Source organism: Pedobacter deserti (assembly GCF_024436415.1).
Taxonomy (GTDB): Bacteria; Bacteroidota; Bacteroidia; order Sphingobacteriales; family Sphingobacteriaceae; genus Pedobacter; species Pedobacter faecalis.
In genome coordinates, this window is the sequence record NZ_JAFMZQ010000002.1 from 1 (window position 1) to 115,343 (window position 115,343).

Sequence of the window (115,343 nt, forward strand, 5' to 3'; positions counted from 1 at the left end):
CTTCCCATTCCGAACAGAGAAGTTAAGCCCACCAGAGCCAATGGTACTGCGGTAACACGTGGGAGAGTAGGTCGGTGCCAGATCTTAAAACAAACCCTGTAGCTAACAAAGCTGCAGGGTTTTGTTGTTTATAATAGCCTGTATAACAAGCGCCCGATAACCCCATTGCTATCTTTAACTCCCTGCTTCTTGGTACAGTATCAGATATCCGCTACAGCTAGGCATAACAGGCCAAATGTTAAAATGTGCTAAATTGAATTCAGGCACTTCTAAAAACCGTATTTTAGTAAATACGTTATAGTACATAAATTGCACGCACATGAAATTGAAATTAGTTGGGGTTGTATTCTGCCTGTCGTTGTTTAATCTAACCGTACATGCTCAGGATAAAAAAATTGTCCTGCCTCCGAACTGGTATAATCTCGATCTGGCTGCTGATGGTTTTTTCGGTATAAGTACAGAGAAGGCTTATGCTCAGTTGCTTAATGGCAAGGGAGCTAAAGAGCGTATTGTTGTAGCGGTTATTGACGGTGGTGTGCAGGTTAACCATGAGGATCTGAAGGGGGTGATGTGGTTGAACACGAAGGAAATTCCCGGGAATGGTATCGATGATGACAAGAATGGCTACATAGATGACATTAATGGCTGGAATTTTATTGGCTCTAAGAATGGCAATCTTGCTTATGATAATCTTGAACTGATCCGTATTTATCGAAAATACCATGATAAGTATAAGTCTACAATCCGTTCCACCGTATTGGACAGCACTGAGAAGCAGGAGTATGCGGAGTACAACCGTGCAGTGAGGGAGTTTGGAAAGCGTTATAACAATGCTGATGAGAACTTTCGTGTATTAAGTGCCATCAAAAAGGTGCTGGATTCGGTAGCCGTTGTCAACAAGGTTGCGGTACCAACCTTAGAGCAGATTGAGCGGTATGTTGCAGATGATGAACAGGAGGAACAAATTAAGAAGATTATCCGGTCGGGTACGCGTCAGGAAGGATCTTTTGAGAAATTCTACAAGGAGATCATGGATGGTTATAAACAGGTCGACGTGATGATCAGATATAATCTTAATCCTAAGTATGACGAACGCGAGAAGCTTGTGGGCGACAACTATGAGGACTCCTCGGAACGTCTATATGGTAACAATGATGTTCAGGGTCCTAATGCAGACCACGGTTCGCATGTGTCGGGTATTATTGCGGCCGATCGTACAAACGCTATCGGTATTAAGGGGGTTGCCGACCACGTCAGCATTATGGCCATCCGAGTGGTTCCTGAGGGCGATGAGCGCGACAAGGACGTAGCCAATGGCATTAGGTATGCGGTTGATAATGGGGCCAGGATTATCAACATGAGTTTCGGAAAAGGTTTTAAGTGGGATAAGGCGGTGGTTGACCAGGCGGTTAAATATGCGGAGCAGAAAGGGGTATTGCTTGTTCATGCGGCGGGCAACGACAATTCTGACAACGATATCGTGGAGAATTATCCTAACAAGTTTTACGACACTCCCGAGGCAAGGGCTTATAAGAAACGGGCCGACTCTATAGCTGCACTGCCTGTCAAGTTTGATATCAATAGTATGCCTGAGAGGGGCGCTCCTCAGCAAAGTAGGGTGGGCATGAGCCCGTTAAAACCTAGGCCTATTGATACGGTAAAATTTAGTTTTCCGCACGCGTCGAACTGGATTGAAGTAGGGGCCAGCGCCTATCATGATAATGCTGATCTGAAGGCTTCTTTCTCTAATTATGGCAAGTATACGGTGGATGTATTTGCACCTGGCTTTATGATTAAGTCGACAGTGCCGGATAATAAGTATGAGGAATTTGATGGGACCAGTATGGCGGCGCCGGTTGTCTCTGGTCTGGCTGCGCTTATATGGTCGCGCTATCCCGATCTTAAAGCGCCACAAATCAGGGAGATTATTATGAAGTCAGTAAGAAAGGTTGACCGCAAAGTAAAGCATGTAAATAGTCGCGGTGAAAGTATACGTGTGCCTTTGTCTGAACTCTGTGTAAGTGGTGGAATTGTAAACGCTTACGATGCGCTTAAGCTGGCTGAAAGCTATTAGATAAATTCTTTCATATTACAAAGCCCTACAATTCACCCCTTCCGGGATGAGCTGTGTCTGCTTTTCATACAACTTAACATTATACCTCCGGGTTTCCTCAAGCGCTGGAAAAGCCTTTACGACTCTAAAGCAACTTTTGGGCTGGCTATCAGAATTCAAAGAACTGGCCGTGGGATGAGTATGGAAACAACCTAATACGCAGTCTCCGAGAACTGATTTTGCAATTATAAGAACCTGTTGCAAACCCAAGTGATTTTTACTTCGTAAGTATAAATAGCCTGGGCAGTCGAACGTAAAGCTTTTTCTTATCCGATGTTCCAAGGCATTAATCAATAAAACTTAAAGATTATGAACAATTTAAACGAACGAGACGGGCAGCAAATTATGCCGGAAGAACCGAACGTATTTACTGCGCCCTTACAGCGTCGGTCATTTCTGCAATTAGCCGGAGTTAGTGCCGCGGGTTTGGCATTACTGGCTGCAGGATGTAAAAAGGATCGAAATGACAACCCCATCAACGGCGGTGTGTTACTAGACTTTAGGGATGATGTAGGCATACTAAATTATGCTTATGCACTGGAGCAGCTTGAGGCAGCATTTTACGTTCAGGTAGTAACATCGCCGTATGCGAATATCTCTGCCAACGAACTTGCATTGCTTACCGATATCAGGGATCATGAAGTGGCGCACAGGGAATTCTTCAAAAATGCGCTTAAAAAATCGGCGATTCCCGGGTTAGAGGTTAACTTTTCAGCCATTGATTTTGGATCTAGAGACAGTGTCTTAGCAACTGCAAAGGCATTTGAAGATTTGGGCGTTTCTGCTTATAACGGGGCCGGTAAAATGATTAAATCAGCGGATAATCTATTGTTGGCCGGTAAGATCGTTTCAGTTGAGGCGCGACATGCCGCCTTGATAAGGGACCTCATCGCTAATGGCAGCTTTGCTGACAGCACTGTGGTGAAGGATAAAGGTTTGGATACCTCGAGAAATCCAGCTGAGGTGTTGTCAATCGCCAGTGCCTTTATTAAAACTGAAATCAACGTGATTAACTTATCATAAATCTATAGCTATGAATATCGTAAACATATTAGAAGAAATTGAAAAAGTAGATGGAGAAATCTATGAGCGTTTAAGTCCGAGAAGGAAGGCAATGAAGGAATTTTACAACTTCGGATCAAAAGTAGCTTTGGCCTCCATCCCTCTTGCGCTGGGCTCTATGTTTAAAAAAGCTTATGGCCAATCTGCTGCTCCAGTTGTATTAAGCGTACTTAATTTTGCCTTAACCCTTGAATATCTGGAGTACCATTTCTATAACCATTCGCTTCTTGCAGCTCCGGGATTAATTCCCTCGGGCCCGGCGACCGGTGCTATTACTACAATAAGGGATCACGAAAAAGCGCATGTAGATTTGCTAGCAGGCGCCATTACCGCAGCTGGGGGAACACCTGTCTCTTTTACATATGATCAGTTTGATTTCACAGCAAAGGGAACATTTAATACCGTTTATTCAAACTATTCTACATTCTTAGCAGTTGCCCAGGCATTTGAAGATACAGGGGTAAGAGCTTATAAAGGCCAAGCTTCCGCTTTAATGGGAAGTCCATATCTTGAGGTGGCGTTAAATATTCACTCGGTGGAAGCACGTCACGCTTCACATATCCGCCAGATGCGAAAAGCGCCGGCTGGAGGGGGCGTTAATATAAAACCCTGGATTACCGGTGCAAACGATAGTGGTGTGGCCGCTGTAGATGCGGTATTTGCTGGTGAAGATAATGTGGTACAGGCTGGTATTACCATCACCAATATTAATGGTCAGACTGTTCCTTTAAGTGCCGCTACTGAGTCATTTGATGAACCTTTGACAAGGCCGCAGGTTGAAGCAATAGCGTCATTGTTTATTAAGTAATTATATTAAGTTTAGATAGAGCGGGGAGAGGACGAAAGTTCTCTCCCTTTTTTGTTTTCGTGATAGAAGCCATGAAACATAACCTGCTCACGTCTTTAACAGCACTTTAGGATAACTGGCTATATAGAAACGTTTCCGGCAACTATCATTTGATCCATCGTCGGGCTTGGGCTTCCACCACGTTTTTCTAAGGTAACCGCAAAGGTTTGTGCGGAAGTAATCTGCTTCATGTTCACCAGGATCTTGGCAGTATTGAGCTGAACATCGAAGACACCCAAACTAACGGGTTTTCCATTAACCAATGCCCATAGCTGGTACTGATGTTCGCTATCGTTGGCAGGTAATTCCATTTTACTGTTGTCCATCATTACATGGTTACCGGTTATGTGCCAGTAAATAACCATACTAGCCTTAGGATCCATTTTAGTACCAGCAAGTTTTACAGTTTTCCAGTCAGGATCTTTAGACATATCTGAAATTTTTAACAGATCGGCATTGGTTTGCTTCATATAGTTTACTGTACTGGCAAATTTCTCCTTTTCTATGCTTAGAGTTTCAATTTGCGCTTCAGCGTTATTCAGTCTGTTGCGGGTCGAAAAAAGTGCCGCAGTGCTAATAAAGAGCAATGCAAGGCAGGCAACCAACGCAAACCGAAGTGTTCTGATTTTGGATTCATAATTGGTATTGTTTAGTGGAATTAACGGTGTGGCTTTTTCTGCCATTGAGGTGCTCATTGCACCTATTTGTTTCAGAATGCGATCCTTAACGTTTCCCAAAGGTAGTAAAGCATTATTTAAGGTATATTGCTCCATAGCGGCCTCAATGGCATCGATCTCCTGCCTTATTTCAGGGTACGTATCCATCATTACTTCAACTTCAGCTTGTTCATGGACATTCAATTGCCCCAGAACGTAAAGTTCAAGTACCCCGGACTCTATATATTCTTTTACCTCTGCCACTTTAATTGAAATGCTTTCTGAGTTCTATAATCGCCATTCTGATCCGTGTTTTCACGGTACCCAGTGGTAAATTTAATTCTTCTGCTGCTTCTATATGCGTGTATCCTTTAAAATAGACTAGATTCAATGGCTGGATATATTCGGGCTTAAGCGAGGTGACTATATCTTTCAACCCTAGAACATCTGCATTAAAGGTAACCGTTTTCAGGGTATCGATGAAATCTACATTATTTTCTATGTCCTGGTTTTTGCCCGAATTTTTGTAGTCTTTGGAACGTAATTTATCGATAGACAAGTTACGCGCAATATTCACCATCCAGGTAAAAAGCCTTCCCTTACTACTGTCGTACGATTCTGCAGCATTCCAGATCTTGATGAAAGTTTCCTGTAACAAATCTTCCGCAACTTCTGAAGGTTGAACTATTCTTGAGATTACACCAAAAAGCGCGGCTGAATACATGTCGTATAGGGCTTGAAGCGCTAAGGTGTCGCGGCATTTCAGTTTACTGATCAGTTCTTCTTCAGAAAGCGATATTTTTTTGATAGTTGTCAATGGTTTGCCAATATACAGAAAAATGAATGAGATAAAAAAGTCTTACCTGTATATAATTTCTGAGTTCGAAACTTTACTGCGTTGCCCTTAGTGTGGGTTTTTGCCTATTACAATAACAAGCAAAATCCAATACCGTGTTCTATAAAAAAAATGATAGGTTTTTAGAAAAATAGGCATATCAGATTTGTCTTAAATATGCCTATTCGTGGATTTGGTAGCGGGGAGCAGGATCGAACTGCCGACCTCAGGGTTATGAATCCTGCGCTCTAACCATCTGAGCTACCCCGCCGTAATTCTTAATTTTTTAAGAGTTGCAAATATAGAATAATTTACTTTTCTTTAGAAACAAATTAAAAAAAATTAGTCTAATCAGTCAGGATTTAACAAGTCTATAATGTCGGAAAAGAAAAAATTTACGCTGGAGTATGAGATCAGGTCATCCCCACGTATTTTGTTCAGTTTTATTAGCGAGCCCAACGGTTTGTCTCAATGGTTTGCTGATGACGTTGTTTTCCGGGATCAGGTTTATACCTTCAAATGGGATGATGAAGAGCAACGTGCCAAGCTCTTGAGCATTAAGGAAAACAAATCCATTAAGTTTAAATGGATTGATGATGACCCCCATTGTTATTTCGAGATGGAGATCTTGCAGGACGAACTGACCAATGATGTGGCGCTTGCCATAACCGACTTTGCGACAGATGAAACGTTGTCTGAAAGGACGTTAATCTGGGACAATCAGATTGATTACCTCCACAGCGTAATAGGGGCGTAATAGCAAGTTTTTCCGTATATTTGTACGTTGAAAAAGATTCATTTACTTTTATTAAAAGCATTCATAAGACCTTTTTTCGTCACATTTTTTATTGTGATGTTTATCTTATTGATGCTCTTCCTTTTTAAGTATGTAGATGATTTAATAGGGAAGGGGTTTGAGTGGTATGTGATATTGGAACTGATGTATTATGCATCGGCGGCCAATGTTTCCATGGCCTTGCCGCTGTCTATCCTGCTTTCGTCAATCATGACCTTTGGTACCCTGGGTGAGAATTACGAGCTGGTTGCGATTAAGTCGGCCGGTGTATCGTTGCAAAAGGCCATGACGCCGCTTTTTGTGCTGATCATCTTTTTAGCAATTGGTTCATTTTTGTTCTCAGATTATATGTTGCCCAAAGCAAATTTAAAGTATGGGTCGCTTTTATGGGACATCACAAATAAGAAGCTTTCCTTTCTGATTAAACCCGGTGTATTTAATAACAGTATACCAGGGTATTCTATCCGGGTAGACAAGAAGGGAGATGATGGGGTATCCCTTTACGATGTGATGATTTATGATCATACCTCCACCAGCGGTGTTCCTAAAATTATTCTTGCACGTGAAGGTACGATGTCAAGTAACGATCAGTATCTTTTCCTGAAGCTGAAAGATGGTGTGCGTTATGAGGAATCGGGAGGGCGAAATAGCTATGGAAACCCGAGGCAGGAACTGACGCGTATGCGTTTCAAGGAAACGGATCAGAAATTTGATATTTCGAGCTTCAATATGAACCGCACGGATGAGCAGTTTTTCCGCAACAACACGGCGATGCTGAACCTGAAGGGGCTGACAAAGAAAGGCGATTCTTTGAACAGGGATCTGGATAGTCTGAATAAGTTTGCCGCGCTGAATGTAAGTTCTTACTATAAGCAGAACAATTACACCAAAGGCTACTCGAAAGTTAAGACAGCTCCAAAGCCTATTAAGAGCACTTTGCTGGCTACCATACCGGAAGCTGATCGGCTTGCTTCTGTACAGGCTGCGATGGATATGGCGACCTCGGTTAAGCAGGTTACTTCGAGCAGAATCTCCGAGTATGAGGATAAGATCAAAAACATTACGAAGGTCGAACTGGAATACCAGCGAAAATTCACGCTTGCAGCTTCCTGTCTGCTGCTGTTCTTTATCGGAGCTCCGCTTGGTGCAATTATCAGAAAGGGCGGGCTTGGCCTCCCTGTGGTTATGGCAATTATATTCTTCTTGATCTATCATATCATTGCTACGGTTTCTGAGAAGTCGGCCACGACGGGCTCGCTCCGGCCATTCTTCGGGATGTGGCTAGCTATATTTGTCTTGTCGCCCTTAGGGGCATTTCTAACCTATAAAGCTACGGTGGATTCGGTGTTGTTTGACTTGGATTACTTTAAGCAACTGACGGCTAAGATTTTGCGGAAAAAGGAGTCCTGATGTATTCCTTACGTATTCATGATAGTTTATTCCGGTTTTTTGATGCCTAACTTCGTAACTTTGCAGGGTGCCTGCAAGACCTCATTGTTTCTGCGGGATTATTTATTGCTATGGAAATAAAATTAAACGCTATAGAAGAAGCTATTGCGGAGATAAAAGCGGGTAAGGTGGTTATTGTTGTAGATGATGAGGACCGCGAAAATGAAGGCGATTTTTTAACTGCTGCAGCCAACGCCACACCCGAGGTAATCAATTTTATGGCTACGTATGGCAGGGGTTTAATTTGTGCTTCCCTTACGGAGGAGCGTTGCGATGAGCTTGGTCTGGAACTGATGGTTGGCAAGAATACCGCTGCCCATGAGACGAACTTTACCGTGTCTGTCGATTTGCTGGGACACGGGTGCACAACAGGTATTTCCGCTTCCGACCGCTCCAAGACTATTTTAGCGCTTATAAATCCGAAAACAAATCCTGCTGAGCTTGGAAAGCCCGGACATATTTTCCCCTTGAGGGCAAAAGACGGAGGTGTGCTGAGAAGATCGGGACACACCGAGGCGGCGGTAGACCTTGCCAGGTTGGCGGGTATGGAACCAGCCGGTGTGCTTGTTGAGATTATGAAAGACGACGGGGAGATGGCGAGGTTACCGGATCTGGTCAAAATTGCGGCTCAGCATCAGTTAAAGATCATATCGATCAAAGATCTGATCGCGTATCGACTAACTAAGGAAAGCCTGATTCATCAGGAGGTTACCGTTAATCTTCCTACACAATGGGGAGATTTTAAGATGACCGCTTACACCCAACTGGATAATAACGCTACCCATCTCGCAATCAGTAAGGGTGAGTGGCAGGAAGACGAACCTGTATTGGCCCGCGTACATTCCTCTTGCGTAACCGGGGATATTTTCGGTTCCTGCAGATGCGATTGTGGACCTCAGCTCCATAGAGCAATGGAAATGATCGAAAAGGAGGGTAAGGGAGTGATCGTTTATATGAACCAGGAAGGCCGGGGCATTGGTCTTATCAATAAATTAAGATCTTACAACCTGCAGGATGCTGGTTTTGACACCGTTGAGGCGAATATAAAACTAGGCTTCAAAAGCGATGAACGCGATTACGGCGTAGGTGCACAGATTCTTCGTGCGCAGGGCGTGATGAAGATGAAGCTGATGTCTAACAATCCGATGAAACGGGCAGGGCTGATCGGGTATGGATTAGAGATCGTTGAGAATATTCCTATCGAGATCAAAAGCAATGTTCATAATGAGCTTTACCTTAAGACTAAGCGCGACAAGATGGGGCATCAGATTATGAAGGGTTAAGTTCTTTATCTTTTTTCTTTTTTCCCCTTTAGCATAACGGGAGAACGCTGGTAGCTGGTGGTATCTGAGCGATTGGATTTCAGCGTATCAGTTGGCTTTATAGGCTTATAGGTGCCTGTAAGGCGCTTAACAAACTCTCTAAAACTGTCGAACTGCTGCGTGTATATTAATCCGAGCGAAGTAACATTATTGTTTTGACTGCCTCCCAAAGGTGTGTTCAGGAAAAGACCTTGCTGAGTAGGAGGCTTGTTGGCAAGTTTTCCGATCAGGGATCCGTCTTTCTTAATTAGTGTTAAAACCTCCACTTCTCCGCCGACATTGTCGCGCGTAAAGCCTATCGGTGATAGATCGTTCGTGCTTCTTCTGTCGACAATTCCGGCATTTAGAACTACACGGTTGTTGAAGAAACGGAAAGATGCGTTAGCTTCACTCAACGACCTGATATTGATGTCCACAAAATCAAGATTCAGTGAGGAAAGCACGTTATTGAACTGGTTAAAAAGGAGTTCTGTTGCTGTACTGGCCACGCCGGATGTAAGCTGTTTTCCGAGACCCTCCGCGCCTGTGCCTGGAGCAAAGCTCCTCCGTATGATCAGACTTAGCGCCTGGAGGTTGCGGTTGTTATCGTCGTTGAAGTATGACTGAAGCTCTTCTTTGATCGCAGGGTTAGAAGGAAAGAATATGTCTAGTCTGATGTCCGGTTTGAGAAGAAGTCCCGATAGCCCCATTTCAACCTCCGTAAGAACGCGTTCATTTACGGCACTTCCGGCATCACGGTTGGCCGCAGTATACAAGTCGTTCAGGCTCGCCCTTAGTGCGTATATTGCCTTTAGGTTGATCTGCGCATTATTCGGATTTCCTGTCCAGCGAATGGTTCCGCCCTGGCGTATCGTAAATTTCTTGTTGATGATTTCCTGGGCTGTAAAATCAAAACTGCCCGATTCGATAATATAGTCGCCCGACATCTCAAAGTCGCCCAGACTATTGATGTTGAGTTCAAGGTTTTTCGAGTAGCCGCGACCACTCAGGTTACCCAGCGTAGTATAAATATTTGCCGTACTGTTGGCGTCTACAACCAGTTTCAGGTTCATCGTGAGGCCATCGAAAGTTGTGGGCTTTTTAACGGTCCTCAACGTGTCTTTACTTACGAAGGTAATGAAGTCTTTGCTTGCCACGGTCTCTGAATTGTTTAGCGGCAGGTTAAAAACAGTACCTTTTTCAGTCTTCGCATCTATATCAATAAACATGTTGTTGGTAGGGCCTTTAAACTTGAAAGTCCCTGATCCGTAGGCTCTGCCAAAGTAGATGGCGTTATCTTTTTCAGTAGTGTTGAGCGCCATGATGTTTTCGGCATTTATGGTCACATCGAGCGTCGGATTGTTTATGTTATTGAGATCTACCGTTCCGGTCGCAACCGCCTCGTGACCTTCCACATCAAGAAGTTTGAGGCTGTTGAGATCAATAACACTGCTGTTTACCGCTACTTCGTCTGATAGAATATATGTTGTCTTTAAATAATTCACGGTCATCTTGCCTTCATCAAACGAGATTTCGCCGTTGATGTCGGGCTTAGTAAGGCTGCCTTTAACACTAAGGTCGGCCGAAATGTGCCCTCCCAGGTCTGAAACAAGCCTGCTCACGAAAGGCTCAACTACAGCCAGCTCACTATCATCGAGTTCAACGGCCAGATCGATCTCATTTTTTTCGAGATCAATGCTGCCTACTGCGCTTAAACTTTCCCGCCCTTCTGCACGGATGGTTGTATAAATGCTTGCTGCTTTGTTAAGCTGGTCGTACGATGAGGTGTCTGTAAGCCGACCGATATAAGTATCATTAAAGCGGAGCGAGTCGACAGTGATGTTGTCGGAAATTCTCGGTGCTTTAAGAAGATTGCGAAGTTTTGTATCCCCGTTTAGCCGCCCAGCGAGCGTGATCCCGAGGGTCTTCACAAAGGGGTTCAAGCTTTGGAGGTCAATATCTTTAAACCCTACAACAAGCAAGTCTGCCGGGTCGTCAGATAAGATGCCGTCTACCGTCAGCAGCTGCCCACCGTTACTCAAATCGAAATTACGTATCTCGGTCTTACCTTCATTAAGACTTATACGCACCTTTTCCTGGATCTTCCAGTCCTCGTTATTAATCTTGAGGTCGGACGGAAGAATGCTGATCTTTGCCGTTGTGTCATTCGCAAACTCCACCAGGCCGTTTAAATCAAGCTGGTTAGCATCGTCGGCGTTGGCCAGCTTCACGTTAAGCGATAAGCTGTCGTTTCTCAGGACATTTGAGATGTTGACGTTTTTAATATAAAGACTGTCATTTAAATCTACACGGTCAGAAGTTATGATGGCCTGCAGCTGGTTTTCAGAAGTATTCTCGTCGACAATGATATTGTGCGCAATGATTCCCTTGTAGGTCAGCTTAGTAACAAATCCATTTACTGTGGCGATGTTCTTTGACGAATCAAAATTGCCGATAAATATGGCATGATCAGTGATTTCAAGCCCTGGAATAAACAGCTGTGCAATTGGCTCAAAGCGCTTCAGTTTCAGGTTGAAATTAAAGATCTGATCGCCATAAGGCTTAATGTCGGTTTGCAGCGATGGGATATACCTTTTGGCGAGCGCCTTATAGTAAGACGGTATGGCATTTAAATCGTACTGGCCTTTCACGCTGGCTTCCAACACATCAGAGGTAATGGTCAGGTTTCTGTCGCGACCCGTACCGCTTGCCGACAGCTTCACGGAGTCGATGTGATAGATTCCTTTAACATTGTCTAACCTCACTTCCTGAATAAGCAGATCACCCTGAATGTTGTTCAGATTGTTACCGGAAAAGTTCGTCTTGAACTTGGCGTCGATCATGAGCGAATCCTTATGGAGATGCAATGCTTTCAGTTTAGCCTTACTGATCGTTGCCTCAAAGTTGAAAACCGGCAGTACGGGATTGAGGTTTACCCCTCCGCTAAACATAAGTTTAACGTTCTTGTCGTTTACACTTAGATTGCCATTAAAATATCGTTTATCGAACGTTCCGTCGATCTTAGCATTCCGATAGCGGTATCGGTTAAAATCGATATAGTCGATGTCGCCCCTGATCGTTTCCGAAAGGTCCTTAACCTCAAAGCCCCGGCCTTTAACATACAAGGAGGCGGTGAGCCTGCCAAGTTGCGGCTCGTCGACCAGTTCGCCCAGATTGAAGTCGTAGCTTTTGACATACCCGGTATACGATGGTGTGCCTCTTGGGTCTATCTTCATGTTGACATCTGAGACGACCCGTCCGAGTTTTGTTTTAAATTCTCCGAAGGCAATAAAGTCGTTTTGAAAACCCGTAAACGAGCCATTGAAATTAACATTGCCAAATTTAGATACAATGGAAGGGATGACTCTCTTATCTTTAAAGCCAAAGCTTCGAACAATCTGGTCCAGATCAGACTTGTTGGTGCCGGCCATGTCAATTTTAAGGTCCATGAAAGTCTCCTTAATATAGGGTAGCCCTCTCAAAGAAAAGTCGCCTTTCACATAGGTAGCCTTTCCTGTTTTTACCAGCAGCTTTTTAGCCCTGAGATTAGTTACCGTGCCGGTGATCTGGCCGTCCACTTCAAGCCGGAGATTCATCTTGCCGACTTGGGGAGCAAAGAAGGCAACATCACTGGATGCGATATGGCTGTTGACAAATTTTGCCCGCATCCGCACCTTGTTTACGTAGTCACTGAAATCCTTATATTTCGAGAAACTCATCTCGAAATAGTTGCTCAGTTTACTTTTCTCCGTAGTGAGCATTAGTCGCTCCAACTTTATGGAATTGGTATCTACAGTAGCAAATGCTGTTAGTTCTTTTAGTTTAAAGCCGCTTTTTTCTGCAAAAGACAGGTTCTTTATTTCAGCCTGGAAGATATAATCGGCCGTGTTGATGTTTTCCAATATACCATTTAGCCTGCTTAAATGTACGTCGTCGAAATTGACTCCGTTGATCAGCGTATCTACCCGGAGGTTTTTATACTTAAAGCTAATGTCGTTCAGTATGGCCTTTTGCAGATTTACCCTAAACGGTTTGCCGGGTTTAGCCTTCTTTTTAGGTGAGCCCGAATCAAAATAGTTGATGATGAAATCAAGGTTGGTCGACCTGTCTTTATATGATTTTAAAAAAAAGGAACCTCGATTGATTTGAACCGCATTGATGTCAATAACCCGTCGCTTCAGTGAAAATTCACTAATGTCCACCATTAAAGTCGGCGTACTCAAAAGCGTGTCCTTTTGTAAATCCAGCACAATGAAGTTTTCCAGAACGAGCGATTTGAAGGGCTTAACGTAAAAGCTCGTTAATGATATGGTTGTGTTGAGCTCTTTAGATAAATAAGCGGCAGCTTTTTTCGCGAAAAAAGTTTGAACAGGCTTAAACTGGAACGATACAAGAATTACCGCAACCAATATGCCTACCGATGCAACAATCCAAAGAAGTATTTTTAATAGTTTTTTAATAGTTTTGTATCTTATTAATAAAAGTTGTGCCTGTAATACTAGCTATAGAATCTTCTTGTGATGAAACCTCGGTTGCTATTTGCAATAACGGCAAAATTACGGCCAATGTTATTGCAAACCAAACAATTCATCAAAATTATGGCGGTGTAATTCCGGAGCTGGCGTCCCGTGTTCACCAGCAAAATATCATTCCGGTTGTACATCAGGCCCTGGGTGATTCAGGACTTTCAAAGAGCGAGGTTAGCGCAGTTGCGTTTACCCAGGGACCCGGACTTTTGGGATCGCTTTTGGTGGGTGTTTCGTTCGCGAAATCTTTCGCCCTTGCATTGGGTTTGCCGTTGATCTCTGTGAATCATATGCATGCGCATATTCTCGCTCATTTTATCGAAGAACCCAGACCGGACTTTCCATTTCTCTGCCTCACGGTTTCGGGCGGCCATACCCAGATTGTGCTGGTTAAGAGCTATTTCGATATGCAAATAGTAGGGGAGACGTTAGATGACGCAGCCGGTGAGGCTTTTGATAAAACGGCAAAATTGCTGAATCTGCCTTACCCGGGCGGACCGCTTATCGACAAGTATGCGCAGCAGGGAGATGGCAGGAAATATCAGTTCGGCGTCCCGCAGATTAAAGATTTTGATTATAGCTTCAGCGGTTTTAAAACATCGATCCTTTACTTTATCAGGTCGAAGGAACAAGAAGATCCGGATTTTGTGGCCAAACACTTAAATGATATATGTGCATCTGTGCAGCATAGTATCGTGCAGATACTTTTAAATAAGCTGAAGCTTGCGGCGAAGCACTTTGGCATTAAGGAGATCGCAATTGCAGGTGGCGTGTCTGCGAATTCCGGCCTCCGTCGTGAGCTCCAGAACGTCGCTGATCAACTCGGCTGGAACGTATACATACCTGCATTTCAATATTGCACCGATAATGCTGCAATGATAGCCATTGCAGGTCACTTCAAATATATGGAAGGTAAATTCACAGATCAGCGTGTAGCGCCTTTATCCAGAATGGAATTTTAACTGTCGACTATGAATATAATGAGTTTTGTTTTTTTTGGCCTTATGCTCCTGCCACTGGTGATTTTTCTGATATGGCTTATTAAAAAGGACCGCAGAAAGAATTATATTGGGCTTGTTGTGCTACTAATCATGGTCATAGTGGCGACTTATGCTATCATACGGTATGACACGATCTTTTTAGAGAATCAGTCAAGAACTTCGCCTGGTCATCAGGTGCCAAGTTATAAATAAAACTTAGGCCGGATGAAGACTGTCCGGCCATAAGTTTTATTTAACTATAGTTTTTCTGTTACTTCAGCACGTATTTTTGCTTCAATTTCTTCTGATAATTCAGGATTGTCCAGCAATAATTGTTTTACAGCATCTCTGCCTTGACCTAGTTTCGTTTCTCCATAAGAGAACCAGGATCCAGATTTCTTAATAATGGCAAACTCTACACCAAGGTCAATGATTTCTCCCACTTTCGAGATGCCTTCACCGAACATAATGTCGAATTCAGCCAGGCGGAATGGAGGTGCTACTTTATTTTTGACAATCTTTACCTTGATCCGGTTTCCTGATACCTCGTCGGCATCTTTAATTTGAGACGTTCTGCGAATATCTAAGCGGACTGATGCATAAAATTTTAAGGCATTACCGCCCGTGGTGGTCTCTGGGTTACCGAACATCACACCAATCTTTTCACGCAACTGGTTAATAAATATACAACAGCATCCCGTTTTCGATATAGTTCCGGTTAACTTTCTAAGTGCCTGGGACATTAATCTCGCATGAAGCCCCATTTTGGAATCACCCATTTCGCCTTCTATTTCCGCTTTGGGTACAAGCGCAGCTACGGAGTCAATAACAAGAACATCAATAGCTCCTGATCTGATCAGGTTGTCCGCAATCTCCAGCGCCTGCTCGCCATTGTCAGGTTGTGAAATGAATAAGTCTTCTACATTAACGCCTAGCTTCTTCGCATAACTGGTATCAAAAGCGTGCTCAGCATCGATAATTGCAGCCAGACCACCTTTTTTTTGGGCTTCAGCGATAATATGTGTTGCCAGTGTGGTTTTACCAGAAGATTCAGGACCGTAAATCTCTATGATCCTGCCTTTTGGCACGCCTCCGATTCCAAGGGCAATATCTAAACCGATAGATCCTGTGGAAATTGATTCTATAGGTTCAACAGCGTTGTCTCCCAATTTCATTATGGTTCCCTTACCGTAAGATTTTTCCAGTTTATCAAGGGTAAGCTGTAAAGCCTTCAATTTATCTGCGTTTGTGCTCATGTCAGTGTTAACTTTTTAAATGTTATACTAATTATATTAGCAAATATAGGTAAATAATTAAATTAGATATAAAGTTTGCGCAAATATTTTTTTAGACACCGTTTTCGTGACTAAAAATATTAGCGGATTTGTTAACTTTCTGATAATACTTGCAAAAATATGTAATCTCGCAGATATCACATTTCGGTGATCTCGCCACACAAACATATCTCCCGTGCAGGATAAGCCAATGGTGTGCCACATGGATGGTCTCTTCCGGCAGTGATTTGACTAGGTCTTTTTCTACTGCCAGGGGAGTCTTACCGTTGGTCAGGCCAATCCGGTTAGCTACTCTGAATACGTGCGTATCTACGGCCATTGCAGGCGCATTATATATTACGGAGGCAATAACGTTTGCTGTTTTTCTGCCTACCCCGGGCATCTTCTGCAGATCTGTAACACTCTCCGGTACCCGGCCCCCAAAATCCTGTACCAGCATCTTTGCCATTCCAACAAGGTGTTTAGCCTTGTTGTTCGGATAACTTATGCTTTTTATATAGTCGAAAACTACATCAGGTGTTGTGTCGGCAAGACTTTCAGGCGTAGGAAACCGTAAAAATAAGTCGGGCGTAACCTGATTCACTCTTTTGTCTGTACATTGTGCTGATAAGATCACTGCAATAAGCAGTTGGAAAGGGTTATTGTAATGGAGCTCGGTTTCAGCATTGGGCTGCCTGGCTGAAAAATGGGATACAAATAATTTATACCGGTCAATCCTGCGCATGGACAAACTTAGCCAAATCGTGGTAATAAAAAAAGCTGCCGGAAAGTGGCAGCTTTAAAGTTAAGATTACATCCCTCGGGAGTAAGCAAGAATTTTTGCGACAGTTTCATCGGACGGTTCTTTTTTAGGTTGTCCAACTGGCCCCTGATCGTATTGTAGAACGTCAAATCGTTTGATTGTAATTCCTGAGTTTCCAAAGCATGCTGATTTGATTGTTCGCAATTCAATTGATTAAATAAAGTAGAGGTTTCTATCATAAGCATTTTAGTTGTATTGTTTTAGTTTATAAACGCCACCAATCTGGTTTTATTTTAAACGAAATATAAATAAAAACAATTTATTGTATAAGTTATGATACTTCCTTCACTTTCATCATTTTCCGCAGGTTATTCAAGGCATATCTCATGCGGCCCAGCGCAGTGTTAATACTTACGTCGGTCAGTTCAGCGATTTCTTTAAAGCTCAAGTCGGCATAGTGCCTCATAATGAGCACCTCTTTCTGGTCGTCAGGAAGAAGCTGTATCATCGCCCTAAGGTCGACGTGCGTCTGTTCGCGAAGCATCCGGTCCTCAGCACTTTCCTCATGAAACTGAAGCATATTTAGTACGTCAGTGCCATCGGCGCTCGTAATGGCAGGGGCTCGTTTCTCTTTTCTGAAATAATCGATAACGAGGTTATGTGCAATTCGCATTACCCATGGAAGAAATTTCCCCTCTTCATTGTATCTGCCGGAACGCAGCGTGTTGATTACCTTGATAAAGGCGTCCTGAAAAATGTCCTCGGCGAGGTATTGATCCTTCACCAGAAGATATATGGATGTATATATTTTTGATTTGTGCCGTCTAAGCAATTCCTCCAGAACAGATTCGTTGCCCCCCAGATATAATTTTATTAAATCCTGATCCGTTTGCTGTTGTAATTTCATAGGTGTATCCTTACTAAATCCCTTCTCCTGTTTGCTAAAAAATTATTTAGTAGAGTTTGTTTCGATACGTGTTCTCCTATGTCTTTAAGTGGTAAACTTTATTTTGGTTCTTTATTCAAAAGAAGCATTTTTTTTATAACAATGCAACTTTAGAAATGTTAAAAAATCTTAAATACCCGGCGTTATGCCTTTTTGCCACCGGCACAAAAGCATGTTAAGTTTTTTCGCGGTATATTTGTATATTCTATCATCATGCTAATGAATCACGAAAATTTGAGCGATCCACATAAAAACATCATCATAAAAGGTGCCAGGGTTCATAACTTAAAAAACATTGACGTCTCCATTCCTAAAAATAAGCTTGTCGTTATCACCGGGATGTCGGGCTCTGGCAAATCCTCGCTCGCTTTTGATACATTATATGCCGAAGGCCAGAGAAGATATGTGGAAAGTTTGTCTTCCTACGCGCGCCAATTTATGGGCAGGATGAACAAGCCGGAGGTTGACTACATCAAGGGTATTGCGCCGGCTATTGCAATAGAACAAAAGGTGATCACCTCTAATCCCAGATCTACAGTAGGTACTTCAACGGAAATTTACGATTACCTTAAACTCCTGTTCTCCAGAATTGGCAAAACCTATTCCCCCGTATCCGGACAACTGGTAAAAAAAGACTCCGTTAGCACAGTTGTGGATTACATACTGACATTAAATGAGTCGGCGGTGGTGACCGTATACTGCCCGCTTCACCCGCACAATGATCGGTCTATAAAGGAAGAACTTGCCGTTTTGCTGCAGAAGGGCTTCCTGAGGATTTTATATCAGAATGAAATCAAAAAGATTGAACAAATCCTGGAAGACCCATCATTTGAGGACTTCCGGTTCAGCGATGAAACGGACGTGAGGATATTGGTGGACCGCATCGTGGTGAACCGGGATGATGAAACAGTAAGCCGTATAGCTGACTCTGTTCAAACAGCCTTTTTTGAGGGTAAGGGTGATTGCTACCTGGAACACGATAGCCAGTTTCATCACTTTTGCGACCGGTTTGAGCTGGACGGTATCCGCTTTGAAGAGCCTACTCCGAATTTTTTCAGCTTTAACAATCCGTACGGGGCTTGTAAGCGCTGTGAAGGATATGGCAATGTGATTGGTATAGATGCCGATCTCGTAATACCGGATAAAAGCAAAAGCATATACGATAACGCCATAGCACCGTGGAGAGGAGAGAAGATGCGCGAGTGGTTGAATCGCCTGATAGCCAACGCCGATAAGTTTAAATTTCCCATTCACAGGTCTTATAGCGAACTGACGGAGAGCGAGCAGGCCTTGCTGTGGACAGGTAATAAATATTTTGCGGGGCTTGATGCCTTTTTTAAGGACCTCGAAGAGCAAACCTATAAAATACAATACCGGGTGATGTTGTCACGATACCGCGGGAAAACCACATGTCCGGATTGTAAAGGATCACGACTCAGAAAGGATGCTTCCTATGTAAAAATTAAAGACAGGTCCATCATTGACCTGGTGTTAATGTCATTGTCAGACCTCCTGATATTTTTCGATGAGTTGTCCCTTAACGAGACAGACGAAAAAATTGCACGGCGACTGCTCACCGAGATAAAAAACCGGGTGCGGTATTTGAACGATGTCGGATTGAGCTATCTTACACTAAATCGTCTTTCCAATACACTGTCTGGAGGTGAGTCGCAGCGGATCAACCTTGCAACCTCACTCGGGAGTAGTTTGGTCGGTTCTATTTACGTCCTCGACGAGCCGAGTATAGGACTCCATCCGCGAGATACGAACAAGCTGATCGGTGTGCTGCTTTCGTTGAGAGATGTTGGCAACACTGTGCTCGTCGTAGAGCATGAGGAAGAGATGATGCTTGCTGCAGATTACATCATAGACATCGGTCCGGAGGCAGGTACCCACGGGGGGGAGCTGGTTTTCAGTGGCACCTATGATCAGATCATTTCAGATCAGAGAAGTTTGACCGGTAAATATCTGTCGGGCAAGGAAACCATTCCAGTCCCGAAATACCGCAGGAAGTGGAACGACCACATCCTGATTCAGGGAGCGAGGGAGAATAACCTTAAAAACATCGATGTGAAATTCCCGCTGGGCGTGTTCACCGCAGTTACAGGCGTATCCGGATCGGGAAAAACTAGTCTGGTTAAAAAAATCCTTTATCCGGCATTGCAAAAAGCGATAGGCAACTATGCCGGCGAGCAGACCGGTGCGCACAATGGCGTGTCGGGCAATTTTGATCTGATTGCGCAGGTTGAGATGGTCGACCAAAACCCAATCGGGCGGTCCTCAAGATCGAACCCGGTGACTTACGTGAAGGCCTGGGACGATATCCGCGCCTTATTTTCGGCACTTCCTTCGGCTAAAGCTGCCGGACTAAAGCCCGCTGCGTTTTCTTTCAATGTAGAAGGAGGCCGCTGCGAGGTTTGTCAGGGTGAAGGGGAAGTGAAGATTGAGATGCAGTTTATGGCCGACATCTTTCTGCCCTGCGAAGCCTGCGGCGGCCGGCGGTTTAAGCAGCAGGTGCTCGACATAACCTATCAGGACAAGAATGTGGCCGATATCCTGGATCTTACTATCGAGGAAGCCGTAACGTTTTTTGAGGGGCAGCCGAAGATATTAGCGAAGCTGCAGCCGCTCGTGGATGTGGGACTGGGTTATGTTCATCTTGGGCAGTCGTCAAATACGCTGTCGGGCGGTGAGGCCCAGCGCATCAAGCTCGCTTCGTTTCTGATCAAGGGCAACAACACCCACAAGACACTCTTTATTTTCGATGAACCCACTACAGGACTGCATTTCCATGACATCAAGAAACTGCTTATTGCACTTAACACGCTGATAGAGCAGGGTAATAGTGTGCTGGTTATAGAACACAATATGGATATGATCAAATGCGCCGACTGGGTGATTGATATTGGTCCGGAGGGTGGAGATCAGGGTGGTAAGGTTGTATTCGAAGGTGTGCCGGAAGACCTGGTCAATGTAGCGCATTCCTATACAGGGCAGTATCTGAAAGCACGTTTGCAGGCATAGCAGGTTTAAGATAAATTCAGCTATCTTCGGCAATGCTTTTTTTAACGTTTTTTCTAGGGATCGTTTTAAACATGATCGGCTATATTCCGCCTGGCAACATCAATCTGACCGTGGTTCAGATCACCATCACCAGAGGAATCAGACAGGCGATATATTTCATCTCCGCATTCTCTGCCGTAGAAGTGCTGTTCACATTCGCTATCATGCGTTTCGTGCAGTGGCTGTCGAGTGAGATCGACCTTGGATACACGATTGACGTTGCAATGATCCTGTTGTTTTCCATATTGGGGGTGCTTACGTGGCGCTCGCGCAAACAGATGCCTAAAGCAGACTACTCCAAGAAAGACAGCATAAAGTATGGAATGCTATTGGGTGTAATTAACCCTATGCAGGTGCCGTTTTGGCTTTTCGTGGGCACTTATCTGATATCACATGAATGGATAGATATCGGTTACCTTTCATTAACGATATTCAGTATTGGATCCGGTCTGGGCGCTGCCCTGGCCTTGTATGGCTTTGCCCGTTTTGCACAATACGTCCAGGAAAAGTTTGAGCTAAGCAGTTATCTGATCAGTAAAAGTATCGCCATACTTTTCTTCGTACTTTCGGCGTACCATATCTTCAAACTGGTATATATCTACCTGATCAGATAAGTAACTATTTTTTTAAGAATTCCAGATTCCAGATCTTCTCTGCCCGCCGGCCAATAAGCCAGAACGAACCAGCCAGTACGGCAAAGAACAATGCTTTGTGCCAGCTGTCCCAGAAATACTCGAAGTACCTTGTGTACAGGTTTATAAATAAAAAGGTGATGCCAAATTCGCGGGCAATTTCATCTCTGTATTTAAGTCCGATAAAGATACTGATCACGCAGGCGGCGGCAGATATGAGTCCCCAATAAAACAGACTCAGTTGAGAAACGCTATACCATTGTTCTAGCGAACCAAAATTACCAAATACGGATAGCAGCCACATCGACACGAACAGATACACCATTCCGCTGACATAGTTCACCTGAAAAAACATAGCCAGGCGGGCATTCCTTTTCAATAAAAATGAACAGGCAGTTACGAACAAGCCAAACACTGTAAAGCGTAAAGGGTAGTTCATTCCTAAGAAATACATGTTATCCCTGGAGAGATACCCCGTCTCCGTACCGAACCAGGCGCCGATGGAAATCAGCGTAAATATCCATATTAGCCTTGATTTAAATGTTACGGCCAGCACACCGTAAACGAGTGCGGAGACCAGAATTAGGGTGCTAAAATGATCGCTGTCCTTTCCCAATGACTTGCCTAAATATGCCACTGCGTTCGCTGTAAGCATAACCGCTGTAAAAATCAAAGCTTCGTTGCTAAACACACGGAGCGGTTGGGTCCGCTTCCGTTTAAACCCGAAATAGTACAGAAGTGTTGCAGCTGCGGCAGACAATATACTGATCAGCAGGTCGGACGCATCGAGCAGCCGTTCCAGGTAGGCCAGTACTTTATTGTCCACGAGCAGGGAGCCTAAGGCAATGACACCACAAGCCATCGCGATCCAAAAGGAATACTGCGCAAGTCTGCGCCAGTCAAATGTTTTGGCCTCGTAACTCGTTTTTAGCCTCGCTGCATCTTCTTCCGTCAGGAGGTTCTGTTCCTGCCAATGACGGATCATGTCGTCAAGGAAATCGCTTTTCTCCTGGTCGATCTTCATATGCTATGCCAATAAAGCAGGCACTTTTTTATTGTTGCCTACAATCCAAACGATATCACCGTTATCAAACACAAAATCAGAATCCGGATTCAGAATACGCGTTCCGGAGCGCTCAATGCCAACCACGAGTCCCTGAGTTGATTCGCGGATGCCTGATGTCCGGATGCTTTGGCCATAGACAGGAGAGCTGCTGTTTATCACAACTTTTTGCAGGGCCATATCTTCTTTCGGGAATGAGGATTCCAAGTTCTCGTCAATCATCCCTTCAAAAAGTACCTTCACCGCAGCCAGTTGCTCGTCAGTACCAATCACCATCACCTTGTCGTTCGGATATAGTCGCTCGTCCCGACCTGGTGTAGGGATCATGATTTTTCCCCGTTCAATCAGCGCAATGTTGACACCGTAATTCTCGCGCACCGATAACTCGGCGAGTGTTTTTCCGATTAGAGACGACTCAGGTGCCACCGTAAGATCGGCAAGGTGAGCGTCCCAGGGCAATATCTCAGGCTGTGCGTTTTGCGCTTCCCTTGCATTCAGGTTTCGGAGGAAACGGCTCTCCAGTCGGTTATAAAAGCTTTGCAGTTTCCGGGAGAAGATAAACATTCCGCATACAATAAGGGCTACCGCAAAGACCACCGAGATCCAGGTGCTGTAAAATTGATAAATGAGGAAGCCAACGAAAAAGATGGCAATGGCCACACGCAGAATTTCGAGCGCGACAAGCGGGCCTCTTGTATACTTTTTATTGAGCCAAAGATGAGAATATGCCTTTCGCTCAATGCGTCTGATGGCAAGTGCCCATAAAAAAGGTGTCATTGCAGCAAGAGTAAGCACCAGGCTGATGATGATCCCGTAGTTTCCGTTGATGATAGAGGTGGTAATAAAGGGCTGAAGGAATCGTGAGCCTAAGAAAACCAGGGCGATTAAAATTACACTGTGTATGATGGTGTTGAAGGTGTACGACCTGAGCAGGATTTTCCAGTCGCTCATCGTTGTAATTCCGGCAGTACTCGAACTGTACCGCTTAATACCTTCCGTCCACCGGTTTGGCAGTTTGCGTTCCAGAAAAACGTAAAGGGGCTCCGAAGCCTTAATCAGGTAAGGCGTGGTAAACGTTGTGATGGCGGAAACCGCCACAGCGATCGGATATAAAAATTCGCTGGTTACCTTCAGTGTAAGTCCCAGCGTGGCAATAATAAAAGAGAATTCACCGATCTGTGCCAGACTCATGCCTGTCTGCACCGACGTCTTAAGTGGCTGCCCTGATACCAGCGCACCCAGGCCTGAACTCAAAAACTTTCCTAATACAGTCGATAAGGTAATGATCAATATAGGTACGATATATTCCACAAGAATGCGGGGCTCAATGAGCATACCCACAGACACAAAGAAGATAGCCGCGAAAAGATCCTTTACAGATTTGGTCAGATGTTCTATCCGCTCGGCCTGGGTAGTCTCAGCAAGTATTGAACCCATGATAAAAGCGCCCAACGCCGGGGAGAAACCGACTTTGACAGCCAGCAGGACCATAATGAGGCAGAGCGCTATCGATACAACCAGCATAGTCTCGTCGTTCATAAGCTTTCTTGTCGCCTTTAAGAAAGTGGGGATAAGGAAAATGCCCCCTATAAACCAGAGGATCAGGAAGAAACAAAGTTTCAAAATGGAGGTCAGCATTTCTGCACCGGCAAACTGCTGGCTGACTGCCAGGGTAGACAGCAATACAAGAAGCAGGATTGCTACTAAATCTTCCACAATCAACACCCCGAAAACCAGTCCCGCAAACTTCTTATGCTTTACCCCGAGTTCCTCAAACGCGCGGATAATGATTGTTGTAGAAGATACCGAAAGGATTCCGCCCAGAAAGATGCTGTCCATTGTAGACCAGCCCATTAATTTTCCAGCCGTAAACCCTATGGCCAGCATAAATACCACTTCTACAATGGCTGTAATGGAAGCCGAGCCGCCAACCTTTACAAGCTTCTTAAAACTGAATTCCAGGCCCAGACTAAAAAGAAGGAAAATAACACCTATTTCTGCCCAGATATGAATACTGGCATTGTCGGTAACCGTAGGCAGAAAGTCAACGTGTGGCCCAACGAGCAAACCAGCAAGAATATAGCCCAGTACAATAGGCTGTTTGATTTTTTTGAATAGTAATGTTGTTATAGCAGCAGCGGCAAGTATGAGCCCCAGGTCGGTAATAAGAACGGGCAGATGTATCATATCGTACGAAAAATCAATTTGCCCTAATATACGAAAAAAAGAGGTGTTTTTAGCAGAAAGGCGCGAGTTTTTTAGGTTAAAACGCCTTTCGGAAATAGGCCAGAGTAGCCGTTTTATCCTTCTCCAATTGCAATTTCAAGGCTTCCAGTCCTGTGAACTTTTCATCCTGCCGCAGGAACTCCATGAAGTTCATGGTGATTTCCTGGCCATATATTTCCTTCTCAAAATCAAAGATGTTCACTTCGATATTTCTGGTCATGCCGTTTATTGTGGGCCGCTGCCCTATATATGCCATGCCCTTAAACAGGCTTTCGTTTAAATAAACGGTAACGGCATATATGCCGTCAGACGGAATCAGCTTATAAGTTTCCTCGATAAAAATATTGGCCGTCGGAAAACCGATCGTACGTCCGATCTTATCACCCTTGATCACCCGGCCACGCAGGGAAAAATGATAGCCTAAGTACTTCGCCGCCAAAGCTACATCCCCATCCAGCAAAGCTTTTCTGATTTTGGTGGAACTTACGGCGACATCATTAATATCCTGCTCTGGAATCTGTTCAATACTATACCCGAACAGATCTGCATAAAACTCAAGTTCCTTCATGCCACCCAGCCGGTCTTTTCCAAAACGATGATCGTAGCCAACAATTAAATGCTTAACTCCAATGGTGTCAACCAAAATGTTTCTAATGTAGTCTTCGGGCGATAAATTCGAAAAGTCGCGGGTAAAAGGAATGATGATCAGATGGTCCACTCCGAGGGTTTCCAGGATATTGGCCTTCTCCTGGATGGTATTGATCATCTTAAGGTCCTGATTTTCCGGATCAATGATTAACCTCGGATGGGGGAAAAAGGTTAGGATCACACTTTCCGCACGCAGTGTCTTGGCTTTGTCGCACAACTGCTTTACAATCTTTTGATGCCCGTAGTGGACACCATCGAAAGTGCCGATGGTCACAACCGCATTGCTCAGTTTGTTGAACTCCGAAAGCTGATGGTATATCTTCAAGACTGTAAATTTACTAAACTTTTTTACTGCGCAGGTGCGTCACCAAGTCGCTCACCTCAAAAGCATTCTCCAGCAGAAAATTACCGCTTCTTGTCCTTGTGAGCCTGGACAGGTAAGCCCCGTTGTTGAGCTTTTTTCCAAAATCAGCAACCAGCGAACGGATATAGGTTCCCTTGCTGCATATCACCCTAAAATCGACTTCGGGGAGTCTGATTGAAGTAATCTCAAAAAGGGAAATGCTCACGTTTCTCAATCTTAGCTCCGTTTCCTCACCCCGTCTTGCTTTGAGATATAAACGTTCCCCGTTTACTTTGATTGCAGAATGCGCAGGAGGATACTGCTGTATATCGCCCATGAATGCACTTGTGGCATGATGTATAGCCTCGTGGCTAAGGCCCTCTAGATCAAAATGCTGATCAGGCTCGGTTTCCATGTCGTAAGAGGGGGTAGTAGCTCCAAGGACCATCGTGCCGGTATATTCCTTTTCTTCAGCCTGAAACGAATCGATTTGCTTGGTCAGCTTGCCGGTGCAAACAATAAGCAACCCGGTAGCCAAAGGATCAAGTGTCCCGGCATGGCCTACCTTCAGTTTAAGCGGTTTAAGGGAGTTTCTGATTTTGCTTACAACGTCAAAGCTTGTCCATTTGTAAGGCTTGTTGATCAGCAGAAGTTCGCCCTCAGCAAAATTAAAATCTGGAAATTCCTTTATAGATTGCTCCTTAAGCTCTTCAGTCATTACAAAACATTCATTTCCACACCGGAGTAATATAAGGCGATAAGCACAACGCCTATAATGATTCTGTACCACCCAAAAATACGGAACCCATGTTTGGATAAAAAGCCGATAAATGATTTGATGGCGATGATAGCCACGATAAAAGCCACCACGTTACCAAAAAGAAGAAGTTTTACGTTTTCTGCATTGAGCAATTCATAGCCCTTCAGCAGCTTATATCCGGTGGCAGCGCACATGGTTGGAACCGCCAGGAAAAACGAAAACTCCGCAGCGGCCTGTCTGGTAAGCTTTTGTTGCATGCCTCCGATAATTGTAGCGGCACTTCTGCTCAATCCTGGAAAAACCACCGCCAGCACCTGAAAACATCCAATCTTAAAAGCAGTCAGATTACTGATATCGGTTTCTTTATCTATTGCCGGACTCTTAAACAGTTTATCGATAAACAACAATACAATACCACCCAATAAAAGCACAACGGCTATAAACAGAGGATTGCCCAGGGTGTTGTCGATAAAGTCGTTCAGGATAAAGCCAAAAAACAAAGCAGGAATAACGGCAATAACAAGTTTAAGATAAAACTGCCATTTGCTGAAATCCATAAATTTTTTCCAGTATAAGACTACGACTGCCAATATGGCCCCAAGTTGGATGGCTACCTCAAATAATTTTACGAAATCATCATGACCAATACCCATAAAAGAACTGGCGATCACCATATGGCCGGTTGAAGACACCGGTAAAAACTCCGTCAGGCCCTCTATAACGGCGAGAATTAAAGCTTGTACATAATCCATTTACCGGCTATTTCTTTAGGATAGCATAGACGCCCAGTCCAAAACCAGCAAGCACTACCATCGGAGCCAGTAGGGTTTTCCTGAAATCATAAATGTCTGTAGTACCCATCATAAGGATAAAACCAACAACTACGATGGCTATGCTCAGTAAAAGCACTTGATAGTTCTTCTTCGTAAAAACCAGTTCCGATTTTGCTTCCGGGTTCGGGGAAGCGGATTTTTTTTCTGCCATTATCTGTAAAGATCGTATATTTTTAAACGTAAATATTTATTAACCGCCATTGATGTACTAATAGCGGTGATGAAAATTCCAATACCAACAAGGCCAATAAGTACGATGCCGAATTCGGTGTAGTTTCTGAGGATAACAATTTCAGGAATCTCCCGCTGGGTGTAATATAAAATGCCAAGCAGGATAAGGATCGCAATAAAGGCTGCTATCAGCCCATGCAGGGCTGCAATCAATACAAACGGCCTGCGAATGAAGCTGCGGGTAGCACCCACCAGTTGCATACTTTTGATCAGAAAACGCTGGGAATAGATTGCAAGGCGTATGGTGTTGTTAATCAGTGCCACAGAAATCACCAGCAGTATGGCAGCAAAGCCTAAAATAATCAGTCCGATTGTGTTGATATTTTTATTGACCATGTCGATGAGTGAGCTCTGATAGATCACTTCCTTAACGACCGGATTCTGACCGATACTTGCTTTCAGAGACTCTATACTCTTATTATTGGCATAGTCCGCTTTCAAATAAACGTCTACCGTAGAGAGTAGTGGGTTATACCCAAGGAAATTCACAAAGTCTTCACCCAGATCATTGGTCAGGTTTCTCGCTGCCATCTCCTTATTCACGTACTGCGTAGATTTGATAGCCGGGTTGGCGTTCAGGTCCTTCTGGAACTGTAAAATATCCGTCTCTTTAGCGCCCTCATCAACAATAATATTTAAAACGATGTTTTCCTTAACATAATTAGACAGATTCTTGGCATGAACCAAAATCAGTCCGAGCATTCCAAGCATCAACAGAACAAGAGCAATACTGAATATCGTAGAAATGTAGATCGTTTTTGTCTTCTTAGAAGCGTCGCTTACTTCAAATTCTTCCATACGCTTTAGTCTGAGTTTTCTGCGAAAATAAGTAAATGTTCACAAAAGGCACCGTATTTGCGAAGCTTTTTGGAAAAAAACAAAACCTGTTATGAAAAAACAATCAATCCTTACTATTGCGCTTTTGCTCATCGTTAATCTTGTTTTGACCTCCTGCGGTAAAGAAGATACTACTTCAATAAAGCCCAGAATGACGGGTCGCTGGGATGTCTCGCGGATCGAAGGTGTGCCTTTAAATATATCAACCGGTGATTATTATGACTTTAAGGAGGGAGAAGACGATATCGTTGAAATTCGTGAAGGCGGCAATCTTCAATCGGGCACCTACGCTGTTCAGGTGGGTAATGACTTTACTATGCAGATCGGCGGCAAGCTGTACACCTGCACGGTCATCGTACTGGAGACAGGCAGATTGGAATTCTCGGCTTCCGACGGCAGCGTCACAAAAAAAGTTTTCCTGAAAAGATAGGGGCTTCGCAGAGTTGTGTTTATTTCTTTATTTTCGCATCCTGCAATCGCAGGAGCGCCGGTAAGCGCAAACAGCTATACAAAGTTTATCGATGGATTATCAATTTAAAGAAATAGAACAAAGGTGGCAGGAGCATTGGGCCGATAAGCAGACCTTCAAGGTCGCGGAAAATACGGAAAAGCCTAAATACTACGTGTTAGATATGTTTCCCTACCCTTCCGGGGCGGGCTTACATGTGGGTCACCCACTGGGCTATATTGCTTCCGATATTTTTGCAAGATATAAACGCCTTAAAGGTTATAATGTTTTGCATCCGATGGGCTACGATTCATTTGGCTTACCGGCCGAGCAGTATGCCATACAAACCGGTCAGCACCCTGCCATAACTACTGAAACAAATATCAATACCTACCGCAGGCAGCTTGATAAGATCGGTTTTTCTTTCGACTGGAGCCGGGAGGTCCGCACCAGCGATCCGCAATACTATAAATGGACGCAGTGGATCTTTATGCAACTGTTCAACTCATGGTACAATTTGGAGACTGACCGGGCGGAAGATATTTCTACCTTGATTGAGAAATTTAATTCCAGCGGTACCGAGGGTGTAAGAGCCGTATGCGATGAAGATGTTCAACAATTGTTGCCGTCCGACTGGGCCGCAATGACCGCAGAGCAAAAGCAGGCCGAACTGTTGAAATACCGACTTACCTACCTTAAAGAAAGTACCGTAAACTGGTGTGCTGCCCTGGGCACCGTTTTAGCCAACGACGAAGTAAAAGACGGGTTTTCTGAACGTGGCGGGCATCCGGTTGAACAGAAAAAAATGATGCAGTGGAGTATGCGGATCTCCGCTTACGCCGAGCGTTTGCTGAGCGGACTTGACACAGTCGACTGGCCAGAGCCTGTGAAAGAAATGCAAAGAAACTGGATCGGTAAAAGTTCAGGCGCTTCCGTCCGGTTCAAGATAGAAGGAGCCGGTCTGGTTTCAGAATTCTCCGAACTCAAGACCGACTATATTGAAGTTTTCACTACCCGGGTAGATACTATCTTTGGGGTATCTTATTTAGTTTTAGCGCCCGAGCATGAACTGGTTGCCAAGCTTACCACTCTTGAACAACGCGCAGCGGTGGAGCAATACATAGAGCAGACCAGGAAGAAGTCGGAGCTCGACCGCATGGCCGATACCAAAACGGTTTCAGGTGTGTTTACCGGCAGCTATGTCATCAATCCAGTGAGCGGGGAGCGTATCCAGTTGTGGATAGCCGATTACGTGCTTGCAGGATATGGCACAGGCGCAGTAATGGGCGTGCCTAGTGGCGACCAGCGCGACTGGCTTTTCGCGCGTCACTTTAATTTGCCTGTGGTGCAGATCCTTGATGCACAAAAAGATTTGGATGTTCAGGCAGATCCTACCAAAGAAGGTAAATACATCAATTCCGGATTTATAAACGGTATGACTTATAGCGAGGCTGTTTCCGCGCTGAACGAATGGTTGGAAAGCAAAGGTTCTGGTAAGGCCAAAATAAATTACCGGATGCGCGACGCTATATTCGGACGTCAGCGCTACTGGGGAGAACCTATACCGATATATTTTAAAGACGGATTACCTTATTTGATCAAGGAAGAGGAGCTACCTCTGATGTTGCCGGAAATTGACAGGTACTTACCTACAGAAACCGGCGAACCGCCGTTGGGAAGGGCAGAGGACTGGAAATATGAAGGCAAGTATGAATACGAGCTAAGTACAATGCCAGGGTGGGCCGGCTCTAGCTGGTACTGGTACAGGTATATGAATCCCAACAACACGAGTGATTTCGCTTCCAAAGAGGCTATGGATTACTGGAAGGATGTCGACCTCTATATAGGCGGTGCTGAACATGCCACTGGGCATCTCTTGTACAGTCGCTTCTGGAACAAGTTTATAAAGGATCTTGGATATACTCAAGAAGAGGAGCCGTTTAAAAAACTGATCAATCAGGGTATGATACAGGGCCGGAGTAATTTCGTTTACCGGGTAGTCGACGAGCAGGGCAGGGGAACCAATAAACTTGTTTCGTACGGACTTAAAAATCAATATAAGACCTCAGCGCTCCATGTCGACGTGAATATTGTTGAAAATGACATTCTGAACATTGCTGCGTTTAAAGCGTTTCGTCCAGAGTTCGAAGAGGCTGAGTTCGTCATGGAAAACGGAAAGTACGTTTGCGGCGTTGAAGTCGAGAAGATGTCTAAATCCAAGTTCAATGTCGTAAACCCTGATTTGCTGATAGAGAATTATGGGGCCGACACTTTAAGAATGTACGAGATGTTCCTCGGGCCGCTAGAGCAAAGCAAACCCTGGAATACCAACGGTATCGAAGGGGTGTTCAAATTCCTCAGGAAGTTCTGGCGACTGTTCCATAACGAAGCGTGGGAATTCCAGGTAAGTTCAGACGAACCCACCAAAGCAGAGCTTAAATCGCTGCATAAGATCATCAAAAAGGTGCAGGACGATATTGAGCGTTTTTCGTTCAATACTTCGGTGTCCAGCTTTATGATCGCCGTCAACGAACTGACAGAGCTGAAATGTAACAAGAGCGCCATCCTTAAAGATCTCGTTGTGGTTTTGTCGCCCTATGCGCCGCATATCTGCGAAGAACTCTGGACCTTGCTTGGTTATGAGGCAGGCAGCCTTTCCTACGCACCTTATCCTGAGTTTAAGCCCGAGCATCTTGTGGAAGATGAGTTCAGTTATCCTATCTCCATTAATGGAAAGACAAGAATGAACCTGAATTTAAGTCTTACACTGGAACAGAGCGAAGTGGAGGCGGCGGTGCTTGGTCAAAGCCAGATTCAGAGTTACCTCGAAGGCAAGGCGCCCAAAAAGATCGTCTTCGTTAAAGGCAGGATCATTAATATAGTAGTCTAACGCGACGATCAGCGTTTTGTCACCGTTTTTAGGATCAGCAGGTTCTGGGCATTATTGCTCAATCCGCTTATATTGTTTTGGGTTAAAGTGACCGACTGATCGTAGAACAATGGGATGATGTTTGCGTAGCTGGTAACCATACTGTCCATTTGCTGATGAAGCTTAAAACGACGGTTTTCGTCCGTCTCGTAGTAGCTCTGCTCAAACAGGCGGTCAAACTCCTTATTGTAATAGGCCGTATAGTTTGGTCCGAAAGGCACCTTATTCCGCGAATAAAACATGGCGAGGTAGTTTTCCCCGTCGGGGTAATCTGCGATCCAGGAACCCCGGAAAAAATTTACCCCGTTTTTTGCGATCAGATCGCGGAGGCTCGCACTCGGACTCACATCTATTTTAACCTGTATGCCAATGGCATTTAATTCGCCCTGGACAAATTCAATGACATCTTTGTAGTTGGAAGATGTACTTAAGGTGATCTGTGGCATCCCTTGCCCGTTCGGGAAGCCAGCTTCGCGCAGAAGCTGCGCCGCCTTTTCCGGGTTGTAATGATAGCCCTTTACAGCAGCAGTGTCGAACCCAGGCATGCCTTTGGGAATAAATCCAGCGGTGGCAGGGATACCCACACCGTTTCGGAGATACCTGACCAGTTTGGAGCGGTCGATGGCATAGTTGATCGCCTGCCTCACCTTCAGGTAGCGGAGCGGCGAATTCCTTGTGACTGCGATATTGGTGTCTACCAATATCCCGATATACTCTGTGCACAAATAAGGGGCCTTACGAAGACGGAATGCATATCTGTATTTGTTGGTCACCCGCCCATCTCTGGTCAATATTTCGTTCCGGTAACTGCCGTCTACTTTATCAAAGAAATCCAGTTCCTTTTTAAGAAAGTTCATGAACGCGCTCTGTTTGTCCGTTACAAACGTTACCCTGACTGCATCCAGGTACGGCAGCTTTGTCCCGCTAACCTTTTCCCAATAATTTTCGTTTTTTAAAAGCACCAGCACTTCATCCTCCTTCCAATATTTGAACTTAAACGGACCAGTCCCGACCGGATGGCTGCGGAATTCATGCGCATAATGCTCCACGATTTCTTTAGGAACCACCGAACAATACTGTGTGGTAAGCAATTTGAGGAAGGCCGGGAAAGGCTTGGATAAGGTAATTTGAAAGGTAGAATCGTTGACCGCCACCAAACTATTCTTTCCGGCTATCTTGTCCGAAAATATCCACCCGCCAGAGGAGCCGACCGCCGGGTCGATTAGCCTGTAAAAGCTGTATGCGAAATCGGCCGCCACCACTTTTCTGCCCTTTCCTCCGGCAAACAAAGGGTGCTCATGAAAAAAGACATCGTCACGAAGATTAAACCTGTAAGTCAGCCCATCCTCAGAAACCTGCCATGTCTTCGCAATGCAGGGCACGGTATTCAGATTGCTGTCAATCTGCACCAGTCCGTTAAATATCTGGTTGATCATCCACAGCGCGTTCTGGTTGCGTGCAAAGGCCGGATCAAGCGAGGTGAGGTTTTGGTCCAGATTCATCTGAAAAACTTTCCTGTCGTCATGCCGGTCGTGCCTACTGCAGGCTGCCGCGGCTGTAATCACTATGAAATAAAAAAACCTTAAAAGAATACGAGGCATGAGTACCGTAATGCTATTTTTGTACAAAATACTAAATAAATTAATATGTCTTTTTTAGAAGCCGCGATCATGGAGATAGCTGACCTCGACTTACGTGAACAGTTCCAGGACAGGCTCGATATTGTTCGGCACAAGATAAAATTTATGGACACCGTCCCTGTGGCATGCCTTACTACGCTGAACACTCCGGCTGATGCCGTATTCCCTTTGCTGGAAGCGGTAGGCGGAGAGCCGGTGCTTCCGGAACAGGCCCAGGTTCTACTGTACTGGCAGCATCAGACGGATATCCCCGAACTCATGGGTGCTGTTCCGCAACTGCTGGACGCCCAATGGCCAGCAGTGAAGTATAGCCGGGTTTATTTATGGAAAGACGAGTTCAGCCAACAAACCGAACCTGAGGTACTCGTTTCCGCATTGGAGCACCTGGCAGAAATGCTATATCCGGGCTTTTTTGTCTTTGGTGGAGAAGGGGAGGTCTGGACCAGCTTTAAAACGCAATAAACTTGCTGATCTGCTGCTCGGTAAACTTCAGCGTATCTTCCTTGAAAAACTGACCATTACTGTCTAGTTCCGATTTGATGTTTGCGATATGCAATCGAAGCGGCAGCAAATGGAGATGAAGATAACTGCATACGCCGGCAAAATGATCTATGCCACGCACATTGCCATACTTACCCGAAGATACTCCGACTAATGCCGCTTTTTTGTCATAAAAGCTGTCTGGGAAGTTACAGGCATCAACAAAGGTTTTCAGTACCCCAGGAAAGCTTCCGTTATATTCAGGGATAATGAACAAAAACTTTTGGGTACGGTCTACCATTTCCTGGATTGGCTTAAACGCTGCGCTCCGATGTCCGTACAAATCGGTCGCAATTAAATTGTTGGGCAAATCCTGCAGATCGAAGACCCGGCTTTCCTCTCCCTTTATTCTCAGCTGAGCCTGGTAATAATTGGCCACTTTAAGCGTATTACTAGAAGGTCTGTTGGTGCCGGATATAATCGTAATCATAGCTTTTTGTTGATAAGATGTGCAAAACCCATAGCGCTTTCATACAAGTTTTGTTAATTAGTTTGTATCTTAGCTAATCGTTAAAATGTGCCTGAATGCAGGCAAAAATAGCATTTTTTTAAGGATATACCTCCGGGTACTGAGACCAAAACAAATAATAGTTATTAGTAAGAAGATAAATGAGTAAAATAATTGCCCTGGCAAACCAGAAGGGTGGTGTCGGAAAGACCACATCTTCAATCAACCTTGCAGCAAGTCTGGCCGTGTTGGAATACCGAACTTTACTGGTTGATGCCGATCCTCAGGCAAATTCTACTTCAGGTATAGGGTTTGATCCGAGAAGCATTAAGAACAGCATTTACGAATGCATCATTAATGATGTTGATCCCCGGGAAGCCATTCAAAAAACGGAAACCCCCAATCTTGATCTGCTTCCGGCGCATATAGATCTTGTAGGAGCGGAGATCGAGATGATCAATCTTAATAACAGGGAATATAAAATGAAAGCCGTTCTGGAAAGTGTAAAGGACCAGTATGACTTTATCATTATTGACTGCTCTCCCTCTCTAGGTCTGATCACCATAAACGCTCTTACTGCGGCCGATTCGGTGATCATCCCGGTGCAGTGTGAGTATTTTGCGCTTGAAGGACTGGGCAAATTGTTGAATACCATCAAAATTGTTCAAACCCGGCTTAATACCGATCTGGAAATAGAAGGTATTCTGTTAACCATGTATGATGTGCGCCTCCGCCTTTCCAACCAGGTAGTAGAGGAAGTGAAGAGTCATTTTCAGGACCTGGTATTCGAAACGATCATACAGCGGAACACGCGTCTCAGCGAAGCACCAAGTTATGGGGTGTCCGTGATTATGCACGATGCCAATTGTAAAGGTGCCATAAACTATCTTAATCTTGCACGCGAGATTGTTCGGAACAACGGCATGATAAAGGAAATTGAGGACAGGAGTACAGCGACTATTTAATAAGAATTTTAATGACGTCTTTTCAGCGAAAAACAGGTTTAGGGAAAGGATTAAGTGCTTTACTGGATGATACAGATGCTGTTAATCCGCCAAAGAACGGAGGTCTCCCTGTAGCCGAGCCAAAGCAAACGAACGGCAGCAACCCGATTGGTCATATTCGCATTGCCGACGTTGAAACCAATCCATATCAGCCAAGGACAGAGTTCGATCAGGTAGCGCTTAATGAACTATCAGAGTCGATTAAAGTTCAAGGACTGATCCAGCCAATCACGGTCAGAAAGCAGGCTCAGGGCAAGTATCAGCTTATCTCAGGAGAGCGGCGGCTTCGGGCATCGAAGCTTGCGGGACTTACGGAAATACCTGCATACATACGCACCGCCGACGATCAGCAGATGCTGGAAATGGCACTCATTGAAAACATACAGCGTGAAAACCTGAATGCGATCGAGGTGGCCCTCAGCTTCCAGCGGATGCTCGAGGAGTGTAATTTAAAGCAGGAGCAATTGGGCGACCGGGTAGGCAAAAACCGGAGCACGGTAACCAACTATCTGAGGTTATTAAAGCTTCCCCCTGCTATACAGGTGTCCATCCGCGATCAGAAAATCTCTATGGGACATGCACGTGCCCTGATAAACGTGAACGAGGAGGATAAGCAACTGTTTATTCATAACGAGATTATCGAAAAAGGGCTGTCGGTACGCAAGGTTGAGGAACTGGTACGCAGCATCAACAGCCTGGAGGTGAAACCGAAAACCCGGACCTCTTCTGAAACCTTGCCTGAGTATCAGAAACTGCAGCGCGATCTCGCGTCTAAATTTTCTACCAGAGTAAAGCTAAAAGTTAGTGAAAACGGAAAGGGAGCTATCGAAATCCCTTTCGTATCTAAAGACGACCTTAGCCGTATATTAGAGTTATTAGACTGGTAATGCGCACGGTAGTCCTGCTATGTATTCTGATGTTTGGCGCCCTCATGGCCGGGGCGCAGGATCCTGTGTCGCCGGTTGTGAAAGACTCCACGGTAAAGAGCACAGACACAGTCAGGAAAAAAGCAGCCTATGTAAACCCGGGAAAGATTGCGGGGAGAAAAGCCGCTTTCCGCTCTATGATGGTGCCTGGCCTGGGACAGATCGGAAACGGCATTACGGTTTATCGTCTTGTTAAAGTAGCCGGTATATATACCGGTGCCACCATGCTTACGCTTTCCTATATAGATAATAATAAAAGCTACAAGGAAGTACTTGCGGAACTGCAATACCGAGCTGAAAATGGCGGTAAGGCTACGACGACCGGGCGTTACAGAAATTATCCTTCAGAAGGACTGATACCTGCGAAGGACACCTTTCGTAGAAACCGTGAAGTCGTCATATTTTCACTGGCTGGGCTATACCTGCTCAATATAGTGGAGGCCTATATCGATGCAAGGCTCAAATATTTCAATGTAGATGATATTGCCATAAAAGTTGCGCCGGATATGATCAACGCGAGTCCGGTATACGGCCTTACAAAGCCCGCCCCGGGAATTAAACTTACATTCAATTTTTAACAAGAAACGAACAATATGAAAATAGCACTACTTGGTTATGGTAAGATGGGTCAGATTATTGAGCGCTTTGCTGTAGACAGGGGGCACGAGATAGTTTTGAAGATCACCGTCGATAACAAAGACGATCTTACAGAGACCAACCTGCGTAAAGCTGACGTCGCCATTGATTTTAGTGCGCCAGACGCTGCCATTGCGAATATTTACGCATGCTTCGATGCCAATCTGCCCGTAGTGGTGGGTACCACGGGCTGGTATGGTCAGCTCCAGGAAGTGAAGAATGAGTGCCTGCTGCATAACAATACCCTTCTCTACGGGTCAAACTTCAGCATAGGGGTCAACCTCTTTTTTCATATGAACAAGATACTTGCAAAGCTGATGAACGACTATCCTGCTTATGATGTCCAGGTGGAAGAGATCCACCATACGCAAAAGCTAGACGCTCCGAGCGGCACGGCCATGACAATTGCCGAAGATATCATAGCTAACCTCGACAGAAAGAGTGAGTGGGTGAACGTCGTTGGCGATGTGCTGCCAGAGGAAGGTATTAAAAAAGAGCAGATGCTGATTGAGTCTTTGCGTATTGAGAATGTGCCCGGAACGCATACTGTACTTTACAGTTCTGAAGTGGACGATATTGAGTTTAAACACACGGCGCACAACCGTTCGGGCTTTGCCCTGGGCGCCGTTGTTGCGGCAGAATGGCTGGAGAAACGTCAGGGTTTTTACAACATCACAGATATATTTAATTTTAAAGGATAGGGAATGAACTGGAAATTCTGGAAGAAAGATACAGCGACCGACAAGCCAAAGAAAAAGAAATCTAAAGGGCGAGAGTGGCTCGACGCGATTGTGTTTGCCGTTATAGCCGCTACGATTATCAGGGTGTTTTTCATTGAAGCCTATACAATTCCTACCGGCTCTATGGAGCGGTCGCTGCTCATCGGCGACTTCCTCTTTGTAAGTAAAGTAAATTATGGTGCACGCATACCGATGACCCCGGTTGCATTCCCGTTTGCGCATCACACGATGCCGATAACCGGTACCAAAGCCTACTGGGAAGGTGTGCAGTGGAAATACCACAGATTGCCAGGATTATCCGACATTAAACACAATGACGTAGTGGTGTTCAACTATCCGCAGGGTGATACCGTAGCCTTAGAAATGCAGGACGCTGACTACTATCAACTGGTGCGCCACGCCGGCTGGCATGCGGTAAACAGCCAATATACGGTGATAAGCAGGCCGGTTGACAAGCGCGAAAACTATATCAAGCGTTGTATTGGTTTGCCGGGTGATGAAATCAGTATGAAAAACGGACTGGCCTACGTTAATGGGAAGCCCGAAAAATTAAAATCAACAGGTCAGTTTAGCTACGATGTAGAATTTAAAACGACCGATGTCAATTTTAGTGTTTTTGAAGATCTTGGTTTTAAGATACAGGAAGACATTAGTCAGCAGTCGGCCACGGTTTTCCAGTTTAACGGCACAGAACCGATGATAAAAAAAGTGAAGCAACTCGACTTTGTGCAGTCTGTACGCGAGTCGGCCGCCCCTGCCGGACAGCCCGATACGGATGTGTTTCCTTTCGATTCGCGCAGGAATTGGAATGTTGACAACTTTGGCCCAATCAAGATACCTGCCCGTGGCTTGACGGTTCAGCTCGACAGCCTGACAATGCCGCTTTACGAACGCTGCATCCGGATATACGAGGGCAACAAGCTAGAAAAATCAGGAAATGGCTGGCTGATTAATGGCAAGCCGGCGACCAGCTATACTTTTCAGATGGACTATTACTGGATGATGGGCGACAACAGACATAAATCGCTCGACTCCAGGTACTGGGGATTTGTTCCCGAAGATCACATCGTCGGTAAAGCGTTATTTATCTGGATGAGCTTCAATTCAGACGGCTCTTTCTTTAGCAAGATCAGGTGGAACCGCCTGCTTAAAGGTATTCACTAATTTAAAGAGTTTAACCATCATGCGCATAAAGCGCAAAAACGCCTGAAGCATTTAGCGCTTCAGGCGTTTTTACTTTCTAATAATTTCTACTAGCCCGCACTCCCTGGCGGCTGGAAACAGACTTGGTGTCATCAGGAATCCAGAAAACAGGATGCAGTTCGGGCTGAGTCTTGGTAGATAACATTTGTAAAGATCTTATTACTTTTAAAAAAAATTAATAAGTCTCATTGTTTATTAAAATAAATGCATAAGTTTGGGTATAGGAACAAACCAAATGGCTTTATTGAACAGGAAAAATTACGACCTCAGCAAGGAAATTATCCGGTGTTTGTATTATCACGGTGCGCTCACGCTTACTGAATTAAGCGCTTTAAGCAAGAAAAGCCTCCCCTTGGTTACGAGCATTGTCAACGATTTGGTTGCTGAAGGGTTTCTTATAGAGCACGGCTTGGCACCTTCTACAGGCGGTCGCCGACCAGCGGCGTTTTTGATCAATCCGGCGAAGCAGCTTTACATTGTAGCTGTGGCGGTGGACCAACTGGTGGCTCAATTCAATATTTACAACTTAAGAAATGAGCCGCAGGTTTCCCCATGTATGATGGACCTCAGCATTGCTGGCGACAAAGATGCGCTCGAGAAGCTGATCACATTTATTGTCGAGAATATTGAGGCCTCCGGTATCCCAGCAGAGTCACTGTTGGGTGTCGGTATCGGAATGCCTGGTTTTGTTGACACCGCCAGGGGCATCAACCATAGCTTCTTTAAGAACTACAAGGGGAAAAGCCTGAGATCTTACCTGAATGAGCGAATCGCCCTGCCGGTTTTTATTGATAACGATTCCAGTCTTATTGCCCTGGCCGAACTAAAGTTCGGTACAGGCAGAGGCCTTAAAGAGGTGTTGGTGGTAAATATCGGGTGGGGTATCGGCCTAGGTATGATCATTAACGGCAAATTGTTCAGGGGGCATAGCGGTCTAGCAGGCGAATTCAGCCATATTCCACTTTCGCAAAGCAACAAACTATGTTCCTGCGGTAAGCGCGGTTGCCTTGAAGTAGACACTTCCCTGCTGGTACTCGTGGAGCGCGCGCAAGCACAGATGAATGCCGGAGTAAGTTCCAGTTTGGAAAAGCTTTTCACAGACACCTCGAAGTTGCCCGGCGATCATCTGCTGGATGCGGCAAAGTCAGGCGATCCGCTTGCGGTATCTGTGCTTTCTGAAGCTGCATTTCTCATCGGAAAAGGTATTGCCACACTCATACACATCATGAACCCTGAGCTTATCGTATTGAGCGGAAGGGGTGCGAAAGCAGGTAAGATGCTGCTGGCACCAGTCCACCAGGCCATACATGAGTTCTGCATACCCCGGCTTTCGGAGTATACAGATATCAAGGTTTCGGCCCTCGGCTCAGAGTCGGAGTTACTCGGTGCCGCACTGCTTGTTATTGAGAATTGTGAATTCGCGGAAATACAAGGTCAGTTAGAAACAAACAGTAAAAACCAGAATACCAAAAATCAGAATACCAATAAAGCAACTAGTCATCAATTATCAACTTAACTTAAACAGGGATGAAACAGATCTATTTTAAATGCCTGGGCATGATCTTACTTTCGATGATTACCTTCGCGGCTTATGCGCAGAAGGTGGTATCCGGAACGGTGAGTGAAACATCAGGTGAAGGAATTCCGGGAGTGACCGTCACCGAGAAGGGTACATCAAACGGCGTGTCTACCGATGCAAACGGTAAGTTTGCGCTGACCGTTAAACCCGGTGCTACTTTGGTAGTGCGGTCAATTGGTTACACCACACAGGAGATTGCCGTTGGCGAATCGTCAACAATTAATGTTACACTGCAGGAAGACAATACACAGCTCAGTGAAGTTGTGGTAACGGCGCTCGGCATCCGCAGAGAAAGAAAGTCTCTGGGTTACGCTGTACAGGAAGTTAAAGGCGAAACGCTTGTAGAAGCACGTGAGCCTAACCTTGTTAATGCGCTTTCTGGTAAAGTTGCAGGTCTGCAGGTAACACGCTCGAGTAATGGGCCAATGGGATCGTCGAGAATTACTTTGAGGGGAAATAACTCGCTCAGTAAGCTGCCCGGTAGCAATCAGCCACTTATCGTCGTTGATGGGGTTCCTGTGTCAAACTTCACAGGCTCAGACAATAATGATTTTTACAATCCGGCGCCCGACTATGGCAACGGCTTGGCTGACATTAACGCGGAGGATATCGAGAATATATCGGTGCTGAAAGGTCCGAGTGCAGCTGCACTGTACGGATCCCGTGCCGGTAACGGTGCTATTCTTATCACTACTAAGTCAGGTAGGGCGCAATCCGGTTTAGGTATTAATGTTTCCTCGTCAGTTGGTATTGAACGCATATTTACGGGACCCGATTTGCAAGATGCATTTGGTCAGGGGGCGAACGGCGTGTTTGACGCATTGAGTAACATTAGCTGGGGGCCCAAAATTGAAGGACAGAACTTAGCAAAATGGAACGGAGTAAGTGCTCCTTTGTCGGCATACGACAATATAGGGAATTATTTTGGCAACGGAACCTCTTCAAATCAGAGTATTTCATTTCAGCAACAGTTCAAGTCGACATCTGTTTACACATCTTACAATCGAGCAGACGACAAAAGTATTATTCCTGGAGCTAAATTAACCAGAAATAACCTTATGGCACGTGCGGTATCTAAATTTGGGGCAGATGATCGATGGACTACAGATACAAAAATACAGTACGGTAATACCAGGGCAAATAACCGCCCGATCGTAGGAAATCGTTCAGAGAATTCGTTCAGCACCTTGTATAACCTTCCACGATCGTTAGATATCAGAGATTTCAGTGCTGCGAAAAACGATCTCGGACGAATGTTGTGGTATGGCGGAGGCAATCAAATTAACCCGTACTGGAATAGGCAGTATAATCTTAATGAAGATACGCGTGACCGTTTCTTAATGACGGGATCACTGAATTACAAATTCAATGAATGGTTGACCGCGGAGGTCAGAGGTGGGGCAGATATTTATTCTACGAATTATGAAAACTGGACCTACGCGGGAAGCCCTGTTGTGAACAATGGCCGTTACAGTGAGGGTAAGCGTACGTTCACAGAGACAAATTTTAGTACGCTTTTTACGGCCAGAAAGGATAATTTGTTCGGCAAGCTTGGAGGTGCTGCTACCTTGGGAGGAAACCTTATGTCGCAAGAAATGGATTACCTGACCGCAAGCTCGGGTGAGTTCGTGGTGCCTAACTACTTCGCTATAAATAATGGTGTTAATAATCCCGTTGTAGAGCAAAAAGGCGAGCGGAAGAAAATAAACTCGGTTTATGGGTCGCTACAGGTAAACTACGACCAGTATTTATTCCTTGAAGGTACCATGCGTAACGACTGGTCATCGGCCTTGAGCGAGGAAAACAGGTCGTATTTTTACCCGTCCGTTAGCACTTCATTCGTGTTTTCTGAGATGATCTCAAGAAACGGTGGAACCATGCCTTCATGGATGAGCTTTGGTAAACTGCGGGCATCATATGCAGAGGTAGGAAACGATCTTCCACCGTATCAGTTGTATAACACTTATGACATTGCAAAAGATCCTAACGGCAACACAGTGGCTTATCCTAAAGAGGTTTATTATGATCCGATGGTAAGAAGCGAGCTGATCAAATCGTTTGAGGTTGGTGCTGAAATGCGTTTCTTCAACAGCCGGTTCGGCTTTGATGTTGCATACTACAAATCAAATGCCACACGTCAACTCATTGAAATCCCGATGGATCCGCTGAGCGGATATAAGTTCAGAAAAATTAACGCTGGCGATATCGAAAATAAGGGATTTGAAGCAATGGTAGATGGCCGACTTTTGCAGGCAGAGAACGGCCTAAACTGGAATATGTCTGTAAACTACTCAACCAATAAGAATTCGGTTAACAAACTTATTGCGGGAGTACCTTTATACCCTCTTGGAGGGTATGACAACGTTCAAATAAATGCCAATGAAGGAGAATTGTTCGGTAATATTTATGGAAATACGTATTTGCGTGTACAAGACGAACAGAGCCCGTACTTCGGACAGTTGATACTGACACCAGAGGGACTACCCAGAGAAGGACCTCGTGCATTGCTTGGTAATCAGCAGGCGACGGGCTTATTGGGGGTTACCAACTCTTTTGCCTACAAAGGAATTGGGTTGTCATTTTTGGTAGATGCGCGGTTTGGTGGTAAGATATTCTCGGCTACAAATGCTCTGATGCAGGAGAATGGTACAGCTGCGATCACTGCACCAAACGGACAGCGTGAAAACTTTGTTGTGCCCGGTGTGATAGAGACCGGCTCGGGATTCACTCCTAATACGACCGCAGTTAGCCAGCAACTATATTGGCAGCAGGTACACAGCTTCGGAAATTTAGGTATAGCAGAAGAAAATATCTATGACGCAACGAACGTTAGATTGAGAAACGTCCAGTTAAGTTATACCTTGCCAAAAAGCTTGTTGGCAAAAACACCCGTTCAGCGGGCTAAAGTCGGTTTTTCTGTGAACAATGTGTGGCTGATATCAGGCGATATGAACGGTATCGACCCCGAATCCATTTACAATACAGGAACAACTGCAACAGGCTTCGAAAGTTTCAGTGCGCCGACTACCCGGACCTTTTTGTTCAATTTAACTGTCGGTTTTTAATTTAGTTTAAGGATATCCTTATTAAAAATAAAGTGATGAAAACATTTATAAAAAGCTCGCTAATGCTGCTGACTATTGGCATCTCAATATCGTCCTGCAAAAAGTTTGAGGAAGTCAACGTAGACCCTTTAGCGGCAAATGAAGATCAGATTCAGATCGAATACCTTCTTAACAGATCAATTGTGGAAGCGCAGATGAACCCGGACGTGGCAGAGCGGTCATTTGTCTTATACTGGAAAACTGCTGGTCACCAACACAGCAACGGAGGCTTGTCTTCTGGTACCTATAATGACGACTGGACCACAGCATATTACAATCAAGTATCTTCCTGGTTAACTGCCGTTAACCTAGGTATCCGGGTAGCAAACGAGCAGGTTGCCGCCGGTACGGGGCAGCCCTACACCAACAACATGATCCAGCTATCACGCATCTGGCGCGCATATCTTATGAGCGAGATGTCAGATAATTTTGGGCCGGTGCCTCTTGTAGCAGGTCAATCTACCAATCCTCAGTTTGATCCGGTCAAAGATGTATACTATTTTATTCTGGCTGAACTGAAAGATGCTGGCTCTAAAATTGACGTTAACGTCGCGAACAATTCGTCGCTTGTGCGGTTAGACCCTGCCTACGGATACAACTACACTAAATGGAAGAAATATGCAAACTCACTGCGCATGCGTCTCGCGATGCGCTTGTCGGAAGTAGATGCTGAGAAGGCGAGAACCGAATTCCAGGATGCCGCAACCGGTGCGAACTATATTACTACAATGGAGGATGCGTTCCAGGTAAAGGAAGCAGGAGGCTGGAATGCACTTACAGGAGTAATGAGTCGCGAATGGAACGCGCAGTTTATTTCTTCTACGCTAAACAATCTTTACCTAGGCTTGGGCGGTATCACGTCTGAAAATCAATTGGCACAATCCTATCATGCTTATATTAAGCCTGCAAACTATATGGGATTAAAGCTTGATCAGCATTTTACATCAATGACCAATAACCCTTCTGCTGGCTATTGGCTCGACGGATTGCCTAAGGTAATAGACCCGCGCGCTTACAAAACTTTTATTATGCCGGGCGACTTTACCAATCCTAATTTCAACTCGTATCCGTCTTGGACAACTGACGCAAGAAATACTGTTCGTAACCTGGTGAATGATGCCGGTGCGACTGTGAAAACGATCGATGCCAAGTTTACCTGGAATGCTTCTAACACGGGCGACTGGGGGGCGAAAGGTACAAAAAATCAGGTGCGCGCCTACGAGGGCACTATGCCACGCTTGTCTAATCAGTTCAGAACAAGTGCCAGCACACGTATTTTCTTTGCACCATGGGAGACATACTTCCTTTTAGCAGAAGCCGCCGTGCGTGGCTGGACTGTACCGATGTCTGCCAAGGCTGCCTACGAGGCTGGTGTTACGTCGAGTCTTGCCTATTGGGGCGAAAGCGGTCGTGCCGGCGTATATCTCGCTTCCAACGATTACAACCGTGTAGGTACATCGGTAAACTGGGACCACACCACCGAACCTCCTGCAAGCTACACCATGAATTATATTGATGGTTATACCAATGCTGCCGGTACTACAACGGTGCTATATCCTAAAAACGATCTGTATAAAAACGGTACGGTTAAGAATGATCTTCTAACCAAGATCATCACGCAGAAGTTTATCGCCCAAACCCCGTGGTTGCCTTTAGAGGCCTGGAGTGATCACAGAAGACTGGGCCTGCCTTTCTTTGAAAACCCGGCAATCGAAAATCCGCTTCCGAACCTGCCAGCTTTAACTTCAAGCACTTACATGACAAGTAATGTTAAATTCTTTCCTCAGCGCTTAAGATATCCAGCATTTTTGCAGAGCGTTAATGGCGCGGGTTATGCTCAAGCAGTATCTGCACTGGGCGGCCCCGATGAGGTGCTAACACCACTTTGGTGGGCTAAAAAGCAGTAATAGTAGTCAAAGCTTTACAAAAAAGTCCGATGCGCGATCGTATCGGACTTTTTTTATGTCTAATACCCAAAGTTCAGGGCCAGTCGCAACGCGAGAAAGTTGATGTTCGTAGTGTAACGCTCGTATCGGAACCCTAAGTCTACTCGGTTTGCGCCGAAAGCGGTAACCTCTGCGCCGACACCTGGAGACAAGGCCAGATAAGTATTGCCATGCTTCACCTGATCGAAAGCCGCGCCGATATCGCCCGCCAGATAGAAAGTTTGATCAAAGTAATATCTTGCCCCGCCCTTCAACAGCAGATACTGATATTTCGGCCGGGGAAAAACCTTTGTGCTGCTTCTCAGGTCGGTTTTGCCCAGTGTCACAGTCCAGTTTATGCGTTCGCTTACCGGGCTCTGAATTTGCAGGGAATAGCCAATGCCACGGCTCTTTTCGCCGCTCAATGCTTCAATACCAAGGCCGATACGTGTGCCGCGCTCACTTACCTGTGCCCGTAGCGCCGTGCCGCTAAGTACCAGCACCAGGCTTGTTACCACAAAAATCTTCATATTTTGCTCGTTTGTCTGTTTTTATAAAGCAGGCAGGTTCAGACTTTCCGCCAGTGCGTTCAGGTCGTTTACCACTGCCTCTATTAAAGGAATTCCTTTTTCTTTGCGTTCAATTTCGGATAGGTATTCGGGCTCACCGGGTATAACTACCTTCTTATCTGGGTCGGTGGTTGCAGAAGATTTAAACCTGCTGATCCAGTTGTCCATGTGATCTTTGAAATCCTTAGCCGGGCGGAAGCCATCTACCCGCATGGCGCCAAAGAAGTGGCCTATGCCTTGTCCGACCGGGTCGGATGCAGGTTCTAAGAACGCTACAAAAGGGGGTACCCAGGGACCGTAATTCGCGCCTGAAAGTACTGCTGACAATATATCTACCGTAGCGCCTAGTCCGAAGCCTTTATGACTGCCATGATCTTTATCACTGCCAAGTGGCAATAAGGCCCCGCCTTGTTTAAGCTGATGAGGGTCAGTAGAGGTACCACCGTCGGCACGCTGTACCCAGCCCTCGGGGATTGCTTCGCCTGACCTTTGCGCGATCTCCAATTTACCATTGGCCGCGGCTGCGGTGGCCATATCTACCACCATAGGCGGGTATTTTCCGGCTGGAAAAGCATAACACATCGGGTTGGTGCCCAGCAGGCGTTCACTTGAATAGGTAGGGGCAACCAGCGGACTGGCATTGGTCATGCTAATACCGATCATGTCTTCGGCCACTGCAAGCAGTGCGTGATATCCGGCAATCCCGAAATGATTCGAGTTTTTTACAGATACCCAACCGCTTCCATATTGCCTCGCCTTTTCTATTGCGACCTTCATCGCGAAAGGAGCCACGACAAGTCCAAGTCCCGTATCGCCGTCTACCGTTGCCGTGGTCGGCGTTTCATGTACAACCTGTATGTTGGGCTGCGCATTGATCCGCCCTTTTTCCCAAAGGCGCACATAGCCGCTGAGACGGGCAACGCCATGGGAATCTACACCTCGGAGGTCCGACTGAAGCAGCACGTCGGCAGCAAGCCGCGCATCCTCGTCGGGGCAGCCCATTTTTGTAAACACCGACACGGTAAACTCCTGGAGCCGGTCTGCACTAAATGTATGGAACATCATGAAGCAAAAAGAATGGTAAACTTTGGTTCCATCGGATCAAATGCAGCGATGAGCGCCGGAATAAAATCTTTACCGTGAGCGATGTACATCGGGGCAATGTTAAGCACGCGTTCCTGTAATACCCCGCCCGGGAATAACCTGAGTTTCAAACCCTCGATCTGCGACAGGGCAGTCGCGTGACGTCGTTTTTCGGCTTTAAGCATCTTTTTTTCAAGCATATGAATGAGCTTAAGCGCCTTATGTTTGGCCATGTCTGTCGTCTCGGATAGCGTTTTATCAATCTTGTAAGCGTTTAATTTAATCTGGTCGAATAATGCTCCAAGTGCACGTTGCTCGTCCGACAGCAGTATCCTATGCTCGGCATGCGCATGCACCCAGGTCGATTTTAGCTGATCTGAGTCTGTAAAAAGTTCCTTTTCTTTAATTCCGAGCATATGCATCTTCTCTGCACTTCGCTTATCGATGATCAAGGCAGAATTCCTCAGCATAAGGACAGGGAAATCAATTTTGTAGTGATCAAAATTACCCTTAAGCTGCAGCCAGTAGGTGAGTTCGGCCCCGCCACCTATATAACAGAGGTTGGGAAGAATAACTTCCTGATAAAGAGGCCGCATCACCACGTTGGGACTGAAGCGCTCAGGAAAAGTGTCAATCTCCCGTTCAAGTTCTTCAACACTAAAGCTGATTTCCGTATTGAGAATCTGATACCTGTCCTCTTCTTTTACAATGCGTTCGCGTAAACCATCAAGCATATAAAAAAAGTTGATCTCCCTTGGATTTACCTGGGTTTTGTATCCGAAGGCCTCTAAAGCCTCATTGCTGGCTGTGATTTCCTTATAGCTGTCTCCGGTTTCTATATCCCGGCGGATAATGTCTGCAAACTGTTGCTTCAGCTCCGGAACGTCTGCATCAACACATACAAGTCCGTATTCGCCGAAGAGCGAATCGACCAGAATCCTTGTGGCATCGCTTAGCTTTCCAGGTTTGCCCTGATAGGCTTTTTCAACAATACCCGCCAGCTCCAGCCCATTCTCGCTGATACCAAGGTAACCCTTGTACGCCGCTAGTACTTCAGCAATGTCTTTTATGCCCATGCGGCCGGTAGCTCCGGCAGCACTGTCTTTGTTCCAGCTAAGCTTTTTTTCCTCGATGCGGACGTGATTAATCTCTGCGAAATCGTGATCTTCTGTAGCCATCCAATATACCGGTACGAAGTTATACTCGGGGAACTCTTGCTTTAATTGTTTGGCCAGATTAATTGCGGTAACGATCTTATAGATGAAGTAAAGTGGTCCGGTGAAGATGTTGAGCTGGTGACCGGTTGTTATGGTAAACGTCCGTTCATCTGCAAGCAAGATGATATTATCTTTCACCAGAGCGCTGGTTTGGACTTCTGTATACTGGCTTTGCAGCACCGTTACCAAACGTTGCCTGTCACCCAAGAAACGCCGGTTTCTGATCGCATGACTAAAGCCATCGGTATCGGGTTTAAAACTATAAAAGTCGCTAAGCTTCGCTTCGCCGCTGATGTAATCCAGTACAATTTGAGAAAACGCACCGGTATCCTGATATGAGATGTATTTAGCCTGCATCTTTGCGAATTTAAATGATTAAATATCGAATCCGCATTATCACACTTTTATTTTACAATCTGTCCATACAGGTCAAAATCCTCCGCGCGGTCTATTTTAACCTGTACAAAATCACCCACACGTGCATAACCCGACGCGGCACTGATCAACACCTCATTATCAACCTCCGGCGAGTCGTACTCCGTACGTCCAATAAAGAAATCGCCTTCCTTACGGTCTACCAGCACCTGATAGGTATGGCCTACTTTCTCCTGGTTTATTTCGTAAGATATTCCCTGCTGAAGTTCCATAATAGCGTCTACGCGCTCCTGTTTCAGCTCCTCCGGCACGTCATCAATAAGATTATGTGCATGTGTTTTTTCTTCATGGGAATAGGTAAAGCAGCCCAGGCGGTCGAACCGGGTATCTTCCACCCAATCCATCATCTCCTGAAAATCCTGCTCCGTTTCGCCCGGATAGCCGCAAATCAGGGTAGTCCGCATCGCGATGCCGGGCACCCTGTCCCTGATTTGGTTAACGATATCTATGGTCTTTTGCTTGGTGATGCCCCGGCGCATCGACTTCAGCATATTATCGGTGATATGCTGTAAAGGCATATCAAGGTACTTACAAATATTGTCCCGCTCGTTCATGGCATCCAGAATCTCCATAGGAAAGCCGGAAGGATAGGCATACTGAAGCCTGATCCATTCAATGCCGTTTACGTCCGACAGCCGGCGCAGCAGTTCATCCAGGTTACGTTTTCCATACAAGTCAAGGCCGTAGTAAGTCAGATCCTGAGCAATCAGGATCAATTCCCTCGTTCCGTTGGCCGCAAGAACTTTCGCCTCATTTACGAGTTCGTTCATGTCGCGCGACACGTGTTTACCGCGCATCAGCGGGATCGCGCAGAAAGAGCAAGGCCGGTTACAGCCCTCTGCAATTTTGAAATAAGCAAAGTGAGCAGGCGTAGTGAGCAGGCGTTCGCCCACAAGTTCATGCTTATAGTTTGCACCAAGTGTATTCAGCAATTCGTTCAGATCGTTTGTGCCGAAATACGCATCCACGTTCGTGATTTCCGCCTGAAGTTCAGGTTTATAACGTTCAGACAAACATCCCGTTACAATCACCTTTCCAACTTTCCCGGCATCTTTAAGTTCACTGTACTGCAGTATAGTGTCTATAGATTCCTGCTTGGCATTGTCAATAAACCCACAGGTATTGATCACCACAATATCGTCTTTCCCAACCCTGTCTGCTTCATGCACCACTTCCAGACTATTGCCCCGCAACTGCCCCATCAACACCTCCGAGTCGTAAGTATTCTTGGAACAACCAAGGGTAATTACATTGATCTTCGGCTTTTTTAGTCCCGCAGGTCTGGATACTATTTTTGTATTCATCTCTTCTATTTAAACAGACTGTCCACAAAGTTCTTTTTGTCGAACAGTTGTAAGTCATTCACGCCTTCACCCACACCGATATATTTCACGGGTATCTTAAACTGGTCAGATATCCCGATCACCACGCCCCCTTTTGCTGTGCCGTCAAGCTTAGTGATAGCCAGAGCGTTCACATCAGTGGCTTCGGTAAATTGCTTGCATTGTTCAAAAGCGTTTTGCCCGGTCGACCCGTCCAGCACCAGCAATATTTCGTGCGGTGCGCCTGGGACAACCTTGTTCATCACATTTTTGATTTTGCCGAGTTCGTTCATCAAACCGACTTTATTATGCAGCCGGCCAGCGGTGTCAATAATCACCACATCCTCTCCATTTGCAACGGCAGACTGCAAGGTGTCGAAAGCCACCGAAGCCGGGTCTGAGCCCATAGGCTGAGCCACAACACGGGTTCCCACACGTTCTCCCCAGAGTTTGATCTGATCTACTGCTGCTGCTCTGAACGTATCCGCTGCGCCCAGCACAACCTTCAGGTTTTCCGCTTTCAGTTTGTGCGCCAGTTTGCCAATGGTTGTTGTTTTACCTACGCCGTTTACACCCACCACCATAATCACATAGGGTTTTTTGCCACTCCCGTATTCGAAGTTCCGGAAATCGTTGCTGTTGTTCTCGGCCAGCAGTAATTGGATCTCATCACGAAGCAGGTTGTTCAACTCGGTGGTCGACAAATATTTGTCGCGAGCTACCCGGGCCTGTATCCGCTCAATAATCTTCAGGGTTGTCGTTACGCCCACATCCGAGGTCACAAGTACTTCTTCCAGATTATCAAGTACATCATCATCCACTGTAGACTTACCGGCTACAGCTTTGGTGATCTTACTGAAGAAACCCTCCTTGGTTTTTTCCAGCCCCTTGTCTAGCGCCTCCTGAGCTTCAGGTGCAGTTTCTTTTTTCTTGAAAAAATCGAATAACCCCATAATGAATGTATAGCAAATAAAAAAAGCCCTCCCAGAATGAGGGACGGCTTTAATATCGTGAAATATTAAACTTACTTCTTAGATGCAGTAATCGCATCCTGAACGTGATCGTTGTGAACAATGATTTCTTTGAAAGAATAAGCACCGGTTTTAGGCGACTTAGTCATTGTAATAACTTTTGAATATTCTTTTCCTTTACCCGTTTTCAGGGTCGCAACTACTTTCTTAGCCATGATCTAAATAGATTACTTGATTTCTTTGTGTACAGTTACTTTTCTTAATACAGGATTGAATTTTTTCAGCTCCAATCTTTCAGTCGTATTCTTCCGGTTTTTAGTAGTAATGTACCTTGACATACCAGGCATGCCACTGGTTTTATGTTCTGTACATTCTAGAATAACTTGTACTCTGTTACCTTTTTTTGCCATTTCTTTATAATTATGGTCGATTCACATCAACCCATGTTTTCTACAAATATCCCTTTTTCATGAAGCGGTTAATCGCTTCGCTAACACCAATTTTATTGATGGTTTTGATAGCTGACGTAGACACTTTAAGTGTTATCCAACGATCTTCTTCAGGAATATAAAATTTCTGAAGCTGTAAGTTAGGATAAAACTTACGTTTGGTTTTAACGTTTGAGTGAGAAACATTGAAACCTGTCATTGCCGCTTTTCCGGTTAAATCACAAACTCTAGACATGCCTTTTAATATATGTTAATTGTTCTTCGTCTTAATTTTTTAAGAGTTTGCAAATATCTATAATTTTTTTGTAACCATCAAGGTAAATGGAAATATTTTCTTTGAGGGTTCTTTGCCTTGGGCTTTTTCCGGCCTGCTTCGCACTTTCTTCGGCAAATGGGTACCTTTTCCCGAAGAAAGCGCGGTCCTAGTGCCTGTAAGCCCCGAAGATGCCGAGGCTTAATTCTTAATCGGTTTTAAATATCACAGTTTTAAGAAGTCGTAAATTACACCACGGATAAAATACTGGAAACTATATATTTGTAAGGATAAGGGCAGATGATGCAACATTACAAGTCATATAACGATCAGGAGTTGGTGCAACTTATGCAAACGGGCGACGAACGGGTGTTGATGGAGATCTATAATCGTTACTGGGATAAGATGCTCGCTGTCGCATTTAATCGTTTGGGGAGTCTGGAAGAGGCTGAAGAGTGTGTTCAGGATGTGCTTTATAAACTTTGGAAGCTGCGTAAGGATTTCTCGCTGGTTAAAATTGAGCTTGGCAATTACCTGGCGCGGAGTATACGCAACCAGGCTTTTAATATCATAGATCGCCGCTATCGCGAACGAACAAAGTCGGAAAGCTATGTGCCAGAAAACGATATCAATATACTTTCACCGGAACGTGAAATGATTGTCCGTGAACTGCAGCAGCAAATTGATGATTCAATCAAGGCGTTGCCTCCGCAATGTCAGCTGGTGTTCAGGCTTAGCCGGCAGCAAGGGTTTTCAAACCGGGAGATCGCGGAACAACTGGATATATCTGAGAACACCGTGAAGTCGCACCTCAAGAAAGCAGACCGCGATATACAGGGCAATATTGAGTTTCTTATTGCCGCAGCAATTATTTGTGCCTATTTTCAGAGATAATTTTAACCTGACTCACCCCTCCATCATTTTTTTCTGTCTACATAGGTAGAAAAGCAACAGAATGTCCGGCAATACCGATAATATAGAACAATTAGTCAGCAAATTTGAGCGCGGCACGATCAGTGAATCGGAACTGCAGGTTCTGACCGATTGGTATAACAGTCACGATGACGAAAATGTCATTATCCCCCTGAAAAAGCAGGAAAGCAGAGAACAGATAAAGTCGCGCGTTTTAACCGGTTTGTTATATAAAATAGATCCTGATCGTGTAAGGCCAAGATATCATACGTTGCGCTGGCTGGCCGGAGTTGCGGCTGCAATTATTGTTGCTTTAGGGTTTTGGGTGGTAGCTGAGAAGGAAATATTTGAGCATGTGCAAACCAAACATGCCAAGATGGCCATTAAGCCGGGCGGCAACAGAGCCTCGCTAACACTTGCCGACGGAAAGACCATTGAATTGAGCACCAGACAGTCGGGCATTGTCGCCGGACAACAAATCACCTACACAGACGGTGAGCCCATAACGAGCTTTGACGGAACAGCAAATGACGGAGAGGTGCAGTATTTCACGTTGCACACTCCCCGGGGCGGAACATATAAAATTACCTTGCCTGATGGTACAGAGGTGTGGCTGAACGCCGCATCTAAACTCAAATATCCGTCGCGGTTTGCAACCGGGGGACGGCTTGTCGAGTTGGAAGGCGAAGCCTACTTCCATGTCAGGCCGGCTTATGAAGGCGGGAAGAAAATTCCTTTCCATGTAGCGGCGGGCAAGCATCAGGTAGAGGTACTGGGAACGCAGTTTAACATCAATGCATACCCGGAAGAAAGAACAGTTAAAACAACATTGGTAGAAGGCAAAGTTTCGGTGAGCGATCAACAGCAGCGGTTTGTGCTCCGGCCGGATGAACAGGCGGTTACTGGGCCAGACGGAACCACCATAAAGCAGGTTAATGCCAGTAGTTACGCTGCGTGGCGTGACGGCAAATTTGCTTTCGACGGAAAAACATTTGAAGAAAGCTTCGCTGAAATAGAGCGATGGTATGATCTTGAAGTTGTCTACACTGATCAGGTTCCTGAAGCTGAGCTTGTGGGCGATGCTTACCGGAACCAGAACATCGGACTTGTACTCAGGGTGTTAAAGTCGGCCGAAATCGACTACCAGCTTGATGTAAAACGCAGACAGGTCCTTATTAAAGGCATGAAGAAAAAGTAAAGAAAGAATTGTAAACCTTAAAACCCGTAACTGATGACATAGAACCTTACCAAGCCAACTTTACTGCGCCAGACAAAAAAAAGGAAAGGACTGCCATCCTTCCCTTTAAGGCCTGATTGGTCGCAGTCGACTAAAACGTACAAGCAACAAAGCACCAACCAAACCAACGTTAAATTAATGATTAAAATTTACTTATCACGAGTGATGAAGACCATCTTGTGTTTACTGCTCACTGGTTTTATGACTGTGAGTGCCACCACATACTCGCAGCAAATTACACTAAAGGGTGAAAATATACCTTTCGCCAGGGTAATTGAAGCCATCCGTAAGCAAAGTGGATATACTGTTTTTGGAGCAAAGCGATTATTTGATGCCGCAAAACCGGTTACCATCGATGCTAAAAACATGCCTGTGGCGCAGTTTTTAAAGAGAATTACAGAAAACCAGCCTGTTGAATTTACCATAGAGGACAGAACGATCTCGCTTATCGGCAAGGCTGAAGTGGCTCAGGTGCCAACTGCTATACAGCAGCATACCATTAGGGGTATCGTCCGGCACGCCGAGACTAAAGAACTCATGCCCGGGGTCACTATCGGTCTGAAAGGTACCGAAATTCGTACCCAGACAGACGGGAAGGGGCAATACCGGTTGGTCATTCCAGTATCGGACAAAAAGCAGACACTTGTTTTTAGTTATGTAGGGATGAAAAGACTGGAACTGGCCTATCAGAAGCAGGAACAGCTTGATGTAGACCTGCAGCCCGACGAGAATGCCATGGGAGAGGTGGTCATAACCGGTATCTATCAGCGGAATCGAGAGGTGCATACCGGCTCTTCCGTTACCTATAAGGCGAGAGACTTGCAAATTGTAGGTAACCAGAATATTCTCCAAAGCCTTAAGACCCTGGATCCGTCGTTTGCGATCGTAGAGAACAATACGTTTGGTTCCGACCCGAACCGGATGCCAGATATTGAAATCCGCGGCAAGAGCAGCGTAATTGGTCTGACCGATGAGTTCGCTTCTAATCCAAATCAGCCCCTTTTTATCCTCGACGGCTTTGAAAGCACGCTGGCCATCATTGCCGATTTAAGTATGGATCGTGTCGAAAGTATTACACTGCTCAAAGATGCCTCGGCCACCGCAATTTATGGTTCGAAGGCTGCGAACGGCGTTGTGGTCGTTGAAACGCGGCGGCCAACTCCGGGCCAATTGCGGGTAAATTATACCCTGAATGGTTCGGTAAGTTACGCGGATTTAACCGACTATAACCTGATGAACGCGGAAGAAAAATTGCAGTTCGAGCTACTGTCAGGGTTCTACGGCTTACTCAACCAAGATGGAAACATCATCCTGGGAGCCAACCCGGCCAGTGAGGCCAATTACTACAACCGTCTTAAAGAGGTTAGGCGGGGAGTGAATACCTATTGGGCCAATGAACCGTTGAGAACTGCGCTAACGCAACGGCACACATTATTTGCTGAAGGCGGCGATGCAAACCTTCGTTACAGTGCTTCCTTTAATTATGGACTCACTAAAGGTGTTATGGAGGGATCGGACAGGCGTGCAACCAACGGTAACATTCGTTTACTGTACAGAAAAGGCAACTTCTCTGTAAACAATTCACTGAGTATTGATAACGTGCTTGCAAATAAGGAATCTACTCCTTTCTCTGCTTTTTCACGCGCCAACCCATATTACCGCAAATATGACGAATCTGGTCATGTAAATAAGGTACTTGAAAATTTCCTTGCTTATGGAAACAGCAGTTTGGCACCCATCTATAGCCCTTTGTATGATCAAAGTAACCTAAATATCAACCAGGATGAATCTAATGGTTTCACCAATAACCTGGAGGCAGAATGGCGAATTGCCGAACCGCTTCGGGTACGGGGACGTTTTGGTCTCAGAAGTCTTTCTACGCACGGCGAGATTTTCCGTTCGCCTTTTAACGTGGGTTTTGAAAATACCGACGTTTTACAGCGGGGTACTTATGATGAGACGAACGGCAAAGACATTAATTATGATGGTGACCTAAGTCTGACCTTTGGAAAGCTCTTTTCCGGAAAGCATATGGTAAACGCCGTTGCCGGTAGTCGCATGCAGCAATATATCAGGAAGGAAAGCGCTTTTGGCGTAAGCGGATTTATTGATGACGAGTTCTCAAATCCAAATTTTGCTTTGGGCTATGTGGCAGGTCAGCGTGCCGGTTATCAGGAATCAAAACGCCGTGAGGCGAGCTTCTTCACCAATTTTGGTTATGCGTACGATCAGCGTTATCTCATCGACGCTACGATGCGTTCAGATGGTTCATCTGTTTATGGCTCGGAAAGACAATTTTCCACCATATGGTCGCTGGGATTAGGCTGGAACATCCATAATGAGCAACTGGTTAAAAACAGTTTCAACTGGATCAATCAGCTCCGCTTGCGCGGATCGGTCGGTAATCCTGGAAACCAGAACTTCGACGACTATATCTCTATGCGCATCTATCGGTACAATAATGAAAACCGGAACCCCTTTGGCGCAAGTACTATCATCAGTAATATGGGTAATAGAAACCTGCAGTGGCAGACCACGCTGGACCGAAATATTGGTATGGACATAGCTATGGGGGATAATCGCTTTCGTTTAACGGCCGATTACTTCATAAAAGATACTGACCCTTTACTCGTGTTCGTTAGCCTCCCTTCTTCAACAGGCGTATCCAGGGTTGCGCAAAACATTGGCGGCCAGGTTACGCGCGGCTTTACGGTAACGTCAGACTATACCCTGTTAAGACGCGAACAGTTCAATTGGCGCGTAAACCTGAATATGCGGCAGCTGAAGGCGGAGTACCGCAAAATGGGAAATCAGTTGAGCAACTTCAATGAAACGAACAGAAGCCGAAACCTGGTTCGTTACTACGACGGGGGAAGCCCTTCAGATCTATGGGCCGTGCGTTCTGTGGGTATCGACCCGGCTACCGGACGAGAGGTGTTTCTGAATAAGAACGGAGCACAAACTTTTGTACACAACTTCCAGGATGAGGTTGTTGTAGGTAACAGCGAGCCCGACCTCGATGGGATTGTGGGCACAAATCTTTTCTATAAAGGGTTTACAGCTTCCATCAACCTGAGGTACCGGATAGGTGGGCAGGCCTTCATGCAAACGTTGTACGAAAAAGTGGAGAACATTTCGACCACTGGGGTTGCTCTGAACCAGGATAGAAGGGCTTTGTACGACCGCTGGAAAAAGCCGGGAGATAACGCGCGCTTCAAAGCGATATCCCGTACAGAAAGTACACCGATCTCCTCACGCTTTGTTGCTGATAACGATATGCTGATCGGTGAAGCTTTTTCCCTGGGCTATGAGAACTCCACTGCAGCCTGGCTAAAGTCAATCCGCGCTTCCTCGGTAACACTCAGGGCGTATATGAACGATATTTTTCACATATCGACGATAAAGAACGAGCGGGGTATAGACTATCCCTTTGCACGCTCGGTGTCTTTTTCAGCAGCAGTTCGATTTTAACACAAAACCGTGTATTATATGAAATCAATATATAAAATAAAAATAGGCCTCTTTTTGTTCGTGTTGCTGTCTGTATCCTGCAGCAAGTGGGTTGACGTGAAACCTACTGACAGACTAGGCGAAGATCAGCTCTTTTTAAATAAGGAGGGCTATCTAAAAGCGCTTAACGGCGTATATGTGGAAATGACAAATACCGCTTTGTATGGGGAGCATTTGACTGCAGGAACAATCGATGTACTGGCACAGTACTACTATCTGAACAGTTCCGTGCATCCCTATCAGAAATACACAATCTTCACATACACCGACGCGGATGTAAAGGTAACTTTTGATAATGCCTGGCGTAAGGCGTACGAATTGATTGCAAATTGTAATGTAATTCTCGAGAAATGTGGTGCCGCGCCCAGCGAGGTATTGCCGCAGCCTTATTTCGGTATTATTAAAGGTGAAGCGCTCGCTCTTCGCGCTATGCTGCACCTGGACATGCTCCGGTTGTTCGGGCCGATCTATTCTGAAACCGACAAGTTGAAGCCGTCGATCCCATATGTAAATAAAACCGGCTATGAGGTATCCCCACTGCTGGGCTCGGAGCAGGTTATGCTGCATGTGACGGAAGATCTGAAAGCGGCTTTGGATCTACTGGGGAGCACCGACCCCATCCGGACCGAGGGTGTAAGAAACGGTAGCAATGCCGCGGGGCCGAATGATTTATACTTTCGTCAGTATCGGCTAAATTATTATGCGGCTAAGGCGCTTCTCGCCCGGGCATATTTATGGCAGGCCAATAAAACGGATGCATTGACGCAGGCGCAGGAGCTACTGGCGGAGGTACAGTCGCCAACTAAAACTGTTTTCCCATTTGTCACTTTTGCAGCCGCAACCAATATAGAAAAACCCGACCGGATGTTTTCTACCGAGGTTATGTTTTCTCTCTATGATATCAGGAGGATTCAAATGTACAACAGGTTGTTTGACGTAAGCTTGCAGGTGAACAGTAAACTTTCTTTTAGCGCGGGGGATGTAAATGAACAGCGGGTCAATTCCATTTATGATGACGCGAATGACTACCGCCGACGAATATGGCAAAGCGCATCTACCGGTACAACAACGGCCACTACTAATATGAAATATGCGGATGTACCTGAAGGTCCTGGCCGCTATATGATCCCGCTTGTCCGTCTGTCGGAAGTCTTGCTGATCGCCGCGGAATGCCACCCAGATCTGGCAACCGGAATAGCTTACCTGAACCAATTACGTTCAGCCAGAAACTGTGTTAACCTGGCACCTGCTGATGCCAGCGCATTGAAACTGGAAATTGGTAAAGAATATAGACGGGAAATGATCGGGGAAGGGCAACAGTTCTTTTTCTATAAGCGAAACGCCTATCAGACAGTACCTAATCACGCTACCGTTTCCATCAATCCTGCAAAGACGATGGTATTGACCAATTATGTGGTTCCGCTACCAGACAGTGAAACATCTCAAAGATATTAATCCAAGAATAACAGCATGAGAAGAATATTAATTTATATGGTACTTCTCCAGCTCGCAATGGTTTTTGCAAGCTGTGAAAAGGAAATTTTGCCCTACAAGGGTAAGGAGGGCGTGTATTTTGCCGTACAACATGGTGCTCAACATTTACCTAATTCCTGGCCTTTCCAGCCTTACAGTGATGTAGATTTCGTCCGGATAGGCAAGAACACGGTCGATTTCACTATTAAGGTCATGATCACTGGACCTGTGAAGGATTATGAGCGGACATTCAAGATGGAAGTGAATCCCGACTCCACTACCGCTATCGCCGGAAAGCATTATGAAGCAGTAAAGTCAGACTGGACTATTCCGGCCGGCTCAGTGTCTGCAAATGTAACGGTTCGGCTGAACCGAACTCCAGATCTGGAAGAAAAGCCGGTAACCCTAGGCTTGAAACTTATCGAAACAGAAGATTTTGCACTCTCTTTCCCGGAGTGGGATGCAATTCCAGGTCTCGATGCAGGAACGGTAGTAAAAGAATTTGATGCCGGCCTGCATACCCTAAGGATTAACGATGTGATGATCCAGCCAGCGGTATGGTCTGGTTCAATACAGCCAGGAAACCGGGAGTCAGGCTTGTTCGGCGTGTTTACCAGGAAGAAAATGGAGTTTTTATCGGAACACCTGGGCTTAACCTACGAGGATTTTTCGAGCACAACAACGATGCCGATGGCTCGTATGTTTCTCGTAGCTAACGATGCTACGGCAATTCTGATAAAGCGCTTTAACGAAAAAAATCCTGTGCTCGAAGACGATGGCCGCTTGATGTGGATGGGCTCCGTTCCATGGACATCTATTATAGGCGTTCCCTGGGTACCTGGTCCTTAGTAACAAATAATGAAGAAAGAAATGAAAATATACCACTATATCTTAGCTCTGTTCTCAGTCGTGCTGATCGGCTCATGCAGTAAGGATCTGGGCAATTACGCGTACGAAAGTATCAATGAATTAAATATTAAAGGGGTTAGCAACGAATATTTCGTGCGTACCGGAATAGATACGCTTCGCATCCAGCCCACCATAGCGGCAAGCATGGATGAATCGGATACGTCGCGCTACAGCTACCTCTGGATTTTAAAAACCGGATCGCTGACTTTTGACACGATTGGTCATTACAGGAACCTGGCTTATCCGGTACGTTTAAACGCAGTTCCCTATGATCTGTTTTATCGGGTACTCGACAGCAAAACCGGGGTTACCTGGATAGCCAATAGCAAGATCATTGTTAGTACTCCATATTCCCGGGGTTTCCTCATTATGGGTGAAGATGAAGAAGGGTTTGCAGAAGCTGAAATGCTGTCTATGCTTACGGATACGGTACATATCAAACAAATTTTGTCTAAGTCAGGTTTGCCTCGTCTTCGGGAACCCGTTAGTATGGTGCATACGGGTGGCGGCGAATTGTATGTGAGGCTTTGGGCTATGACGAAGACAGGTTCATACTATTTTAACCGGGCCACTATGGAAGCTACCGCTAGCAATAACCTAAGTAGGTTAGCCTATGTGTCGGAAGCTCTTGATGCGGAAACGCTTCATCCGGTTGTTGTTGCTCCCCAGATCCGCACCGCCGCGGGTGCTATCGGCAGTAGCTTGTACCGGGCCATGATCACTCAGGGCGGGGATGTATTTGCCAGTGTGCCCTTGTTCATGGGCGGAGACTTTTACAACAACCCTGTAAACCGCATTGCAACAGCGCAGGAGGTCAGAATACCAGCGGCGCCATACATCATGTATCCGATAAACAGTATGAATTCGATCATGTGGTACGATACGCAGAACAATCGCTTTATGAATTTTGCAAGTATTGGTGTAGGTACGGCTTCTACAGTACTAAGTGATGCTTCAGGCAGTATTTTCCCATGGAACCAGCCGGCAGGCAGGACACTTGTTTATGCAGAGAATACACGCAACACTGATGGTGGTTCAACGAATGGTAATTCGTTCGCAATTATGAAAGATGCGGATAATACATGTCATATTTATAAGTTTTATGCAAATGGCACTAATCCTGCAAAACGCGGCTTTTATACCATCAAGTCTACCGCGACCGACTTTCATAAGGCCGATTTTTACGCTTTCTCGTCTAATCGCAGCGTTGTGTTTTATGCGGTGGGCAACCGCCTTTATGCCTACGATTACAATCCGGGGTTTGAGAAAAACTATACCATATCGAATGTCGGTGCAGATCAGATCACTATGCTCAAGTTTGATACTCAGATAGACCATCTGACCAACAGCCTTTATGTGGCAACCTATAATAGTGCGACTAAAGGCACCTTGCGCCGCTTCAGGGTAGGTACCGATCCAAATACTGTGGAGCTGACGATTCAGGACAACAGCACATGGACCGGCCTCGTGAAGGTTAAAGATATCAACTGGCGCGCAGTTAACTAAACGAATACACTTAAACAGATTAAAAAGCAATGAATTTAACAAGTATCAAAACTATCCTTGCACTAGCCATATTGCCAATCGCCGGGTTTAGCCAGGGCGGCAACTTTTCCATAGAAGGGCAGGTAAGCGCGAAACACAATGGCAAATTCGTTAAGTTGTACTACAGCGAGAATGAGACAAAAAAAATTGACAGTGCAGCCGTTCAAAGCGGTAAGTTTTCTTTAAAGGGCAATGTTAAATCGCCAACAGCTGCTAAAATAGGGTTTGGCGATCAAGACGCAGGAGACAATATAGACGTGTTCCTGTCGGAGGGAACCATCCGCCTAAAGGCAAAAGACTCTATTCATTATGCGGACATCCGCGGAACAAAGCTTGCCGAAAGCCATGAGCGCCTGGCGCGACAGCTACGTCCTGCAGACGACAAATTTGTCAGGGGTCTGATTACTTTCAGAGATATGCCTAAAGGCCCTGAAAAGGACGCGTATTTGACATCATTAATGGCGGGCTTCGACGAGTATAATCTTCGGAAACGGGAAATAGTACATCAATTTGTTAGTGAAAACCCGGCGTCCTATGTATCGCTGTATTATCTGGACAAAAGTGCTCAAGGCCGGATTGCAAATTACGAGACAACTTTTCCGTTTTATAATAAGCTTAGTCCGGAACTTAAAGCAACGCCTTTGGGCAAACAACTGGGGGAACGCCTTATGGCTGCGAAGGGTGCTTTGACAGGAGAACCTTACAAAGATTTCGTTTCGACAACCCCCGAAGGCAAGCAACTTAGCCTAAAGGAGATCGTAAGTAAAAACAAGTATACGCTTGTTGATTTCTGGGCCAGCTGGTGTGGCCCGTGCAGAAAGGAGAATCCACATGTAGTTAAAACGTTCAATGCTTTTCGCGAGAAAGGTTTTACCGTACTAAGTGTTTCACTTGATGACAACGCAGATAAATGGAAAGAAGCGATCGAGAAAGACGGAATGCCCTGGTACCATGTGTCCAGCCTAAAGGGCTGGAAAGAGCCGGCGGCTGCGCTCTATAATGTTCGCGCAATCCCACAGAATGTGCTGGTAGACAGCGAGGGGAAAATAGTAGCCACTAACTTGAGGGCAGAGACGCTTTTTAATAAGGTGCAGCAATTATTAAATTAGACTCGCGTAAGCGGCGCTCCAAAGCCGTCCAGCAATTGTTGGACGGCTTTTATTTTGCGCTAATGGTTAAGCCAGGCCTTGAATGATTCGGCACGTTCTTCGCTCACAATGACATCTGTTGCTCCGGTTGGTACAGGATCTAAAATGATGCGTATTCTGTTTCTGGATAGTGTGTACATTTCCCTGATCGCTTTTATATTGATGATGAACTTGCGGTTTATCCGATAGAAGGTTTTCTGGTCTAGCTGTGGTTCCAGATTTGCAACGGTTTCATCTATAATATATTGCTGCCCTTGATGACTAACCAGAAAGAGGTATTTGTCTTCTGCCATAAAGTAGGCGATATCATCTGACCGGATGGATTTGATAAGTCGCCCCGACTTAACCATAAAGCGATTGCGGACATCCCTGCCTGGATCGTTGTGCTTCTCGGCAGGGCCGGCGGGTATTCTGCGGATATTGTAAAGTTTTAGCAGGGCCGCCCTGAGGTCGTCTTCCTCGAAAGGTTTCAGGAGGTAATCGATGCCCTGGTTTTTGAAGGCCTTTAGCGTATACTGATCATAGGCCGTGGTAAAGATCACCGGACTTTGCACATCGATCTGTCTGAAGATCTGAAAGCTCTCCCCGTCGCCAAGGTGTATATCCATAAAGATAAGTTCAGCTTTGTGCCTACTAAGCCATTGCACTGCGGCTTCCACTGTGCCGAGTACGTCCAGTATCTGGATATTAGGATTGATATCCAGCAGCATCCTGCTTAATGTATCAGCTGCCAATGCCTCATCTTCAATAATCAGTGCAGTCATCCTTTCATCCTTTAGACAAAAGTAAAAAAAAGAAGCTGTCTGGCCGACAGCTTCTTCATTCATGGTGTGATTTGTTGTGTTGTGTTATTGCAGGTTAGGATTATTTGCCCTTGCTTCGGCCGGGAATCTGAGGGTATACCTTGGGTCGTTTTGCTGAAGGGTAAAAGTTTCACCTCCTGCAGTATGAACCAACTGCGGCCTGGAATATCGCCGCAAATCGTACCAGCGATGTCCTTCCAGCGCAAGTTCACGTTCACGTTCTGCAAGGATCTCGGTCAGCACCTCATTTTCTGGCAAGGTACCAATCCTTGATTGCTCACTTTGGTAGTAAGCAGGCTTTAAACGTCTTGCTTTCAAGGCAAGCAATCGCTCCAGGGCAAGTGATCTGTTGCCGGTCCGCAAAGCAGCTTCAGCTGATATCAGGTAGATTTCTCCGTTTCTGAAGCTTACTTTCAGTGCATCGGAATTTCCTTTAGCCGAAACGTAGTCGCCACCGGATCTGCTGAAATATTTTCCGAAACGGAGGTCATTTTCACGATCGTATTGGCTAAGCAGGTGATCGGAAATCATCGAAACATTAGAAGTCCTTGAGTCCATAACCTCTTCCAGTGCGAGGATATTTTCTTTGGAGGCATAGTTGTTTGGCAGTAAACTGCCGGCCTGGTTAAGGTCTTCCAAATCGGCGTTAAGTGACAGCAAAGCCTCAGTCGCCTCTAAGGCTTTGTTCCACTCTCCTCTGAACTGATATACCCGGGCAGAAAGCGCAAGCGCCGAGCGCTTATCAAAGCGGTAGTTTTTGCCGCTTTCCCATTTCTCAACATTCAGCCATTGCTGGCCAGCAGCGATATCGGCTAATACCTGGGCATATGCTTGTTCTATACTTAGCTGCGGAAACTGTTGCTCTATGTCGATCGTGGTGGCCACAGGGATACCTTTGTCGCTCACCGCTGTTGCCTTATCATATGGTTTTGCAAACAGGTTTAGCAGTTCAAAATGGGCATAAGCCCTCAACAAATACGCTTCTCCTTTTAGCTGCGCCGTTTGGGGCGATACCCCTGCGCGCGCCTCAACGTCTGAAATAACTTCATTGGTGTAAAAGATTGTTGTGTAAAACGACGTGTATGGAAACGATGCCGTTAACCCGTCAGGATTGGCGTCGTTCCATGCATAGATATCTTTAACCAATGGGAAGTCCTGGCCCCATTCGTCAAGTATCAGTTCATCTGTGCGCAGCGCAAGCAGCGCCTTATGCCGGGGAAAAGTGTTGTAAGCTGAGGTCATCAGGGCCCTGTAGTCTTCAACAGTTGCGGGAATTACTTTTCCAACGGGCTCTATGTCGAGATATTTCTTGCAACTGCCTAAACTTAATGAGAACAGGAGTGTGCTTAATATGATTAGTTTCTTCATTTTTTGAACATTAAAAGTTTGCACTTAGACCAAAGGATATGCTTCTTGTGATTGGTTGCGCGTAGATGTTTCCGTAAGTCTCAGGGTCAAAGAAACCGTCGTAGTCAGTTCCGAATACAAACATATTACGACCTTCTACGTTGATGCGGAGATTGCTGGCATTGATTTTACTTGCGACTTTGGACGGTAAGGTATAGCCGAGGCGCATGCTGTTGATCCGGAGATAATTCATTTTTTTAGCCCAGATATCTAGACTGCCGTAGGAATTAGCCGGATCGCCGCCATTCAGCCAGTTATACGCCATCCATCTGTCGCCGTTTGCAGTTTCGCGTCCGATGAAGCCTGGCAAGGTACTGTTGCTGTTCGCCGGGCTCCAGGCCGACAGTGCAAGGCGGCTGTAATTTTGACCTCGGTCCAGCATGGCTGCCTGATACGGGGCATTGGCCAGAACCATCTGACCCAGATTGAAATTCGCAGAAACCGCGAGGTCAAAATTGCGGTACCTGAAGCGGTTTACCAGACCACCGGTGTATTTGGGGTCGCGGTCGCCAGCATACGTAAACAGATTCTGGTATTCCCTATTACTTAACGAGCTCTGTGTCAGCTCCCCGGGGAAGATATCTGCGTATGGATCGTACAATTTGAAAAATGTTTCCAGCGGAACAACATTGCCGTTTTGTATAAATTGCGGGATACCATTGGCGTCAAGTCCGGCTGTTCTCAGCACAAACAGTGAATTTACCGCGTAGCCTTCTTTAGATGGAGTGAAAGCACTCAGGCTGGCATTTTCCCGGACAACGCGGCTTTTATTATTAGCAATGTTAAAGTCGGTCCACCATTGGAAGTTATTCGTACTGATGTTCCGGGTCGATATGGTGAGTTCCAGCCCTCGGTTTTTTACCCGGGCCCAGTTAGACTGTGTAAATGCAAAACCGTTTTCGAGGGGCAGGGACTGGATCCCGATGAGGTCTCTACTGTCCCTGTTGTAATATTCAAATGTTGCCTGCACGGCATTGTTGAAAAGACCCAGGTCTGCAGCGGCGTTGAATGTAGCGGTTTTCTCCCAGCGCAGCTTTTGGTTTGGGGGACTGGTTACCGTAATCACCTGTTCGCTCTGGCCTGGTAAGATGTTTGTATTGCCATAGTTGCCCACTACAAACGGACTGGTATTTTTGTCGATGTTACCCTGCAAGCCATAAGAGGTACGGAAACGAAGGTTTGAGATCCATTCCTGGTTTTTAATAAAATCTTCTTCCCCGGCATTCCATGCGCCCGACACAGAATATATCGGTAGATACCTGTATTTTGGGTCAACGCCAAATAAGTTCGAACCATCATATCTGACCGTTCCGTAAACGGTGTACTTCCGGTCCAGCGTATACGAGAGCGTGCCATAGAACGATGCGTAGGCATTTTCCAACAAGGTTCTCTGGTGTCCCCGATATAAACTGGTAGAAGCATAGCTGGCATTGGGGAAAATAATATTTGTCGTAGTTAAAGTCCGGTCGTCATAGCCGAAGCCCTTTGTATCGATCACTTCACTATTTGTACGTCTGAACTCTGCGCCGGCAAGCGCTTCAATCTCATGACGATCGTTGATCACAGTGCTATATTCCGCAATGTTCTTCCAGTTATATTGGAAGAATGACGTCGCACTATTCTGAACAATTCCCCCCTGGGGCAGGAAGTATTCATACTTTTTAGTGGTTGAGTTGTAATAACGGGTTCCTTCACGGAATTTCCTCACATAATAGGTATTTGCACTTCCGAATTTTTCGGAACCAATTTCTTCGAACTGAAGCCCGATTTCCGAGCGGAAGTTCAGGTCCTTGATGATCTCGTAATTCACATCGAACAATCCTTTCAAACTCTTGTTGCCCAGGGTATATCGCGTGTTTTCGCGTTCTTCAAGAATGTTGAAGGGCACAAAAACGTCTCCGCTTAGGTTTGCAGTTCCCTGAATATCCGGATCGTAGATATATGCGCCAGAGGCGTCCTTAGGAGTAAGGTATGGGTTCACATTTCTCACGTATCGCGACGGGCTTGTGAAGGCGTCTACCTCGGTAAGATAATTTTTCTGATCGGTTACGGAACCGAACATGGCCGCGCCAAACTTCAGTTTTGAGGATATGTTAAGATCGGCCTTGAGGGTGGTGTTGTACCGCTTCAATCCGGTACCGATGGTTGTACCGCGCTCGTTATAGTAGCCGCCAGAGAAATAATAACTGGCCTGATCGTTTCCTCCGGAGATCCCAAGCGTATATTGCTGGTTGATGGCCGACTGATAAAGCTCTTTACCCCAGTCCGTATTGACGTTTCTCAGCGCATTGATCCTGTCACGTGTCGAAGAACTTAATCCTGCGAAACCATTGTCGCGATAGGCTTGTAATTCAGCAGCATCGTTCAGTATCCGGGCTACCGCGCCCATGTTATCCCGGTAAGTCAAGTCTTCCCGCATGGCCAAGCCCAGCTCAAAATCGACTTTTTCGTTGGCGTTCATGAGGTTAAGCTTGCTGAAGTCCGGCCGTTCTGCAATGAAAGTGTTGGCACTGAAGTTTACAGCTACCGGACCTTTTTTTCCTTTCTTCGTGGTAATTACTATCACCCCATTCGCCGCACGTGCACCGTAAATGGCTGTCGCGGCTGCATCTTTTAGTATCGTAATATCTGCAATATCATCAGGATTAAGACCGGCGATCGGCAGGTTGCGTAGCTGGTCGATATTGTCCTTATCCATAAAGTTTTTTGGCAGGTCGGTCCCTTCCAATGGAAGGCCGTCAAGAACCCATAGTGGATCTTGTGATCCGTTTAACGATACTGTTCCACGTATCCGGATCTGCGGAGCAGCAGATGGCCCGCCGTTGAGGCTAATGACTGAGACGCCAGCCACCTGACCCTGAAGCATCTGGTCTACCCCCGACACGCCGCGCTGCTGAATCTCTTCATAGTTCAATTTGGCCACAGAAGTTGTGTTTTTGCGTTTAGCAATATCTGTGTACCCATTAACAATTACTTCTCCGAGGACATTGTCGCTATTGCTAAGCGTAACCTCCACCGAAGTCTTATTCTCGATGTTTGCGAGAACGGAATTATATCCAAGATAGCTTATCCGGATCGCTTTTGTGCCCTCGGGAACCTCCAGGCTAAATTTTCCTGCCGCATCAGTTACGGTACCGATCACCGAGTTCTGGATTACGCCCGGGACCGAGGTCTGCTCACCGATAGTCGCTTTATCCACGAATACAGATGCGCCAGGAATCGGCAACCCATCGGGGCCCGATACCTTCCCTGAAATGCGGGTAGTTTTCTGAGCATAACCGGCAAAGCTCATCGCAAGCAGGAGCAGAAATAGAAGTATGGGTTTATTCATCTTATAAATATAGTTTGTTAGTAGTTTCATTTGCTTAGTTCATTTTCAGGCTCTGGCTGATGCGCATAATCAAGTCCTGATAATGCCCCGTGGTCGATTCGTCGCCTTTTTGTTTTTGTTTATTGAGTATTGATAATATTGCCAGCAGCTCAGCACGTTTTACTGCAGCGACGTCGGAAGTACGGCCCATGGAACTTACATGGATATTTCGCAGTTCCGGTAGCGCCAGGAGCTCGCAGGACTGTGGCAAACGAACATTCTGATCAGCGCTGATACTCTTCCTCGTTATTTTTTCCAACAGTTTATCGGCACTTACCAAAAGCACGTCAACATAGTTCTGCTGAAGCATGCGCTCCAAAATGTCGAGTGATTTGCCTTTTAGGGTTTTTTGGAAAACGGAACTCCGGATATCTTTTAGCAGGTCGGACGCTGTGAAGACGCTGTCGCGGCCGTAAAGCAATTCCATCTCCAGCATCCTTAGCAGGCGATCGTCGCTGGTCAGGCTGTAAAGTATCCCATACTGAAATTCACGTCTCAGGTTATACGGTGCATATTCAAACGGACCAAGAGGCGTATCTTTGATCGGGAAAGTTTTCTCAAGCAGGCGTTTATCGAAAAGCCACCCAGGCATCCGGAACACTTCTGTTTTCAAGTAATCCAGTGCATATCGCTGCCTTTGTAACGGAACGGGCGTATACGCTTTTTTATTATCTCCGCTGACTGGATTTTCAAGATAGTAGCCACCGATATTGGCCGTAACATGTTCTGCATAGGTCTGCCATTGACCAAGTGCAGCCATGTAAAGCTTGCCGGCCTGGTAGTAGTCTTCTCCTTCAGCGGCCGACCAACTGGCGATCTGGGGGATCAGCCGTTTTAGATTGGCAAGACCATACCGGCTTGCTTTAACCGCGTCATCACCAAGGTCCTCCGACTGTGAGCGCGGGTCGATTACATTGGTACTGCTTTGCTGCTCTCCATAATGATACAATGGATCGTTAGCATGCCTGGCTATCCAATCGCGCAATACCGGTATCTCGTCATGTGCATCGCCTACGGGGAGCCACCTGTATCCCCAGGCGATGGCGTACTTGTCATAAACGCCGATCTGTGGTGTGATATCCTTGACATGGTCTTCCGGCTGTGCCACATAATTGAAGCGTGCATAATCCATAATTGACGGCGCAGTTCCGCCCATGCGGGAGGTAAATGATGCAGATCTTAGTGAGTCGACCGGGTAAGCTGCGGATGCACCCATATTGTGTTTTAGTCCAAGCGTATGACCAATTTCATGGGAGGACACAAAGCGGATGGCATGTCCCATCTTCTCGTCAGACATTTTGTTTCCGCGTACCGCAGGGTCAATAATACCCGTCTGAATCCGCATCCAGTACTGGACTGAGGTCATGACGTTATGCCACCAGATCACGTCCGATTCCAGGATCTCGCCCGACCTGGGGTCGACCACTGCCGGGCCCATCGCATTCGACTTGGGTGAGGCTGCATAGGTAATTTCCGAATAACGAACATCATCTCCGTCATAATCAGCCGTGTCGGTTACCTCCCTGGCTTGAATGGCATTTTTGAAACCCGCCTGCTCAAATGCCTTTTGCCAATCGACCACACCCGCAACGATCTGTTTTCTCCATTGTTTGGGCGTTGCCGGGTCGATATAGAAAATGATTGGCTTCTGGGGCTCTACCAACTCACCTTTCAGGTAACGTTCACGATCTTCAGGCTTTGGCTCCATGCGCCACCTTGTGATCAGCTCACGGCTTTCCATTTTATGCTGGTCGTCGGAAAAGTACCATCTGGGTGTGCTGAAGAAGCCAACTCTCGGATCTGCATACCTCGGTTGCATCGGTTTTTCGGGAAGCAGCAATATATTGGTGGTAACATTTACGCTTATGGGAATACTGTTTTGCCCTTCGGTAACCCTGGTACTCATTAATGACCTTACGACGATATTTTGGGGAAAGTTCTTAATGCGCTCAATTCCCGAAAGCGCTGTTTTAGGGGATGTTCCAAGACCAATGTCTGTAAACACATCGTTGAAACTCTTTTCTGTTCCGTCAAAGACTTTATTGACCTTGATCACGACCGCAGAAGAATCAGGATTGTAGCACTCAATTTTGAATGACTCAATGACAGAGCCGATGAAATTGTCGCGAACGGATTGGGAAATGGCATCTGAAGGGGACGACTCAACCTGTGGCACAATGGTTTTGACCCACACGGTTTTTGCCAGTCGGTTATTCGAAAAGCGGATTACTTTGTTTTCAAAGTTCATCCCTTTATTCAAACCTGACTCATTAAGTGCCAAAGGCACGGATGACAGCTTGTTAACCACCAGAAAATCCTTATTCATCATGCCGAGCGGGACCTCAAAATAATAGTCGGCTTCCACTTGGTGGACCTTAAAAAGACCAGTTGTTGTCCGGGCATTTTTGAGCAGCTCTGTATAGCTTTTAAGTGCCTTTTGTTTCGCCGTATCTGCCTGATTCTTGACGGTATCTTTTGCGGATTTTGCAGCAACCTGCACGTTCGCTTTAGAAGGCTTCTGACCTTGTACGGCCAGGCTGCAGAATATGGTTAAAAAAGAAATGATCAGGGGTTTGTTGAAAATCATATTCCAAAATGCCCGATAATCTGCAGATTCGGAAACGATGAGGAGTGGACGCGCTGGTTTGGCCGACGAATCCGCATAAAAGCGGAGTGAGTGTTTTTTGCCTGCCTGTTACTTTCCGTCCTGTTTATGCTCCATTGATTCAATGACCGGCAGGTAACATACATATGAGGAGCCCTCTATGCCGTAGCGTAATTCATGATTGTCAAAAAAGGCATAAGTACTCTTGAGATAGTTTAAGCCTTGTTTGCCAGAATCACTCACTTCTGGGCGCAACTGAAGATTATTGGTCAGTACAATAGCATTATCCCTGGTGTAAACGCTTATTTTGAGGGGCCGTTCTTTGGACACGATATTGTGCTTGACCGCATTTTCGAGCAATGTTTGCAGACTCATAAATGGAACTTTTGCACTTAACATAGATTCGGGGATGTCTATTTCAAGTGGTTCGAGCGCTTCTCCGAAACGAATTTTTAAAAGGAAAAAATATTCTTTTAAAAAATTGACCTCCTGGTCTACCGTGGCTAGCCCATTTGGATAAGACTCCAGCACGTATCTGTATACTTTGGACAGTTTGAGGACAAATGACTTGGCAAGCACCTTGTCCTGGCCTATTAGCGCCGCGAGGGAACTTAGCGAGTTGAACAGGAAATGCGGGTTAACTTTTTGCTTAAGGATATTTAGTTGTAACAGTGCGTTCTCTTTTTGTTGTCGCTCTGCAATGAGGTTCAATTCCTTCTTTTCCATCAGCAATTGCTTTTCCTTTAATTGAACCGCCTGACTTAGCATAAATGCGTTCCTCCATCTTGTTTGCGACCAGGCGATAAGCAAGAGAATTAGGGCAGCGGTTAAAAGAAAGAAAACAGCGATGTACTGATTGATGAGATTTGCATCTTCATCTACCACAAGCATAGGGGTATCTATGACCATGATCCAGTTTGCACCTGTTTTCGTAAAAGGGGTGTGGTAGCGGATAACTGGTAATTGTAAATAACTTGAGGTCGTTATTTCGTAAGTGGTCAGGCTGTCAGCAAGCTTGATACGAGAGCTGGCGGGCCCTGTGACTAACCTTTGGCCGATCAATTGTTCCTCCGGGCCAGTGATATAGGTCCCCCTTTCATCAAGGATTACAGCCGACGCGCGGCCGCTGCTATTAAATGTCTGCAGATAATGCTGTAATGCTTTGAGATCGACCGTTAACCCAAGTATGACCCGTGATCCATCTTTTAATTTCAAGCTGGAGAACATAATCCATTGTTTTGAGCCGGCAAGAGTTATAATTTCACTGGCTGGGCGTGTGTCTATGTCGACCGACAACAAGCTGTCTGCAATTTTCAATAGTGCTTTGTCGGGCGTCACAAAGATATTAGCGCCATTCCTTCCTACAATAGCCTCATGACGGGTATATTCTCCTTTTCGCACCGCGTACCAGCCGTTTTGTAACTGGGGGTGAGTCAAAAGTTGGTTAGCAAGGAGGTCTCGGCTGGAAAGAAGCTGCTGATAGGTTTCAAAATTACTGGCCAGCAGACTGGCATGGATGAGGCCATTGCCAAATGACTCGAATTCGTGCCCGATGACGGTAGCTTTAAGTTCGAAGACTTTCGTGGCTGCATCTATGCTGATTCTTTCCGTTTGTTTCTGAAGCTTGGATGATATAAACCACGCAATGCCTGAGAAGCAAAAGAACATGAGCAACCCAATCGCTATGAAATATTTAGAACTGTAAATCGCTCCGCGAACTGCGTTGGTAAGCATTATGACCCCTTTCGGTCCAGGACATTCCTGATCTTATTCGCATTTTCCATCAATTCGGAGAGGTACGTCCAGTTTTCCTTTTCAATACAAGATTTGAACTTTCTAAGTTGTGTGATATGCTCATTCAGCACGTCGAGCACATTCTCTTTGTTTTGCTGGAAAATCGGCATCCACATGGCAGGGCTACTTTTTGCAAGCCTTACAGTGCTCTCGAAACCGGCGCTGGCGAGCTCAAAAATGGCATTTTCCTCTCTTTCCTTTTCCAACACAGTGTTGGCCAGTGCAAATGAAGTGATGTGAGAGATATGGCTTACATAAGCAACGTGTATGTCATGGTCTTTGCCATTCATATACACATTATACATGCCGAGGAGTTTGTAGATTTTTTCTGTCAGTTCCAATGCATCTTTGTCGCTCTCGGTGGCGTTGCAAATTACATTCGCCCGGCCTTCAAAAGCGTCATTGGTTGCCGCTTCAGGGCCGCTGAACTCTGTACCCCACATGGGGTGTGTGGCTATGTACCTTCCGCGCTTTGGGTGCCCTTTGGCGGCGTCCAGGACAGACATTTTCGTTGATCCGGTGTCTAGCACGATCTGGTGTGTTACCTGGTCAAGCACCTGAGGCAGCAGTATCGCGCAGGCACTTACCGGAGCACTGAGTATGATCACGTCGCTTTTGGCGACAGCCTGATCCAGATCTGTTATCTCATCTGCAATACCCAACTCAAGTGCTTTCCGGGCATTGTCTTCTTTCCTGTCAACGCCATATACCATCGAAGCAAAGCCCTTTTGCTTCAGCACCAAGGCCATCGAGCCTCCAATCAGTCCGAGACCAACTACTGCTATTTTCATAATGCAAATCTAGTCGTTATCTGCTTTATTTTTTAGCTGGGCAATGCGAGCTTTAGCCTTATCGAATCTTGAAAGGTCGCCACACAGACTAATTCTAATGTAGCGGTCGCCCCGCGTCCCGAATATACCGCCGGGCGTGAGGAAGACATTTGCCCCATAAAGTATCTCATCACTGAGCGCATACCCGTTGCTGTAATGTTCAGGAATCTCAGCCCAGACAAACATACCAACCTGATCTTTATCGTAACTGCAGTTAAGCATATCGAGAATTTCAAATACCCTGGATCTGCGCTCGCTGTAAATACGGTTAATACCTGCATACCATTCTGTGTCCAGGTTCAAGGCTTTGACCGCGGCCAGTTGCAGCGGCATGAACATACCGCTGTCCATATTGCTTTTAAACCGCAGTACCTCTTCGATACGCTCTGGCGCCGCAGCAAGCATCCCAATACGCCAGCCCGCCATATTGTGGGATTTGCTGAGGGAGTTTAATTCAATTACGACCTCTCTTGAGCCGGGATATTCCAGCAGGCTTAGCGGAGAATCTGTAAGTATAAAACTATACGGGTTGTCGTGTACCAGCAGGATACGATGAGTCCGCGCAAATTCTATGACTTTAGGAAGAAAATGCCGGTCGGCCGGCTGACCGGTAGGCATATGCGGATAGTTGATGAACATGAGTTTTACCTTGCTCAGATCTTGCTCGGAAAGCGCATCAAGGTTTGGCTGCCAGTTATTTTCTGGTGTAAGGTCGTAGTTGATTGCGATACCTCCCGCAAGTTTAACCGCACTTGCATAAGTTGGGTATCCGGGGTTAGGTATAAGTGCCTCGTCGCCATCGTTCAGATAGGTCATGCAGACATGCATGATGCCTTCTTTTGATCCCATCAAGGGAAGAATCTCCGTGTCGGGATTTAAGTCGACACGATACCAGCGGCTGTACCATTCGGCAAATGCCTGCCTCAGTGCAGGGATTCCTTTGTATCCCTGGTATCCGTGTATATTAGGATTGGCCGCCTGATCTTGTAATTCCTTAATGACGTCGGGATGGGGCGGCAGGTCCGGACTTCCGATGCCCAGGTTTAAAATATCTTTGCCTTGTTTGTTCAGTGTTTCGATCTCCCTTAATTTTTGGGAGAAGTAGTATTCACTGATTCCCTCCAGTCTCTTTGCTATCATTATAGAATGTTTATCCCGGCGATAAATTTAAAAAATTCAATAGAATTCAGTAAATTTTGTTTTTTTTGAAAGCAGACATGAAATCAATTATTATTACCATAATCATAGGCGTCTTTATATGGCCATTTTCTGCTATAGCACAAACGGAGTTTGAGCTGTACGGGCAAGGGCAGATTCCTTTCGCGAAGGAAAATTCTGAAACGCCCAGGCTCACCCTGTATGCCCCGAAAAAAGATTTGAGTAACGGTGCGGTGGTCATTGTTTGTTCCGGGGGGTCTTACTCGGGCCGTGCCAACGGAACTGAAGGGATACCTGCCTGTAAAAAGCTTAACGAAGCCGGTATCACGGCATTTTTGCTGGACTACCGGGTTCCAAAGGCAGATAGGATGGACCGTAAAGAGGTCGTGCCGCTTACAGACGCGCAACGGGCTATTCAGTACGTGAGGGAGAATGCCAGAAAGTTTAAGATAAATTCGCGCAAGCTCGGCATAATGGGCTTTTCGGCTGGCGGTCACCTCGTTTCGACTGTGGGTACAAAGTTTCAGCATACGGAACTTAGCAATCCGAAGGGGACTTCGTTGCGTCCCGACTTCATGATATTGGTTTATCCAGTGATCAGCTTTGCCGATTCATTGACCCATAAAGGTTCCAGAACAAACCTGATTGGTCCTGATATTACTCCTGATAGGATCAGCGCTTATTCAAGCGAACTGCATGTCACAGCGCAGACTCCGCCAACCTACCTGACTTCGGGTATGGATGATAAAGCTGTTAAGGTGGAGAACAGCCTGTATTTTGCGGCGGCGCTAAAGCAGCATGGCGTTCCTGTGGAGCTTTTCTTGTACGAGAAGGGCGCACACGGTTATGGGGTGTATAATAAACAGGCCCAGGCGCAATGGATCGACGATTGTATTCGTTGGATAAAAGGTCGGTTTTAAGATTTAGAATTTTGCGCTCGTCATTTCTGTCACTAAACCCTATTTTTGGGTAAATCAACCATTAGCCAGATATGCAGATCAATTCAATAGAAGAGTATAACGAGACTTATCAATACAGTATTGACTACCCGGAACAGTTTTGGGCGGGGGTGGCAAATAACTTTCAGTGGCGGAAGAAATGGGATAAGGTCCTGAGCTGGAACTTTTCTGAGCCAAATATTCGCTGGTTTGAAGGAGCTAGGCTGAACATCACGGAAAATTGTCTGGACCGCCATCTGGCCACACAGCCAGACAAACCTGCAATTATCTGGGAACCGAACGATCCTGCTAGAGACAGCATTACCTTGACTTACAAAATTTTGCATGAGCAGGTGTGCCGCTTTGCAAACGTCTTGAAAAAGAACGGCGTACAGAAAGGCGACCGCGTATGTATTTATATGCCTATGGTACCTGAACTTGCTGTTGCCGTGCTGGCCTGCGCAAGGATTGGCGCGGTCCACTCAGTGGTGTTCGGCGGTTTCTCTGCCAAATCTATTGCCGATCGTATTAACGACGCCGAATGTAAATTGGTGATCACCGCCGACGGCGCCTTCAGAGGAAACAAACAAATACAATTGAAGGAGGTAATTGATGATGCACTGATTGCCTGTCGTACGGTCGACAAAGTGATTGTACTGACACACACCCGTACGCCGGTTTCGATGATAAAGGGACGCGACATTTGGTGGGAAGATGAGATTAAGCTGGTCGACACCGATTGTCCGGCAGTGGAGATGGATGCTGAAGACATGTTGTTCATTCTCTACACTTCAGGTTCTACGGGCAAGCCTAAGGGTGTGGTGCATACCACGGCCGGTTATATGGTTTTTGCCGGATATACGTTCGCCAACGTGTTTAATTATCAGCCAGATCAGGTGTACTTCTGCACAGCCGACATCGGGTGGATTACGGGACATTCTTATATTGTATATGGCCCATTGTCGCAGGGCGCAACAACACTGATGTTTGAAGGAATTCCAACCTATCCGGATGCATCGCGATTGTGGCAAATTGTCGACAAACATAAAGTAAATACACTCTACACTGCTCCAACGGCAATCCGGTCATTAATGAGCTTCGGGCTGGATCCGCTGAAGGGGGCCGACCTGAGTTCGATACAGGTTCTGGGTTCAGTGGGCGAGCCTATTAATGAGGAAGCCTGGCACTGGTTTGATGAAAATATTGGTAAAAGCAGGGCACCCATTGTGGACACCTGGTGGCAGACGGAGACGGGCGGAATCATGATATCGCCCATTGCGCATGTAACGCCGACCAAACCCAGCTTTGCTACCGTGCCATTACCTGGTATACAGCCCATACTGGTAGACGAGCAGGGGCAGGAGATAGAAGGCAACGGCGTGAGCGGAAATCTCTGTATTAAATTTCCATGGCCGGGTATGCTGCGTACCACGTATGGCGACCATGAGCGTTGCCGCCTGACCTACTTCTCCACCTATCCGGGGCTCTATTTTACCGGCGATGGCTGTTTGCGTGACGGGGATGGATATTACCGGATCACCGGAAGGGTGGATGACGTGATCAATGTTTCGGGTCATCGTATAGGCACGGCTGAAGTTGAGAATGCGATCAACATGCATGCAGGGGTAGTGGAAAGCGCCGTCGTCGGCTTTCCGCATGAAGTTAAAGGTCAGGGAATTTATGCATTTGTGATTTTCCCGAATGCTCACAGTGATCAGGATTTAACACGGCGGGATATTCTGCAAACAGTAACGCGGGTAATTGGCGCTATAGCAAAGCCCGATAAGATTTTATTCGTGTCAGGTTTACCTAAAACCCGCTCAGGAAAAATTATGAGACGCATTTTGCGCAAAATAGCAGAGGGCGACACTGGCAATCTGGGCGACATCACGACCTTGCTCGATCCGGCGGTGGTAGACGAAATTATCTTGAAGTCGAAGGAAGTGTAAAACATTTGCTGCTTTGTCCTGTTGTAGATTTACAGAACCTATTATAAACATAAATCTATAAAACATGGATAAGTTAGAGTTAAAAGGCAAATGGAATGAGATAAAAGGTAAAGTAAAGCAAGCCTATGGCGATCTTACAGATGATGACCTTGCCTACGAGGAGGGAAAAGATGACGAGCTTTACGGCCGCCTGCAACAAAAGACCGGTAAAACCCGGGATGAAGTGGTAGACTGGCTGAAAGGTCTGTAGGCACACTACCGAGCAGAATTATTAACTAACCTGAATTGAAAAAGCCTGAACTTAATTGTTCAGGCTTTTTTTATCAAACAGAATTTAGTGTTAGTATCCAAAAATTTGTTCAAGGCTCAGTTTGTTCACCGTGCCCATTTTTTGCAGATCCTCTGTTTTAACCTTCTGTGCCGACGCTACTATGCAGTAGTGATAGGTTTTTCCCGATACGTGGTCGCGGTGAAAAGCAGCCACGTCATCAAACGTCAGGGTTTTAAGTCCGTTGTACTCGTCGATCCTTGAGTCCTTATCTAAACCTAAGCGTTTATCTGCAAAGTAGCTTTGAATGATGCCGTCTTTTGTAACTCTGCTGGTTTCAAGGGCATTCATGGCATTGTCTTTAGAAGCCGCAAACGACTGATCTGCCCGTGGCAGCGTGGTGAGCAGTTCATTCATGCCTTGCACAGCTTCGTTCATTTTATCGGCCTGACTTCCTACATAGGCAACCATGGCGTATTGCTTGTCCTCCTTATCGGGTGATGAATAGACGGCAAAAGTAGAATAGGCTAGTGCTTTCGATTCACGTATAGTCTGGAAAACTACTGATCCCATGCCACCGCCGAAATAACTGTTGAACAGGTTCACTCTGGAAGCGTTGGATGGATCATAAAGGCCATCGTTACGCAGCCAGCGAACTTCAGACTGCACCATGTCATAATCGGCAAAATACACCTGACTGCTGGCCGGGTTCACGTAGCTGAAAGTTTTTACCGGCGCGATATCGGTAAACTCTGAGGGCAACTGATGCAGTTTGCTTATGTTCTGCGTGAAAGCAGGAGCTGCCTGCGGACCATAATAAGTGATTGTATGCTTATAGTTGTTTACGTTGTGGAGAATATACAAGAGTTGCTCAGAGGTCATTGCCTTTATTTCATCATTGCTCAATGTGTAGTTGAAGGGGTTAGATGAACCGTATTGCGCATACGCCGTTAACCCGTTCATAATGGCAGATTTGTTCGTCTTACTGTTCTCCCGGGCTTTCAAAATGTTTTTCTTCAGCTCGCTTAATGCCTGCTCATTGGGCTTGCAATTTGCAAAGATGTGTTCAACCAGGCTTACAGCTTTGTCAAAGTTTTCCTGCAATCCACTTATGTTAATGGTAGCTATTTCGTTCCCTACGTTGAAACTGTAGCTGCACGCAATGTTGTAAAACTGCTTGCTGATCTCTTCGGCGGTGTATTTGTCGGTAGACAAATACGCCAGATACTGTGCTGCATAAGGCATGAGCTTATAGTTCCATGCGCCCATCTCGAAGCGATAGCTCAATTTAAAAATGCTGTTCTCAGTATTCTGTACCGTTATCACGTCTGCGATACCGGCCTTTGCAAAGTTCAGGTCTTTTTTATAGTCCAGAAACTTAGGGGCAATAGGCTTCAGAGGTGCCGACAAAAGATTCTTTGTAAACTCAGAGTCTTTCCCCGCATTGGTATTAACAGGAGTGATCGCTGGCTTTTCAACTTTTACGATAGACTTGTCGACCCCTTTGCGTTTGTAACCCACCACATAATTGTCTTTAAAGAAGTTGTTCGCAAAGTCAACGATCTGCTGCTTGGTTACCTTCGCCATTTCATCCGGTGCTGCGAGGGATTTGTTCCAATCGTTTCCACCGCTAAGGATGAATTCATTGGTGACTGCTTCAACCCGATAGGTGTTGCTGTCAAATGCCTGTAAGAGGGAGAGTTTGGTATTGGCCACTGTAGCTTTGATCAGGCTTTCATCAAAAGTGCCAGTCTTCAACAAGTCGATCTGGCTAAGCAAAAGCTGCTGCGCTTCTTCCAGTGTTTGGCCCTGTTTAGGCTGGGCTGACAGGGTGAATACGCCATAATCTTTCATTTGTTGCAAACCAGCGTCGGCGCGCAATACTTTTTGTTGCTTATTCAGATTGATGTCTATAAGCCCAGCCTTTCCGTTAGACAAGATGCTGGAAATCAAATCGAGCATCAGGCTCTGACGGCTGTTTTGGGGATAGCCGCGGTACATCACAAGCACGCTTTCCGCAGTTGGCCCGAACACTTCGACGGTTTGTACACTGCTGAGCGGTTTTTCTGGTGCCGGGTTATACATTTCCAGCGGTTTACGTTGCATGTAGCTGAAAGATTTTTCTACCTTTTTGATCATCTCGTCCGGATTGAAATCTCCGGAGAATGCGATCACCATATTGTTTGGTACGTAGTATTTATTATAGTAATTACGGATCTCGACCAGCGATGGATTCTTCAGATGTTCCACTAATCCGATAGTTGTCTGCTGCCCGTAATTATGTGTAGGAAACACACGCTCGAACATTTTTTCATATAAAGTTCCTCCATCGTTATCGAGCCCTCTGTTCTTCTCCTCGTATACGGCCTCAAGCTCAGTATGGAAGATGCGGAATACCGGATTACGGAAACGTTCAGCTTGTAAGGCAAGAAATTTGTCGGTAGCGTTCGACGGAAAATCTTCCTTGTAAACGGTTTCTTCATACCATGTGTGCGCATTGGTGCTTTGTCCCCCAAGCGCCTTCATCATCTTGTCATACTCGTTGGCAATAGAATAATTGGAGGCCTCGCCTGATACCTTATCGATTTCGGCATATATGGCTTTGCGGCGCGCCGTATCGGTGGTCTTGTTATACTGCTCGTATAGCGCGTCGATCTTGTCCAGCAAAGGCTTTTCCTTCGCATAGTCAAGCGTACCGAACTTGTCGGTTCCCTTAAATAACATATGCTCCAGGTAATGCGCAAGTCCCGTAGCATGTTTCGGGTCGGTATTACTTCCCGCGCGCACGGCCAGGCGGTACTCGATTACGGGTTCTTTGGTGTTTTGCGACAGGATCACTGTAAGGCCGTTCTTTAGTGTATAGAACCTGCTTTTGGTAGGGTCTCCCGTAACATACTTGTAGGTGTAGCCGCCAGCATTTGCAGTTTTCCACTGGTAGCTATTCTGGGCCAACAGTCCGCTACTAACGAACAAGAAGGCCGTAATGAATAAGAACTTGTTTCTCATTGAATATTAAGTTATGCTGTAAATATAGGTGGATTCTTGTAATTTTACCCCATATACACTGATTTACAACGGCCCATGAAGAAGCAACAGCAAAAACCCAACATCTTGGTGGTTAACGACGATGGCATTACCGCACCGGGGATTAAAAACCTGATCGAAGTTATGCAGGAAATAGGCCATGTAGTTGTTGTGGCTCCGGATGGCCCGCAGTCGGGGATGGGACACGCGATAACCATTGGTAAGCCGCTGCGGTTTGACCGGGTGGACTTATATCCCGGCGTGGAAATGTACAAGTGTTCCGGAACGCCGGTCGATTGCGTTAAGCTGGCTGTAAATAAAATCTTCAAGGGCAAAAAGCCCGATTTGTGCGTTTCGGGGATCAACCATGGTCTAAATAATTCGATCAATGTGATTTATTCGGGCACTATGTCGGCCGCCGTAGAGGGCGCTATAGAAGGTATTCCCTCAATAGGGTTTTCGCTCGACGATTTTTCGCATGAGGCCGACTTTAGTCACTGTAAGCAATTTGTGGGCGCAATTGCCCGCCAGGTGCTTGAACATGGTTTGCCTCCCGCCACATTACTTAATGTCAATTTTCCCAATGGTGCCGACATAAAAGGAATTAAGATATGCAGACAGGCCAATGCCAAGTGGGCAGAAGAGTTTGACGAGCGCAAAGATCCGTATCAACGCCCGTATTACTGGCTTACCGGCGTTTTTCAGAACAATGACAGAGGAGAAGACACGGATGTATGGGCTTTGGAACATCGCTATGTGTCGGTGGTCCCTGTACAATTCGATTTAACCGCCCATCATGCCATACCTATCTTAAACAGCTGGAGTTTTGATGACTCAGCGGCACAGGCTGCCGCCCCGGTTAAGACGCCCGTAGCACCAGACGGTACATCCCTAGGTTAATGAGGTATTATCTGGTAGCGGGGGAGGCTTCGGGCGATTTACACGGAGCCAATTTAATGAGAGCCCTGAGGCAGGAAGATGCCGAGGCGGAATTCAGGTACTATGGAGGAGATAAGATGCGGGCTCAGGGAGGAATGCTGGATAAGCATTATGCTGAAATGGCCTTTATGGGCTTTACCGAAGTAGTTCTAAATCTGCGTACCATTCTGCGCAATCTGAAACAGTGTAAGAAACAAATCCTGAGTTATCAGCCTGACGTACTGATACTGATCGACTTTCCTGGCTTTAACCTTAAAATAGCTGAATTCGCAAAGGCGAAAGGTATAAAGGTATGCTATTACATATCACCTAAGGTCTGGGCCTGGAACCAGAAAAGGGCGCTTAAAATAAAACGCACTGTCGACAGGTTGTTCTGCATCTTGCCCTTTGAAGTGGACTTTTATAAAACCTGGGGGATGGAGGTAGACTATATAGGAAATCCTTTGCTGGATGAGATTTCGCTCTTTGAACCTGATGTGACCTTTAAAGTTAAGTTCGATCTGGGCGACCGGCCGCTCATAGCGCTGCTGCCTGGTAGCAGGAGGCAGGAAATTGAACGGTTGCTTCCCGATATGTTAAGCGTCTCGGCTAATTTTCCTGACTATCAGTTCGCTGTGGCTGCTACAGCTGACTTCGATCTCCAGTACTACCAGCGCTTTACGGCAGGGAAGGATGTCAAACTTGTCTTTTCCAGTACCTATGATCTCCTCAATTCATCTGTCGCGGCCATTGTAGCTTCAGGTACAGCAACTTTGGAGACTGCACTTTTTAAAGTGCCTCAGGTGGTGGTTTATAAAGGAGGGACGCTCAGCATCGCTATAGCAAGGATGTTGATCAAAATACGTTTCATATCTCTGGTCAACCTGATCATGGATAAGAAGGTGGTAACAGAACTAATTCAGCAGGAATGTAACCCAGTAATGATCACTGCCGAATTGAAAAAGATCGTTCAGGGTGCGAGCCGCGAGAAGATGCTACAGGAATATAAGCAGCTTTCGGAGAAAATGGGGGTACCTGGTGCTTCTAAGAGAGCGGCTGAGCTTATTTTGCAATATTTTAAGCATTGATAATCAAACTTGTGCATAAAATATGCCGGTATTTTGAAATAAGTGAAAACTATTTTATGAATTAAACGTTATGGATATGTTTGAATTGATCATATCCCCGTTTTAAACCATGAAAACCACAAGCCGCAGCCCCATTGTAAATTCGCCTCCCAATAACTTACATATTTCCTTCAAAAACTAGTTGTTTCAGACAAGCAGCATGCCCCGAACGTGTTGCTCAGATGTAACAGCATCTATCTTTAGGCGCCTCGCTTAAAATTTAACTATTAACAAAAACAACGTCTATGAACATTAAACTACTAGCTGGTATAGGGTTATGTATGCTCTGTACCTTAGGGGTTCATGTTAGTGAGGTTTCGGCACAAACGCAGGACACCTCAAAAACACAGGACCCTCCTCCAGCACCAACGCCAGCGCCAGGTACGCAACAGCGGATTGTAACGGGACTTGTGGTCGATGAAAATTCTCAACCAATCCCAGGTGTAGGAGTAAAATCAGCATCTAATAAAACAACTGTTACCGACGCCACTGGTAAATTCAGTATTCAGGTAACCGGACCGACGGAAAATCTTACGTTTTCCTTCATTGGATATGAGCCTGTAACGCGGGCAGCAGGTTCAGGCGCCGCACCGTTAAGCATCCGCATGCAGCCAAGCTCAACCACGCTCGAGGCCGTAACCGTTGTTGGGGTGGGTTACGGAACATTAGATAAGAGAGAAGTTACTTCTGCAGTTGCACACGTAGACACGGCCGACTTCAGACAGAGCGGTTCAAGAAACCCGCTTGATCTTATTCAGGGGAAAGTGGCTGGTCTGCAGATTACTCGGACAAGCGGATCTAATCCCAATTCGGGCGTTAATATACAGCTTAGGGGCGTGACATCAGTGACAGGAAGTCAAAGTCCCCTGATCGTTATCGACGGAATTCCAGGGGGAAATTTAGACCTTCTGCAACAAGATGATATAGCGTCAATCGATGTATTAAAGGACGGTTCGGGAGCCGCCATCTATGGTACCAGAGCTAATGCAGGCGTCATTCTGATTACGACAAAAAAGGGTAAAGCGGGCCCCCCGACTTTCAACTACTCATCCTATTTAAGACATGAGTATTTATACAGGAAGCCTGATTTTATGACTGCGGAACAATTGCGAGCAAGAATTGCATCAGGGGAGCTTGACAGGACCGACTATGGTCATACGTCAGATTTTTTCAATGACCTGGTTGATAGAAATAACATAAGCACCAACCACAACCTGGCCTTATCTGGAGGAGGAGAAAACACGAGTTACAGAGCGAGTATTAATTACCGCGACTTACAGGGTTTTGCTAAGGAAAACGGCCGGACAGAATATGGAATACGGTTAAATCTGAATCAAAAAGGTTTCGATCAAAAATTGAACGCCAGCATCAATCTTGCTACTAATTTCAATCGTGCGAATCTACTCGGCGGCGGCGGCTGGGAAGATCAGTTCAGGCGCAATCCGACCTTATCAAACTACAACGACGACGGTTCATTTTATTTTGAAAATACAAGTACAAACCAGTTTGCACGCCTGCAGCAGGAAAGCCTAAAAAGACAACAACAAACTAGTTCGATTGATGCAAAGGTCGATTATGATATCCTCCCAGGCCTCAAAGCTTCTGTATTTGGCGCCGTTCAGCGCAACAGTTATATCGATGGGGAATATCGGTCTATCAATGGCGAATATTCTCTAGAGAACGACATATACAAAGGAGGAGGATATGCGCGGAGAGCAACCGTTCTTGAGCAGAATTTTAATGTCGAACCGACGCTTGAATACCGTAAGACATTTGGCGACCACAGTTTTACAGGTATCGGTGGATATAGCTATCGGTATGAAGTTTTTGAAGGTTTTGACGCCAACAACCTTGGTTTTTTAAATGATCTTTTCAACGAAAACAATCTAAACGCGGGAAACCAACTTGCTGCCGGAAAGGCGGGGCTTGGAAGCTACAAGAACGATAATACCTTAATAGCGTTTTTCGGACGTGTAAATTATTCATTCAAGGGAAGATACTATCTACAAGGGATTTATCGTCGTGAAGGGTCGTCTAGGTTTGGGGTGAACAACAAATGGGGTGATTTTCCAGCATTGTCAGCCGGTTGGACTATCTCGGAAGAGGACTTTATGAAAGACAATAAGCTTATCAATTACTTAAAGCTGCGTGCCGGATATGGCGTGACCGGGAACTCCGGAATCGCTAATTACGCTTCGTTGGTTACCCTTGGTACCGGCGGAGTTTATTTATATCCGGATGGTCAATATCGCGAAACATACGGTCCAAACCGCAATCCGAACCCGGATCTTCGATGGGAAAAGAAGCACGAATTTAACGTCGGTTTAGATTTCGGCCTGTTTCAAAACAAATTATCGGGGTCAGTCGATATCTTTAACCGGGTAACGAAAGATTTGCTCGATAACTATGATTCACCTCAGCCGCCATATATCAGAGATCTAATCTACACCAACGTTGGAACAATCTCTGCCAAAGGTGTCGAGATTGCACTTGGTTATAGCGCGATCAAAAATGATACCTTCAATTGGAATATTGATTTTACAGGGAGCACGACATCAAACAGACTCGACAGTTATTCGAATACGACATTTCAGCGCGATTACCTTTCTCTGGGCGACATAGGCGGATACGGTGCTCTAGGAAATGCTATACGTACCTATGAGGGGGGAAAGCTTGGAGAATTCTGGGGTAAGAAGTTTGCTGGATTTACAGAAGACGGTAAATGGTTGTTTTATAACAGGGCCGGGGAGATGGTTCGCAACGATGTTATCAACAATTCATTTGACCGGGAGGTAACCGATTACCAGGTAATTGGCAACGGGATTCCTAAGTATTATCTGTCACTAACGAATACATTCGGCTATAAGAATTTCGACTTAAGAGTGTTTCTACGCGGTAAGTTCGGCTACGATATACTCAATACCACAGCTATTTCTTATGGTAATAAAGTGTCTGGAGACAACCTGCTAAACTCTACGTTTACTAAATATGCGCAGATAAATGATACTTACATGTATTCTGACTATTACATTGAGAATGGTAGTCACCTGAAACTCGATGAGGTAACATTAGGTTATCGTTTCAACTTGAAATCGAAAACCTTCAACAATTTTAGAATATATGTCACTGGCCAAAATCTAGCGGTAATAACTGGGTATTCAGGCAATGATCCCGATTTCGTGAGCGATACTGGGCTGGCACCGGGTATCGATGGCAGGGGGCCTTACCCAAGTACCACATCTCTTCTTTTTGGTCTGAATCTTGGATTTTAATCTTCAACGAATGAAAACGATATATAAAACGCTTATTATAGCAGGCCTTTCTGCGACCGTCAGCATCTCCTGTACGAAGCTTGACGAAAATTTGTATGATACGGCCGAGAGCAACAACTTTTATAATAACAGGAACGAAATTCTGTCTGCTGTTCTGAGGCCTTATACACATGCGAACGCATGGGCTACGCCTTCAGGTCAGGACGGTTGGTGGCGACCCAGTGAACTTTCTGCAGACCAGTTAGCCTGGCCTACGAAGGGACGTCATGGCGAAGACGGGGGAAAATGGAAGCGACTGCATTACCATTCCTGGACGAATGATGAGGGCGGCCTGAACAATGCCTGGGAGCTCATGTGGTGGGGTGTCGGGCTATGTAACGATCCCATCAAGAAAATTGAGGGTAAAAACCCTGCCGATATCGGCATGACCCAACAGGAAAAGGATGCATATTTAGCTGAGCTCAAGTTATTCCGGGCCTTCCACTATTTAAAAATAATGGATCTCTGGGGAAATGTGCCCATTGTTACAGAGGTTCCTGAACAACCGGTCTCAAAGGATCAGTTGCCGGCTACTGCCAGCCGTGCTCAAGTTTTTGCTTTTATAGAGAAAGAGATAAAAGACAATATCGACAAAGCGCCTGTTCTGTCCAAGCAAATGCTTGGCAGGATGTCGCAAGCTGGCGGCTATGCGATGTTGGTGGAGCTATATCTTAATGCAGAAGCCTGGATAGGCACGCCGAGATGGGATGACTGCATAGCCGCGGCTGACAAATTGATCAACAATGAAGCTGGGGGGCTAAATGGCGCAATGGCACTTGATACAAATATTACCGATGCATTTAAGCCTAATAACGACTTGTCAAAAGAGGCTATTTTTTCGATTGCCTACGAGTTTCAACGTGCAAATTTCCAGCCGTCATGGACTGGCGACTTTTATCACTTCCAACAACAATTCATTTATGGGGGGAGCCGGAATGGTAATGATGGCGTTGTAATGGTTCCTGGTAATTATACCACATTCAGCAACCAAGACCTTAGGAAATCGGAATGGTTGCTTCATGGTCCTATGTTCAGGTTTGATAACGGTGAACCTGTGATTGCATCCGGAGGGAACGAGTATGACGGTCAGCAGCTGGTCTTCGTCGACAGCATACAACGTGTTAAAACCGGATCTACGGTTTCGAACATGAGCGAAGGTGAAGAAAACAGCGGAGTCCGGTTCAATAAGTATAAACTGGGGAACCAGGTTGCTGGCATAAGGATCGTTGGCGAGGATACAATCAGTGTAGAACCCAATCAGAATTATAACAATACAGACTGGCATATTTACAGGTTAACGTGGATTTACTTTGCCAAGGCTGAAGCCCTCATGCGCAAGAACGGTGGTGTCGCTAATCAACAGGCAGTAGAGTTGATAAATACCTGCCGCCAGCGCGCATTTACTCCAGCAACAAGGGCGGAAAACGCTTACACCGTATCGACGCTGACTATGGATGAACTCCTTGCAGAACGCGGACGTGAATTTGTATTCGAAGGTTTCAGGAGGAATGATCTGATTCGTTGGAATAAGTTTACTACTGCTTCCTGGTGGGATCACCAACCTAGCAGCGACTTCAGGAAGCTGTTTCCAATCCCTCAGCAGCAGAGAGCGCTGAATCCGAATCTCAGCCAAAACACGGGGTATCCGCAATAGCTGGATTTGAGTAGGATAAAAAAAAGGTGATTGCAACACGCAATCACCTTTTTATATTTTGACCCTTCCGTATTTGTTCAAAAAACACTTGTATCTGGAATATTTTGCTTATTATTGATTAGTAAACCGTTGCTTTCTCAAAGCAACACATACCTATAATAATCATCCCTGTTTATTCTATGTATGCTTACGAATTTAATTAACCTGCATTTTAACCAAAGATGAGTAGTAACAATTAAATCAAAAAAGCCATGCACAAATAAAAAAGCCTTCATTTAAGACTTCAAAGGGGATTATATTATGTTTTCCGCCGACTGGTTAGCAGCCATGCATCACCATTCAGCGTTTAGTCATCCTATAACTTAAACTAATATAAAGCCGATGAACATTAAACATTTCCTCATTGCGGGGATTCCTGTGCTCTGTCTCCAGAGCATACCATCCTCCGCCTTTGCTGTTGATGTAGACGCACCAGTCTATTCCAGTTCAGGCAGTGCCTTCTTCTATCAGGCACAACAAATTGTAATAACCGGGTTGGTGGTCGACGAGAATTCGCAGCCAATACCCGGTGTCGGGATCAAGTCCCAAAAGTCAAACCGTACTACCGTCACCGACGCTAGCGGTAAGTTTGCTATCCAGGTCGACGCGGCCGACGAACAGCTTAGCTTTACCTATGTGGGTTATGCTACACAAACCCGTGCCGCCGGGACGGGTGCCGCACCTGTAAACATCCGAATGGTCCCTGCTGAGGGCGTGAATCTGGAAGACGTGGTCGTAATCGGGTACGGTACGCAGCGTCGCTCGGACGTCACCGGAGCAGTGGGTTCGGTAAGAGAAAGCCAGCTGCGTGAAAGGCCGATCACTTCCCTGAACCAGGCGATTTCGGGCCGCATACCGGGTGTGCAGGTCAATGTTAATTCGGGGCGGCCGGGCGGACAAACGAACGTCAGGATCCGCGGGTTTAGTTCCATTAATACCACGAACAACCCGCTTTACGTGGTCGACGGTATTGCAATTCCCATGGGAACGCAAACGCAGAACAGCAGCCCGATCGATTACCTCAACCCCGGAGATATCGCGTCGATCGAAGTGCTGAAAGACGCGTCCTCCATTGCGATTTATGGTGCCAGGGGAGCTAACGGTGTCATCATGGTCACCACCAAAAAAGGTTCCGCCAGTGGACCCAGGATTTCTTATGATACCGACTTCAGTATTCCCACCATCGGGCCAAACCGGCTCGAAATGCTAAATGCACGGGAGTATCTGGAGGTCGAGAACCTGGCCTATGAAAATGCCGCAATATATGATCCTGAAGGCTTTGCCAAGGGAGAGTATGCCGATCCGAGAATAAAGAGACTCTCGCTGCCAAGGCTTTTCGACGCGCAGGGAAACCCTCTGTATGATACCGACTGGCTTGAAGAGTCTACGCAAAACAAGCTTTCGCAAAATCATCAGTTGGGCTTTACAGGCGGCAATGAGGAAAGTACATATGGCGTATTCCTCAACTATCGCGACGATAACGGGCTGTTATTAAACTCATATCTGAAGCGTTACTCGGGCCGCGTTGTCATGGACAGTCAGCTAAAACCCTGGCTCAAGGTAGGGGCTAGCCTCAATTACACCAATCAGGAAGAAAACCTGGTTGATATTGGCACCGGCGGCTTGAACGCCGTGCGGATGATCACCGAAAGCTTCTCCTTTTTGCCAGTGAAATATGCCGACGGAACCTGGGCGGACAATCAGAATTACCCGGGTGCAGAGGGTGGCTCCAATCCAGTGCACATTCTTACCGACCGGCAATATATTCTGCAAACCCAAAACACGCTGGGCTATGTTTACGGAACCATCAACCTCATGGAAGGGCTTGAGTTCAGAAGTGTGCTCGGTGCTAATATTGTAACGCGCGGGCGCAACGAGGTCAACGGGCGAAGCCTGTATGGTATAGCTTTCGATCAGCGAGGCCGCGTTGTGCTCGATAATAACCGGGAGAGCTACTGGTCATTCGAAAACTATCTGACTTATAACAAAGAGCTAGCTGAAAATCACTCGATCAATGCATTACTTGGTGTATCGTGGCAGGAGGCTAACATATTTGGTTTCGGCGCCAGTGGTGAAAATTTTTCAACAGATTACTTCGGCCCTAACAACCTCGGTGCCGGAAGCAAGCCAGATCCAGGCTCGTCCAGAAGAGCCGGTTTCGCTTTTCAATCTGTATTTGGCCGTTTAAATTATGCGTATAAAGACCGGTATCTGTTTACATTTACCGCGCGCGCAGACGGCTCTTCGAAGTTCGGAGAAAACAACAAATACTCGCTGTTCCCTTCAGCAGCGGTCGCCTGGCGCGTTTCCGAGGAGGATTTTCTTAAAGGGAATACGACCGTCTCTAACCTGAAATTAAGGGGAAGTTACGGCGTCACCGGCAACTCTGAAGTCGCCAGCTATTCTTCGCTAAGTTTGCTGGGAACAAACTATGCCGGTATTATCAACGACACAAGAGTCACGGGTGTTGGTACCAACAGGCTGGCCAATCCAGATTTGAAATGGGAGCGTACAGCTCAGGCCGACATAGGCTTGGAGTTAGGCATGTTCAGTAATCGTATCAGTTTCGAGGCCGACGTGTATTACCGGAAAACTACCGACATGTTGCTTGCGGCGCCGGTTCCTGCTTCCAGCGGGTATCTGTCAATCACCAGAAACGTGGGTAGTATGGAAAACAAGGGTCTCGAACTGGGGCTGAGCACGGTCAACATTACAGGCAACGATTTTTCCTGGACGACAGGATTTAACATTTCTTTCAACAGAAACAAAGTGCTCGAGCTGGCTACTCCTGCCGATATCTTTGGTCTTGGTAACCCAAGTTTCACCAATGAAACAGGTATCATAAGGGTAGGTGAACCGGTCGGCTCTTTCTGGGGACTTGTCCGCCTCGGCACATGGAGCGAGGCTGAGCGTGAACAAGCCGCTCAGTACACCTATCGTGGTGGCAATACCCTTTTGCCCGGAGATGTGAAATACCTGGATGTCAACGGAGATTTTGCGATCAACGATGCGGATCGCATGATCATTGGTAATGGTAATCCCGATTACTGGGGCGCTTTTATCAATACTTTTAAATATAAGGGGCTCGAACTGTTGCTCGACTTGCAGTTTTCTCAGGGGAATGACGTGCTCGACATGAGTACGCACTCAGCAGAAGACAGGCAGGGGATCGCCAACAGTTATAAGTCGGTACTTAACGCCTGGACGCCTCAGAACCAGAACACGCCTATCGCTGCAATTCGTGATACAAGGGCAGGATATGTCACCAACGTCGACACAAGATGGGTACAGGACGGTTCTTTCATCAGGGGTCGGAACCTGTTGCTAGGCTATACCTTCCCGGAAAGTATAGCACAACGGCTGCGGCTAAACAGACTTCGCGTGTACGCAAGCACGCAGAACTTTTTCCTGGCTACCAAGTACAGGGGCAACGACCCTGAGGTAACCACCTATGGAAACGCTTTTGCGCAGGGACAAACATTTTTCGATTATCCGAAGCCCACAATGTATACACTGGGACTAAATATCGGGCTATAACACATGGAAACTATGAAACTTAAAATAAAATTTATTGGTACGATGGCGGCTGTTGCCCTCGTCTTACTGGCAAACGGCTGTAAGAAATTCCTGGACGAACAGGATCCATCAAACCTGGCTCCGGGTACTTACTATACGCTTCCTGAGCATGCCGAGGCTGCGATTGCTGCTGCCTACGCCCAAACACGCTTCATAGGAAACGGCGCAGGTATCTTCGTTGTCAACTATTCGATGCTGGAAGTCGTTACCGGTACAGCAAAGACAGAAACCGGACAGAACTCCGATCTGAATAACATCGCGGGGCTGACCTATAACGGCGATAATCTTATGGTCAGGAACTGGTGGAACGGGCTATATAACGTTATCGCGCAGACCAATCTGGTTTTCGACAAAGTACCGGGCATTCCGCTTATGGACGAAACCCGCAGAAAGCAGGTTCTTGGCGAGGCAGCATTTTTGCGTGCATGGGCATATTTCTACCTGGTTCAGCTGTTTGGCGATGTTCCGCTTGTGCTCACTTCACAAACAATCGAATCTCCCGATTTTTACCCCTCAAGAACTGCAGCAGAACAGGTATATGCGCAGATAGTGGCCGACCTGACTCAGGCTGAACAAGCAGGTCTTTCCTGGCAGGACCAATCTGGGAGAGTAAGCATGGGAGCCGCTAAATCGTTGCTCGCAAAGGTATACCTTACCATGGCTGGGTATCCTTTAAACAAAACAGAAAACTATGCATTGGCTGCCTCCAAAGCGCTTGATGTGATTCAGAACGGCGGGTATGACCTTTTTGAAACTTATGACGAGTTGCATAGCAGAGCGACCGAAAACAGGAAAGAGTTTATCTGGCAAATTCAATACTTGTCTTCCATCGCCGGAAACCCGCTTCAACAGATCTTGTTGCCATCCTTCAAGGATGTATCTGCGTATTCCGACGAGATGGGATCAACGGTTCCCGTCCAGCAGTTCTATGATTCCTTTGAAGCCGGAGATCGGCGCGCTGCAGACCGTCAAGGTTTTTTCTACACCTCCTATTACGACGGCGGCGACGGCCCGTTGAAAGAATTGAATGCGCCTTACATTTACAAGCACTTCGATGTGCCCGCTCACGGTACGCTCGATGTTGCGGGAACAGCGCAAAGCGATCTTAATTTCACGCAACTGAGGTACGCGGATATTCTGCTCGTCTATGCCGAAGCGCAAAACAGGGCAGACGGTGCGCCAAATGATATCGCATACACTGCACTGAACGATATCCGCGAGCGGGCTGATCTTGACGAACTCTCCGGCCTGGGCCAGGATCAGTTTGAGGAAGCAGTATGGCGGGAACGCTGGCATGAGCTATGTTACGAAAATATTACCTGGTTCGATATGGTGCGTTTAAGGAAGGCATATAATCCCGTATCCGACAGCTTCGAGGAGTTTGAAGGACACCGGTTCCCGGCCAACCCAACTATTGTGTTGCAGCGCAGAAACCTGCTTTTCCCGTTGCCGACTGCGGAAATGCGGAATAACCCGAATCTGAAACCACAGAACCCGGATTATTAAGCCGGAGTATATTTTTAACGAAATCCGCACAAGACCATCCGGAAGCGGCGCCTAAGCAGGCGCCGCTTTTTCTTTTTTTAATTTTATTTGGTAATATTGGAATGCTAAAATGATTTAGAATAACCAAAATATTCCTCATGGGTTAGAGGAATGCAAACCAAATACACACACACAAATGAAATTAAAAACTACAATTTTTGCATTGCTGCTGCTCGGTCGAACGGCCAGCGGTCAGCAAACTGACCTGGTGAAGTATGTCAATACCCTGCAAGGTACAAACTCAAAACACGAGCTAACCAGGGGCAACACTTATCCTACCACTGCACTGCCTTTCGGTATGCATACCTGGACGCCGCAGACTGGTAAAAACGGCGATGGATGGAAGTATCAGTATTTCCTCGACAAGATCCGCGGATTTCAGCAGGCACATCAGTGCAGCTCATGGACCAGAGATTACGCCGTATTTTCTTTCATGCCAATGATCGACAACCTGGTTGTAGACGAGAATAAGCGCGAGGCTAAGTTCAGTCATGCCAATGAAATCGGAAAGCCCAACTATTATAAGGTAACTTTCGACAATCAGATCACCACAGAGATATCACCCTCAGAGCGCGGCGCCCATTTACGCTTCAGCTATCCTTCTGGCAAAAAGAGCTTCCTGGTACTCGATGGTTATACCCGCACCAGCGGTGTAAAAATCTACCCGAAAGAAGGTAAGATAACCGGTTGGGTAAGCAATGGACAAGGCTTTAAACAAGACTGGAAAAGCTATTTCGTGGTTCAGTTCGATCAGCCTATTAAATCTTACGGAACCTGGGAAAACCGCGACAACACCATAAAAGCAGATTCAACAACAGCAGAAGGCCGAGGAAAAGGTGCATACATCGAATTTAAGGCCGGCGCAAAAGTTCAGGTCAAAACAGCCTCCTCTTACATCAGCCTGGAACAGGCCGAACTTAACCTGAAAAGAGAACTTGGGTCTGACAAGAACCTGGAGCAGACCAAAGCAAAAGCTGCTGCCATCTGGAATAAATCTCTAGGCAAGATTCTCGTAGAAGGGGGCACTGAAGCTGATAAAGCAACATTTTACTCATGCTTTTTCCGCGCAAGCTTATTCTCGAGAAAATTCTACGAGCTCGACAAAGACGGCAAACCATACTATTTCAGTCCGTATGATGGCAAGGTACATCCAGGCCATATGTTTACCGATACCGGTTTCTGGGATACCTTCCGTGCGCAGTTCCCCTTGAACTCGCTGTTGCACGAAGAAATGCACGGACAGTACATGCAGGCAATGCTCGATGCATACAAACAATGCGGATGGCTGCCATCCTGGTCATTTCCGAGCGAGGCCGGAAGTATGATCGGTAATCATGCTATTTCCCTGTTTGCCGACGCATGGGCAAAAGGGATTAAAACCTTTGACCCAAAAGAAGCTTTAGAAGCTTACCTGCATGAAGCGACAAACAAAGGTCCGTGGGGACCTGCTAACGGTCGCGACGGCTGGAGAGAATACTTCCACCTGGGCTATGTGCCTTATCCGAAATACAGGGAATCTACAGCAAAGACACTAGAGTACGCTTACGATGATTTCTGCGGTTACCAGTTGGCAAAAATGACCGGCAACCAATTTTATATGGATGTGTTCGGTCGCCAGATGTACAACTACAAAAACGTCTACGATCCGTCAACACGTTTTATGCGCGGAAGAGATATAGATGGATCATGGACCAAGAACTTTGATCCGATAGAGTGGGGCGGACCGTTCACCGAAGGAAATGCATGGCATTATCACTGGTCTGTTTTCCAGGATACAAAAGGATTGATCAATTTGATGGGCGGCGAGAATAATTTTACGGCTAAACTGGACTCCGTTTTTAGTGAGCCTAATAAGGTGAAAGTTGGTACTTATGGCGGCATGATCCACGAGATGACGGAGATGGTGATGGCAAATATGGGCCAGTATGCGCACGGCAATCAACCAATCCAGCATATGGTGTACTTGTATAATTATGCCAATCAGCCATGGAAATCTCAGTATCATGCGCGAAATGTGATGAGTAAATTGTATGACGCAACAGAAAACGGGTATCCCGGCGATGAAGACCAGGGTCAAACATCATCATGGTATGTACTGAGTGCATTAGGCTTTTATAGTGTAACACCGGGAACCGCCGAATATGTTTTCGGAAGCCCTGCATTCAAGAAGATTACCATCACGCTTGAAAACAACAAGAAGTTTGTGATCGAAGCAGCAGATAATAGTCCGGAAAACGTTTATATTAGTAACGCTACTTTAAACGGGCAAACGTATACCAAAAACTTTATTACCCATCAGGATTTAATAAAGGGCGGGACCCTGAAGTTTCAAATGAGCAATAAACCAAATACCCAAAGAGGGCTGGCGACTGAAGACAAGCCATTCTCTTTATCAAAATAACGATATGAAAAGAAGAAATTTTTTACAAAGCACCGGCGTTCTTGCAGCCGGCATGATGGCCAGCAAGGTCTCCTTTGCGCTGGCACCTGACTTCCCCGTGGTACGGACAGCAGCTTCTAAGCGGCATTTTCAAAGCGATGCGGTAGAAGCCGCAATTGCAGAATTTCAAAAGAATGTGGGCAACAAGGAACTTGCCTGGTTGTTTGAGAACTGTTTTCCAAACACACTGGATACTACAGTAACTTACACCGAGCAGAATGGCAAACCTGATACTTATGTAATCACCGGGGATATTGATGCGATGTGGTTGCGCGATAGTACCGCTCAGGTGACGCCATACCTTTCCTTAGTTAAAGGCGACCAGAAGCTGCAAAAGCTGATTGCAGGAGTTATCAACCATCAGGTAAAATGTATTAAAAAAGATCCTTACGCCAATGCGTTCTATGGCGATCCGAATAAAAAAGGTGAGTGGAGCACTGATAAAACGGATATGAAACCTGGTGTGCATGAGCGTAAATGGGAAATTGACTCTCTATGCTACCCGATCAGATTAAGTTATCAGTACTGGAAGATCACCGGAGACACTTCTCCGTTCGATGCCGGCTGGAGAGATGCAATCTCGCTAATCGTTAAGACTTTCAAGGAGCAGCAAAGAAAAGATGGCCCAGGACCATATCACTTCCAGCGTGAAACGATCTTCGCGACGGATACAGTGCCGATGAGCGGTTACGGATATCCAACCAAGCCAGTTGGTTTGATCTGCTCTGTTTTCCGTCCAAGTGATGATGCGACTATCTATAACTTCCTTGTTCCTTCAAATTTCTTTGCAGTTGTCAGTTTAAGGCAAGCAGCAGAAATTTTGCAGGAAGTGAACAAAGACAGAGCGCTTGCCGATGAGTGCCGTGCTCTAGCTACTGAAGTGGAGAACGCGTTAAAAAAATATGCCGTTGTGCAGCATCCGCAGTTCGGTAAAGTATATGCCTTTGAAGTCAACGGTTTCGGTAGCTTCAACATCATGGACGATGCAAACGTGCCTAGCTTACTGGCCTTGCCATATTTAGGCGCTGTAAAAGCCAACGATCCGATCTATGCGAATACACGTAAGCTGATCCTATCGTCAGAAAATCCGTTCTTCTTCCAGGGAACTGCAGCCAAGGGCATCGGCAGTCCGCATACCGGCGCTGATAAGATCTGGCCTATCGCGCTCGTCATGCAAGGATTAACCGCGCAGAGCGATGAAGAGATCAAAAGTTGTTTGCAATACCTGCAGGCCAACCACGCCAAAACCGGGTTTATGCACGAGTCGTTCCATAAAAATGACCCGGCGAATTTCACACGTTCCTGGTTTGCCTGGGCTAATACCATATTTGGAGAGTTCCTCTGGAAAGTCTACAAAGAGAAGCCGCACTTGCTGGCTTGAGCCGCAAGTAAATCTTATCATTAAGGCACCGGTAGGTGCCTTTACCATTTATGGCCGTTTACTGTCGCATCAACACCCCGGTTTTGTCGCGACCAAGTATTGCTGAAATTGTTCAAGTCACCTTACTTTGAGGTATAAACAAAATCATAAAACCATGGCACTAAAAACAACTAAAATTATTTATTGGGTAAGCACAGGTCTGCTTGCTTTATTTATTCTTCCTGGTATTTTTTTCATGAACAGCCCTATGGCAAAAGAAGGGACTGCTCATTTGCAGATTCCTGACTGGCTGGCCATGACTGTTGGCATCGGACAGTTCATTGGAGGTCTCATTTTAATTATCCCCGGGCTGCCCGTGCGCCTCAAAGAATGGGGATACACTGCCCTGGGTATCGTGTATATCAGTGCATTAATCGGGCACCTTTCGGTGGATGGCCCAATCGCCGCATCTTTTATGCCTTTAGTAACTTTCTTTGTACTTTTAATCTCTTATTTAACCTACCATAAACTGCGAGGTGTCTCAAATCCATAGCTTATGAATAATACCGGGGAGTCCGGCCAATCTGCACCGGGCCTCAATATTGACCACACGTTGAAAGCCTTCAACGAACTGAACGTTGACGAATTGTACAGCCTGCTGAAGCTTCGCAGCGACGTGTTCATTCTGGAGCAAAACTGTGTATATCCAGACATAGACGACAAAGATCGATTGAGTATACATCTGCAGATTTTTGCAAACGATAAATTGGTCGCGTATGCACGACTCTTACCTGCTGGTGTGTCATACCCGGAAGTTTCCATAGGACGGGTCGTTTCCAGCTCGTCCGTACGTGGCAAGGGTATCGGAAGTTTGCTCATGAAGGAAGCTATTCGTGGCTGTTTCCAGTATTTCGGCGCGTCCGATATCCGTATAAGCGCGCAATATTACCTTCTTGAGTATTACCGTTCGTTTGGCTTCCTCCCTCAGGGAGCGCCATATATGGAAGACGGGATCATGCATATTGAGATGCTTCGAAAGGCCACCTTAGGCTGTAAATAAGAAACGGGGTCTGATCTGGCGACCAACCCCCGTTCATAATTAACGCTCTCAGGAGCAAATATACGAACACTTGTATATACATGTCAAGAGTAAAATGAATTTTTTTATGATTTGCCGTTCGAGAGGACTATTTTTCTGTGTGGGTCTGGCCAATTGTTGAAACCAAATAAGAAACGGGGTTTGATCTGGCGACCAACCCCCGTCATCTAATTAACGCTCTCGGCAGCAAATATACGAAACTTGTATATACATGCCAAGCCAACAAATGAAAATTTATCCATCTGCCTGGTTGCCAGTTTTTAAAAAGCGATAGGTCAGTGCAGCGAATACGGTGTATACGATATGCGCTGGAATACGTTGTATGTAGAAATCGACATAGTGCTGTCTTGGAGGCAATGGATGTAGTTTAAAGGTTCCTTTCCAGATTAGCAGCCCGAATACTCCGGCTACGGCACCAAGAACCAATGCATCTTTAAAAGTATATTTGATCCGTCCCGTTTGCCACAGCTCCACGAAAACAGCTGCAAATACAAAGCCCATAGCGTAATGTGCTCCCCATCCGGCAATCTTCTTTGCGTTGCTCGATAAAAACGGCGCAAGCCTCGAGATCATCTTTTCAAGGTGATCAGGTTCGCTGTAATTGTCTTTCATCATGAGCGACATAAGTTCGCTGCCTGCTGTCATTGCGGTAGTGCCGCCTACGCCCGTAAGGATGATTTGTGACGCTTTATTCATTTCAACTTTTCTATGTAGAACTGGTAATCTAACAATCGCCAAAATGGTTGGTTTTAAGAAGGTCTACATTAGGCTTAAGATAAATACCTTTCGCATAGTGTATTTATTATATGTCAAACCGATGATGGTTAGATTTCGAGCCTGTTTGCACCCTATTACGACCCTATTAGCACCTAATTACCACCTTATTAAACTATGGCGCAGTCACATCTCATCTTAAATCGTATTTTTGCATAAATATTAAGGCATTGGGAACATTACTGGATACAGGGATTAAGGGTTATAATAACTATGGTACTTTTCTACGTGAGAAGTATCAGGGGCAGCGGGTATTTAAGGCTATCGTTGATGGAGGTTTTACCTGCCCTAATCGCGACGGTAGTAAAGGCTTCGGTGGCTGCACTTATTGCAATGTTGATTCGTTTACGCCTGAAACGGCGCGAAAGCTTCCTACATTAAAAGAACAACTCATTGAGAATATGGACCGTGGGCGAAAGCTTTATAAAGCCGATAAGTTCATCGTTTATTTTCAGCCCAATACCAATACCTATGCGCCGGCACATTATCTAAAGATGATGTACGATGAGGCTTTGTCCGTAAATACAGAAGATATCGTCGGTTTGGCTGTGGGCACCAGGCCTGATTGTATTGATGCTGAAAAGGTAGCGTTGCTGGAAAGTTATGCGGACCGTTTTAATGTCGACCTGGAGATGGGCATGGAGTCAATCTACGACGAGACACTGGAGCAAATCAACAGGGGTTGCAGTCACGGCGAGTTTGTTGCTGCAGTGAAACTGCTTGAAAACACTAAACTCGATCTGTGCGTACATACGATCTTCGGTTTTCCAAATGAAACGGAGGATATGATGCTTAACTATATTCATGAAATTAACCGCTTTCCGCAAATTAAGTTCGTAAAGTTTCATCACCTTCACATCGTGGAAGGCTCCATTATGGGTGTAAAGTATAAGCGGAATCCATTCAAGCTGTTTACGCTTGATGAGTATACCGATCTCCTGTGTCGTGCAATTCCGTTATTGCGACCAGATATTGTCATCCAGAGATTGTTTGGCGTGTCTGATTGGGATCTCCTGATCGCCCCAAAATGGGGACTTCCTAAATCCGCAGTCCAAACCTACATCGACAAGGAGATTGAGCGCCGCGGGGTGGTTCAAGGTTCCGCTTATGTAACCCCAGGTAAATAATCGCCAAAGAGCTCAACAATCTTTCTTTTACGGTAATCAAATATTTCGCGCAGGCGTTGCCTTACAAGTGCACTATTGGCCACACTCCCAAGCATGCCTAATGGGAGGCCATAAGTGAGGAGATCTTTCATTTCAGTGCCGCCGGGGATTGATCTGAAATGGTGCTGATGGTGCCAGAACCTGAAAGGACCGAATCGCTGCTCATCGACAAAATACCGCTCGTTGATTACGTGAGTGATTTCGGTCATCCAGTTTAGCTGAATTCCGAAAAGCGGCGCGACCTTATAAGTGATTATCATCCCTGGGTACATTTTCGTTCCCTGATCGTAATCGGACGTTACGTTGAAGGCCATATTTGGCGGCGTTATTTTAACAAGGTTTAGTGGCGACGAGAAAAAATCCCATGCTTCAGGTATTGGCACAGGGATGCTCTGTGTAAAGGTGAGCTGGTATGCTTTCATAGTATATATACAGTTACATCCTGTATACTGTTTTCACTCTGGCTAAACTCATGTTTGTTGAAAGTTTTTCAAAAAGACCTCATTTTTATTTTTTTCTAAAAAAATATGGGTGTGAAACTCGCTAATATTAGAAAAACACAAAATTTTATAGCCTTTTTTGTTATAAATTCATGTTTTAGTGTTGTTTTCTTATAAAAATCTCTGGATTTTTATGTTTTTGTTGATCATATTCGTTTGAATTATCAATTTTATTCATAGTTTTATAAAAAAATCAAACAAACACATAATTAAAAACTTGTAAAATCTAACATTTATGGCAAAAGTTTTATTTAAACAGTGGGGTCCGTTTGCAGTTTTGATGATAATTGCAATTTTGGCTCTTTTTATTCCCTTACTTCCAAACTTTGATGAGGGAAAGTATAATGCGGCGGATGTTGCATTTATATTAGTAGCGGCGGCACTGGTGTTTTTGATGACGCCGGGGTTGGCATTCTTCTATGGTGGAATGGTTGATCGCAAAAACGTGCTGTCTACCATGATCAAAAGTGTTGTTGCGGCTGGCGTTGTTACTGTGCTATGGGTTGTAGTCGGTTTCAGTCTTGCATTTGGGGAGTCGAACGGCGGTTTGATTGGAAGCCCGTCCACTTACCTTTTCTTCCAAGGTGTTAATTCGGGACCTGCCTGGGGTACAATACCGCTTTCACTATTTGCCGTGTTCCAGTTAATGTTTGCGATTATTACGCCAGGCTTGGTTGTAGGTGCCGTAGCTGAGAGAATCCGTTTTACATCCTACATTCTTTTTATTGTCTTGTTTGCGCTGCTAGTGTATTCGCCACTGGCACACTGGACCTGGCACTCAGAAGGTTTGCTTTTCAAAATGGGCGTGCTGGATTTTGCCGGAGGTACCGTAGTGCATATTTCTGCAGGTATGGCTGCTTTGGCTGGTGCACTGGTTCTGAAGCGTAGAAAGTCGCACATCGAACACAGAGAGGTTCCGCCTGCTAATATTCCTTATGTACTGATCGGAACAGGCTTGCTTTGGTTTGGCTGGTTCGGGTTCAATGCAGGATCTGCTTTAGGAGCCAACGTTTTAGCGGTGTCAGCTTTTCTTACTACCAATATTGCTGCTGGTGCTGCTGGTCTGTCGTGGATGTTCTTCGATGTTGCCAGAGGCAAGAAGCCATCTGTTCTTGGTTTTTGTATAGGAGCTGTGGTTGGTCTTGTAGCCATTACGCCTGGTGCCGGTTTTGTAAGTATTCCGTCGAGCATATTCATTGGGGCCATTGCTGCGGTAATCTCTAATCTGGTGGTTTCATGGAAACAGAAAACCAGTTTGGACGACACGCTTGATGTGTTCCCTTGTCATGGCGTGGGCGGCATCGTCGGTATGTTGCTTACTGGTGTGTTTGCAACGAAAACAGTAAATCCGGCTGGTGTGGACGGTTTACTTTACGGCAATCCAGAGTTCTTCGTTACGCAGCTTAAAGGCATGCTGATTAGTGTTGTATTTAGTTTCGTAATGTCCTTCATCGTTTTCAAAGTAATCAATCTTGTACAGCCTATCCGTGTATCTGAAGAAGAGGAGATGGAAGGACTTGACGCTTCGCAGCACAATGAAAAGTACGTTCAGGGAACACTTATCGTCGCTGGCCGTGAAGTAGAAAATACATTTTAATCTAAACTATCAATCTCAACCACAAACCTAAATTTATGAAACTAAAATTTGCATTAACCGCTGCATTGTTGTCTTCTGTTTCCTTTGTTTTTGCGCAAGAAGAAGCTGAGTCCCCTCTGGAGATCTCAGGTTCAGTCGACGCTTACTACAAGTATGATTTCGCAAACCGACCAAACATTGCGACTTACTTTGCTAACGAGCATAATTCTATTTCAATAGGTATGATCGATCTGGCGTTGAAGAAGACCACCGGTAAGGCTTCATTCGTCGGGGAACTGTCCTTTGGACCACGCGGGCAGTTCCAATCGATCCCCAACTCAGATGGAAGTTATGATGAGACCGGACCGAACAGTTTTCACATACAAAACCTTTATGTGAGTTATGCATTCACTGATAAGTTTTCAATGACCGCAGGGTATATGGGGACATTTATTGGTTATGAAGTAATTTCGCCGGCTGCTAATTTTAACTATTCTACGTCCTATCTATTCGGGAGCGGCCCTTTTCAAAACGCGGGTATAAAAGGTACCTATGCGTTTTCAGACAAAGTTAGTCTGATGGTAGGCTTGTTCAACGACTGGAACGTATATCAGGATTTTAACGGCGTATCTCATATCGGTGCTCAGCTCGCTTTGAGTCCGGTTGAAGGATGGTCGGCCTATCTGAATGTTTTGTCGGGTACCTCTGCAGGTGCGCCAGGTACAGGAACTATTTTTGATCTGACTACCGCGTATCAGATTACTGATAAGTTTAAACTAGGGCTGAATGCGGCTGATTACACAGTTTCTAACGACAACGGCGGTTATACCGGCGCAGCACTATATCCTCAATATGCTTTTACGCCTTCAGTGGCATTGGGACTGAGAGGTGAATATTTTACACTCAAAGATGCTGTGGATGGCACAGACGGTTCTACCAGTGACGCATCGGTAACTTCGATTACACTTTCAGGAAATATCAAGTCCGGAGGCTTGACCTTTATCCCGGAAGTTCGCTTCGATAACGACGAAGACCAAATCTGGGCATTTACCAAGAGCAATGGTGCTTTTACGAAAACTGCGTCTCAGTTTTCATTGGCGGTGGTTTACGCCTTTTAGTCAAACGTTTTGTTTAAATTTAAAGGCTGCCAAACAAGGCAGCCTTTAATATTTTTAGTCTTATGCGATTTTATTTGTGTTATTTTCTGTTCACCTGCAGTGTATATGGTGTTTACGCCCAGCAGCTATTACCCAAAAATGAGTCTGGAAAATATACTTATATGGAGGTCGAGGAGCTGAGTGTGCCCGTACAACAGGCAATCACTAACGCTCAGACTTTTATTGATAGAAATGGCAAACAGCTGAAATCGGACGGGGTGGTAGGAGATACGGTTCTTCTGGCCAACGGTAAAATGGTGTTATACAAAGGTTCATCCGGCATCGGCCGGCCGTCTGCAGAAGTAAGCTATCAGATGAGGCTTGATCTAAGGCCTGGAAAATACAAGATCATCTTAACGGAGTTTGTTGTAAAACCGTACCAGCGCGACCGCTATGGTAATTTTGTTCCGACTACGCTTGCTGTCCCGCTGGAGCGGGAGCCTGATAAGCTAGGTCGCGGCGACTGGCAAAGAAATATGGCTTCCATAATTGTTCAGTCGAAGAAACTCACTACTAGTTTGAAGGCTTCGCTAAAAAGCAATCATAGCAAGGAAACCTCAAAGCCTGCGGCAATCTCCACCAAAAGCTGGTAACGATCTAGTGAACCATTTTGTCTGCACAAGTGGAACTTGCAAAGGCTTCCGGCTTGGCCTTGAAGATGAAGCCCATGCTTAAGATATAGCCCATCGCCTCATTTAGCGCTTTGTTTGATTTGAACATCGGGTTTGTATTGATGTCGGCATGAACCTCTAGATGTACATCATATAAATCGAGCAGGTCGCAGATGGAATAGGCTGTTTCTATTGATTTCTGTACCTCTACAAGCATTCGCTCCTTTATGGTCATTTTTGTGCTTGTTTTTTCCTGGTGGATGTACATGAAGCCGCCGTGGTGCTCCCTGAGCAACACAATTACCGTGGCAAAGTCTGTTGTGGGTCCCTTTACCTGCGAGTCTGTTCCTATACAAACTTTAAGTCTGTGGCCTTTTCCTGTCTCGCGAACAATTGCATTTTCGATTTCTTGAACGATCGGCGAATGCACCACGTCGCCGCTAAATTTTTTCCAGGTCATATACTTGTAGTCAGTTAAGTAAAGTGTTCCGTTTCAGGTAATTAAATATAACGCTTTGTTGTTAAGCATAGCTATTGCTCCGTTGTTTATTTTTTAACAATTGTTTATTTGTCAACATGTTACGGGTTTTTTGGCTATGTTTGCCGGCGTTATTATGTTACAAGTAAATCTGGAGGAAGTGCTAGGTCGTCTGCAAATCGCTGCGCTGAACGAAATGCAGGAAAAGGCGATTGAAGTGGTGTCGAAAGGCGGGGATGTTGTGTTGCTTGCGCCTACAGGCTCTGGAAAAACCCTGGCTTTTCTGCTTCCGGTACTGATGGGGCTTGATGCAAATGCAAAGGGCGTGCAATGTCTTATCGTTTCTCCTTCAAGGGAGCTGTCGTTGCAGATAGATCAAGTGTGGCGGCAGATGGGTACGGGCTATAAAATAGTCAGCTGTTATGGAGGCCATGATTTCAAGACAGAAAGAAACGCTCTATTTCAGGCTCCGGCAGTGCTCATTGGTACGCCAGGCCGTCTGGCACACCACCTGGAATTGCAAACCTTTGATGAGTCACACATCAGGATGCTTGTGCTTGATGAGTTTGATAAATCGCTCGAGCTGGGCTTTCAAGACGATATGGCATATATTATCGGTATGTTGAAATCACTCCGCCAGCGCATATTGACATCTGCCACTGCCATGGAGGTACTCCCTTCATTTACCGGTATTCGAACCCCGCTAACTATCGATTTCTTGAAGGACGCATCGAGTACACCTCATTTCGCTTTTTATGAATTACGTTCTTCTTTGACCGGTAAAGCGGAAACCTTGCTCAAGCTTCTCTGCAAAGTCGGTAGTGAGCGTTCGCTTGTATTTTGCAATCAACGGGAAACCACTGAGCAACTGAGTTTGGTACTAGACAGCCACCGGGTTGTTCACGATATCTATCATGGCGGTATGGATCAGGACGACCGTGAGCGGGCTTTGATGAAATTCAGAAACGGGAGTGTAACGGTGCTTCTAACTACCGACCTTGCTGCAAGAGGATTGGACATCGCTGAGGTGCACAACATTATTCACTATCAGATGCCCACTACCAGGGAAGCTTTTGTGCATCGCAACGGACGAACTGCGCGGATGAATGCGGCGGGCAGTGTGTTTCTTCTTCTTGCTGATGGTGAGTCCATTTCGTATGAATTGAGCGCGGAGTTAACGAACGTAACGTTGCCTGATGAATTTTGCCTGCCCGCGGAGCCTATGTGGAAGACACTGTACTTTTCGGCTGGCAAGAAAGACAAGATAAATAAGATCGACATTGCAGGGCTTCTCCTAAAAAAGGGCGGTTTAAAAAAAGAAGACCTTGGCCTTATCGTGGTAAAAGAACATCAAGCCTTTGCTGCAGTTAAGGGAACCTGCGCTGAAGGATTATTAAAATCGCTCGCAGGTCAGCGAATAAAGAACAAAAAGATAAAAATAGCGTTAGCTTTGTAACATGAGTAATAATGATATTATGAAAAAGCTGCGCGTAGCGCTTGAGTTGACAAACGATGATATCATTAAGATTATGTCGTTGGTTAATTTTAAAATTACCCGGAGCGAGCTGGGAGATATCTTCCGGAGAGACGATCATCCTAATTTTAAAAAATGCGGCGACCAGATCCTGCGTAATTTTCTGAATGGACTTGTGATATATAAACGTGGACCCAGGGAAAAGCCAGCGTCAGAAAATGCTGTCTAGTTGCCTGCTAACAAAACTGATCTTTCTTGGCGACGAGACGTATTTGTCAAATAAATTTTGCTAAAACGGTTTAAATTATTTTATTTGAAAAGGAAAGTGTACTTCACAACCAACCAAACGCAAACTAAATGAACATAAAACCATCGGAATTGCCTTTTATCGGAGTAGATATAGGTGGTTCTCATATTACTGCTGCGCATATCGATCCTAAATCTTATGAAGTAATTGATCACACGCTGAAACGAGAACGTGTAGCTTCTATGGGCAGCGCCGAAGTGATTTTGAAGTCGTGGGTCAGCGCTCTTTCGTCACTTATTCCAGATTCAGCTCAGGGAGATATTCAGGTCGGCATTGCCATGCCGGGTCCTTTCGACTATGAACAGGGTGTGTCCCTGATGCAAAACCAGCAAAAATATGATGCTCTTTACGGTCTTAATGTAAGGAATTTACTTGCTGACAGGCTCGGGATACCGGGAGAGCATATCGTTTTTATAAATGATGCTGAGGCTTTTTTGCGCGGTGAACTTGCCTCTGGTGCGGCAGCTGACTTTGAACGCGCTATCGGCATAACACTGGGCACAGGGCTTGGCTCCACCAGCAATTGCAGCGGAAAGGTTCAGGATATGAACCTTGCATTTATGCCGTTTCATGACAGCATAGCTGAAGAATACATTTCTACACGTTGGTTTCTGAAGCGTTATAAGGAACATACAGGTAAAGATGCCAGAAATGTGGAAGAGGTACTTTGTGATGCAGACGAGGCGGTCAGATCGTTGCTGTTTGATGAGTTTACTACAAATCTGGCTGCATTTCTAGACGCATTCATTGCACAGGAAAATCCGCAGGTGCTTGTGATCGGCGGAAATATCGCGAGGTGCTGGGACCACTTCATAGATCAGCTTAAGGATAAGGTGACAAATAAAGATGTGGTTATCCGCCAAAGTAAAATGTGGGAGGATGCCGCCCTGGTTGGCGCGGCTTGTAGCTGGGCATAATATGAAAAGAGTATTTGCGCTGTTTGCTTTTACATTTGCAGTCCTCCAGCTTTCGGCCGCTACTGTCGATACGGTAGTCACACGAAGTGTGTCTATGAAAAAAGATATTAAGGCCGTTGTCATAAAGCCCGATTCTTACGGCTCGGGGAAGTCGTATCCAACAGTTTATCTCTTACACGGTGCAGGTGATAAATTCTCTGGTTGGGTGAATAAGGTTCCGCGAATAAAGAAGTATGCGGATGATTTTGATCTGATCATCGTTTGCCCCGATGGCAATGTTACCAGCTGGTATTTTGATAGTCCGGTTGACCCCACGTGGAAATATGAGACTTACGTTTCGACAGAGCTGGTTAACTGGATAGACAACAAATACAACACCATTAAAAATCGGAGCGGCAGGGCGATCACTGGTTTAAGTATGGGCGGACACGGTGCGCTTTATTTGTCAATAAGGCATCAGGATGTGTTTGGCGCCGCCGGTAGCATGAGTGGTGGCGTAGATATCCGGCCGTTTCCGATGAACTGGGACATTGCAAAACGACTTGGGCCTAAAAGTCAGTATCCTCAGCGTTGGGAGGAGAACACAGTGGTGAACTTGCTCCATCTGCTGGAACCTAACAAACTATCGTTGATCATTGACTGCGGCCGCGACGACTTTTTTTATGAGGTCAACATACAATTGCACGAGCGATTGGCCTACCTCAACATACCTCACGATTTTACCATACGCCCCGGTGCACATAACTGGGAGTACTGGACAAATGCGGTAGGATACCAACTGATGTATTTCAATAATTTTTTCGGCAGAAAGTAGACGCTCAGGCGTGGCCGATCACCAGTTCGTCGTGCATTAAAATGCATTCTTTTATGGCGTCTAGCAATGGGAGATCTATCCGGCAATCCAGGCTCTGCCGGCAATAATTATCATCTTCATGATCAATTTCAATCGTGGCCATACGCTCGTGGTGGTCGTTATAGATCTGAAATTTTTCCTCACTTAACGCTCGTATGTTGAAGATGTGTCCGTAGCCGGATGAATCCGCCACCTGTATTTTGAACTGTTCCATAGTTTTAGGGTTGATTATTTTTTAACAATCTGTATTTCAGAATGTTCTTGCTATTTTCAGTTTTTTATGACAACATATTTTTTCCTATATTAGGCCAAACTAAAATGTCATAACGATGAAAAAAACCATTGTATTATCCTTTATTGCGGCCTTTTTTACGCTGAGCGTGTCGGCTCAACAGGACAAGAGTAAAAGGCCAAGTCCCCCTGCTGTCGCAAAAGAAACCACAGCTTCAGGTCTTACAATTATGATTGATTACAGTCAGCCTTCCCTGAAAGGACGTGCTATTGGTACAGAGCTTGCGCCCTACGGCAAAGTATGGCGGGCCGGTGCAAACGAGGCGACGATTTTTGAGATCAGCAAAAACGCGAAGGTGGAAGGAAAAGCACTTCCGGCCGGCAAGTACGCACTGCATGCAATTCCGGGAGAAAAGGAATGGGTATTTATATTTAACAAGAAATGGCAAAAGCCAGGTACAGAGTATAACGAGGCAGAGAATGCCCTTCAGGTAAGCGTGAGACCTGAAAAATCTTCTGCGGCTACCGAGAAGATGACATTTACTATAAGCAAAGCGGGAAAAGTTACGTTGCTTTGGGGCAACCTTGCCGTGCCTTTTAACGTAAAGTAATTTAGACAGCATTATTGAGAGGGCGCTGGCAGAAACCGGCGCCTTTTCTATTGTGCCAGGTGTATTTAAAATCTTTCTAAATAATTCTTAATTACAGCATAATGACAGTCAAAAGGCATTCCCTTGTTACTTTTGTTACGCTAAAAATAAACAGAGTCTTACATTTTGGAATATTTAAAGATTATTGCTTTTACGCATAAGCAGATTGACCTTAAATCGCTGGGAAAGCTGGTAATATGTGAGCAGACGCTGGATGACCGGTTGCGAAATATTCAATCTGAACTTGCAATTAAAGAGATATTCTATGTAGGTACTTGTAATCGGGTGGAGTTTATTTTTACTTCTTCGGAAGTGATTGATCAGAACTTTATCCGCCGATTTCTAACGGTGCTGGATATGGGCCTGCCTGATGCTTATATGGATCAGTTCGTCAAAAATGTGTCCGTTTACGAGCAGGCGGAAGCCTTTAATCATCTGTTAAGGACTTCCTGCTCCCTGGAAAGTCTTGTGGTGGGTGAAAAAGAGATTTTAGCACAAGTGCGTAAAGCTTATGAGGCATGTCGGGTGGCTGGTTTTACGGGTGATTACATGCGGATGATCATGAATCGCGTGGTTAAAACAGCTAAAGAGGTATACACACATACAAATATTTCTAAAAACCCGGTTTCTATCGTATCTCTGGCCTACCGTAAACTGCGCGATCTGAAGATGTGTTCCAGTGATGTCCGCTTGCTGATCATAGGCGCCGGAGAAACCAATCGTAACCTGGCGCAATATCTTAAAAAGCATAAGTATACCAATTTTGCCATATTCAACAGGAGTTTGGCCAATGCCGAAGGCCTCGCTAAGGAGTTGAACGGAACAGCTTATCCGCTTACTGCGCTTGAAAGCTATGACAAAGGTTTTGATGTGATCATTACCTGCACGGGTTCAACTGAACCCATTATTACGAGATCGATATACGAGAAATTGCTTAATGGCGAGAGTGGAAAGAAAATCATTGTAGATCTTGCGGTACCAAACGACACGGCTCCGGATGTGGTTGCTGCTTTCCCAATTCATTATATTGAGGTCGAGTCTCTGAAAGAAGTTGCCCGTAAGAACATACAGGAACGCTATGCAGAACTTGTAAACGCAGAGCATATTATTGAAGAGAATATTAAGGATTTTGAACTTGTGCTTCGTCAGCGCAAAATTGAAATTGCGATGAGTGGTGTGCCAAAGAAGATCAAGGAGATCAGGCAAACTGCCATTAACGGTGTCTTTGCCGATGAGATCAACGGATTAGATGAAAACTCCAGACTGATACTAGAGCGTGTGGTCAACTACATGGAGAAAAAGTATATCAGCGTTCCTATGGTTATGGCAAAAGAGATATTGGTTAAGAATAGCTAAATTACACCAAAATTAGCATCCAACGTGAAAACATTAATTATCGGTACGAGAGGTAGCGAACTTGCCCTATGGCAGGCAAACTTCATAAAAGATAAACTGGCGGAGATCGGCGCGCCGGCAGAGATCAAGATCATTAAAACGCAAGGCGATAAGATATTAAATCTCAGGCTCGATAAGCTGGAAGGGAAGGGATTCTTTACTAAGGAACTTGAAGAAGAGCTTCTTGCCGGAACCATAGATCTCGCTGTGCATTCTCATAAGGATTTACCCACAGTGCATCCGGCCGGTCTGATCATTGCTGCTGTTCCGGAGCGTGAAGACCCTGCTGAACTTCTTCTTATTCTTAAGGACTGCGTTGATGTTACACAGAAATTGTCGCTAAAAACAGGGGCTATGGTAGGTACCTCCTCCAACCGCCGCAAAGCGCAGTTACTGGCATTGCGTCCGGATCTGAACATTGAGGACTTAAGAGGCAATGTGCCTACCAGGATCGGAAAGCTTCGCGATGAAGATTACGACGCCATCATGCTTGCCAGAGCTGGTGTAAAGCGTTTAAATATAGATCTGTCGGAATTTCATGTTGAAGTTCTGGATACTGCCGAACTTGTTCCTGCGCCTGCACAAGGTGCATTGGCTATTCAGATCAGGGAAAATGACCATGAGTTGTACAATGTACTGCAGCAGTTGCATCATCAGGAGACTGCCGATGAAATTGGTCTTGAGCGAAAAGTACTTAACTTATTTGAAGGCGGATGCCACATGCCGCTCGGCTGCTTTTGTAAGAGGGAAGCCGGTGAGTATGAGGTATGGGTATCTAAGGCAGAAAGCGCCGAACACTTCCCTGACCGGTTGTTCTTTCGCGTAAATAGCTTGGAAGGACTGGCTGAACGCATATTGTCAAAATATTCAGTTGAACGAAGAAAGCCTTCCAAAGTATTTATTTCCAGAGAAATAGGAGAGAATAATTATTTTAGAAGAGCCGTGGAAAAGCACGGGATCGAAATCGAAGGAAGGTCTTTGATCAGGACCTTTCCAATCGTAAATGTGCTTGATCCTTTTTATCTGAAAAACATTGACTGGATATTCTTTAGCAGTAGAAATGCGGTATCCTATTTCTTTAACTTAAAACCGTTGCTGTCCAAAAAAGTACAGTTTGGTGTGGTCGGCCGGGGTTCGGAGGACGAATTGCGTAGACATGGCCATACCGCCGGTTTTGTGGGGGTTGGGGGCGACATCGATGAGATAGCTCGTGATTTCGCGAAACTGGCCGAAAATAAAACAATCCTGTTTCCACGTGCACAGGATTCCCTGTTAAGTATACAAAGTCAGCTAAAGGCAAATACGAAGGTGGTTGATCTGCCGATATATGAAACGGTCGTAGAAGAAGATATAGACCCGACCTCTGCCGAGGTGCTCATTTTTACCAGTCCGAGTAACGTAGACGCTTATTTCGCGGATAATCTGCTGGACCCGGGACAGAAGGTGATTGCTATCGGTAATTCTACGGGCCGGAAACTGGAAGAAATGGGCGTGCGCTATGTGCTGCCATTCGCTCCCGATGAAATTGGCTTGGCCGAGGCGGTGTTCGGCATTGAAATTTAATAAATCAAGTTATGCAACGTCCGAGAAGATTGAGAAAGAACCCTGTTGTGAGGGAGATGGTTGCGGAAACCAGAGTCTCTAAGGATATGTTTATCTATCCTTACTTTGTAGTTCCGGGTAAAGATGTGGTTAGGGAAATAGGCGCGATGCCAGGGGTGAGTCATTTTTCTGAAGACACTTTAATCCGCGATGTAGAAAAAGGCCTGAAACTGGGCATCAATAAAATTATGCTGTTTGGCGTTGGCGATGAAAAAAGTGCCGATGCACACTCGGCTTATCACGACGACTCGCTGGTGCCTTCTGCAGTCAGAGCACTGAAAACTCAATTTGGGGAAGACTTGTATGTGGTGACCGACGTATGTGTTTGCTCGTATACCACACATGGCCATTGCGGTATTCTGGAAAATGACTACGTACAGAATGACGCGACGGTAGAAGTTATCGCAAAGATGGCTTTAACCCATGCTCAGGCAGGGGCAGATATGCTGGCGCCGTCAGACATGATGGATGGCAGGGTCGCTGCCATGAGAAGTGTGCTGGATGGCGAAGGCTACGTAAACACCGCAATTATGTCTCATGCAACTAAGTTTGCTTCCGCATATTACGGCCCGTTCCGGGAGGCGGCCGATTGTGCACCTGGAAAGGGTGATCGCAAGGCTTATCAGATGGACTTCAGAAATGGTCAGGAGGCGGTTAGAGAGGCCATGCTGGATGAGAGCGAGGGTGCAGATGTACTTATGGTGAAACCTGCACTGGCATATCTTGATGTAATCCATAATCTTAAACAGCACACCGATCTGCCTATTGCATGTTATAATGTGTCGGGCGAATATGCAATGGTTAAAGCAGCTGCCGAGAAGGGCTGGATAGATGAGCAAAAGGTAGTAATGGAGACAATGCACGCCTTTGCGAGAGCTGGGGCAAGTATAATTACCACCTATCATATAAGGGATATTTTAGAGAAGAACTGGATGTAATATGTTGGAGTCATTAAAAAAAATCTTTTCAGGGAATGAGGGAGACGTACCAGTAAATACTGGATCTAAGCCCGATATCTCACGTGAAAAATCGGCCGAGCTGTACGAGAGAGCAAAAAAATACTTTCCGGGTGGGGTAAATTCTCCTGTAAGAGCCTTTAAATCGGTGTATGGAACACCTTTGTTCATCCAGAAAGGTGACGGTTGTTACGTATGGGATGCCGATGGAAATCAATTCATAGATTTTTGCGGAAGCTGGGGGCCGCTTATCCTTGGACACAACCATTCGAAAGTCCGGGAAAAGGTAACGGAGGTCATGCAGAATGGGATGAGTTTCGGCGCCCCGACGGTACTGGAGAATGAGCTGGCAGAGCTGATCATAAAAAACAACCGCTTCGTCGAAAAGATCCGGTTTACGAGTTCAGGCACTGAGGCAGTAATGTCTGCCATCAGATTGGCCCGCGGCTATACCGGCCGCGACAAGATCATTAAGTTCGAGGGTTGCTATCATGGACACAGCGATTCCCTGCTTGTGAAGGCAGGATCCGGATTGGTGACTTTCGGAGAGACTTCGTCAGCCGGGGTGCCGAGATCATTTGCGGAAGAAACCGTGGTAATTCCCTTAAATGATGTCGCTGCACTGGAGCAGGCGTTCATGCAATTCAAGGATCAGGTGGCAGCGGTAATTATTGAAGGTATTCCGGCCAACAACGGCTTGCTGATGCAAACCGAAGAATATATGAAATCGCTTGAACAAATATGTCGGGATAACCAGGCGTTGCTGATCCTCGACGAGGTGATCACAGGTTTCAGACTGGGGTTTGAAGGCGCTGCCGGTTATTACGGGATAAAACCTGACATTGTTACCTATGGTAAAATAATCGGTGGTGGTCTACCAGTAGGTATGTACGGTGCTTCATCAGAAATTATGAGCCATATATCGCCCGACGGTGGCGTGTATCAGGCAGGCACCTTGTCTGGGAACCCGGTGGCTATGGCAGCGGGAATAGCTCAACTCACCGAACTGCTGCGTTCTGGTTTTTATAAAGAGCTGAATAACAAGGCTGGCGAATTTGCTGCGAGTATCCAGCGGTTTGCAACGGCGCGGAACTATAAATTAAAGGTGTTTAGTGTTGGCTCTATTTTCTGGTTTGCATTTACAGACAAAGACCAGATACGTTGTGCGGAAGATATTGACCCGCAAAGCATGGAAAAATTTAAACACCTGCACCGGGAACTCTTGAATCGCGGTATTTACATCGGACCTTCAGGTTACGAGGTTGGTTTTGTTTCGGCTGCCCATACCAAAATTGAGCTGGAGAAAGCGAAGCGTGCGATTTTTGATAGTCTGGATATCGTGTTTCGAAATAAGTAATTTATTATATATATTTATACGGAAATTACCCTGCTTTGAAGAAATCTATTATCATCTTCTATCTTTTGCTGCTCTATTCCCTTGTACAACTGATTTCCTGGGGTGCGATGGTAGTGCGGCTTGAGCGGTCGAGGATGGCTATGGTGATGGGCGAAGGCTCGGTTTTCCTGTTCCTGCTTTGTGTGGGCGCTTATTTTCTTCATCGTGCCATCAAAAAAGAGGATCGCCTGAGGGAACAGCAGCAGAATTTTCTTTTGTCGGTCACGCATGAGCTTAAATCGCCGCTGGCGGCGATCAAGCTGTCCCTGCAAACAATTATTAAACGCGATTTAGACCGGCCCAGGCAAGTTTCCCTGCTCAATAATTCATTGAAAGATATTGAGCGGTTGGACGACCTTGTTGAAAACATGTTACTAGCCACCAAGATTGAGAACCGATCCTATTCTTTTCCTAAAGAAGAGTTCGATTTTTCGGAATTGGTTACAAAAATCACCGACCGTTTACAGATTCATTCCTGTGGATGCGAGCAGGTTATTAAACAGAAAATAAAACCCGGAGTCAAGTTAGTCGGAGACCAGTTTGCCCTGGCTTCCGTCGTCACTAATCTGGTAGAGAATGCAGTTAAATATTCAGGGCCTTGTGCGGAGGTTGGGGTAGAATTAACAATGAGAGACGGACATCCGTTTATGAGTGTGTCTGACAGGGGGCCGGGCGTACCTGACGCAGAAAAGATGCTGATTTTCGACAAATTTTACCGCGTTGGTGACGAAAATGTCAGAAAATCTAAGGGTACAGGTTTGGGCCTGTTTATTGTTAAAGAAGTTTTACAGAACCACGGTGCCGACATTAGCGTAAAGGACAATACGCCGCAGGGTGCCATTTTTGAAATTATATTTAATTGATATGTCACAGAAATTAAGAATACTGCTGGTCGAGGATGAAGACCACTTACTGGATGCCATAAAGCTCAATCTCGAACTGGAGGGGTACAAGGTCCATGCTGTAAAAGATGGTAAAACTGCTTTAAAAGTTTTCAAAGAGGAGCGGTTCAATCTGATCGTTCTGGACGTCATGCTTCCGGAAATGGATGGTTTTCAGGTCTGCGAAACGATCCGCCTGGAGAATACAGAGGTTCCAATCCTGTTTCTTACCGCTAAAAATACCAGTGAAGACCGCGTAATGGGTTTGAAAAAGGGTGCGGACGACTATCTTGTTAAGCCGTTTAACCTGGAGGAGCTGATCTTGCGGGTAGGTATTCTGGTGAAACGCAGTATGAAAGCAGACGACCTGAAAGAGCTGAATTCTTATAAAATAGGTGATAAGACCATATATTTTAATTCTTTTGAGCTTAAACATGATGACGGTACCATCGTTCCCCTTACCAAGAAGGAAACCATGCTGCTGAAACTGCTCATCGAGCGCAAAAACGAGGCTGTTTCCCGCGAACAGATCTTGGAAACGGTCTGGAATTATGATGTTTACCCATCAACGCGCACTATCGACAACTTCATTCTTACCTTCAGAAAGTACTTCGAGCCGGATCAAAAAAATCCGGTATACTTCCATTCGATCAGGGGTGTAGGTTATAAATTTACCGATACGCATTAATGTACAATAATACAGGCAGGTATGCCATAATGGCACTTCTGATCAGTGTCGCTGTGGTATGTTTTTTTATGGAGCAGATGCAGCTTGCCGCGCTGGCCGGACTGTTCTTGTGTTATGTGATCTGGAGTCACTTCAAACACAGTTCCGTAGTAATGGCTGCACGATTTTATCAGAATG

Annotated in this window: 91 protein-coding genes, 1 tRNA gene and 1 rRNA gene (1 of these 93 running past the window's edge); 57 read left to right on the top strand and 36 right to left on the bottom strand. The window is 45.8% G+C overall.

What is annotated here, in order from left to right; genetic code table 11:
• From rrf to J3P40_RS15110, 4 genes are all read left to right on the top strand, one after another.
• Window positions 1-83, top strand: a 5S ribosomal RNA gene (gene rrf, locus J3P40_RS15095); the annotation flags it as partial.
• 236 nt (window positions 84-319) lie between these two features.
• Window positions 320-2,074: a S8 family peptidase gene (locus J3P40_RS15100; RefSeq protein WP_256007083.1), complete on the top strand. Its 1,755-nt coding sequence runs from the start codon at window positions 320-322 to the stop codon at window positions 2,072-2,074.
• 348 nt (window positions 2,075-2,422) lie between these two features.
• Entirely contained in the window at window positions 2,423-3,136 is a 714-nt protein-coding gene (locus J3P40_RS15105; protein WP_256007084.1) for a ferritin-like domain-containing protein, read from the top strand.
• 10 nt (window positions 3,137-3,146) lie between these two features.
• Window positions 3,147-3,983, top strand: a complete 837-nt coding sequence (locus tag J3P40_RS15110; protein ID WP_256007085.1) for a ferritin-like domain-containing protein — start codon at window positions 3,147-3,149, stop codon at window positions 3,981-3,983.
• Between the two features lie 119 nt (window positions 3,984-4,102).
• Here J3P40_RS15110 and J3P40_RS15115 read toward each other — a convergent pair whose 3' ends face one another.
• The 3 genes from J3P40_RS15115 to J3P40_RS15125 form a co-directional block, all read right to left on the bottom strand.
• A complete protein-coding gene (locus tag J3P40_RS15115; RefSeq protein WP_256007086.1) occupies window positions 4,103-4,942 on the bottom strand; it encodes an anti-sigma factor in 840 nt (279 codons plus the stop codon).
• A gap of 1 nt (window position 4,943) precedes the next feature.
• Window positions 4,944-5,495 carry an RNA polymerase sigma factor gene (locus J3P40_RS15120; RefSeq protein ID WP_256007087.1) on the bottom strand — a complete coding sequence of 184 codons (552 nt, stop codon included), beginning with the start codon at window positions 5,493-5,495 and terminating at the stop codon, window positions 4,944-4,946.
• A 212-nt stretch (window positions 5,496-5,707) separates the two neighbouring features.
• A tRNA-Met gene (locus J3P40_RS15125) sits at window positions 5,708-5,784 on the bottom strand.
• A gap of 105 nt (window positions 5,785-5,889) precedes the next feature.
• Between J3P40_RS15125 and J3P40_RS15130 the strand changes: the two genes are divergently transcribed.
• From J3P40_RS15130 to J3P40_RS15140, 3 genes are all read left to right on the top strand, one after another.
• Window positions 5,890-6,270 (top strand): START-like domain-containing protein, encoded by a 381-nt coding sequence (locus tag J3P40_RS15130; RefSeq protein WP_256007088.1) that lies wholly within the window; start codon window positions 5,890-5,892, stop codon window positions 6,268-6,270.
• 27 nt (window positions 6,271-6,297) lie between these two features.
• Complete coding sequence (locus J3P40_RS15135) at window positions 6,298-7,719, top strand: LptF/LptG family permease (RefSeq protein WP_256007089.1); 1,422 nt, start codon at window positions 6,298-6,300, stop codon at window positions 7,717-7,719.
• A 110-nt stretch (window positions 7,720-7,829) separates the two neighbouring features.
• Window positions 7,830-9,041, top strand: coding sequence for a bifunctional 3,4-dihydroxy-2-butanone-4-phosphate synthase/GTP cyclohydrolase II (locus J3P40_RS15140; RefSeq protein ID WP_256007090.1), 1,212 nt, complete (start codon window positions 7,830-7,832; stop codon window positions 9,039-9,041).
• A gap of 5 nt (window positions 9,042-9,046) precedes the next feature.
• Here the strand turns inward: J3P40_RS15140 and J3P40_RS15145 are convergent, their stop codons facing one another.
• Window positions 9,047-13,468 carry a translocation/assembly module TamB domain-containing protein gene (locus J3P40_RS15145; RefSeq protein ID WP_256007091.1) on the bottom strand — a complete coding sequence of 1,474 codons (4,422 nt, stop codon included), beginning with the start codon at window positions 13,466-13,468 and terminating at the stop codon, window positions 9,047-9,049.
• A gap of 77 nt (window positions 13,469-13,545) precedes the next feature.
• On the opposite strand from J3P40_RS15145, the gene tsaD reads away from it, so the two are divergent.
• The gene (tsaD, locus tag J3P40_RS15150; RefSeq protein ID WP_256007092.1) at window positions 13,546-14,547 is read left to right on the top strand and encodes a tRNA (adenosine(37)-N6)-threonylcarbamoyltransferase complex transferase subunit TsaD; all 1,002 of its coding nucleotides are present in this window, start codon (window positions 13,546-13,548) and stop codon (window positions 14,545-14,547) included.
• A 275-nt stretch (window positions 14,548-14,822) separates the two neighbouring features.
• Here the strand turns inward: tsaD and recA are convergent, their stop codons facing one another.
• From recA to J3P40_RS15165, 3 genes are all read right to left on the bottom strand, one after another.
• Window positions 14,823-15,821 carry a recombinase RecA gene (gene recA / locus J3P40_RS15155; protein WP_256007093.1) on the bottom strand — a complete coding sequence of 333 codons (999 nt, stop codon included), beginning with the start codon at window positions 15,819-15,821 and terminating at the stop codon, window positions 14,823-14,825.
• 91 nt (window positions 15,822-15,912) lie between these two features.
• Window positions 15,913-16,584 (bottom strand): endonuclease III, encoded by a 672-nt coding sequence (nth, locus tag J3P40_RS15160; protein WP_256007094.1) that lies wholly within the window; start codon window positions 16,582-16,584, stop codon window positions 15,913-15,915.
• A gap of 349 nt (window positions 16,585-16,933) precedes the next feature.
• Window positions 16,934-17,509: an RNA polymerase sigma factor gene (locus J3P40_RS15165; RefSeq protein ID WP_256007095.1), complete on the bottom strand. Its 576-nt coding sequence runs from the start codon at window positions 17,507-17,509 to the stop codon at window positions 16,934-16,936.
• 258 nt (window positions 17,510-17,767) lie between these two features.
• Here J3P40_RS15165 and uvrA point away from each other — a divergent pair, with 258 nt between their 5' ends.
• Both uvrA and J3P40_RS15175 read left to right on the top strand, forming a co-directional pair.
• A complete protein-coding gene (gene uvrA, locus J3P40_RS15170; RefSeq protein WP_256007096.1) occupies window positions 17,768-20,572 on the top strand; it encodes an excinuclease ABC subunit UvrA in 2,805 nt (934 codons plus the stop codon).
• Between the two features lie 71 nt (window positions 20,573-20,643).
• Complete coding sequence (locus J3P40_RS15175; RefSeq protein ID WP_256007097.1) at window positions 20,644-21,225, top strand: LysE family transporter; 582 nt, start codon at window positions 20,644-20,646, stop codon at window positions 21,223-21,225.
• A 4-nt stretch (window positions 21,226-21,229) separates the two neighbouring features.
• On the opposite strand, the gene J3P40_RS15180 is transcribed toward J3P40_RS15175, so the two are convergent.
• From J3P40_RS15180 to J3P40_RS15210, 7 genes are all read right to left on the bottom strand, one after another.
• The gene (locus tag J3P40_RS15180) at window positions 21,230-22,267 is read right to left on the bottom strand and encodes a DUF2157 domain-containing protein (protein WP_256007098.1); all 1,038 of its coding nucleotides are present in this window, start codon (window positions 22,265-22,267) and stop codon (window positions 21,230-21,232) included.
• A 3-nt stretch (window positions 22,268-22,270) separates the two neighbouring features.
• Window positions 22,271-24,493 carry a cation:proton antiporter domain-containing protein gene (locus J3P40_RS15185; RefSeq protein ID WP_256007099.1) on the bottom strand — a complete coding sequence of 741 codons (2,223 nt, stop codon included), beginning with the start codon at window positions 24,491-24,493 and terminating at the stop codon, window positions 22,271-22,273.
• A 76-nt stretch (window positions 24,494-24,569) separates the two neighbouring features.
• The gene (locus tag J3P40_RS15190; RefSeq protein ID WP_256007100.1) at window positions 24,570-25,505 is read right to left on the bottom strand and encodes a bifunctional riboflavin kinase/FAD synthetase; all 936 of its coding nucleotides are present in this window, start codon (window positions 25,503-25,505) and stop codon (window positions 24,570-24,572) included.
• A 13-nt stretch (window positions 25,506-25,518) separates the two neighbouring features.
• On the bottom strand, window positions 25,519-26,241 hold the full coding sequence (gene truB, locus J3P40_RS15195; RefSeq protein WP_256007101.1) for a tRNA pseudouridine(55) synthase TruB: 723 nt from the start codon (window positions 26,239-26,241) through the stop codon (window positions 25,519-25,521).
• Complete coding sequence (locus J3P40_RS15200; RefSeq protein ID WP_256007102.1) at window positions 26,241-27,035, bottom strand: undecaprenyl-diphosphate phosphatase; 795 nt, start codon at window positions 27,033-27,035, stop codon at window positions 26,241-26,243. Before J3P40_RS15200 ends, truB begins: the two co-directional genes overlap by 1 nt.
• 7 nt (window positions 27,036-27,042) lie before the next feature.
• Window positions 27,043-27,267, bottom strand: coding sequence for a DUF3098 domain-containing protein (locus J3P40_RS15205; RefSeq protein WP_256007103.1), 225 nt, complete (start codon window positions 27,265-27,267; stop codon window positions 27,043-27,045).
• Window positions 27,267-28,145: a cell division protein FtsX gene (locus J3P40_RS15210; RefSeq protein ID WP_256007104.1), complete on the bottom strand. Its 879-nt coding sequence runs from the start codon at window positions 28,143-28,145 to the stop codon at window positions 27,267-27,269. Before J3P40_RS15210 ends, J3P40_RS15205 begins: the two co-directional genes overlap by 1 nt.
• Window positions 28,146-28,236: 91 nt before the next feature.
• Here J3P40_RS15210 and J3P40_RS15215 point away from each other — a divergent pair, with 91 nt between their 5' ends.
• Window positions 28,237-28,614, top strand: a complete 378-nt coding sequence (locus tag J3P40_RS15215; RefSeq protein WP_256007105.1) for a hypothetical protein — start codon at window positions 28,237-28,239, stop codon at window positions 28,612-28,614.
• 91 nt (window positions 28,615-28,705) lie between these two features.
• A complete protein-coding gene (leuS, locus tag J3P40_RS15220; protein WP_256007106.1) occupies window positions 28,706-31,522 on the top strand; it encodes a leucine--tRNA ligase in 2,817 nt (938 codons plus the stop codon).
• Between the two features lie 8 nt (window positions 31,523-31,530).
• On the opposite strand, the gene J3P40_RS15225 is transcribed toward leuS, so the two are convergent.
• Window positions 31,531-33,063 carry an ABC transporter substrate-binding protein gene (locus J3P40_RS15225; RefSeq protein ID WP_256007107.1) on the bottom strand — a complete coding sequence of 511 codons (1,533 nt, stop codon included), beginning with the start codon at window positions 33,061-33,063 and terminating at the stop codon, window positions 31,531-31,533.
• 144 nt (window positions 33,064-33,207) lie between these two features.
• On the opposite strand from J3P40_RS15225, the gene J3P40_RS15230 reads away from it, so the two are divergent.
• Complete coding sequence (locus J3P40_RS15230) at window positions 33,208-33,663, top strand: substrate-binding domain-containing protein (protein ID WP_256007108.1); 456 nt, start codon at window positions 33,208-33,210, stop codon at window positions 33,661-33,663.
• Here the strand turns inward: J3P40_RS15230 and J3P40_RS15235 are convergent.
• The gene (locus J3P40_RS15235) at window positions 33,650-34,171 is read right to left on the bottom strand and encodes an NADPH-dependent FMN reductase (protein WP_256007109.1); all 522 of its coding nucleotides are present in this window, start codon (window positions 34,169-34,171) and stop codon (window positions 33,650-33,652) included. The genes J3P40_RS15230 and J3P40_RS15235 overlap by 14 nt on opposite strands.
• 179 nt (window positions 34,172-34,350) lie before the next feature.
• Between J3P40_RS15235 and J3P40_RS15240 the strand changes: the two genes are divergently transcribed.
• The 8 genes from J3P40_RS15240 (at window position 34,351) to J3P40_RS15275 (ending at window position 45,288) form a co-directional block, all read left to right on the top strand.
• Entirely contained in the window at window positions 34,351-35,154 is an 804-nt protein-coding gene (locus J3P40_RS15240) for a ParA family protein (RefSeq protein WP_256007110.1), read from the top strand.
• Between the two features lie 11 nt (window positions 35,155-35,165).
• On the top strand, window positions 35,166-36,080 hold the full coding sequence (locus J3P40_RS15245) for a ParB/RepB/Spo0J family partition protein (protein ID WP_256007111.1): 915 nt from the start codon (window positions 35,166-35,168) through the stop codon (window positions 36,078-36,080).
• Complete coding sequence (locus J3P40_RS15250; protein ID WP_256007112.1) at window positions 36,080-36,697, top strand: DUF5683 domain-containing protein; 618 nt, start codon at window positions 36,080-36,082, stop codon at window positions 36,695-36,697. The genes J3P40_RS15245 and J3P40_RS15250 overlap by 1 nt, the downstream gene beginning before the upstream one ends.
• 15 nt (window positions 36,698-36,712) lie before the next feature.
• Complete coding sequence (dapB, locus tag J3P40_RS15255) at window positions 36,713-37,456, top strand: 4-hydroxy-tetrahydrodipicolinate reductase (RefSeq protein ID WP_256007113.1); 744 nt, start codon at window positions 36,713-36,715, stop codon at window positions 37,454-37,456.
• Between the two features lie 3 nt (window positions 37,457-37,459).
• On the top strand, window positions 37,460-38,659 hold the full coding sequence (gene lepB / locus J3P40_RS15260) for a signal peptidase I (RefSeq protein WP_256007114.1): 1,200 nt from the start codon (window positions 37,460-37,462) through the stop codon (window positions 38,657-38,659).
• Window positions 38,660-38,933: 274 nt separating this feature from the next.
• On the top strand, window positions 38,934-40,214 hold the full coding sequence (locus J3P40_RS15265) for an ROK family transcriptional regulator (protein ID WP_256007115.1): 1,281 nt from the start codon (window positions 38,934-38,936) through the stop codon (window positions 40,212-40,214).
• An 11-nt stretch (window positions 40,215-40,225) separates the two neighbouring features.
• Window positions 40,226-43,342, top strand: a complete 3,117-nt coding sequence (locus J3P40_RS15270; protein ID WP_256007116.1) for a SusC/RagA family TonB-linked outer membrane protein — start codon at window positions 40,226-40,228, stop codon at window positions 43,340-43,342.
• A gap of 35 nt (window positions 43,343-43,377) precedes the next feature.
• Window positions 43,378-45,288: a SusD/RagB family nutrient-binding outer membrane lipoprotein gene (locus J3P40_RS15275; RefSeq protein ID WP_256007117.1), complete on the top strand. Its 1,911-nt coding sequence runs from the start codon at window positions 43,378-43,380 to the stop codon at window positions 45,286-45,288.
• A 59-nt stretch (window positions 45,289-45,347) separates the two neighbouring features.
• On the opposite strand, the gene J3P40_RS15280 is transcribed toward J3P40_RS15275, so the two are convergent.
• The 8 genes from J3P40_RS15280 to rpmB form a co-directional block, all read right to left on the bottom strand.
• A complete protein-coding gene (locus J3P40_RS15280; protein WP_256007118.1) occupies window positions 45,348-45,836 on the bottom strand; it encodes a hypothetical protein in 489 nt (162 codons plus the stop codon).
• Between the two features lie 21 nt (window positions 45,837-45,857).
• Window positions 45,858-46,940, bottom strand: coding sequence for an Ldh family oxidoreductase (locus J3P40_RS15285; protein WP_256007119.1), 1,083 nt, complete (start codon window positions 46,938-46,940; stop codon window positions 45,858-45,860).
• Window positions 46,937-48,532 carry a bacillithiol biosynthesis cysteine-adding enzyme BshC gene (gene bshC, locus J3P40_RS15290; protein ID WP_256007120.1) on the bottom strand — a complete coding sequence of 532 codons (1,596 nt, stop codon included), beginning with the start codon at window positions 48,530-48,532 and terminating at the stop codon, window positions 46,937-46,939. The genes J3P40_RS15285 and bshC overlap by 4 nt, the downstream gene beginning before the upstream one ends.
• 47 nt (window positions 48,533-48,579) lie before the next feature.
• Window positions 48,580-49,914, bottom strand: coding sequence for a 30S ribosomal protein S12 methylthiotransferase RimO (gene rimO, locus J3P40_RS15295; RefSeq protein WP_256007121.1), 1,335 nt, complete (start codon window positions 49,912-49,914; stop codon window positions 48,580-48,582).
• A gap of 5 nt (window positions 49,915-49,919) precedes the next feature.
• Window positions 49,920-50,885: a signal recognition particle-docking protein FtsY gene (gene ftsY, locus J3P40_RS15300; RefSeq protein WP_256007122.1), complete on the bottom strand. Its 966-nt coding sequence runs from the start codon at window positions 50,883-50,885 to the stop codon at window positions 49,920-49,922.
• 71 nt (window positions 50,886-50,956) lie between these two features.
• Complete coding sequence (locus tag J3P40_RS15305; RefSeq protein ID WP_256007123.1) at window positions 50,957-51,118, bottom strand: DUF4295 domain-containing protein; 162 nt, start codon at window positions 51,116-51,118, stop codon at window positions 50,957-50,959.
• Between the two features lie 12 nt (window positions 51,119-51,130).
• Window positions 51,131-51,313 carry a 50S ribosomal protein L33 gene (gene rpmG / locus J3P40_RS15310; RefSeq protein WP_256007125.1) on the bottom strand — a complete coding sequence of 61 codons (183 nt, stop codon included), beginning with the start codon at window positions 51,311-51,313 and terminating at the stop codon, window positions 51,131-51,133.
• 40 nt (window positions 51,314-51,353) lie between these two features.
• The gene (gene rpmB / locus J3P40_RS15315) at window positions 51,354-51,587 is read right to left on the bottom strand and encodes a 50S ribosomal protein L28 (RefSeq protein ID WP_256007126.1); all 234 of its coding nucleotides are present in this window, start codon (window positions 51,585-51,587) and stop codon (window positions 51,354-51,356) included.
• A 318-nt stretch (window positions 51,588-51,905) separates the two neighbouring features.
• On the opposite strand from rpmB, the gene J3P40_RS15320 reads away from it, so the two are divergent.
• From J3P40_RS15320 to J3P40_RS15350, 7 genes are all read left to right on the top strand, one after another.
• On the top strand, window positions 51,906-52,499 hold the full coding sequence (locus tag J3P40_RS15320; protein WP_256007127.1) for an RNA polymerase sigma factor: 594 nt from the start codon (window positions 51,906-51,908) through the stop codon (window positions 52,497-52,499).
• Between the two features lie 61 nt (window positions 52,500-52,560).
• Complete coding sequence (locus tag J3P40_RS15325; RefSeq protein WP_256007128.1) at window positions 52,561-53,715, top strand: FecR family protein; 1,155 nt, start codon at window positions 52,561-52,563, stop codon at window positions 53,713-53,715.
• A 204-nt stretch (window positions 53,716-53,919) separates the two neighbouring features.
• Entirely contained in the window at window positions 53,920-57,225 is a 3,306-nt protein-coding gene (locus J3P40_RS15330; RefSeq protein WP_256007129.1) for a SusC/RagA family TonB-linked outer membrane protein, read from the top strand.
• An 18-nt stretch (window positions 57,226-57,243) separates the two neighbouring features.
• Window positions 57,244-58,719, top strand: coding sequence for a RagB/SusD family nutrient uptake outer membrane protein (locus J3P40_RS15335; protein ID WP_256007131.1), 1,476 nt, complete (start codon window positions 57,244-57,246; stop codon window positions 58,717-58,719).
• 15 nt (window positions 58,720-58,734) lie between these two features.
• On the top strand, window positions 58,735-59,586 hold the full coding sequence (locus J3P40_RS15340) for a DUF4843 domain-containing protein (RefSeq protein WP_256007132.1): 852 nt from the start codon (window positions 58,735-58,737) through the stop codon (window positions 59,584-59,586).
• A gap of 9 nt (window positions 59,587-59,595) precedes the next feature.
• Complete coding sequence (locus tag J3P40_RS15345) at window positions 59,596-61,152, top strand: PKD-like family lipoprotein (RefSeq protein WP_256007133.1); 1,557 nt, start codon at window positions 59,596-59,598, stop codon at window positions 61,150-61,152.
• 29 nt (window positions 61,153-61,181) lie between these two features.
• Window positions 61,182-62,300 (top strand): TlpA disulfide reductase family protein, encoded by a 1,119-nt coding sequence (locus J3P40_RS15350; protein WP_256007134.1) that lies wholly within the window; start codon window positions 61,182-61,184, stop codon window positions 62,298-62,300.
• A gap of 59 nt (window positions 62,301-62,359) precedes the next feature.
• On the opposite strand, the gene J3P40_RS15355 is transcribed toward J3P40_RS15350, so the two are convergent.
• The 7 genes from J3P40_RS15355 to J3P40_RS15385 all read right to left on the bottom strand — a co-directional run bounded on the left by J3P40_RS15355 (window position 62,360) and on the right by J3P40_RS15385 (window position 74,288).
• Window positions 62,360-63,166, bottom strand: a complete 807-nt coding sequence (locus J3P40_RS15355; protein WP_256007135.1) for a LytR/AlgR family response regulator transcription factor — start codon at window positions 63,164-63,166, stop codon at window positions 62,360-62,362.
• Between the two features lie 21 nt (window positions 63,167-63,187).
• Window positions 63,188-64,510 carry a RagB/SusD family nutrient uptake outer membrane protein gene (locus tag J3P40_RS15360; protein ID WP_256007136.1) on the bottom strand — a complete coding sequence of 441 codons (1,323 nt, stop codon included), beginning with the start codon at window positions 64,508-64,510 and terminating at the stop codon, window positions 63,188-63,190.
• 10 nt (window positions 64,511-64,520) lie between these two features.
• Window positions 64,521-67,910, bottom strand: a complete 3,390-nt coding sequence (locus tag J3P40_RS15365) for a SusC/RagA family TonB-linked outer membrane protein (RefSeq protein ID WP_256007137.1) — start codon at window positions 67,908-67,910, stop codon at window positions 64,521-64,523.
• A gap of 4 nt (window positions 67,911-67,914) precedes the next feature.
• The gene (locus J3P40_RS15370; protein ID WP_256007138.1) at window positions 67,915-70,506 is read right to left on the bottom strand and encodes a zinc-dependent metalloprotease; all 2,592 of its coding nucleotides are present in this window, start codon (window positions 70,504-70,506) and stop codon (window positions 67,915-67,917) included.
• Window positions 70,507-70,614: 108 nt separating this feature from the next.
• Window positions 70,615-72,258 carry a histidine kinase gene (locus J3P40_RS15375; protein WP_256007139.1) on the bottom strand — a complete coding sequence of 548 codons (1,644 nt, stop codon included), beginning with the start codon at window positions 72,256-72,258 and terminating at the stop codon, window positions 70,615-70,617.
• Complete coding sequence (locus tag J3P40_RS15380; RefSeq protein ID WP_256007140.1) at window positions 72,258-73,109, bottom strand: prephenate dehydrogenase; 852 nt, start codon at window positions 73,107-73,109, stop codon at window positions 72,258-72,260. Before J3P40_RS15380 ends, J3P40_RS15375 begins: the two co-directional genes overlap by 1 nt.
• 9 nt (window positions 73,110-73,118) lie before the next feature.
• Window positions 73,119-74,288, bottom strand: a complete 1,170-nt coding sequence (locus tag J3P40_RS15385) for a pyridoxal phosphate-dependent aminotransferase (protein ID WP_256007141.1) — start codon at window positions 74,286-74,288, stop codon at window positions 73,119-73,121.
• 77 nt (window positions 74,289-74,365) lie between these two features.
• Between J3P40_RS15385 and J3P40_RS15390 the strand changes: the two genes are divergently transcribed.
• The 3 genes from J3P40_RS15390 (at window position 74,366) to J3P40_RS15400 (ending at window position 77,443) form a co-directional block, all read left to right on the top strand.
• The gene (locus J3P40_RS15390; protein ID WP_256007142.1) at window positions 74,366-75,226 is read left to right on the top strand and encodes an alpha/beta hydrolase; all 861 of its coding nucleotides are present in this window, start codon (window positions 74,366-74,368) and stop codon (window positions 75,224-75,226) included.
• Window positions 75,227-75,297: 71 nt separating this feature from the next.
• Entirely contained in the window at window positions 75,298-77,193 is a 1,896-nt protein-coding gene (gene acs, locus J3P40_RS15395) for an acetate--CoA ligase (RefSeq protein WP_256007143.1), read from the top strand.
• Between the two features lie 64 nt (window positions 77,194-77,257).
• On the top strand, window positions 77,258-77,443 hold the full coding sequence (locus J3P40_RS15400; RefSeq protein WP_256007144.1) for a CsbD family protein: 186 nt from the start codon (window positions 77,258-77,260) through the stop codon (window positions 77,441-77,443).
• A 90-nt stretch (window positions 77,444-77,533) separates the two neighbouring features.
• Here the strand turns inward: J3P40_RS15400 and J3P40_RS15405 are convergent, their stop codons facing one another.
• Window positions 77,534-80,467, bottom strand: a complete 2,934-nt coding sequence (locus tag J3P40_RS15405; RefSeq protein ID WP_256007145.1) for a M16 family metallopeptidase — start codon at window positions 80,465-80,467, stop codon at window positions 77,534-77,536.
• 75 nt (window positions 80,468-80,542) lie between these two features.
• Between J3P40_RS15405 and surE the strand changes: the two genes are divergently transcribed.
• From surE to J3P40_RS15455, 10 genes are all read left to right on the top strand, one after another.
• The gene (gene surE, locus J3P40_RS15410; RefSeq protein ID WP_256007146.1) at window positions 80,543-81,385 is read left to right on the top strand and encodes a 5'/3'-nucleotidase SurE; all 843 of its coding nucleotides are present in this window, start codon (window positions 80,543-80,545) and stop codon (window positions 81,383-81,385) included.
• The gene (gene lpxB / locus J3P40_RS15415) at window positions 81,385-82,491 is read left to right on the top strand and encodes a lipid-A-disaccharide synthase (protein WP_256007147.1); all 1,107 of its coding nucleotides are present in this window, start codon (window positions 81,385-81,387) and stop codon (window positions 82,489-82,491) included. The genes surE and lpxB overlap by 1 nt, the downstream gene beginning before the upstream one ends.
• Before the next feature lie 284 nt (window positions 82,492-82,775).
• A complete protein-coding gene (locus J3P40_RS15420) occupies window positions 82,776-85,802 on the top strand; it encodes a SusC/RagA family TonB-linked outer membrane protein (RefSeq protein ID WP_256007148.1) in 3,027 nt (1,008 codons plus the stop codon).
• 10 nt (window positions 85,803-85,812) lie between these two features.
• Window positions 85,813-87,495 (top strand): RagB/SusD family nutrient uptake outer membrane protein, encoded by a 1,683-nt coding sequence (locus tag J3P40_RS15425; RefSeq protein WP_256007149.1) that lies wholly within the window; start codon window positions 85,813-85,815, stop codon window positions 87,493-87,495.
• A 381-nt stretch (window positions 87,496-87,876) separates the two neighbouring features.
• The gene (locus J3P40_RS15430; RefSeq protein WP_256007150.1) at window positions 87,877-91,071 is read left to right on the top strand and encodes a SusC/RagA family TonB-linked outer membrane protein; all 3,195 of its coding nucleotides are present in this window, start codon (window positions 87,877-87,879) and stop codon (window positions 91,069-91,071) included.
• Between the two features lie 12 nt (window positions 91,072-91,083).
• The gene (locus J3P40_RS15435) at window positions 91,084-92,616 is read left to right on the top strand and encodes a RagB/SusD family nutrient uptake outer membrane protein (RefSeq protein WP_256007151.1); all 1,533 of its coding nucleotides are present in this window, start codon (window positions 91,084-91,086) and stop codon (window positions 92,614-92,616) included.
• Between the two features lie 175 nt (window positions 92,617-92,791).
• On the top strand, window positions 92,792-95,056 hold the full coding sequence (locus J3P40_RS15440; RefSeq protein ID WP_256007152.1) for a GH92 family glycosyl hydrolase: 2,265 nt from the start codon (window positions 92,792-92,794) through the stop codon (window positions 95,054-95,056).
• A 4-nt stretch (window positions 95,057-95,060) separates the two neighbouring features.
• Complete coding sequence (locus J3P40_RS15445) at window positions 95,061-96,476, top strand: glycoside hydrolase family 125 protein (RefSeq protein ID WP_256007153.1); 1,416 nt, start codon at window positions 95,061-95,063, stop codon at window positions 96,474-96,476.
• Between the two features lie 154 nt (window positions 96,477-96,630).
• Complete coding sequence (locus J3P40_RS15450; protein ID WP_256007154.1) at window positions 96,631-97,008, top strand: DoxX family protein; 378 nt, start codon at window positions 96,631-96,633, stop codon at window positions 97,006-97,008.
• Between the two features lie 3 nt (window positions 97,009-97,011).
• On the top strand, window positions 97,012-97,515 hold the full coding sequence (locus J3P40_RS15455; protein ID WP_256007155.1) for a GNAT family N-acetyltransferase: 504 nt from the start codon (window positions 97,012-97,014) through the stop codon (window positions 97,513-97,515).
• 273 nt (window positions 97,516-97,788) lie between these two features.
• Here J3P40_RS15455 and J3P40_RS15460 read toward each other — a convergent pair whose 3' ends face one another.
• The gene (locus J3P40_RS15460; RefSeq protein WP_256007156.1) at window positions 97,789-98,250 is read right to left on the bottom strand and encodes a hypothetical protein; all 462 of its coding nucleotides are present in this window, start codon (window positions 98,248-98,250) and stop codon (window positions 97,789-97,791) included.
• Window positions 98,251-98,498: 248 nt separating this feature from the next.
• Between J3P40_RS15460 and mnmL the strand changes: the two genes are divergently transcribed.
• Window positions 98,499-99,455 carry a tRNA modification radical SAM protein MnmL/YtqA gene (gene mnmL, locus J3P40_RS15465; RefSeq protein WP_256007157.1) on the top strand — a complete coding sequence of 319 codons (957 nt, stop codon included), beginning with the start codon at window positions 98,499-98,501 and terminating at the stop codon, window positions 99,453-99,455.
• Here mnmL and J3P40_RS15470 read toward each other — a convergent pair.
• Window positions 99,434-99,916, bottom strand: a complete 483-nt coding sequence (locus tag J3P40_RS15470) for an SRPBCC family protein (RefSeq protein ID WP_256007158.1) — start codon at window positions 99,914-99,916, stop codon at window positions 99,434-99,436. The genes mnmL and J3P40_RS15470 overlap by 22 nt on opposite strands.
• A 313-nt stretch (window positions 99,917-100,229) precedes the next feature.
• On the opposite strand from J3P40_RS15470, the gene J3P40_RS15475 reads away from it, so the two are divergent.
• From J3P40_RS15475 to J3P40_RS15485, 3 genes are all read left to right on the top strand, one after another.
• On the top strand, window positions 100,230-101,591 hold the full coding sequence (locus tag J3P40_RS15475) for an ammonium transporter (RefSeq protein ID WP_256007159.1): 1,362 nt from the start codon (window positions 100,230-100,232) through the stop codon (window positions 101,589-101,591).
• A gap of 35 nt (window positions 101,592-101,626) precedes the next feature.
• On the top strand, window positions 101,627-102,688 hold the full coding sequence (locus J3P40_RS15480) for a porin (RefSeq protein WP_256007160.1): 1,062 nt from the start codon (window positions 101,627-101,629) through the stop codon (window positions 102,686-102,688).
• A gap of 161 nt (window positions 102,689-102,849) precedes the next feature.
• On the top strand, window positions 102,850-103,320 hold the full coding sequence (locus J3P40_RS15485) for a hypothetical protein (protein ID WP_256007161.1): 471 nt from the start codon (window positions 102,850-102,852) through the stop codon (window positions 103,318-103,320).
• A gap of 4 nt (window positions 103,321-103,324) precedes the next feature.
• Here J3P40_RS15485 and J3P40_RS15490 read toward each other — a convergent pair whose 3' ends face one another.
• Window positions 103,325-103,798, bottom strand: a complete 474-nt coding sequence (locus tag J3P40_RS15490; RefSeq protein ID WP_256007162.1) for a ribonuclease H-like YkuK family protein — start codon at window positions 103,796-103,798, stop codon at window positions 103,325-103,327.
• A gap of 154 nt (window positions 103,799-103,952) precedes the next feature.
• Here J3P40_RS15490 and J3P40_RS15495 point away from each other — a divergent pair, with 154 nt between their 5' ends.
• From J3P40_RS15495 to J3P40_RS15510, 4 genes are all read left to right on the top strand, one after another.
• Window positions 103,953-105,272 carry a DEAD/DEAH box helicase gene (locus J3P40_RS15495; RefSeq protein WP_256007163.1) on the top strand — a complete coding sequence of 440 codons (1,320 nt, stop codon included), beginning with the start codon at window positions 103,953-103,955 and terminating at the stop codon, window positions 105,270-105,272.
• 1 nt (window position 105,273) lies between these two features.
• Window positions 105,274-105,519, top strand: coding sequence for a DUF1456 family protein (locus J3P40_RS15500; protein ID WP_256007164.1), 246 nt, complete (start codon window positions 105,274-105,276; stop codon window positions 105,517-105,519).
• Window positions 105,520-105,647: 128 nt separating this feature from the next.
• On the top strand, window positions 105,648-106,514 hold the full coding sequence (locus J3P40_RS15505) for an ROK family protein (protein ID WP_256007165.1): 867 nt from the start codon (window positions 105,648-105,650) through the stop codon (window positions 106,512-106,514).
• A gap of 1 nt (window position 106,515) precedes the next feature.
• On the top strand, window positions 106,516-107,328 hold the full coding sequence (locus tag J3P40_RS15510; RefSeq protein WP_256007166.1) for an alpha/beta hydrolase: 813 nt from the start codon (window positions 106,516-106,518) through the stop codon (window positions 107,326-107,328).
• A 4-nt stretch (window positions 107,329-107,332) separates the two neighbouring features.
• Here the strand turns inward: J3P40_RS15510 and J3P40_RS15515 are convergent, their stop codons facing one another.
• Window positions 107,333-107,581, bottom strand: a complete 249-nt coding sequence (locus J3P40_RS15515) for a hypothetical protein (RefSeq protein WP_256007167.1) — start codon at window positions 107,579-107,581, stop codon at window positions 107,333-107,335.
• 115 nt (window positions 107,582-107,696) lie between these two features.
• On the opposite strand from J3P40_RS15515, the gene J3P40_RS15520 reads away from it, so the two are divergent.
• From J3P40_RS15520 to J3P40_RS15555, 8 genes are all read left to right on the top strand, one after another.
• Window positions 107,697-108,209 (top strand): DUF2911 domain-containing protein, encoded by a 513-nt coding sequence (locus J3P40_RS15520; RefSeq protein WP_256007168.1) that lies wholly within the window; start codon window positions 107,697-107,699, stop codon window positions 108,207-108,209.
• A 165-nt stretch (window positions 108,210-108,374) separates the two neighbouring features.
• On the top strand, window positions 108,375-109,604 hold the full coding sequence (hemA, locus tag J3P40_RS15525; protein WP_256007169.1) for a glutamyl-tRNA reductase: 1,230 nt from the start codon (window positions 108,375-108,377) through the stop codon (window positions 109,602-109,604).
• A 24-nt stretch (window positions 109,605-109,628) separates the two neighbouring features.
• Complete coding sequence (gene hemC, locus J3P40_RS15530; protein WP_256007170.1) at window positions 109,629-111,206, top strand: hydroxymethylbilane synthase; 1,578 nt, start codon at window positions 109,629-109,631, stop codon at window positions 111,204-111,206.
• 11 nt (window positions 111,207-111,217) lie between these two features.
• Window positions 111,218-112,183, top strand: a complete 966-nt coding sequence (hemB, locus tag J3P40_RS15535) for a porphobilinogen synthase (RefSeq protein WP_256007171.1) — start codon at window positions 111,218-111,220, stop codon at window positions 112,181-112,183.
• 1 nt (window position 112,184) lies between these two features.
• A complete protein-coding gene (hemL, locus tag J3P40_RS15540; RefSeq protein WP_256007172.1) occupies window positions 112,185-113,558 on the top strand; it encodes a glutamate-1-semialdehyde 2,1-aminomutase in 1,374 nt (457 codons plus the stop codon).
• A gap of 35 nt (window positions 113,559-113,593) precedes the next feature.
• Complete coding sequence (locus tag J3P40_RS15545) at window positions 113,594-114,460, top strand: sensor histidine kinase (RefSeq protein ID WP_256007173.1); 867 nt, start codon at window positions 113,594-113,596, stop codon at window positions 114,458-114,460.
• 1 nt (window position 114,461) lies between these two features.
• A complete protein-coding gene (locus J3P40_RS15550) occupies window positions 114,462-115,166 on the top strand; it encodes a response regulator transcription factor (protein ID WP_256007174.1) in 705 nt (234 codons plus the stop codon).
• Window positions 115,166-115,343 carry the start of a tetratricopeptide repeat protein gene (locus tag J3P40_RS15555; RefSeq protein WP_256007175.1) on the top strand. 338 nt of this gene lie beyond the right edge of the window, so only the first 178 of its 516 coding nucleotides appear in the window; its start codon is at window positions 115,166-115,168; its stop codon lies beyond the right edge, outside the window. The genes J3P40_RS15550 and J3P40_RS15555 overlap by 1 nt, the downstream gene beginning before the upstream one ends.

Coding starts and splice junctions, on each gene's coding strand:
- J3P40_RS15185 (WP_256007099.1), bottom strand. CDS start 24,493: ATGATACATCTGCCCGTTCTTATTACCGACCTGGGGCTCATACTTGCC.
- dapB (WP_256007113.1), top strand. CDS start 36,713: ATGAAAATAGCACTACTTGGTTATGGTAAGATGGGTCAGATTATTGAG.
- J3P40_RS15245 (WP_256007111.1), top strand. CDS start 35,166: ATGACGTCTTTTCAGCGAAAAACAGGTTTAGGGAAAGGATTAAGTGCT.
- J3P40_RS15320 (WP_256007127.1), top strand. CDS start 51,906: ATGATGCAACATTACAAGTCATATAACGATCAGGAGTTGGTGCAACTT.
- J3P40_RS15275 (WP_256007117.1), top strand. CDS start 43,378: ATGAAAACATTTATAAAAAGCTCGCTAATGCTGCTGACTATTGGCATC.
- J3P40_RS15325 (WP_256007128.1), top strand. CDS start 52,561: ATGTCCGGCAATACCGATAATATAGAACAATTAGTCAGCAAATTTGAG.
- J3P40_RS15235 (WP_256007109.1), bottom strand. CDS start 34,171: ATGATTACGATTATATCCGGCACCAACAGACCTTCTAGTAATACGCTT.
- hemB (WP_256007171.1), top strand. CDS start 111,218: ATGCAACGTCCGAGAAGATTGAGAAAGAACCCTGTTGTGAGGGAGATG.
- nth (WP_256007094.1), bottom strand. CDS start 16,584: ATGCGCAGGATTGACCGGTATAAATTATTTGTATCCCATTTTTCAGCC.
- J3P40_RS15505 (WP_256007165.1), top strand. CDS start 105,648: ATGAACATAAAACCATCGGAATTGCCTTTTATCGGAGTAGATATAGGT.
- J3P40_RS15520 (WP_256007168.1), top strand. CDS start 107,697: ATGAAAAAAACCATTGTATTATCCTTTATTGCGGCCTTTTTTACGCTG.
- J3P40_RS15345 (WP_256007133.1), top strand. CDS start 59,596: ATGAAGAAAGAAATGAAAATATACCACTATATCTTAGCTCTGTTCTCA.
- J3P40_RS15305 (WP_256007123.1), bottom strand. CDS start 51,118: ATGGCTAAGAAAGTAGTTGCGACCCTGAAAACGGGTAAAGGAAAAGAA.
- J3P40_RS15445 (WP_256007153.1), top strand. CDS start 95,061: ATGAAAAGAAGAAATTTTTTACAAAGCACCGGCGTTCTTGCAGCCGGC.
- J3P40_RS15285 (WP_256007119.1), bottom strand. CDS start 46,940: ATGATGTTCCATACATTTAGTGCAGACCGGCTCCAGGAGTTTACCGTG.
- J3P40_RS15205 (WP_256007103.1), bottom strand. CDS start 27,267: ATGGCAGAAAAAAAATCCGCTTCCCCGAACCCGGAAGCAAAATCGGAA.
- J3P40_RS15330 (WP_256007129.1), top strand. CDS start 53,920: ATGAAGACCATCTTGTGTTTACTGCTCACTGGTTTTATGACTGTGAGT.
- rimO (WP_256007121.1), bottom strand. CDS start 49,914: ATGAATACAAAAATAGTATCCAGACCTGCGGGACTAAAAAAGCCGAAG.
- J3P40_RS15210 (WP_256007104.1), bottom strand. CDS start 28,145: ATGGAAGAATTTGAAGTAAGCGACGCTTCTAAGAAGACAAAAACGATC.
- J3P40_RS15495 (WP_256007163.1), top strand. CDS start 103,953: ATGTTACAAGTAAATCTGGAGGAAGTGCTAGGTCGTCTGCAAATCGCT.
- recA (WP_256007093.1), bottom strand. CDS start 15,821: ATGAGCACAAACGCAGATAAATTGAAGGCTTTACAGCTTACCCTTGAT.
- J3P40_RS15490 (WP_256007162.1), bottom strand. CDS start 103,798: ATGACCTGGAAAAAATTTAGCGGCGACGTGGTGCATTCGCCGATCGTT.
- J3P40_RS15365 (WP_256007137.1), bottom strand. CDS start 67,910: ATGAAACTACTAACAAACTATATTTATAAGATGAATAAACCCATACTT.
- J3P40_RS15510 (WP_256007166.1), top strand. CDS start 106,516: ATGAAAAGAGTATTTGCGCTGTTTGCTTTTACATTTGCAGTCCTCCAG.
- J3P40_RS15140 (WP_256007090.1), top strand. CDS start 7,830: ATGGAAATAAAATTAAACGCTATAGAAGAAGCTATTGCGGAGATAAAA.
- J3P40_RS15500 (WP_256007164.1), top strand. CDS start 105,274: ATGAGTAATAATGATATTATGAAAAAGCTGCGCGTAGCGCTTGAGTTG.
- J3P40_RS15100 (WP_256007083.1), top strand. CDS start 320: ATGAAATTGAAATTAGTTGGGGTTGTATTCTGCCTGTCGTTGTTTAAT.
- J3P40_RS15225 (WP_256007107.1), bottom strand. CDS start 33,063: ATGAATCTGGACCAAAACCTCACCTCGCTTGATCCGGCCTTTGCACGC.
- J3P40_RS15265 (WP_256007115.1), top strand. CDS start 38,934: ATGGCTTTATTGAACAGGAAAAATTACGACCTCAGCAAGGAAATTATC.
- rpmB (WP_256007126.1), bottom strand. CDS start 51,587: ATGTCTAGAGTTTGTGATTTAACCGGAAAAGCGGCAATGACAGGTTTC.
- J3P40_RS15215 (WP_256007105.1), top strand. CDS start 28,237: ATGAAAAAACAATCAATCCTTACTATTGCGCTTTTGCTCATCGTTAAT.
- J3P40_RS15110 (WP_256007085.1), top strand. CDS start 3,147: ATGAATATCGTAAACATATTAGAAGAAATTGAAAAAGTAGATGGAGAA.
- J3P40_RS15370 (WP_256007138.1), bottom strand. CDS start 70,506: ATGATTTTCAACAAACCCCTGATCATTTCTTTTTTAACCATATTCTGC.
- J3P40_RS15420 (WP_256007148.1), top strand. CDS start 82,776: ATGAACATTAAACTACTAGCTGGTATAGGGTTATGTATGCTCTGTACC.
- J3P40_RS15270 (WP_256007116.1), top strand. CDS start 40,226: ATGAAACAGATCTATTTTAAATGCCTGGGCATGATCTTACTTTCGATG.
- J3P40_RS15470 (WP_256007158.1), bottom strand. CDS start 99,916: ATGAAAGCATACCAGCTCACCTTTACACAGAGCATCCCTGTGCCAATA.
- J3P40_RS15280 (WP_256007118.1), bottom strand. CDS start 45,836: ATGAAGATTTTTGTGGTAACAAGCCTGGTGCTGGTACTTAGCGGCACG.
- J3P40_RS15105 (WP_256007084.1), top strand. CDS start 2,423: ATGAACAATTTAAACGAACGAGACGGGCAGCAAATTATGCCGGAAGAA.
- leuS (WP_256007106.1), top strand. CDS start 28,706: ATGGATTATCAATTTAAAGAAATAGAACAAAGGTGGCAGGAGCATTGG.
- rpmG (WP_256007125.1), bottom strand. CDS start 51,313: ATGGCAAAAAAAGGTAACAGAGTACAAGTTATTCTAGAATGTACAGAA.
- J3P40_RS15475 (WP_256007159.1), top strand. CDS start 100,230: ATGGCAAAAGTTTTATTTAAACAGTGGGGTCCGTTTGCAGTTTTGATG.
- J3P40_RS15180 (WP_256007098.1), bottom strand. CDS start 22,267: ATGAAGATCGACCAGGAGAAAAGCGATTTCCTTGACGACATGATCCGT.
- J3P40_RS15165 (WP_256007095.1), bottom strand. CDS start 17,509: ATGAAATTACAACAGCAAACGGATCAGGATTTAATAAAATTATATCTG.
- J3P40_RS15515 (WP_256007167.1), bottom strand. CDS start 107,581: ATGGAACAGTTCAAAATACAGGTGGCGGATTCATCCGGCTACGGACAC.
- J3P40_RS15375 (WP_256007139.1), bottom strand. CDS start 72,258: ATGCTTACCAACGCAGTTCGCGGAGCGATTTACAGTTCTAAATATTTC.
- truB (WP_256007101.1), bottom strand. CDS start 26,241: ATGACTGAAGAGCTTAAGGAGCAATCTATAAAGGAATTTCCAGATTTT.
- J3P40_RS15425 (WP_256007149.1), top strand. CDS start 85,813: ATGAAAACGATATATAAAACGCTTATTATAGCAGGCCTTTCTGCGACC.
- surE (WP_256007146.1), top strand. CDS start 80,543: ATGAAGAAGCAACAGCAAAAACCCAACATCTTGGTGGTTAACGACGAT.
- bshC (WP_256007120.1), bottom strand. CDS start 48,532: ATGCAGGCTAAATACATCTCATATCAGGATACCGGTGCGTTTTCTCAA.
- J3P40_RS15460 (WP_256007156.1), bottom strand. CDS start 98,250: ATGAATAAAGCGTCACAAATCATCCTTACGGGCGTAGGCGGCACTACC.
- J3P40_RS15350 (WP_256007134.1), top strand. CDS start 61,182: ATGAATTTAACAAGTATCAAAACTATCCTTGCACTAGCCATATTGCCA.
- J3P40_RS15485 (WP_256007161.1), top strand. CDS start 102,850: ATGGAGGTCGAGGAGCTGAGTGTGCCCGTACAACAGGCAATCACTAAC.
- J3P40_RS15385 (WP_256007141.1), bottom strand. CDS start 74,288: ATGATAGCAAAGAGACTGGAGGGAATCAGTGAATACTACTTCTCCCAA.
- J3P40_RS15455 (WP_256007155.1), top strand. CDS start 97,012: ATGAATAATACCGGGGAGTCCGGCCAATCTGCACCGGGCCTCAATATT.
- J3P40_RS15360 (WP_256007136.1), bottom strand. CDS start 64,510: ATGAAGAAACTAATCATATTAAGCACACTCCTGTTCTCATTAAGTTTA.
- J3P40_RS15400 (WP_256007144.1), top strand. CDS start 77,258: ATGGATAAGTTAGAGTTAAAAGGCAAATGGAATGAGATAAAAGGTAAA.
- ftsY (WP_256007122.1), bottom strand. CDS start 50,885: ATGGGGTTATTCGATTTTTTCAAGAAAAAAGAAACTGCACCTGAAGCT.
- J3P40_RS15250 (WP_256007112.1), top strand. CDS start 36,080: ATGCGCACGGTAGTCCTGCTATGTATTCTGATGTTTGGCGCCCTCATG.
- J3P40_RS15130 (WP_256007088.1), top strand. CDS start 5,890: ATGTCGGAAAAGAAAAAATTTACGCTGGAGTATGAGATCAGGTCATCC.
- acs (WP_256007143.1), top strand. CDS start 75,298: ATGCAGATCAATTCAATAGAAGAGTATAACGAGACTTATCAATACAGT.
- J3P40_RS15390 (WP_256007142.1), top strand. CDS start 74,366: ATGAAATCAATTATTATTACCATAATCATAGGCGTCTTTATATGGCCA.
- hemL (WP_256007172.1), top strand. CDS start 112,185: ATGTTGGAGTCATTAAAAAAAATCTTTTCAGGGAATGAGGGAGACGTA.
- J3P40_RS15335 (WP_256007131.1), top strand. CDS start 57,244: ATGAAATCAATATATAAAATAAAAATAGGCCTCTTTTTGTTCGTGTTG.
- J3P40_RS15355 (WP_256007135.1), bottom strand. CDS start 63,166: ATGAATGAAGAAGCTGTCGGCCAGACAGCTTCTTTTTTTTACTTTTGT.
- J3P40_RS15200 (WP_256007102.1), bottom strand. CDS start 27,035: ATGGATTATGTACAAGCTTTAATTCTCGCCGTTATAGAGGGCCTGACG.
- uvrA (WP_256007096.1), top strand. CDS start 17,768: ATGAATCACGAAAATTTGAGCGATCCACATAAAAACATCATCATAAAA.
- J3P40_RS15230 (WP_256007108.1), top strand. CDS start 33,208: ATGTCTTTTTTAGAAGCCGCGATCATGGAGATAGCTGACCTCGACTTA.
- J3P40_RS15550 (WP_256007174.1), top strand. CDS start 114,462: ATGTCACAGAAATTAAGAATACTGCTGGTCGAGGATGAAGACCACTTA.
- J3P40_RS15430 (WP_256007150.1), top strand. CDS start 87,877: ATGAACATTAAACATTTCCTCATTGCGGGGATTCCTGTGCTCTGTCTC.
- J3P40_RS15435 (WP_256007151.1), top strand. CDS start 91,084: ATGAAACTTAAAATAAAATTTATTGGTACGATGGCGGCTGTTGCCCTC.
- J3P40_RS15175 (WP_256007097.1), top strand. CDS start 20,644: ATGATCGGCTATATTCCGCCTGGCAACATCAATCTGACCGTGGTTCAG.
- J3P40_RS15405 (WP_256007145.1), bottom strand. CDS start 80,467: ATGAGAAACAAGTTCTTATTCATTACGGCCTTCTTGTTCGTTAGTAGC.
- J3P40_RS15440 (WP_256007152.1), top strand. CDS start 92,792: ATGAAATTAAAAACTACAATTTTTGCATTGCTGCTGCTCGGTCGAACG.
- J3P40_RS15480 (WP_256007160.1), top strand. CDS start 101,627: ATGAAACTAAAATTTGCATTAACCGCTGCATTGTTGTCTTCTGTTTCC.
- lpxB (WP_256007147.1), top strand. CDS start 81,385: ATGAGGTATTATCTGGTAGCGGGGGAGGCTTCGGGCGATTTACACGGA.
- J3P40_RS15380 (WP_256007140.1), bottom strand. CDS start 73,109: ATGAAAATAGCAGTAGTTGGTCTCGGACTGATTGGAGGCTCGATGGCC.
- J3P40_RS15450 (WP_256007154.1), top strand. CDS start 96,631: ATGGCACTAAAAACAACTAAAATTATTTATTGGGTAAGCACAGGTCTG.
- lepB (WP_256007114.1), top strand. CDS start 37,460: ATGAACTGGAAATTCTGGAAGAAAGATACAGCGACCGACAAGCCAAAG.
- J3P40_RS15240 (WP_256007110.1), top strand. CDS start 34,351: ATGAGTAAAATAATTGCCCTGGCAAACCAGAAGGGTGGTGTCGGAAAG.
- J3P40_RS15340 (WP_256007132.1), top strand. CDS start 58,735: ATGAGAAGAATATTAATTTATATGGTACTTCTCCAGCTCGCAATGGTT.